General features: G+C 37.3%; 102 protein-coding genes, 1 tRNA gene and 2 pseudogenes (1 of these 105 running past the window's edge). 19 read left to right on the plus strand and 86 right to left on the minus strand.

Features of this window, described 5'->3' with window-relative positions; all coding sequences use genetic code 11:
• Nucleotides 1-2,111: pseudogene (locus G440_RS20630) on the minus strand (hypothetical protein); the annotation flags it as partial.
• 234 nt (nucleotides 2,112-2,345) lie between these two features.
• Between G440_RS20630 and G440_RS0107775 the strand changes: the two are divergent.
• The 5 genes from G440_RS0107775 to G440_RS0107795 all read left to right on the plus strand — a co-directional run bounded on the left by G440_RS0107775 (nucleotide 2,346) and on the right by G440_RS0107795 (nucleotide 7,510).
• The gene (locus tag G440_RS0107775) at nucleotides 2,346-3,266 is read left to right on the plus strand and encodes a NifU family protein (RefSeq protein ID WP_026450788.1); all 921 of its coding nucleotides are present in this window, start codon (nucleotides 2,346-2,348) and stop codon (nucleotides 3,264-3,266) included.
• Between the two features lie 241 nt (nucleotides 3,267-3,507).
• Nucleotides 3,508-3,708 carry a dodecin family protein gene (locus tag G440_RS0107780; RefSeq protein WP_026450789.1) on the plus strand — a complete coding sequence of 67 codons (201 nt, stop codon included), beginning with the start codon at nucleotides 3,508-3,510 and terminating at the stop codon, nucleotides 3,706-3,708.
• A 72-nt stretch (nucleotides 3,709-3,780) separates the two neighbouring features.
• Nucleotides 3,781-5,895, plus strand: a complete 2,115-nt coding sequence (locus G440_RS0107785; protein ID WP_051285225.1) for a thioredoxin domain-containing protein — start codon at nucleotides 3,781-3,783, stop codon at nucleotides 5,893-5,895.
• A gap of 5 nt (nucleotides 5,896-5,900) precedes the next feature.
• Nucleotides 5,901-6,746, plus strand: a complete 846-nt coding sequence (locus tag G440_RS0107790; protein ID WP_034259226.1) for a mechanosensitive ion channel family protein — start codon at nucleotides 5,901-5,903, stop codon at nucleotides 6,744-6,746.
• 62 nt (nucleotides 6,747-6,808) lie between these two features.
• Nucleotides 6,809-7,510: a hypothetical protein gene (locus G440_RS0107795; RefSeq protein ID WP_026450792.1), complete on the plus strand. Its 702-nt coding sequence runs from the start codon at nucleotides 6,809-6,811 to the stop codon at nucleotides 7,508-7,510.
• 112 nt (nucleotides 7,511-7,622) lie between these two features.
• Here G440_RS0107795 and tsaB read toward each other — a convergent pair whose 3' ends face one another.
• From tsaB to G440_RS0107945, 28 genes are all read right to left on the minus strand, one after another.
• Nucleotides 7,623-8,282, minus strand: a complete 660-nt coding sequence (gene tsaB / locus G440_RS0107800) for a tRNA (adenosine(37)-N6)-threonylcarbamoyltransferase complex dimerization subunit type 1 TsaB (RefSeq protein ID WP_026450793.1) — start codon at nucleotides 8,280-8,282, stop codon at nucleotides 7,623-7,625.
• Nucleotides 8,283-8,284: 2 nt separating this feature from the next.
• Nucleotides 8,285-9,562 (minus strand): efflux RND transporter periplasmic adaptor subunit, encoded by a 1,278-nt coding sequence (locus G440_RS0107805; RefSeq protein WP_026450794.1) that lies wholly within the window; start codon nucleotides 9,560-9,562, stop codon nucleotides 8,285-8,287.
• 2 nt (nucleotides 9,563-9,564) lie between these two features.
• Nucleotides 9,565-10,896, minus strand: coding sequence for a TolC family protein (locus G440_RS0107810; RefSeq protein ID WP_026450795.1), 1,332 nt, complete (start codon nucleotides 10,894-10,896; stop codon nucleotides 9,565-9,567).
• 111 nt (nucleotides 10,897-11,007) lie between these two features.
• Nucleotides 11,008-12,168, minus strand: a complete 1,161-nt coding sequence (locus G440_RS0107815; protein WP_026450796.1) for an efflux RND transporter periplasmic adaptor subunit — start codon at nucleotides 12,166-12,168, stop codon at nucleotides 11,008-11,010.
• Nucleotides 12,169-12,229: 61 nt separating this feature from the next.
• Complete coding sequence (locus tag G440_RS0107820; protein ID WP_026450797.1) at nucleotides 12,230-12,649, minus strand: DUF1801 domain-containing protein; 420 nt, start codon at nucleotides 12,647-12,649, stop codon at nucleotides 12,230-12,232.
• Nucleotides 12,650-12,659: 10 nt separating this feature from the next.
• Nucleotides 12,660-13,922, minus strand: a complete 1,263-nt coding sequence (locus G440_RS0107825; protein ID WP_026450798.1) for an ABC transporter permease — start codon at nucleotides 13,920-13,922, stop codon at nucleotides 12,660-12,662.
• 1 nt (nucleotide 13,923) lies between these two features.
• Complete coding sequence (locus G440_RS0107830) at nucleotides 13,924-15,168, minus strand: ABC transporter permease (RefSeq protein WP_026450799.1); 1,245 nt, start codon at nucleotides 15,166-15,168, stop codon at nucleotides 13,924-13,926.
• Nucleotides 15,161-15,868, minus strand: coding sequence for an ABC transporter ATP-binding protein (locus G440_RS0107835; protein WP_026450800.1), 708 nt, complete (start codon nucleotides 15,866-15,868; stop codon nucleotides 15,161-15,163). The genes G440_RS0107830 and G440_RS0107835 overlap by 8 nt, the downstream gene beginning before the upstream one ends.
• A 310-nt stretch (nucleotides 15,869-16,178) precedes the next feature.
• Nucleotides 16,179-16,415 carry a hypothetical protein gene (locus G440_RS0107840; protein WP_026450801.1) on the minus strand — a complete coding sequence of 79 codons (237 nt, stop codon included), beginning with the start codon at nucleotides 16,413-16,415 and terminating at the stop codon, nucleotides 16,179-16,181.
• A gap of 73 nt (nucleotides 16,416-16,488) precedes the next feature.
• Nucleotides 16,489-17,016: a DUF420 domain-containing protein gene (locus G440_RS0107845; RefSeq protein ID WP_034259228.1), complete on the minus strand. Its 528-nt coding sequence runs from the start codon at nucleotides 17,014-17,016 to the stop codon at nucleotides 16,489-16,491.
• A gap of 4 nt (nucleotides 17,017-17,020) precedes the next feature.
• Entirely contained in the window at nucleotides 17,021-17,644 is a 624-nt protein-coding gene (locus tag G440_RS0107850) for an SCO family protein (RefSeq protein ID WP_026450803.1), read from the minus strand.
• Nucleotides 17,645-17,772: 128 nt separating this feature from the next.
• A complete protein-coding gene (locus tag G440_RS0107855; protein WP_026450804.1) occupies nucleotides 17,773-18,420 on the minus strand; it encodes a hypothetical protein in 648 nt (215 codons plus the stop codon).
• A 241-nt stretch (nucleotides 18,421-18,661) separates the two neighbouring features.
• Nucleotides 18,662-19,051, minus strand: coding sequence for a cytochrome C oxidase subunit IV family protein (locus G440_RS0107860; protein WP_026450805.1), 390 nt, complete (start codon nucleotides 19,049-19,051; stop codon nucleotides 18,662-18,664).
• A gap of 18 nt (nucleotides 19,052-19,069) precedes the next feature.
• Complete coding sequence (locus G440_RS0107865; RefSeq protein ID WP_026450806.1) at nucleotides 19,070-20,053, minus strand: cytochrome c oxidase subunit 3; 984 nt, start codon at nucleotides 20,051-20,053, stop codon at nucleotides 19,070-19,072.
• Between the two features lie 46 nt (nucleotides 20,054-20,099).
• Nucleotides 20,100-20,681 carry a cytochrome c oxidase subunit 3 gene (locus tag G440_RS0107870; protein ID WP_026450807.1) on the minus strand — a complete coding sequence of 194 codons (582 nt, stop codon included), beginning with the start codon at nucleotides 20,679-20,681 and terminating at the stop codon, nucleotides 20,100-20,102.
• A gap of 89 nt (nucleotides 20,682-20,770) precedes the next feature.
• On the minus strand, nucleotides 20,771-21,664 hold the full coding sequence (gene cyoE / locus G440_RS0107875) for a heme o synthase (RefSeq protein ID WP_026450808.1): 894 nt from the start codon (nucleotides 21,662-21,664) through the stop codon (nucleotides 20,771-20,773).
• A 257-nt stretch (nucleotides 21,665-21,921) separates the two neighbouring features.
• On the minus strand, nucleotides 21,922-24,012 hold the full coding sequence (locus tag G440_RS0107880) for a hypothetical protein (RefSeq protein WP_026450809.1): 2,091 nt from the start codon (nucleotides 24,010-24,012) through the stop codon (nucleotides 21,922-21,924).
• 110 nt (nucleotides 24,013-24,122) lie between these two features.
• A complete protein-coding gene (locus G440_RS20635; RefSeq protein ID WP_051285227.1) occupies nucleotides 24,123-24,902 on the minus strand; it encodes an energy transducer TonB in 780 nt (259 codons plus the stop codon).
• 113 nt (nucleotides 24,903-25,015) lie between these two features.
• Complete coding sequence (locus G440_RS0107890) at nucleotides 25,016-25,738, minus strand: energy transducer TonB (RefSeq protein ID WP_026450810.1); 723 nt, start codon at nucleotides 25,736-25,738, stop codon at nucleotides 25,016-25,018.
• 54 nt (nucleotides 25,739-25,792) lie between these two features.
• On the minus strand, nucleotides 25,793-26,209 hold the full coding sequence (locus G440_RS0107895) for a VanZ family protein (RefSeq protein WP_084426661.1): 417 nt from the start codon (nucleotides 26,207-26,209) through the stop codon (nucleotides 25,793-25,795).
• Nucleotides 26,175-26,555, minus strand: coding sequence for a glycine cleavage system protein GcvH (gcvH, locus tag G440_RS0107900; RefSeq protein ID WP_026450812.1), 381 nt, complete (start codon nucleotides 26,553-26,555; stop codon nucleotides 26,175-26,177). The genes G440_RS0107895 and gcvH overlap by 35 nt, the downstream gene beginning before the upstream one ends.
• A 26-nt stretch (nucleotides 26,556-26,581) precedes the next feature.
• The gene (sov, locus tag G440_RS0107905) at nucleotides 26,582-33,814 is read right to left on the minus strand and encodes a T9SS outer membrane translocon Sov/SprA (RefSeq protein ID WP_026450813.1); all 7,233 of its coding nucleotides are present in this window, start codon (nucleotides 33,812-33,814) and stop codon (nucleotides 26,582-26,584) included.
• Nucleotides 33,815-33,817: 3 nt separating this feature from the next.
• Nucleotides 33,818-34,399, minus strand: coding sequence for a Holliday junction branch migration protein RuvA (gene ruvA, locus G440_RS0107910; protein ID WP_026450814.1), 582 nt, complete (start codon nucleotides 34,397-34,399; stop codon nucleotides 33,818-33,820).
• Between the two features lie 159 nt (nucleotides 34,400-34,558).
• Nucleotides 34,559-34,867 (minus strand): type II toxin-antitoxin system RelE/ParE family toxin, encoded by a 309-nt coding sequence (locus G440_RS0107915; protein WP_026450815.1) that lies wholly within the window; start codon nucleotides 34,865-34,867, stop codon nucleotides 34,559-34,561.
• Complete coding sequence (locus G440_RS0107920; RefSeq protein ID WP_026450816.1) at nucleotides 34,867-35,085, minus strand: addiction module protein; 219 nt, start codon at nucleotides 35,083-35,085, stop codon at nucleotides 34,867-34,869. The genes G440_RS0107915 and G440_RS0107920 overlap by 1 nt, the downstream gene beginning before the upstream one ends.
• Before the next feature lie 440 nt (nucleotides 35,086-35,525).
• Nucleotides 35,526-35,834, minus strand: coding sequence for a hypothetical protein (locus tag G440_RS0107930; protein WP_157417897.1), 309 nt, complete (start codon nucleotides 35,832-35,834; stop codon nucleotides 35,526-35,528).
• 468 nt (nucleotides 35,835-36,302) lie between these two features.
• A complete protein-coding gene (locus G440_RS0107940) occupies nucleotides 36,303-36,671 on the minus strand; it encodes a hypothetical protein (protein ID WP_157417899.1) in 369 nt (122 codons plus the stop codon).
• Nucleotides 36,672-36,714: 43 nt separating this feature from the next.
• A complete protein-coding gene (locus tag G440_RS0107945; protein WP_026450819.1) occupies nucleotides 36,715-38,997 on the minus strand; it encodes an NADP-dependent malic enzyme in 2,283 nt (760 codons plus the stop codon).
• A 201-nt stretch (nucleotides 38,998-39,198) separates the two neighbouring features.
• Between G440_RS0107945 and G440_RS0107955 the strand changes: the two genes are divergently transcribed.
• Nucleotides 39,199-41,073 carry a BamA/TamA family outer membrane protein gene (locus tag G440_RS0107955; RefSeq protein ID WP_245574842.1) on the plus strand — a complete coding sequence of 625 codons (1,875 nt, stop codon included), beginning with the start codon at nucleotides 39,199-39,201 and terminating at the stop codon, nucleotides 41,071-41,073.
• Nucleotides 41,074-41,113: 40 nt separating this feature from the next.
• On the opposite strand, the gene queG is transcribed toward G440_RS0107955, so the two are convergent.
• The 11 genes from queG to G440_RS0108010 form a co-directional block, all read right to left on the minus strand.
• Nucleotides 41,114-42,040 (minus strand): tRNA epoxyqueuosine(34) reductase QueG, encoded by a 927-nt coding sequence (gene queG / locus G440_RS0107960; protein WP_026450821.1) that lies wholly within the window; start codon nucleotides 42,038-42,040, stop codon nucleotides 41,114-41,116.
• Nucleotides 42,041-42,042: 2 nt separating this feature from the next.
• Nucleotides 42,043-43,374, minus strand: coding sequence for a cytochrome P450 (locus G440_RS0107965; RefSeq protein ID WP_026450822.1), 1,332 nt, complete (start codon nucleotides 43,372-43,374; stop codon nucleotides 42,043-42,045).
• Between the two features lie 62 nt (nucleotides 43,375-43,436).
• On the minus strand, nucleotides 43,437-44,459 hold the full coding sequence (gene ruvB / locus G440_RS0107970; protein WP_026450823.1) for a Holliday junction branch migration DNA helicase RuvB: 1,023 nt from the start codon (nucleotides 44,457-44,459) through the stop codon (nucleotides 43,437-43,439).
• 234 nt (nucleotides 44,460-44,693) lie between these two features.
• Nucleotides 44,694-46,520: a cytochrome c oxidase subunit I gene (locus G440_RS0107975; protein ID WP_026450824.1), complete on the minus strand. Its 1,827-nt coding sequence runs from the start codon at nucleotides 46,518-46,520 to the stop codon at nucleotides 44,694-44,696.
• Between the two features lie 22 nt (nucleotides 46,521-46,542).
• On the minus strand, nucleotides 46,543-47,610 hold the full coding sequence (locus G440_RS0107980; protein ID WP_026450825.1) for a cytochrome c oxidase subunit II: 1,068 nt from the start codon (nucleotides 47,608-47,610) through the stop codon (nucleotides 46,543-46,545).
• A gap of 27 nt (nucleotides 47,611-47,637) precedes the next feature.
• A complete protein-coding gene (locus G440_RS0107985) occupies nucleotides 47,638-48,999 on the minus strand; it encodes a hypothetical protein (RefSeq protein ID WP_026450826.1) in 1,362 nt (453 codons plus the stop codon).
• A 25-nt stretch (nucleotides 49,000-49,024) separates the two neighbouring features.
• A complete protein-coding gene (locus tag G440_RS19660) occupies nucleotides 49,025-49,645 on the minus strand; it encodes a c-type cytochrome (RefSeq protein ID WP_051285229.1) in 621 nt (206 codons plus the stop codon).
• Nucleotide 49,646: 1 nt separating this feature from the next.
• Nucleotides 49,647-50,183 (minus strand): DUF3341 domain-containing protein, encoded by a 537-nt coding sequence (locus tag G440_RS0107995; protein ID WP_026450827.1) that lies wholly within the window; start codon nucleotides 50,181-50,183, stop codon nucleotides 49,647-49,649.
• Nucleotides 50,184-50,185: 2 nt separating this feature from the next.
• Complete coding sequence (gene nrfD / locus G440_RS19665) at nucleotides 50,186-51,988, minus strand: NrfD/PsrC family molybdoenzyme membrane anchor subunit (RefSeq protein WP_084426664.1); 1,803 nt, start codon at nucleotides 51,986-51,988, stop codon at nucleotides 50,186-50,188.
• Nucleotides 51,989-52,026: 38 nt separating this feature from the next.
• The gene (locus G440_RS0108005) at nucleotides 52,027-55,092 is read right to left on the minus strand and encodes a TAT-variant-translocated molybdopterin oxidoreductase (RefSeq protein WP_026450828.1); all 3,066 of its coding nucleotides are present in this window, start codon (nucleotides 55,090-55,092) and stop codon (nucleotides 52,027-52,029) included.
• A 32-nt stretch (nucleotides 55,093-55,124) separates the two neighbouring features.
• On the minus strand, nucleotides 55,125-56,456 hold the full coding sequence (locus tag G440_RS0108010) for a c-type cytochrome (protein ID WP_026450829.1): 1,332 nt from the start codon (nucleotides 56,454-56,456) through the stop codon (nucleotides 55,125-55,127).
• A gap of 223 nt (nucleotides 56,457-56,679) precedes the next feature.
• Here G440_RS0108010 and G440_RS0108015 point away from each other — a divergent pair, with 223 nt between their 5' ends.
• Nucleotides 56,680-57,075 carry an SPOR domain-containing protein gene (locus G440_RS0108015; RefSeq protein WP_034259234.1) on the plus strand — a complete coding sequence of 132 codons (396 nt, stop codon included), beginning with the start codon at nucleotides 56,680-56,682 and terminating at the stop codon, nucleotides 57,073-57,075.
• 5 nt (nucleotides 57,076-57,080) lie between these two features.
• On the opposite strand, the gene G440_RS21590 is transcribed toward G440_RS0108015, so the two are convergent.
• From G440_RS21590 to G440_RS21600, 3 genes and pseudogenes are all read right to left on the minus strand, one after another.
• A complete protein-coding gene (locus tag G440_RS21590; protein WP_026450831.1) occupies nucleotides 57,081-57,311 on the minus strand; it encodes a DUF5916 domain-containing protein in 231 nt (76 codons plus the stop codon).
• Nucleotides 57,296-57,454 (minus strand): DUF5916 domain-containing protein, encoded by a 159-nt coding sequence (locus tag G440_RS21595; protein ID WP_281170758.1) that lies wholly within the window; start codon nucleotides 57,452-57,454, stop codon nucleotides 57,296-57,298. The genes G440_RS21590 and G440_RS21595 overlap by 16 nt, the downstream gene beginning before the upstream one ends.
• Nucleotides 57,455-57,537: 83 nt before the next feature.
• Nucleotides 57,538-57,660: pseudogene (locus G440_RS21600) on the minus strand (hypothetical protein); the annotation flags it as partial.
• Between the two features lie 386 nt (nucleotides 57,661-58,046).
• Here G440_RS21600 and G440_RS21480 point away from each other — a divergent pair.
• Nucleotides 58,047-59,072, plus strand: a complete 1,026-nt coding sequence (locus tag G440_RS21480) for a T9SS type A sorting domain-containing protein (protein WP_026450832.1) — start codon at nucleotides 58,047-58,049, stop codon at nucleotides 59,070-59,072.
• Nucleotides 59,073-59,216: 144 nt separating this feature from the next.
• Here G440_RS21480 and infB read toward each other — a convergent pair whose 3' ends face one another.
• Genes infB through rimP form a run of 3 tightly spaced genes read right to left on the minus strand, consistent with a single transcriptional unit; the run spans nucleotide 59,217 to nucleotide 63,875 of the window.
• Nucleotides 59,217-62,111, minus strand: a complete 2,895-nt coding sequence (infB, locus tag G440_RS0108040) for a translation initiation factor IF-2 (protein ID WP_026450833.1) — start codon at nucleotides 62,109-62,111, stop codon at nucleotides 59,217-59,219.
• Between the two features lie 59 nt (nucleotides 62,112-62,170).
• On the minus strand, nucleotides 62,171-63,403 hold the full coding sequence (nusA, locus tag G440_RS0108045) for a transcription termination factor NusA (RefSeq protein ID WP_026450834.1): 1,233 nt from the start codon (nucleotides 63,401-63,403) through the stop codon (nucleotides 62,171-62,173).
• 10 nt (nucleotides 63,404-63,413) lie between these two features.
• Complete coding sequence (gene rimP / locus G440_RS0108050; RefSeq protein WP_026450835.1) at nucleotides 63,414-63,875, minus strand: ribosome assembly cofactor RimP; 462 nt, start codon at nucleotides 63,873-63,875, stop codon at nucleotides 63,414-63,416.
• A gap of 160 nt (nucleotides 63,876-64,035) precedes the next feature.
• Here rimP and G440_RS0108055 point away from each other — a divergent pair, with 160 nt between their 5' ends.
• A complete protein-coding gene (locus G440_RS0108055; protein WP_026450836.1) occupies nucleotides 64,036-64,857 on the plus strand; it encodes a universal stress protein in 822 nt (273 codons plus the stop codon).
• A complete protein-coding gene (locus G440_RS0108060; protein ID WP_026450837.1) occupies nucleotides 64,858-65,439 on the plus strand; it encodes a hypothetical protein in 582 nt (193 codons plus the stop codon).
• A 51-nt stretch (nucleotides 65,440-65,490) separates the two neighbouring features.
• Here the strand turns inward: G440_RS0108060 and flxY are convergent, their stop codons facing one another.
• The 36 genes from flxY to flxA form a co-directional block, all read right to left on the minus strand.
• Complete coding sequence (gene flxY, locus G440_RS0108065) at nucleotides 65,491-66,780, minus strand: flexirubin biosynthesis putative acyl-CoA ligase FlxY (protein ID WP_026450838.1); 1,290 nt, start codon at nucleotides 66,778-66,780, stop codon at nucleotides 65,491-65,493.
• A gap of 92 nt (nucleotides 66,781-66,872) precedes the next feature.
• Entirely contained in the window at nucleotides 66,873-68,534 is a 1,662-nt protein-coding gene (locus G440_RS0108070) for an acyl-CoA--6-aminopenicillanic acid acyl-transferase (RefSeq protein ID WP_026450839.1), read from the minus strand.
• 1 nt (nucleotide 68,535) lies between these two features.
• A complete protein-coding gene (locus G440_RS0108075) occupies nucleotides 68,536-69,423 on the minus strand; it encodes a cupin-like domain-containing protein (protein WP_026450840.1) in 888 nt (295 codons plus the stop codon).
• Between the two features lie 12 nt (nucleotides 69,424-69,435).
• Nucleotides 69,436-70,974: a phytoene desaturase family protein gene (locus tag G440_RS0108080; protein ID WP_026450841.1), complete on the minus strand. Its 1,539-nt coding sequence runs from the start codon at nucleotides 70,972-70,974 to the stop codon at nucleotides 69,436-69,438.
• The gene (locus tag G440_RS0108085) at nucleotides 70,971-74,669 is read right to left on the minus strand and encodes a 1-acyl-sn-glycerol-3-phosphate acyltransferase (protein WP_026450842.1); all 3,699 of its coding nucleotides are present in this window, start codon (nucleotides 74,667-74,669) and stop codon (nucleotides 70,971-70,973) included. The genes G440_RS0108080 and G440_RS0108085 overlap by 4 nt, the downstream gene beginning before the upstream one ends.
• On the minus strand, nucleotides 74,662-75,855 hold the full coding sequence (locus tag G440_RS0108090) for a DUF2062 domain-containing protein (RefSeq protein WP_026450843.1): 1,194 nt from the start codon (nucleotides 75,853-75,855) through the stop codon (nucleotides 74,662-74,664). Before G440_RS0108090 ends, G440_RS0108085 begins: the two co-directional genes overlap by 8 nt.
• Before the next feature lie 133 nt (nucleotides 75,856-75,988).
• Nucleotides 75,989-76,486: a hypothetical protein gene (locus G440_RS0108095; protein WP_026450844.1), complete on the minus strand. Its 498-nt coding sequence runs from the start codon at nucleotides 76,484-76,486 to the stop codon at nucleotides 75,989-75,991.
• An 81-nt stretch (nucleotides 76,487-76,567) separates the two neighbouring features.
• The gene (locus G440_RS0108100; protein ID WP_026450845.1) at nucleotides 76,568-76,936 is read right to left on the minus strand and encodes an ApeI family dehydratase; all 369 of its coding nucleotides are present in this window, start codon (nucleotides 76,934-76,936) and stop codon (nucleotides 76,568-76,570) included.
• 136 nt (nucleotides 76,937-77,072) lie between these two features.
• Entirely contained in the window at nucleotides 77,073-77,699 is a 627-nt protein-coding gene (gene lolB2 / locus G440_RS0108105; protein ID WP_034259237.1) for a flexirubin biosynthesis protein LolB2, read from the minus strand.
• The gene (lolA2, locus tag G440_RS0108110; RefSeq protein WP_026450847.1) at nucleotides 77,677-78,306 is read right to left on the minus strand and encodes a flexirubin biosynthesis/transport protein LolA2; all 630 of its coding nucleotides are present in this window, start codon (nucleotides 78,304-78,306) and stop codon (nucleotides 77,677-77,679) included. The genes lolB2 and lolA2 overlap by 23 nt, the downstream gene beginning before the upstream one ends.
• Nucleotides 78,299-79,075, minus strand: coding sequence for a polysaccharide deacetylase family protein (locus G440_RS0108115; RefSeq protein WP_026450848.1), 777 nt, complete (start codon nucleotides 79,073-79,075; stop codon nucleotides 78,299-78,301). The genes lolA2 and G440_RS0108115 overlap by 8 nt, the downstream gene beginning before the upstream one ends.
• Entirely contained in the window at nucleotides 79,069-80,133 is a 1,065-nt protein-coding gene (locus G440_RS0108120; protein ID WP_026450849.1) for a beta-ketoacyl synthase N-terminal-like domain-containing protein, read from the minus strand. The genes G440_RS0108115 and G440_RS0108120 overlap by 7 nt, the downstream gene beginning before the upstream one ends.
• Nucleotides 80,134-80,250: 117 nt before the next feature.
• Nucleotides 80,251-80,511: a hypothetical protein gene (locus G440_RS19670; RefSeq protein WP_157417901.1), complete on the minus strand. Its 261-nt coding sequence runs from the start codon at nucleotides 80,509-80,511 to the stop codon at nucleotides 80,251-80,253.
• On the minus strand, nucleotides 80,492-81,073 hold the full coding sequence (locus G440_RS0108130) for an ATPase (RefSeq protein ID WP_026450850.1): 582 nt from the start codon (nucleotides 81,071-81,073) through the stop codon (nucleotides 80,492-80,494). The genes G440_RS19670 and G440_RS0108130 overlap by 20 nt, the downstream gene beginning before the upstream one ends.
• 50 nt (nucleotides 81,074-81,123) lie before the next feature.
• Nucleotides 81,124-82,326 (minus strand): beta-ketoacyl-[acyl-carrier-protein] synthase family protein, encoded by a 1,203-nt coding sequence (locus tag G440_RS0108135; RefSeq protein WP_026450851.1) that lies wholly within the window; start codon nucleotides 82,324-82,326, stop codon nucleotides 81,124-81,126.
• An 85-nt stretch (nucleotides 82,327-82,411) separates the two neighbouring features.
• Nucleotides 82,412-82,669: a phosphopantetheine-binding protein gene (locus G440_RS0108140; protein WP_026450852.1), complete on the minus strand. Its 258-nt coding sequence runs from the start codon at nucleotides 82,667-82,669 to the stop codon at nucleotides 82,412-82,414.
• Nucleotides 82,666-83,286 (minus strand): hypothetical protein, encoded by a 621-nt coding sequence (locus tag G440_RS0108145; RefSeq protein ID WP_026450853.1) that lies wholly within the window; start codon nucleotides 83,284-83,286, stop codon nucleotides 82,666-82,668. The genes G440_RS0108140 and G440_RS0108145 overlap by 4 nt, the downstream gene beginning before the upstream one ends.
• Nucleotides 83,287-83,338: 52 nt before the next feature.
• Nucleotides 83,339-84,391 (minus strand): methyltransferase, encoded by a 1,053-nt coding sequence (locus G440_RS0108150; RefSeq protein WP_245574843.1) that lies wholly within the window; start codon nucleotides 84,389-84,391, stop codon nucleotides 83,339-83,341.
• 31 nt (nucleotides 84,392-84,422) lie between these two features.
• A complete protein-coding gene (locus G440_RS0108155; RefSeq protein ID WP_026450855.1) occupies nucleotides 84,423-85,568 on the minus strand; it encodes a beta-ketoacyl-[acyl-carrier-protein] synthase family protein in 1,146 nt (381 codons plus the stop codon).
• 2 nt (nucleotides 85,569-85,570) lie between these two features.
• Nucleotides 85,571-85,999 (minus strand): acyl-CoA thioesterase, encoded by a 429-nt coding sequence (locus tag G440_RS0108160; protein WP_026450856.1) that lies wholly within the window; start codon nucleotides 85,997-85,999, stop codon nucleotides 85,571-85,573.
• Nucleotides 85,989-87,254, minus strand: a complete 1,266-nt coding sequence (locus tag G440_RS0108165; protein ID WP_026450857.1) for an ABC transporter permease — start codon at nucleotides 87,252-87,254, stop codon at nucleotides 85,989-85,991. The genes G440_RS0108160 and G440_RS0108165 overlap by 11 nt, the downstream gene beginning before the upstream one ends.
• Nucleotides 87,247-87,990: an ABC transporter ATP-binding protein gene (locus G440_RS0108170; RefSeq protein ID WP_026450858.1), complete on the minus strand. Its 744-nt coding sequence runs from the start codon at nucleotides 87,988-87,990 to the stop codon at nucleotides 87,247-87,249. Before G440_RS0108170 ends, G440_RS0108165 begins: the two co-directional genes overlap by 8 nt.
• A 61-nt stretch (nucleotides 87,991-88,051) precedes the next feature.
• Entirely contained in the window at nucleotides 88,052-89,047 is a 996-nt protein-coding gene (gene darH / locus G440_RS0108175) for a BtrH-related acyltransferase DarH (protein ID WP_026450859.1), read from the minus strand.
• The gene (gene DarG, locus G440_RS0108180; protein ID WP_026450860.1) at nucleotides 89,047-89,448 is read right to left on the minus strand and encodes a flexirubin biosynthesis protein DarG; all 402 of its coding nucleotides are present in this window, start codon (nucleotides 89,446-89,448) and stop codon (nucleotides 89,047-89,049) included. The genes darH and DarG overlap by 1 nt, the downstream gene beginning before the upstream one ends.
• Nucleotides 89,449-89,450: 2 nt before the next feature.
• Nucleotides 89,451-89,909, minus strand: a complete 459-nt coding sequence (locus G440_RS0108185; protein WP_034259241.1) for a hotdog family protein — start codon at nucleotides 89,907-89,909, stop codon at nucleotides 89,451-89,453.
• Nucleotides 89,909-90,346 (minus strand): hotdog family protein, encoded by a 438-nt coding sequence (locus G440_RS0108190; protein WP_026450862.1) that lies wholly within the window; start codon nucleotides 90,344-90,346, stop codon nucleotides 89,909-89,911. Before G440_RS0108190 ends, G440_RS0108185 begins: the two co-directional genes overlap by 1 nt.
• On the minus strand, nucleotides 90,347-91,480 hold the full coding sequence (gene darB, locus G440_RS0108195; protein WP_026450863.1) for a dialkylresorcinol biosynthesis protein DarB: 1,134 nt from the start codon (nucleotides 91,478-91,480) through the stop codon (nucleotides 90,347-90,349).
• A gap of 5 nt (nucleotides 91,481-91,485) precedes the next feature.
• A complete protein-coding gene (locus tag G440_RS0108200; protein WP_026450864.1) occupies nucleotides 91,486-92,397 on the minus strand; it encodes a hypothetical protein in 912 nt (303 codons plus the stop codon).
• Nucleotides 92,398-92,487: 90 nt separating this feature from the next.
• Nucleotides 92,488-93,369: a lysophospholipid acyltransferase family protein gene (locus tag G440_RS0108205; protein WP_026450865.1), complete on the minus strand. Its 882-nt coding sequence runs from the start codon at nucleotides 93,367-93,369 to the stop codon at nucleotides 92,488-92,490.
• An 18-nt stretch (nucleotides 93,370-93,387) separates the two neighbouring features.
• On the minus strand, nucleotides 93,388-93,630 hold the full coding sequence (locus tag G440_RS0108210) for a phosphopantetheine-binding protein (RefSeq protein WP_026450866.1): 243 nt from the start codon (nucleotides 93,628-93,630) through the stop codon (nucleotides 93,388-93,390).
• A 2-nt stretch (nucleotides 93,631-93,632) separates the two neighbouring features.
• Nucleotides 93,633-94,853 (minus strand): beta-ketoacyl-[acyl-carrier-protein] synthase family protein, encoded by a 1,221-nt coding sequence (locus G440_RS0108215; RefSeq protein ID WP_084426667.1) that lies wholly within the window; start codon nucleotides 94,851-94,853, stop codon nucleotides 93,633-93,635.
• A gap of 80 nt (nucleotides 94,854-94,933) precedes the next feature.
• Entirely contained in the window at nucleotides 94,934-95,239 is a 306-nt protein-coding gene (locus G440_RS0108220) for a type II toxin-antitoxin system RelE/ParE family toxin (RefSeq protein WP_026450868.1), read from the minus strand.
• Nucleotides 95,239-95,457 (minus strand): hypothetical protein, encoded by a 219-nt coding sequence (locus G440_RS0108225; protein WP_026450869.1) that lies wholly within the window; start codon nucleotides 95,455-95,457, stop codon nucleotides 95,239-95,241. Before G440_RS0108225 ends, G440_RS0108220 begins: the two co-directional genes overlap by 1 nt.
• 76 nt (nucleotides 95,458-95,533) lie before the next feature.
• Complete coding sequence (gene flxB, locus G440_RS0108230; RefSeq protein WP_026450870.1) at nucleotides 95,534-96,286, minus strand: flexirubin biosynthesis SDR family reductase FlxB; 753 nt, start codon at nucleotides 96,284-96,286, stop codon at nucleotides 95,534-95,536.
• A gap of 210 nt (nucleotides 96,287-96,496) precedes the next feature.
• Nucleotides 96,497-97,633, minus strand: a complete 1,137-nt coding sequence (locus G440_RS0108235) for a WG repeat-containing protein (protein ID WP_026450871.1) — start codon at nucleotides 97,631-97,633, stop codon at nucleotides 96,497-96,499.
• 61 nt (nucleotides 97,634-97,694) lie between these two features.
• A complete protein-coding gene (flxA, locus tag G440_RS0108240; RefSeq protein ID WP_026450872.1) occupies nucleotides 97,695-99,221 on the minus strand; it encodes a flexirubin biosynthesis tyrosine ammonia-lyase FlxA in 1,527 nt (508 codons plus the stop codon).
• Nucleotides 99,222-99,320: 99 nt separating this feature from the next.
• On the opposite strand from flxA, the gene G440_RS0108245 reads away from it, so the two are divergent.
• The 5 genes from G440_RS0108245 to G440_RS21335 all read left to right on the plus strand — a co-directional run bounded on the left by G440_RS0108245 (nucleotide 99,321) and on the right by G440_RS21335 (nucleotide 104,036).
• On the plus strand, nucleotides 99,321-100,601 hold the full coding sequence (locus G440_RS0108245) for an NAD(P)/FAD-dependent oxidoreductase (RefSeq protein ID WP_026450873.1): 1,281 nt from the start codon (nucleotides 99,321-99,323) through the stop codon (nucleotides 100,599-100,601).
• An 81-nt stretch (nucleotides 100,602-100,682) separates the two neighbouring features.
• Nucleotides 100,683-101,810 (plus strand): helix-turn-helix domain-containing protein, encoded by a 1,128-nt coding sequence (locus G440_RS0108250; protein ID WP_026450874.1) that lies wholly within the window; start codon nucleotides 100,683-100,685, stop codon nucleotides 101,808-101,810.
• An 89-nt stretch (nucleotides 101,811-101,899) separates the two neighbouring features.
• Nucleotides 101,900-102,871: a hypothetical protein gene (locus G440_RS0108255; protein WP_026450875.1), complete on the plus strand. Its 972-nt coding sequence runs from the start codon at nucleotides 101,900-101,902 to the stop codon at nucleotides 102,869-102,871.
• Nucleotides 102,872-102,886: 15 nt separating this feature from the next.
• Nucleotides 102,887-103,819, plus strand: coding sequence for a T9SS type A sorting domain-containing protein (locus tag G440_RS0108260; RefSeq protein WP_026450876.1), 933 nt, complete (start codon nucleotides 102,887-102,889; stop codon nucleotides 103,817-103,819).
• A 79-nt stretch (nucleotides 103,820-103,898) separates the two neighbouring features.
• On the plus strand, nucleotides 103,899-104,036 hold the full coding sequence (locus tag G440_RS21335) for a hypothetical protein (protein WP_169718951.1): 138 nt from the start codon (nucleotides 103,899-103,901) through the stop codon (nucleotides 104,034-104,036).
• Between the two features lie 45 nt (nucleotides 104,037-104,081).
• On the opposite strand, the gene G440_RS0108270 is transcribed toward G440_RS21335, so the two are convergent.
• Nucleotides 104,082-104,154: transfer RNA gene (locus G440_RS0108270), tRNA-Gln, on the minus strand.
• Nucleotides 104,155-104,429: 275 nt separating this feature from the next.
• Between G440_RS0108270 and G440_RS0108275 the strand changes: the two genes are divergently transcribed.
• Entirely contained in the window at nucleotides 104,430-107,753 is a 3,324-nt protein-coding gene (locus G440_RS0108275) for a glycosyltransferase family 117 protein (RefSeq protein ID WP_026450877.1), read from the plus strand.
• 26 nt (nucleotides 107,754-107,779) lie between these two features.
• Nucleotides 107,780-108,463: a polysaccharide deacetylase family protein gene (locus G440_RS0108280; RefSeq protein WP_034259244.1), complete on the plus strand. Its 684-nt coding sequence runs from the start codon at nucleotides 107,780-107,782 to the stop codon at nucleotides 108,461-108,463.
• Nucleotides 108,464-108,524: 61 nt separating this feature from the next.
• Here G440_RS0108280 and G440_RS0108285 read toward each other — a convergent pair whose 3' ends face one another.
• Entirely contained in the window at nucleotides 108,525-108,821 is a 297-nt protein-coding gene (locus G440_RS0108285) for a thioredoxin family protein (RefSeq protein ID WP_026450879.1), read from the minus strand.
• 148 nt (nucleotides 108,822-108,969) lie between these two features.
• Nucleotides 108,970-110,217 (minus strand): metallophosphoesterase, encoded by a 1,248-nt coding sequence (locus G440_RS0108290; protein ID WP_026450880.1) that lies wholly within the window; start codon nucleotides 110,215-110,217, stop codon nucleotides 108,970-108,972.
• Between the two features lie 194 nt (nucleotides 110,218-110,411).
• Here G440_RS0108290 and G440_RS0108295 point away from each other — a divergent pair, with 194 nt between their 5' ends.
• Entirely contained in the window at nucleotides 110,412-113,384 is a 2,973-nt protein-coding gene (locus tag G440_RS0108295; protein WP_026450881.1) for a GH92 family glycosyl hydrolase, read from the plus strand.
• Nucleotides 113,385-113,493: 109 nt separating this feature from the next.
• A complete protein-coding gene (locus G440_RS0108300) occupies nucleotides 113,494-114,270 on the plus strand; it encodes an alpha/beta hydrolase (RefSeq protein WP_026450882.1) in 777 nt (258 codons plus the stop codon).
• Between the two features lie 427 nt (nucleotides 114,271-114,697).
• Here the strand turns inward: G440_RS0108300 and thiL are convergent, their stop codons facing one another.
• Nucleotides 114,698-115,343, minus strand: the 3' portion of a protein-coding gene (gene thiL, locus G440_RS0108305) for a thiamine-phosphate kinase (RefSeq protein WP_026450883.1). Its footprint extends 410 nt past the window's final position; only the last 646 of its 1,056 coding nucleotides appear in the window; its start codon lies off the right edge, out of view — the gene reads right to left on this strand; the stop codon is at nucleotides 114,698-114,700.

Raw genomic sequence — 115,343 nt, forward strand, 5'->3', positions numbered from 1 at the left:
CGCGTGGTAAGATCAAAGGTGCTTATCTGGTCATCGACCGTACTGCCGTTCAGGGTATCGTCGCACAGGTGATAGTCCGCGGGCTCTACCACCAAGGGAATGGGGTCCACGATCAGCTCCAGCTCCACAATATCATAACAGCCCTGGGCGCCGTTGTTCGGGCTGGTGTTGGTATCGGTACCAACCCCGAGCACATAAAGGGTCTGGGTGTTCTGGACCTGGTTCTGGTAGGCCGTTATGTTCTGTATGGCACCTGAAAAATCAGGGTTCTCCAGCGCGGCATTCCCCGCATCGATGGCGTCCTGCTCCAGCCTATAATAATAAAGATCGTTCTCCAACGGATCCAGCCCGCCAAGGATCTCGTCCGCCTTGGTGGTCAGGTCAAAGATGGCAAAGCCATCGGCGTCGTCATCGCAGAGACGGTACGGCGTGGGCTCGGTAAGTACCGGGCTGTCGCGCACCTGCAGCTCCAGCACCGCGATGGCATAGCAGCCCGTGTTCGCGCTCGAAACCCTTGCGTAGACTACATCGTTATAAGGGATAATATTTTCAAAGGGCTCTGGCAGGATACCCTCGTTGGTCTGGGCATCCAGTTCCGTGTAATGATAAGTGACAGTCAACGTGGGATCGCCCATCGTGATGTCCCCATCGGCACTGTGGAGGAAAAAATCCGTGAAACCGTTGCTGTCAGAGTCGCAGGTGACCAAGGGCTCCGGGGTATCGTTGATGGTGGGGGGAGCGTCTAGAATAATCTCAAACTCGGTGGTTTCAAAGCAATCTGTATTTTGGTTATTCTCTACACGTACATAAATAATTGTAGAAGCAGCGGCAACAGTATATGGCTGTGGCAATGGACTATCTCCCGTGTTAGCGTCTCCAGGGTTGGCATGATAAGTAACCGTGTAAAATAATGGGTCTTGCCCATTAAGTATGGTGGTATCAAAAACTGCCTCTAGATTAATCGGCTCTACTCCATTGGCATCTTGATCACATATATAATAAGGTGTTGCAGGTTGGGTTGCTGTAATAGTTATAAATGAAATTTCAAAGGAATCTACAGCACTACAACTACCCGAAGGATCTTGGATTCTCACCCAAATTGTTTCCATTGTTCCAACAATTGGATATGCATCGGCAGGATCAATGGCATTTGCACCAGTTTCGGCATCCAACTGATTACGATGGTAAGAAATTGGAAAATCAGGATCTTGAGTACCTCGAACCAAATCGTCATTTTCAGTTAGGTCGAAAATTCCCGCACCAGTCCCATCATCACATTTATTCATGTCCAAAGGCGGATCGGCAATAATAGGCTGCGGAATTACAACAACTATATAATCCTTAACAATAGGCGAGCCGGGGCCAAAAGAAATGGTCACACGATAATCACCAGGATCTGTAACAGCTATGGTAGGAAAATTTCCGTCAAAAATCGTAACAAAACCGAAACCATTATCATATTCCCATAGATAATTGGTTGCTCCCACTTCAGTAGCATCTAAGATAAATTCACTTCCTTCACAGCCCGTTTGAGTTGTTAAAATACTACAATCTGTACTTCCTGAACCTGGGCCTGCATTGGTCTGTTCCAATTTTATAAAGCCTGGAGATTCGTTATAATTTGTAATTAATAGCACATATATCTCTCCAGCTTGAGCATTTGTAATTGTAAAGCTCTCTACAGGTTGCGCAGAATAACTACAGGCTATTTCATTAGGTGGCCGCAATTGTGAGAAATCACAGAGATCGTCTCCTTGCGCAAAAGGTCCCCAAGCAATAAAATCAACATCTAGGCCAATACCCGAAGGGTTCCCGTTGGCGTCAAAGGAAGTATTTTGACTAATTCGAAAATCCAATCGTCCTCCTTCATCAATCTGTAAATAAAACCATGCGGGATATGGTTGGTTATACAAACATCCATAGTCTGGACCAGGTTCTGCAGTGGCGCTACAATTAGGATCTTGATTATTACAATTGGGGAAAATCAAGGCTTGATCTCCCGCACAAAATGGCTCAATATCTGCACAAGTAGAACCTTGAGCAAAAGATAATGTTACCGTAAAAACAAGAAAAAATAAACAAAATAATTTCTGGGAATAATATTTATTCATGATTTTTAAAATATGTAGGGCGAAAATTAAGGAAATTTTATGAATACTCTTGTCCCATTTCTCTTAAAAGAATGGCTTAACCTACGAATTATAATCAAAAATGAGAAACAGATAGCTCCTTAGCCATTTCTTAAAGATCACAGAAACAACATTCTGACTTTTTGAAGATGTATTATATAACACGCAATTTCGGTGTTCCAGCACTTTCTTTTAGTATTTTTACAAAAAAATAATATGTCCAAATATCTCATAGAAATTTCCGAGACCTCCAATAAAAATATAATAAAGTTTATTGCTAATTCTTTCTTAACTGAATCAACCAGCTACGAATTTAAAAATATTGACGAAGCAAAGCCTAGCCCTTTAGCGCAACAGCTTTTTTATTTACCTTTTGTAAAGACAGTTTATATCTCCCAAAACTTTATCGCCATTGAAAAGTATGATATTGTTGCATGGGAAGATGTACAAAACGAAGTTGCCGAATCAATCCTGGAATATTTGAACGAAGGGAAATCGGTAATAATGGAAGCCAGCACTCCTAAAAAAGTTCCAATCTCCATATATGCCGAAGTAACCCCAAATCCCAATGTGATGAAATTTGTTGCGGACAAGACCCTGGCCACCAGTATTTTTGAATATAAAAACGGGGAAGAAGCTACAGATTCTCCTTTAGCCAAAGAACTATTCAATTTTCCATTTGTAGAGGAAGTCTTTATAAATTCTAATTATGTTTCCATCACTAAAATAAAATCGGTTGATTGGAGCGATATCTCTATGGAAATTCGGGAATTTATCCGAACCTTTATTTTAAATGGAAAACCTGTGATCAACGAAGGTTTAATAAATGCCACCAATGTTGGCAATAAGACTATTTCAGAAATCCATTCATTGGAACAAAATGAAGATACTCGCACAGATCTCGAAAAACAGATAATATCTATTCTAGATGAATACGTTAAACCCGCAGTTGCGCAGGACGGTGGAAATATTCTTTTTAAATCTTTTGACAACAACACCAAAACGGTAAAAGTTATTCTTCAAGGAGCCTGTAGTGGCTGCCCATCGTCAACTATGACGCTTAAGAATGGAATTGAAGCCATGCTGAAGGAAATGCTGAAAGGTCAAATAAAGTATGTGGAAGCAATTAATGGGTAAATCCCACTAGTACTAAAGTGGATACACTCGAGCCGAAAAACTGCTCGATTTCTATGCTCACTTCAAAATGTCTTGATGTTACGCAGCATACTGGTTTTTTGAGCTCGCTTTAAAGCGTATTTCTAAGTAGGCTCGGGAGTTTATTAAATTTACTTATTGCTTTTAACTTAATTTTTAAACTATTGCTTTCTAATAATTGTATATTAAGCCTAAATTAATTTACTAACAAAAAACTAAAATTATGGCAGTATTAAAAGTAATTGAAATTCTAGCAAACTCTAAAGATAGTTGGGAAGATGCAACTCGCAATGCAGTAAAGGAAGCTGGAAAAAGCGTTAAAAATATTCGTTCCGTTTATATAAACGAACAAAGCTGTATGATTGATAATGACAGTATCACTCATTTTAGAGTAAACGTAAAAATCACATTCGAAGTAAAATAGATTCTTTATTGAATTTTTAAAAATACGCTTTTTATTCCTCCGAAGCGTATTTTTGTTATTTTAAAGCAACCTATGCGGCATACAATTGTATTTCTTTTAATAATATCTATTTTCGGTTGTAATTCTTCAAAAAACGAAAACTTGAAAACACATCCTTCCACCAACGATTTAATCCACGAATCTAGTCCCTATTTACTTCAGCATGCACACAATCCAGTGGACTGGAAACCCTATGGCGCAAACGCATTGGAAAAAGCAAAAAAAGAAAGGAAACTGATGATTATAAGCATTGGGTATGCAGCTTGTCATTGGTGTCATGTTATGGAGCACGAAAGTTTTGAAGACTCCACAGTCGCTGCTGTGATGAACAAAAATTTTATTTCTGTCAAGGTGGATCGTGAGGAACGTCCAGATGTAGATCAAACCTATATTAATGCCGTACAACTTATGACGGGGAGCGCCGGTTGGCCGCTCAATGTAGTCACGCTTCCAGACGGACGCCCAGTTTGGGGCGGAACCTATTTCAGAAAAAAAGATTGGATAAATGCGCTGGAGCAGATTCAAGAAGTTTATAAAGAAGAGCCAGAAAAACTTATAGCCTACGCAAACCGACTGGAAGAAGGTATAAAGAGCATGGATTTAATAAATCTAAATACAGAGGACGTAGATTTCGCCAAGTATCCCACTTCAGAAATTATAGCCAAGCTATCAGCCAAATTTGACAACAAAAACGGAGGTTATAGGGGAGCTCCAAAGTTTATGATGCCAAACAACTATGAGTTTCTATTGCGCTATGCTGTAAAAGAAAATAAAAAAGATTTACTCAGCTTCATAACGCTCACCCTTGATAAAATGGCATACGGCGGTTTATATGATCAAGTGGGCGGTGGCTTCGCACGTTACAGTACCGATGAAAAATGGCATATTCCCCATTTCGAAAAAATGCTTTACGATAACGCTCAACTAGTTAGTCTTTACAGCCATGCTTATTCGGTTACCAAAAATCCACTGTATAAAGAAGTGGTGGAAGAAACGCTAGATTTTGTTGCACGGGAGTTAACCAATACTGAAGGTGGGTTTTATTCTTCATTAGATGCCGATAGCGAAAACGAGCATGGTAAACTGGAAGAAGGTGCTTTTTTTATTTTTACTTCGGAAGAATTGCAAAAACTATTGAAAGATGATTTTTCCATCTTTAAAGAATACTACAATATCAACAGCTACGGAAAGTGGGAAAACAATCACTATGTGCTTATCAGAAAGAAAACCGATTCAGAAATTGAAAAGGAGTTCGATATCACTTCCGAAGCATTTCAACAGAAAAAGAAAAACTGGAAAAGCATCCTATTACAATATCGCAACAAAAGACCAAAACCAAGATTGGACGACAAAACGCTCACTTCTTGGAATGCAATGATGCTAAAGGCTTATGTTGACGCATATAAAACATTTGGCAAGCAAGTATATCTTAACGCCGCTTTAAAAAGCGCCTTGTTTATTTCACAAAAACAATTACAAAAAAATGGTGCATTATTTCATAATTACAAAGAAGGAAAAAGTAATATCAACGGATTTTTAGAAGATTACGCATTTACCATTCAAGCATTTATAGATGTATACCAAGTTACCTTAGATGAAAAATGGCTTCATTTTTCCAAAGAAATGACCGAATATGCCAGGGAAAAATTCTTTGATGAAGAAAAAAACATGTTTTATTTCACTTCAAAAGAAGACCCAGCGATTGTTAGTCGAAATGTTGAATATCGGGACAATGTAATTCCCGCTTCAAATTCAGTGATGGCAAAAAATCTATTTGTGCTTTCAAAATATTTTGAGGAAAACGATTTCGAAGCCATTTCACACCAAATGCTGAAAAATGTAATTTCTGAAATAGATCAATACCCAAGCGGCTTTTCTAACTGGTTGGATTTGTTGCTAAACTTTCAGAACGATTTTTATGAAATAGTAGTGGTGGGAAATCACGCTTCAGAAAAAATAAAGGAGATAAACAAAAATTATCTTCCCAATATAATTATCGCAGGGAGCAAAGATCAAAATGAGGGCGCATTGTTTAAAAATAGATATGTGCCAGAAGAAACACTTATTTATATTTGCGTGAATAATGCCTGCCAACTACCCATTAGCGACACAAAAATTACAATTAACACTTTAAACAAAAACGAATAATATTTATGGAAAAACTTAAGGATTGGGATGTATACGTTGAAAGATATGCACAGAAATTAATCGATTTTTTACCAAGCTTAATCGGAGCAGTCTTAATGCTGGTAATAGGTATGTGGCTAATAAAACTGCTTAACAAATTAGTGCGAAGATTTTTTGACAAAAAGGAATATGACATAACCCTGGAAAACTTTATCGCGAGCCTAATAAGCTGGGGATTAAAAATTGTTCTTTTCGTTTTAGTGGTGACCCAACTCGGGGTTGAATCTGCTTCTTTGATCGCGATTATAGGTGCCGCGGGACTTGCAATTGGTTTGGCGCTACAAGGATCACTTTCGAACTTCGCAGGAGGTGTTTTAATATTATTTTTAAAACCTTTTAAAGTAGGAGATTTTATCAGCGCCCAAGGAATAGATGGAACGGTTAAAGAAATATCGATTTTCAATACACGATTGACCACTTTTGGCAATCAACTTGCCATTCTCCCAAACGGAAAATTGAGTAATGACAACATTATTAATTACTCATCTGAAGGAATAAGACGCGAAAAATTAACTTTTGGCATAGGTTATGATGATGATATAAAGAAGGCCAAGGAAGTGCTGATGGATTTAGTGATGGAGCAGGAACAAGTTATTAAAACGGAAGACAAAATGCCAATGGTTGCCGTGGCGGAACTTGCAGACAGTTCAGTGAATCTTACCCTGCGGTATTGGGCCACAAATGAAGATTTCTGGAACTTACACTGGTTGGTTATAGAAGAAGGAAAAATAAGATTGGAAGCTGCCGGAATAAGTATTCCTTATCCACAACGCGATGTACATCATTTCAATTTAGAAGCTGTGCAGAAATAGTTGTGATTTTAAAAGAAATTCGCTAATTTTAAGAACATTTAAAAACAATTAAAAAATATATAATGAAAAATATAATTCTTTTTGGACTTTTTGTATTCGTTTCATTAACAGCGATCGCCCAATCTTACAATAGTGAATTCGATGTTTATTCAAGAACTATTGATATTAACCAAAAATCTTTGGCATTTGGTTTAACGGAGGCGCAATTTGATGCTATAAAGGATGAAGCTTATGCCAATCCAGATTTCGTTAATGGTAATATATATCAAGAAGACCAATTATTGAAAAAAGAAGTGCCTATGCGCTACAATGCTTATGCAGACGAAATTGAAATCAAGAAAAATGCTTCGGACAATAATTATGGCGCCCTTACTAAGGCTCCTAACATTTTTGTGAAAATGGGCAAGGATCTTTACGTATTTGTTCCATACAATGGCAGTAATGCAAAAGGTGGGTATTTTAACGTACTTAATGATGGTAAGACGTATGACCTATATAAAAAGGTTACATCTATCTTTAATGAGCCGAAAACTGCAGAGACTTCTTACGGTAAAGACACTCCTCCAGGTTTTACAAAAAATGTAGTATATTATTTGGTTGAGGATGGAACATTCTTGGAAATGCCAAATCGAAAATCGAAAATTCTTAAAATGATGGACCAGAAAAAGTCCGAAATGAAAACATTCATTAAAGAAAACGATCTTGATCTTGATAATGAAGCTGACTTAATAAAGGCGGTAAAACATTTTGATTCCCTTCTATAAATACGTCAAAACATCACTCATCCTTTTATTATTAAAACTTAAAAAAAGCGACATCCTCCTTGTCGCTTTTTTTGTAATTTCATATAGCAGCTATCTTGAATAATGATTTTGTTTATCCTATCATAAATTCCTTTAAATAATAAGGTTCAAAGTAAGCGACATCTTCTATGTTGCTTATTTTGAATTTGGCTTCCACCAAATGCCCCATATCTGCAGAAGAGGGATTTTTTTCATGAAGAAAAATTGCATTTTTATGCTGGCATAATTTTTCGAATTTAGCTGCGCCATCTCCTAGAAAAATAGTTTTACGTGCTTCTAAACATTTCTGAAACGAATCCTCATTTAAAATTTCAGCCTTCGTTTCGCGAATTTTTTCTTTTTTCGAATTAAAAACAGCGGAATAAACCTCCATTCTTCGTGCATCCAGTAACGGGATTATATAGCCATCTTGGCATGTTGCCTGCTGCACTAAAATCGCTAAGGTGGGTAACGATATTAATGGTATATCTAATGCGAAACACAAGCCCTTTGCGGCTGAAACACCAATACGGAGTCCTGTATAAGAGCCCGGACCTTTACTTATAGCAATTGCATCTAAGGTTTTTTTATCGACTCCTGATTCCTCTAAAACTTCGGTTATAAAAACGTGCAGCTTTTCTGCGTGTGAAAACTTTTGATTATTTTCTTCACGAATTGCTGTTATGATTCCATTCACTGAAATAGCAACTGAACAATTGGTTGTAGATGTTTCGAGACAAAGAATATTGGCCATTATTAATCTTTTTTAGCCTTTTTTGATTCCGCAACCTCAACTTTATCGCCTTGTTTTAAGAGCTTGGTAACCGTATTGTAGGGTCCTGTAATTACAGTTTCACCTTCTTCCAATCCAGAAGTTATTTCAATATTTGAATCATCCTGAATTCCGGTAGTTACAACTCGCAATTTGGCCTCTTCTCCATCTTTTATATAAACTGCTTCAAACTTTTCTGCATTTGCATTGGAGATTGCTCCATTTACAGGCTTTTTTGAATCTGTGGTATCTGTTTTTACCACAATCGAACTGATGGGAACACCAATAACGTGCTTCTTAACATTAGTAACTATATCTACAGTTGCCGTCATTCCAGGACGGAATGGAGAGTAACTTTCTGGCTTGCCCTCTGTTAAATCCTTATAGGACTGCGGAAGGATGCTCACTTTAACCTTAAAGTTGGTAACTTGATCTGCAGTCAAGGCGCTTTCTGCACTGTTAGCGATTGCCGTTACCACACCTTTAAACTCACGTTTTAAATAGGCATCAACCTCAACCTTTGTTGAATCTCCCAAGGAAACCTTGACGATATCATTTTCGTTGACATCAACTTCTACTTCCATGTTTTGCAGGTTTGCCACTCGAACGATTTCGGTTCCCGCCATTTGCGCAGTTCCCACCACTCTTTCTCCCAATTCCACGGAAAGTTTTGAAATTGTTCCGCTCATAGGTGCATAAATTGTAGTTCTGGAAAGATTGTCTACAGATTGTTTTACACTCGCTGAGGCGCTTTGAACACTATAATAGGCAGCTTTTGAAGTGGCTTGCGCCATATCATAATCGGCAACAGATTGATCCCACTCAGATTTTGAGATTACTCCTTTTTCGAATAAAGATTTGTTTCGTTCGTAATTGAGTTGGGCATTTTTTTCACTGGCCTGTGCCTGCGATAATTGGGCGCGAACATTTTGAAGTCCAGCTTGTGATTGACTTACGGCCGCCTGAATTAAATCGGGGTTTATTTTCACCAAAAGATCTCCTTTTTCAACGGTTTGCCCTTCTTTAACTGGAAGCTCAATAATTTCACCAGATACTTCCGAAGAAAGTGAAACTTCTACTTCCGGTTGAATTTTTCCAGTAGCAGCAACGGTTTGGGTAATATCTATTAGTTGAATCTGGGTTATTTCTACTTCCTTATAATCGCCAGATTTTCCAAACCATCCAGCTTTTTTTCCACCGATAAGTAAAACTAGAAGCAAAACAATTCCAACAGAAACCCAGATAAGTGTTTTTTTCTTCATTATTAAAATTTTAATTCGCTCGCAGGAACGCCAAAATATAACTCTAAAACTTTAAGCTTAAAAATATATTCAAATTTACTTCTGTTCACTTCAATCTTCGAATTGTCAAAACGCAATTTGGATTGACTAAAATCGAAAGCATTTGTTAAACCTACATCATAACGATCTTTTGCATATTGATAAGCCAACTCTTGTGACTCCAATGCTACGGAAGCAGCCTCGTAAGCTTTTAAGGCGCCGTTGGCATCTACATAAGCTTGATATACATTAGACTCAAGATCAAGTTGCGCTTGCTCCAGTTGATACTGCGTGTTTTTTAAATTCACCTTACTTCGCATTACGCTACTTCGCACTGAAAAACCATTAAAGATAGGAATATTTAATTGCAGTCCATAACCAATTCCATCATTCAAATACAATTGATCTACAAATGGACGATCTAGTGGATCATTATCGGCATAACGTGTATTATAGCCAAAGAACGCTGAAATTGTAGGGTAATAATTTCCACGGGAAATTTGAACATCCTTTTGGGCAAGTTCTACATTTTTTTCTGCAATTTTCACTTCGGCACGGGTTTCCTTAGCACTTTGGATTATTTCGTACACATCTTTATCGGCAATACCACCGTCAATTATCTTGTAGTCTTCGTTTGCAATGTCAAAAGTTTTGTAGTCTTTTATCAACAGAAGCTGGGCTAAACTGATCAATGATATTTTCACCGTATTTTCCGCAACTGCAATTTTTTGTTTTTCATTGGCGTCTGTAGCCTTTATCTCCAAAAGATCACCACGGGGAAGTACACCCGCATCAACCAGATTATTAGTTCTATCCAACTGTTCTAGCGTAACAACATTTTGTGATGTTGCTACTTCCAAATTTGCCTTATTCAATAGAACCTGTAAAAATGAGTTTGCTACCGCCAAGGCAATATCGTCCTTCATTTTATCTAACCGGTATTGCGCCGCCAGTTGTGAAAGCTTGGAGCGCTGCAATTGACGTACGTTTTTAAGACCATCAAAAAGGGTGTAGCCAACATTTATCGCCCCGGATGCCGACCCGAAGGTTGTGTTCTCAAGTTGATTATTGGTTGGGTTTAGACTTAAACCAGTATTTTTTGAAGCACTTGCATTCGCATTTAGGCTCGGAAGAAAATTACCAATTGCTTCCAGTCTATCTGCGTCCGTACTCTCTAGGTCAAGTTCGCTCTGTTTTACAGAAATATTATTTTCCAAAGCGTGATTTACACATTCCTGAAGGGTCCACTCTTTATTTTGCGCGGTCAAAGAAATGCTTAGTATCAAAAAAAAGAAAGGGATTGCTATCTTCTTCATAAGTTTTTCAGTTATTGATATGTCTTTTGTATTGCAATTGCGTTACAAAAATTGTGATTATTAATTATATCTACATATTTTTTAGTCGGAAACTCTAAAAGCGAAATGGATTTAACCTTTTCCCATCGTTGGTTTTAATTGATTCCAAACTTTAATATTGTCATCTTTGGAAATACCACTTTTTACTTCTACATCAATACCGTCGCTAATCCCCAGTTCAATGTCTCTTCGCTCAAAATCTTGATCGCCAACCATAACTTCCACAAAAGGCTTTTGCGTTTTCGTATCATATTGAACCAAGGCTTCTTTTAAGGTTATTACATCATCAGCTTTGGCAAGTATAATGGAAGCATTAGCGCTTAAACCAGCACGAATAAAGGTTTTGGTAGTATCCAAATGCTTCATAGTTCCCTTTATTTCAAATTGGATAGCGCCATTTTCATCTACACCTTTTGGGGCAATATAATCTAAATCAGCATTAAAACTTTCGTCTGGAAGGGCTCCAACGGTGATTTCCAAGGGCATACCTTCCTTAATTTTTCCTACTTCACTTTCGTCCACTTTTCCCTCAAAAATCATTCTATCAACATCTGCTAAGGTAGCGATAGTAGTTCCATCATTAAAATTGTTTGCCTCAATAACCTGATTTCCTGTTTTTACGGGAACATCCAGCACCATTCCAGAGACAGTAGCGCGAATTTCAGTATTTGCTGAAGCGCCCATACCGCTAGTAGTTCCAGTTCTTACAATGTCATAATTTTGATTTGCTGCCGTTAAGCCCACTTGTTCTTGCTTTAATCTTTGTTGGGCTTGATTGTAAGAGAGTTGTGCATTGTCAAATTCGTTGGCCGAAATAACGCCTTTCTCAAACAACTCTTTCTGCCGGTTGTACATGCTTTTTTGGTTTTCAAAAGCAAGACGCGCGGTTTCCACTTGTGTTTTAACGTTATTAATATTGCTTTTTGCACTATTCAACGAGGAAACATTAGGAACCACTTTTACTTTTGCAATCAAATCTCCAGCTTTTACAGTATTACCGGCCTCAACGAAAATTTCATCTATAATTCCAGAGATGTTCGGTTTTATAAGTACTTCTTCCTTGGGAACAATACTTCCGGTTGCCACGGTTTTCTTTACAATAGAGCCCATTACTGGTTTTTCAGTTTCGTAAACAATAGGGTCTTCCATATTTTTGGAATAAAGCCAATACATAGAAGCAACAAATAATATTGCAATTGTGGCAAGGATGATTATGGTTTTAGTTTTTTTCATTTTTGTTGATTGTTGAATTTACTTCTGAATTGATGATTTCTTACTTTTTAAAATTGTGACTTTAAGCGCCTAATAATGCTAGCTGTTTTATTTTATGATACGTTAATGCCATTGCGATACATTGTTTTAGTTCAGTTTCGGGAATTTCTTCATTTAATTTGAAAAGTATCGCCCTATTTTTCTCAAAATTGAATTTATTCTTAAAAATCGTTTTAAACGTTGGCACCAATTTAGAAGTACATTTAAAATACATCGCGTATTGTTCGGGAGTTTTTTCCTTCCAATCTATACGTAGCGTACTTCCGTATTTTGTTACATAACTTGGTTCACCCCATTTTATGGTTTCTTCTAGTTTTTCAAGCCCGTCAATTTCCGATGCTGTTTTTAAAACCAATACCCTTAGATAAAGCATTTGTTGTTTCACCGCCTTGGGATAGCTTTTAAAAACTTCTTCAACTTTTGGATCGCTCGCTAATTCCATTCTCGGTTCTTTATTCAGTTCTCAATGCTTCAACCGGTTTAATCTTTATAGCATTTTGTGCAGGAATCAATCCTGCTAAAAGTCCCGAGACAATTAAAATAGTTAATGCAATAAAGACAACTCCAATATTTACGGATGGGTTTATAAACATCATTTCACTGGTATCCATGGTGCTTAACTGATAATTGACTAGCCAAAGTACTGCCGTTGCCAAGGCTATTCCTGCCATTCCTGAAACGATGGTCAAGAAAATAGACTCCAGTAAAATTTGAGCCCTGATACTCCAAGGCGTTGCTCCCAAAGCACGACGAATTCCAATTTCTTTGGTGCGTTCCTTTACTACAATCAGCATAATATTACTAATTCCAATGATACCAGAAAGTAAGACTAATATCCCGACGAAATAAGCAACAAAATTTAGTGCCGTAAACAAGCCTTGAATCTTGGTGAATTCCTGATAAAGGTCAAAATTGCCAACCGCCCTATCATCATTCGGGTTAATGGTATGTCGGGTTTTAATAACATCGAAGACCTGTGATTTAAGATTGGTTATGGAATACCCATCTGCGGCGGTAATTGCCATCCAGCCTACAACATCTCCCATATTAAAGGCTTGGGAAAATGCAGTAAAAGGAACATAAATTTCTTTCTGCATTTCTTCAGGGTCGCCGTTGTTGCCTTTCTTTTTGTACGTACCAATCACCATAAAATTGACGCCGTTTATCTTAATATAAGTACCTATTACTTCTTCATTTGGCTCATACAAGGCGCTTCGAACCCCACTGCCAATAATAGCCACTTTGCGTTTTTCCTTAATATCAGAATAATTCACAAACCTTCCCGAAGTGATATCCATGGGTTGTTGTTGAATAATTTCGGGGTAATCGCCATAAACATCAAAGGCACCTGTTTGCAATCCTCTAACCACATTATTACTTCCGCGGAAACCTCCCAATTGATTTCTTGGAGAAACAAAGCGAAGTCCTGGAACATTTTGTTTTATGGCCGTAACATCATCTGTCTTAAAATTGTATCTGCGTCCTTTCGGCAAACCTTTATAGGGTTGTGAGGCGGTTTGGGACCACATAAACATAGAGTTGGTTGCCATTCCGTTAAAGCCTTGTTTTATACCATTTTCCAAACCATTTCCGGCAGCCAGTAAAATAACGAGTATGAAGATACCCCAAAGCACTCCAAAAGCCGTCATCACGGTTCTAAACCAATTGCTGCTTAGGGCTTGAATGATTTCATCCCAACTATCTCTGCTAAATATTTTACTCATCGCGCAAAGCTTCTATTGGTTTTATATTAGCCGCTCGGTAAGCGGGGAAAAATCCAGCGACAGCTCCAGCCACCACAAGTATTATAACAGTTGTAATTGCTACTGAAAAATCTACGGTTGGGTTACTGATATAGGCTGTTTCAATATAAGGTCCAGCGATTTCCAACAAGATCATACTAAAAAGAAGTCCCAGGAAACCAGCGATCGCAGTAACAAAAATGGACTCATGAAGAATCATTCCTATAATAGACCAGGGCTCTGCGCCAATAGCTTTACGAATTCCAATTTCTTTTGTGCGTTCTTTCACAATAATGAGCATAATGTTACTTACACCCACAACTCCGGCGATAATAGTACAAATACCTACCCCCCAGAAAAACCAGCGAATCATGTTGTTTAAATCGTAAAACTTTTTTGCGTTTTCTAAAGTGTTGTTCACATTTACCGCTCTTTTATCGGTAGGCGAAATAGTATGTTTTGTTTTTAAATCTGATTCCAACTGTGCGGAAAAAGCTTCAGAAGCAGCCAAAGCGTCTTCATATTTATCGTGCTTTTCAAGGGTAAAAGCCATAGACCTCAGTTTATCGCCTGCATTATATACACGTTGTGCAGTGGTTAAGGGGATAAAAATACGGGTTTCTTCTCGCTCACCGCCTGGATCTGTATAAACACCTACAACTTTAAACTTAATTCCTTGAATATCGACGTATTCGCCAATAGCGTTTTTATCCTTAAAAAGATCTAGATATACCTGATTCCCAATAACAGCTACCTTTTCATAATTATTCAGATCGCTTTCATTTATATATCTTCCGCTCACCAAGCTTTCATTTTCTAGAAATTGATAATCGCTCCGAACTCCTTCTACTCTATAGCTTCCGTTTTCTTTTTTATAAGTTGTCAATTGTCCCCATCTACTAAAAACTCCAGATTTAAGTTCTAGTTGTTCTGCATTTTTATTGACGGCTAATTCATAATCCCTATTATCCATTTGTATTACTCTACCCGGATTCATTCCCTTAAATTCTTCCGAAGTAACGTTTGTCCACACACTAATACGGTTTGTAGCGTCATTCTCAAATTCTTTGGCAACTCCGTTAGACATACCTTGGCCCATAGCAAGAAGAATAACCAAAATAAAAATTCCAGACGCTACGGAAAGACCCGTTAGAAAGGTCCGCAATTTGTTTTTGCCAATAGCTTCAAATATTTCCTGCCAACGTTCCAGATTAAACATAAGATTCTGTTTTGGCTCGGACTTGGTTTACTGGAGAATCGTCAATAATCAACCCATCTTTCAGGTTGACGATCCGTTTAGTCATATGCGCAATATCCTCTTCGTGGGTAACGATTAAAATGGTTTTTCCTTCGTCATTGATACCTTGAATGAGCTCCATAACTTCATACGAAGTTTTGGTGTCCAAAGCCCCTGTAGGCTCATCAGCGAGTAGTACTTTTGGGTCGCTGGCAAGTGCTCGCGCAATAGCCACACGTTGTTTCTGCCCTCCTGAAAGTTCACTGGGAAGATGGCCAGCCCAATCCGCAAGACCTACTTTTTCTAAATAATGCATTGCTTTTTCGGTACGGATGTTTCGTTTCACCCCTTGATAATAAAGTGGCATAGAAACATTATCTAAAGCCGTTTTATAATTGATAAGGTTAAAGGACTGAAAAATAAATCCGAGAAATTTGTTTCGGTACCGGGCAGCAACTTTTTCGTTTAAGTTTTTAATGAGTGTTCCATCAAGCGTATAGGAGCCTTCATCAGCTTCATCCAAAATACCAAGAATGTTTAATAATGTAGATTTTCCGGAGCCCGAAGACCCCATAATTGAAACCATTTCGCCTTCTGAAACCGAAAAATTAATGCCTTTTAAAACATGAAGCGAATTTTTGCCCATGTGATATGATTTGTGAAGGTTTTTAATCTCTATCATCCTGAAATATTAATGCTGTAAAAAGAGGAAATAACCTCTAAAATGTGAAATTTTTGTTAAGACACAAGGCTTTATGATGCCCAATCTTTTCAATAAGACTTAAATAAATCTCATTTGTTACAAAATTTATTGTGAGATTTTCGATAAATGTAATCTTTGGGGAAAAAATTAATGAGAATATCGAAATTACCGATTTTTGGATCCGTATGAGCATTCGAGCTCGATTGAATCATTCTAACATAATTTAGCAGTTGAAAATTTTAAAAAACAAGATTATCTTTTGATCTAGCTAGCTGAAAATAACTGAAAATTAGTTTAAATCCTGTTCTCGCGCTTTTTTTCGACTTCGGTATATCGCGAAGCCAATACCGCCGATGAGCAAATATGGAAAAATCATAAGATAAACGATTCCATTATTTATTCCTTTGGCCGCCTGTCCACCTTCTTCGCTTTCCAATACGGCACGACACATGGCACACTGCGCTTCGGCAGGAGTTACTGCAAAGAGAAACACAAACAATATAACAAGTAGAACCTTTGTTTTCATTTTGAATTGATTATTGAAAAAACTATAAAAACCTGTTTTCACAGGCATCATTTTTCATTGCTCTTTCATCATTTTAATAATAAGGCGAAATCATCAAATATACAATCACGCCGCTTACCGCAACATATAGCCAGAGTGGATATGTAATGCGTGCAATTTTTCGGTGTTTGTAAAACTGACCAGAAATGGCGCGCACATATGTTATCAACACAAAAGGAATAACGATAACGGACAATAAAATATGTGTTAAAAGTATAAAATAATAGATATATTTCCACATTCCTTCTCCACCATATTTGGTTGAATCTGAGGTCATATGATAGGCCATATACATAATTAAAAATAATACTGAACACGCTATAGCCGTTTTCATGAGGCGTTCGTGCATTTTCCGATTACCTTTTCTAATTTGAAAAACTGCTGTAATAAGAATAACCGCTGTCAATCCATTTATTGTAGCATAAATAGGTGGCAGAAAGCCTAGCCGCTCAACTCCAGGTATCTTTACCGAAAATAATACAGCCACCACCATTGGTATGGCAATAGACAATACCCATATTAAGATGGTATGTTTTTTATTATTTGAAGAGATGGGCAGCATAGCCTTATAAGAGTTCTTTTATATCTTCCTTGAGCATTTGAATGCCTTTATCATCCAAGCCGTCATAATAAACTATAGGGTTACCATTTTCGTCTTTTCTTGAGCGAATGTTACCATCTTGGTCAATGAGTGCAAAAAAGCCAGAATGTTCAAAACCACCTTCAACATCAGCAGCATCGCCCACGTAAAGATTAAAGCCTTCGTTGGCAAGCTTAAAAATTTCTTCTTTCTCTCCAGTCAATAGATGCCATTGTGGTTTTGTAATTCCTTTTTTCTTGGCATATTCCTTTAAAACCTCTGGCGTATCGTGGGTTGGATCAATTGAAAAGGAAGCGATCGCAAGATTGGGGTTTCCTAAAAATTTGTCCTGAATCTTTTTCATGTTTTCCGTCATAATAGGGCAGATATCTGGACAGGTGGTAAAGAAAAATTCAACCACATAGACTTTTCCAGCATAATCCGTATTGCTTATTGCCTTTCCGTTTTGATCGGTAAAATTAAAATCAGGAACTTGTCCCACAGTTATAAGGTCTGGTTTTGAAAGCGTCTTAACAATTTTTGGGACCGCCCAAATTCCAAAAATCAAGATGACTAAGGAAATACCTATATATGAATAACTATTTTTCATTTTATCTAAACTCTTTATTTAATTCAACTAATAGTCCTTCGGTAGAATCAAGTTGCAAAGTCTCAAACAAGCGCCCTTACTCTTTTCTCTTTCCTCTTTATTCTTTATTCTTCACTCAATTCTAATCGCTAGATCTCTCTATCAGATTTATATTTCTTAAGCGCACGCCTATACTCTGCCAAGAGAACTTTTACATCATCACTCATTTTATTGTTAATCTCGGCTATTTTACTGGAATCAAAGCCGTAAAGTATCTCCTTTTTATCACCATCTTCTTTCCTTCCGCGCAAGTTCCGTTCTTTATCAATTATAAAAACATAGGAAGATGACATATTTGAATCTAAACTCAAATTAGATTCTAAAGATTGAAATACTCTTTGGATGTCTTTTTCAGTTCCAAAAGCAAAATACCAGGAATCCAATGGAGCTATCTGTTTTAGTTTTGTCTCAATATCTTTCGCCTGTTCTTCAGTGCCATTTGGCAAGAGAATAACAAATTGAAACTCTCTAAAGGCATAATTTTTACTGTAAATTTTTTGGGCAAGATTATAAGCGTAGGCCCTATGTGCTTCCAGATTACTTCCGAAGAAACCCAAGACTGTAATCTTATTCTCCAATTGCACAGGATTTCCTTTAAGTGTTTTAAAACCATCCAGTTCAGCAACTGAATGCGTTATAACGGGCAAAGGTTTAAAATAGCTCGTACTCATTGCAAAAAAAAGATACGCCGTGATAGGCAGTAGAAAAAGGATGCCAAGAACTAAATATTTTTTCATTTTCGCAGGTTTTTTGCCAATGCAAAAATACAGGGTAAAAGGGGGTTGGGCAATCTTTTGAATGTTAATTTTATTCTGTACTTACCTCACGCGGATTCGAAAAGATACTATTCGGGACTATTTCAGAAGAAGATGACTTAGAATTTTAACCATATTGTTCTTCCCTTCGGTTTTCCCACTTAAATATGGATACTAAAAAAGCCCTCGAAAGGAGAGCTTTTAAAATATGTTATAGTTGGTTCTAAAAGTTAAACTTTATAAATCCGTGTTTGTAAACTTCAAAGATATAATCACCTTCAATAAGTACCAACAATACCAAATAAGAAATTAGGAATACCGCTGTCCATACTGCGGCTCTACGCAAGCCTGTAGTCTCGTCGCGCATGTGCATAAAGTCCCAGGTAATATAATAGGCTTTAAAAATGGTAAGAATTATAAATATCCAGTAAAGGAGTTTAAGAGCCAAAAAATGGTGTTCTACCAAGAAGGTCGGTCGTAAAATCCCCAGTGCTACTTCAATTATAGTAACGATAGAAAGTACAACAAAAACGCCCCAGATTTTACTTACGTTCGATTTGAATTTTAGAGTTCCTCTAAAAATTGCTAATTTATGTGCTTGCTCGTGTGCCATTTTTTAAATATTGAAAATCTATACAAGATAAAAGAATGTAAATACAAATACCCATACTAAATCCACAAAGTGCCAGTATAACCCGACCTTTTCAACCATTTCGTAATGGCCGCGACGTTCGTATGTACCTATAATTACGTTAAAAAAGATAATACAGTTTAGCATAACCCCAATTGAAACGTGAAAACCGTGAAAACCTGTAATAAAGAAAAAGAAATCTGCAAATAAGGGGTGCCCGTATTCATTGTGGCGAAGATTCGCTCCTTCCACAATCATATTACCATCGCCTACTAATTTGGCAATCGATTCCTCTCTTGATAAAACAATATGATGACCATTTTCGTCTTTATTTGGAATCCGTACCAGAAGATTATCGTTAGCAAGAAAGCCAGTTTTTACCTGCTCAAAGGAAACGGATGGTTGATAATCTGCATCTCTCTCATACCAAATTCCATTCTCCTTGGTTTGTTCTACCCGCGGGCCGGCAGTGGCATCCGCAAAATCGCCAATTGCAACGCGTTCCCCATCTTTATTTAAAAATTGAAGAATTTGACCTCCGTGTGTTTCAACCGCGCCATATTCACCTTTTATAAAGGTTTTCCACTCCCAAGCCTGAGAGCTCAAGAAAATAAGTCCTCCAATAATGGTTAGAAAAAGATAGAAAATCACTTTACTCTGCTGCATTTTATGTCCTGCATCCACAGCTAAAACCATGGTAACAGATGAGAAAATAAGAATAAAGGTCATAAACGCAACATAATACATGGGCGCTTCTACTCCGTGAAGAAAAGGAAAGTGTGTAAAGACTTCATCGGCAATTGGCCAAGCGTCTATAAATTTGAAACGAGACATTCCATAAGAGGCCAAAAAGCCTGCAAATGTCAATGAATCGGAAACGATGAAGAACCACATCATCATTTTGCCATAACTGGCTTTCAACGGTGCAGATCCACCACCCCAGGTTTTTCCTTCGGTACCTGTTTTAGCAACGGTAGCTTCCATAAAAAAAATTTGGTTTTAAAATAAGGTTCAAAAATACGTTTAATTTTTATTTAACGAAATATAAAAACAAAAACAGATAAATCCATACTACGTCCACGAAATGCCAAAATGTTGCAGCTAGTTCAACACCAAGGGTTTTACCGTTTTCATATTTTAGTTTATAATGATTATAAATTACAACCAAAAGGGTAACGAGGCCCGCAAAAACGTGTGCCACGTGCAATAAAACCACCAAATAGATAAAAGAGGTGGTTACACTACTTGTTGGCCCGGTAAAATTATAGCCGCTCGCAATGATTTCAGAAAAGCCAACAAATTGAAAAATCACAAATAAAACACCTAATACAAAGGTTGTTATCAAAAGAAACATGCCAAGCGCGTTTTGTTGTCTATTTATGGTTCTAAAGGCAAAGTGCACCGTAATACTGCTTATAACAATCAATGCTAAACTAATAAAGAAGGCTTGAGGCATTTCAAAATTTGAAATCCAATCGGGTCGTTCTTTACTAACCACATAGGCACTAGTGAGTCCAGCAAAGCTCATAGTTAAACTAATGATTCCAAACCAAAGCATATTCCTCTTGGCCCTGTTTATTTTCTTCTGCTCGGTTCCTTCCGTTAAATCCATTTTTGAATATTTTTTTAAATCGTGATTTCGTAAATCCTTAATTTGATGGGTGGCATTTGGAGTCATAATCGGTACTTAGTTATAATTAATCATCTTAAAAATTTGTCTGCAACATAAATAATCTGCAAAAGGGTAATATAGCTCACACTGGCAAGCATAAGCTGTTTAGCGGCTTTTGAAGTTTTTTCCTTGTATAGCCTAACTGCGTAATATATAAGTCCGACACCTAAAACTCCAATTAAAACCCCTGAAATTGGAGTCAGGTACAGTTTTCCTGTAATTCCCAAAACAGGAACCAAGGAAGCTAGCACGGTCCAAACTGAATATAAAATAGTTTGCAACGCTGTGCCTTTATCACGCTTGCCGTTTGGAAGCATATAGAAACCACCTTTTTTATAATCGTCAAAGAGAAACCAGCCAATTGCCCAGAAATGGGGGAATTGCCAGAAAAATTGAATCATAAATAAGGTTCCCGGCTCTATACCAAACTTTCCAGTTGCAGCAACCCAACCCAACATAAAAGGAATTGCCCCAGGAAAAGCACCCACAAAAACTGAAAGCGGAGTCTTGGTCTTTAATGGTGTATAAAGACTAACATACATAAAAATTGAAACAGCCCCAAACATGGCTGTAATGGGGTTTATAGAATAAAGTACTGCAATACCAATGACCGTGAGAATACTAGCGAGGATAAAAGCAGATTGAACGCTCATAGTTCCAGCGGGAAGCGGTCTATTTTTAGTGCGATCCATAAGTGCATCAAGGTCACGCTCTATAATCTGATTGTAAACATTGGAAGCACCAACCATACAATAGCCGCCCACACAAAGCAAGAAAAGAACATAAAAGTCAATAGAATCTGCGCCGAGCAAGTAACCTGCTACAGAGGAAAACACCACACTTACCGAAAGTCTCAATTTTGTGATTTCGGTAAAATTCCTAATAAGTGAATGGGATATTGATTGTGACTGGGTAACGGACAATTTAATTTTCTTTAGGCGCCGCAAAGATACGCTTCCTGTATTTTTTCCACAATATAATATCGATAATCTTATGCTTTAATTTCAGCATTATAAGTATTGTGAACCTGTTTTCAAATATATCTTCAGTCTGAACTAGAAGTCTTTGGTTTTATTTCTAAAAAAAGAAGAAATTGGCTCATTATTAAGCTATATGCCGGAGCGTATTCCATCGCCTAACTTTTAAAGTATCGTATAAGTTTCTAATAGACCAATACTTTTTAAAAATCATTATACCAATTGAACAAGTCTGTACGGATTCCAAAGTTTAACCAAGTAGTTTGATTTTTAAATACTGTTTCGGTATCTACTTTGGGGTTAAAATCTCGATAAATAAGACTGCCGTAAATTTTTAAATTGGTGGCTGGATTTATCAAGTAACCAGCCTGCAATTCGGCGTGAAAGAAATCTGTGGTGTTTCCTTGGGCAAGCGTATTGCCTTCATCGGAGATTCTATCATCTTCGGTTCCATAAATATTTCCTCCATAAAAACTGGAATCTTCAGGAGTGTTGAATTCAAAGCCTCTTTTCGCAATAATAAATTTTGCATCGCCATATAATCTTCCTTTTTGGTAGCGAGCGATTCCAATAAATTCAGAAAAATTAGCGCCAAGCGTATGCGCTAAGGACTGATTATTATGTCCATAATTTAAAACAACCGTATTATGTGAATAGGTATAAGGCCGCACTCTATTATATTCTGCCTGCAAGTAAAGATTTTTTAAACCGAAGGCATCATAATATTTCAATCCCAATTGATAGCCGGTTTTATTTTTATAGCTCCCTTTCCCCCCAAAAACATCCCGCGAGGAAAATTCGTCAATAATAAGCTGCCCGTAGGCGTTTATGCGATCATTCACTTTATATTTTAGAGTCAGCCCGATCAATGCGTTCCCGCCGCGTGATCCTGTGGAAAACTCAATAGCTCGATAAAAAATGATTGGATTCAGATAATTCACATCAAAACCGCGGCCATTATCATTCTGCCAAATTACAGATTCAAATAGCCCAATATTCAATCGCTTCGTAATATTATAGCTCAAATAATGATTTGCCATATATTTTGTTCGGAATGATCCGCTCTCAGTTACTTCGGGACGAACGTCACGTAAAGACATCCAAGTATTGGTATATTTCAATTTCCAGAAAGTGGTGTTTATTTTAAAGAAAGGATACGAACTTGCATTATCGCTCATCAACAAAGAACGATAACCATCACCAAGAAAAGTCTTTCCATGCCCTAGCTGAACATTAAAATATTTTGAAGGTGTGTATGAAATGTGACCGGTTGCAATGGGATAATCATAAGAATCGGATTTAAAACCTTTAGCAATACCACGACCGGGAATAATCGCTGGGTTTCCACCTGCCGGACGAATCGATTCTGCATACCTGTTATAATAATCAGCAAAACGCCCTTGACTTTCATAGATTACACCAAAGAAACTCAGATTCTTACCGATACCACCTTGGGTGTAAACCAATCTAGTGTTATTGTATGTGTCTATATCCGCATCAAAATCCTTTCCCGCTTGAAGATCTACGCCAGCGTCAAGCGTGAGCCAATAACCATCTCCTTTTATGGTTATGAGATGTTCGTTCCAAAGCTTTCTGCCCCACCAAGAAGACTTACTCTTTAAAAGCTGACTATTGACGGCTTCAAAATCATAATATTTGTTTACTTCACTATAAATATAGGGTTTCTGAGCCGTATGATTGTTTAGACCAACACGATTTATTGCCTGATCAAAAAGACTGTAATTGTGATGGGAAAGCGGAATATTAATATTGCTTTTATATTCTTCGTTGCTATAAGGAAGGTTTACAATTTCATCATACTCCTCCACTAGGTCTTGACGCTCCTCCTTCTCAACAATTTCCGTTTCTTGTTTTATGCTTTCACCTGGAGTTCTCAAAGGAATTGCTATTGGTAGGGTAAACTGAACATAGGCAGGAGAACCATTATAGGTTGCAGGCTGAATTTCTGGAAGTGCTTCAAAAACGCGACGTGCCTCCATTTTTAATTCGTCATAAATGCCATCTACATACAATACTTTAAAGTCACCCTTTTTTGTTACTTCGAAAAGTACCGTTACATTTCCTTTATAGTTTTCAGAAAAGACTATTTCGGGCACTTTAAAATTTTGAAAAATGAATTGTTGCAAGGCGTTTTTAAAACAATCTTCCATTGCCTCTACATCCACATTGGCACACTCTTTAAAAACCGGATACTTCTCGTATTGAGCTGAAGGAATCTGCGCGTAGGTTATTACTGAAAATATGAATACAAAAAGTATAAGGCACTGCTTCATTAGAATATTAACTTATTTAATCCCGAAAGATACCGTTTTTTTTTAATGACAAGAATCAAAAAAAGCTTCCATTTTTATTGGAAGCTTTTTGACTTTTTGTTTATCATAACCTATTGAATTCGTAAAACTATAGGTACAGTATATAATACGTCAACATTTTTGTCGCCTTGTTTTCCTGGTTTCATTGTTGGCAATTTGCTTATAACGCGCTGAGCTTCTTTCGTTAAAGCTGCCTCATGGGAATTCGCTATCACGTTTGTAACAAAACCATTGGAATCAATTTTAAAATTGACGTAAACACGATAGGTTTGGCCTGCGTTCAAATTTTCAAGCAATTCTCTATTAAAATTTTTATTTATAAAAGCGTCGATACTTGTAGACATACATTGAACTTTTTCAGCGTTGCTGGTCAAATTTCCACAGCCCGGAAAAATGGGAACGAACTCTACATTTGAAATAGACTTAGGTAATGATGGTTTAGTATCTACAGGATTATCTACTGTTACTTTTGGTGACTTCGCTATAGGATCTTCACCGGAAGCAATGGGCGTTTCAATATCAGGAGTGGTATCTGGTTTTACGTCAAAAGTACTGCTTTTAACAACTCTTTTTCTAGGTTCCCTTTTCTGAATGATCTCCTTCTTAGGCGTTATAGGTTTTGGCCTATCTAGATCAATTACGTAGTCGATCATGGGAGGCTCCTTTATTCCCTCAGAGCTAGGCGGGGTAATTTCGGCTACTCTCTTTTCAAAATCTAACTGCATAACGAAAAAAACAGTTAGCAAGCTCAAGACAACACCGAATTGGAAAAACAATCTTGAATTCCATTTAATGTTAATCTGTTTTTTCTCATCTCTTTTGTTAGAGGCATTTTCAGTGATAATTTTCATAATTAAGGAGTTTAAAAGGTTACATCCTCATGAAATACAACTGTTATGCCCAAACGAAAAACCCTGAATTTACAGTTGTAAATTCAGGGTTTTTAAAATATATTTTAATTTATTTACTGGATATCAAATATTATAGGAAGTGAATATAGCACTCCAACTGGTTTCCCACGTTGCTTACCAGGAGTCATGTTAGGTAGTGATGACACCACATTCAATGCTTCTTTTTCAAGTCTCGGGTGAGGAGCACGTGCGCGAACATCCACAACCTTTCCATTTTTATCGATCTTAAATTGAACAGAAATACGTTGTCTTCCTTCCAAACCTAAGTCTGAAGCCAAGTTTGTATCAAACTTCTTGTTTATAAATTCACTAATCTTAGTGGACATACATTTTTTCTTGGCGTCGTTTGATTTTTCGCTTTCACACCCAGGATAAACAGGTACATTTTCAATTACAGCGAAAGGTACATCTGCAATTTCTTCCTCAACAACTTCCTCTTTAATCTCCTTAACTTCAACAATTTTCTCATCTTGTTTTGCTTCGGTAGATTCAATAATCGTTTCCTCCTCTTCATCATCATCCTCAATCACGTCAATAACTTCTGGAGCTGGTGGCGGTGGAGGCGGTGGTGGTGGTGGTGTTAACTGTTGGGTGATTGGAATTTCCTCTTCCAATTCATCTCCAACGTCGAGTTTCCCGAAGTCGTTATCAGATTTATCATAAGATTTCCATTCAATTGCCTGCCAGGCAAGAAAAAGCATTAAAACCATTCCAAGCTGAAAGAACAACATGCTCCTTTTGCTTACGTCTGCTTTTGCATTTTTTTTGGGTTCCATAATTGTGGGTTTAACTAGATGCTAAAATATAGAAATTATCAGTGAATTTAAAACTTAATTGAAATTTTTAAATTTTAAATTATTTTTTACGATTCTAAAAAACAAGATTCCGAGTGATGCACCTAAAAGGTTGGCAGCTACATCAAAAATATCTGCTCCGCGTGAATCAGTGAACTGTCCTTGTAATATCTCAACTATTATGCCAAATAGCATTAACGATAAAAACAAAGGCAACAACCATTTAGCTCTAAATTGAAAGTCATTTTTGGCATAAAAATATAGCATCCATAAATTTATAAGTATAAAATGGATTCCGAAATGCACCACTTTATCCAATCCTTCCATTTTAATATTCACTTTAGGCAAGTCCGAACTTGGCATAAAAAAAAGAAAAGATATAACTATGCTATAACTTATTGCAATAATAAATAAGGGTTTAGCCCTCAACAAGCGCTTTATATCCGGCATCATCTAATAGTTCTGCTATTTCATCAGGATTCGAAAGCTTCATTTTTATCATCCATCCATCTCCGTAGGCATCCGTATTTACCTTTTCCGGTTCAGATTCTAGGCTCTCGTTGAATTCAATAATTTCCCCTGAAAGAGGCAAAAATAGATCTGAAACTGTTTTTACGGCTTCCACCGTTCCAAAAACTTCGTCTCTATCCATCGTGTCTCCTATGGTTTCAACTTCTACATAAACAATGTCACCTAGCTCGCTCTGGGCAAAATCAGTTACTCCAATAGTTGCTATATCTCCTTCAATTTTAACCCATTCGTGGTCTTTCGTGTACTTTAAATCTGCTGGTAAATTCATAATTAAATATTGTATAAACGTTTATTTTAATTTCCAAAATTATAGCGAAGTGTCAATCCACTTCGTATGGTTGTTTGCGGGAATGCCGTTGAAATGGCATACTTTGAGAATGAATGATCATAATAAAACAAGGCCGTTAGGTTCTTGCTCAAAGCATAATCCACGGTTAACTGTGCCCCATAAATAGTTTGTCCCGCCGTAGTTTGACTATTTTCTAGATCTAAGTATCTAATAATTGTAATATTATCTCTTCTGGAAAGATCTACTTTAAAGTTTAGATCACTGGCCATTACCGATTTTTTGCCTCCAAAATTGGTCGCAATTCGTAAATCTTTAATCCTATAACCTAATCCAATAATATATTCATTCCCCTTAATCTCTGTAAGCAAATTATTTGCAAAGCTTAACGAAAGTGCGCGATCTTTACGCATTTCGGCAAGAATTTTTATTGAATTGTTCATTTCAAAATCCATTCGCAGCAAGGGTGAGAACTGTTCAGTCAAGTTCACATTTGTCAATAATGTTTTCACCTTAAAGTTCCCAGATTGATCTGGTGCTTCCGGGTTATTCGCATCATAGTCCAAATTAGACTGAAACTGGTTTACCGTATAACTTGCTCTATATCCATGAGTTAGTGAGAAACGCTTGAAGTTTGTCTTAAACCAAGGAATTTTCATTAATCCCGTATATTTAACATCCCAGTTTGGAAGCGGAATATCTCTAAATATTCCCGTTTTCTCCTTAGATGCGTTATTACCTTTATATGCAGCTAGGAAAGCTGGCAATAGCACATCTTGACTATTTTTTCCAAAACCTACTGGATAATTGTCTTCATCTCTTGGTATTGGCCCACCTTGATAATGCTCCTCGGCTAATCTATTTGCAATTTTCAAACGATTGCTTCGGAAGTCATCAAAGGTAGCAGAGTTATTTTCATCGCTACTGCTAAAGGCCGTTTTAATTAATAGGGTTGATATATTGAAGTTTCCGAAGGTGTTTGGCGTTAAAGAATTATATAATCCATCCTCAACAATAAAGTTTTCGGAATAATTTTCAGAATAGATTCTACTTCCGTTTATATCAATTGTCAAATCGTTTATAGGTTCCAAATTAGCTTGAATATCCATTTGGCGACTTTCAACTTCAGTGTACTGCTCGTTAAATTCTGGATATAGTGTTAACCAGCCTTTTCTAGCAGCGAGATCCCTAATTTCTGATTGACTTCCAAAGACGAATCCTGTAGTTGGTTTCAGTGTTCCAATAAAACCAATGGATGGTGTATATCCTGGCAAGTAAATACCATTGTTCTCCTGATAATTAAACTGAATTTTCTTAATCATGGTCGCTAAACCAATTCCAAAGTTCAGGGCTTGATCGCCTGCATTTAAGCCACCTGCACCAGTGTTATTAGCTCGAGAACTGGGCGATTCCCCGTCTCTACCAGAAAGTGCACTTTTTGCACTAGGATCCATTTTACCACCTCTTTCCTCTTTTTCCTTCTCCCCGTTTTCTCCTGCTGCATCCGTTTTTCTAGCCTTGCTCTTTTTGATTTTTTTAAGGCCAACATAACGGTAAAAACCGTTCATGTCTATACTGGAGTTAATTTGATGGGTACTCGCATTTTGGATGGAGTTACCAAGATTATACGTACCTGTAGTTCCGTCACTTAACTCAATAGGGAAATCGTTAAACTGATCACTTCCTTTTTGCCATTGGTAATCGCCGGTGTAGGAATAAGTTGCTCTAATAAATTTAAGAAATGGAAATTTGTTGAATGGCAAATCATAATTCACCTGTAAGGATTGGAAATGTTGATTTGGATCACCAACATCAAAGAAACCATCCCATACGCCAATGTCGTTATTAACAAAACCGCCATCACTTAAATAATTATTTACGATTCTATTATTGGTAGACGTAAAATTAAATCGCAATGATTTGGTCAAGTTATGATTGATGGTATATTGCCAATCAAAAAGGTAATTGCGCTGATACAGTTTTGGAAGTCCAATATTACCCTCTTGTAAGTTAAGCTCCCTAAACTTTTGTTCGTTGTATTGTCTTGTAATATTCGAACTTACAGCAATATTAGTTGGCAAATAATTTATATTCAAATCTTTCATGAATTGCCAGTATTTCCCCCTAAATATAGAGTCATTTTTCTTGAAAGGCTCATAAGGTTTTGCCGTAAAATTATAGTTATAAGTTGCTCCTGCATTAACCGTTTGCTCTAAAGCATCTTCAATCTCAAAATCGTGATGATCTGTTTGATTATAGGAGAAGGAAGCAGTAAGGTTTTCTACGTCATAAACTCTTGGTTTTGCTTCGCCTGTTCGTTCCTTACGAACCCCAATGAAGTTCACGCTCTGACGCTTTGTATAGTCGACAGATTGTTCCTTTATTTGATCTTTTGTCGCTTGGTCATCGGTGTTGTCCAATCGTGTTTGCAATTCAATATCTTGAAATTCGGGATCGTATTGCGGGGTTATAAGTTCTTCCGAACGACCGTAATTAAATGGAAGTTGAACCCCCCATTTTTTCGGCATCAATTGCCCCAAATTTAGGTTAGTAACCACATCATATTGCTGAAGGTCTTCCCTACTTCTTTGATTTGGGCCTTGTTCCAAAGCACCGAAACCTACGGTACTTCTTCTTCCTGTAGCGCTAATAGTTGCAAAATCTGCAATATTCGCATCCATACTTACAACAGCTGCCCAACCGCCTTGGTTTTTAAGTTCAGACATTCTCAGTTCGTTAAACCATACTTCACCACAAATATCATTGGAAGATGTGTTTTTCACTCCGAGCATAATATTACGAACGTCTCCAAAACTTGGATTTCCTTTTATCCCAATTTTAAGTTCATTTTCACCATTGGAAGCACTGCCATCAAGTTCAGACTGATTAAAGAAATTAACTATGGTTTGGTCAAAGTTAACATCACCAAGCACTTTTGTCTTTACTTGTTGTAATAGTTCTAAAGGCAGATTGATTCGGTTTTCGAGAGGCCAAATTTCTTCGGCAGTTGACGCTCCAAACCTGGTTGGGTTTAGTGGTATTTGAACTTCGTAATAGTTATTGGTAAGGTCATTTCCCAAACGCATAAACGCAACCAATTGACCATCGCTAAGCGCAGTTTCATTAACCAGTGATTCTGCGTGGACAAACATCTCCAGATTTTTGTACTGGCGCATATCCACATTAAAGTTTTTATAAACCGAACGACCGTCGTTAGGCTCTAGACCACAAACACGCATGGATAGTGACTGCTCGTTTTGGCGGATTATATTGTTATTATTATTTAACTCCTCGCGTTGAAGTCCTGGAGGCAGTCTATATGGAATGGGTTCACGGTTTTCATTTTCCTCGATGCTTACAGTTGCCACTTCAAAAAGTGTATTGCCAATAGTAGGATCGTTCCCACCTGGCTCCAATGCTTGTTGAAATCTTCTATAATCACCACGAATCAGGTCCATGGTTCCAAAACGCAAGACGGTATCTTCAGAAAAATCGGATAGGAACATACGCATAAAACGAATCGATCTGAAATCGGAAATTCCTCCTAAAGCTTGGTCTGGCTTACTGATCGGAATTTTAAACTGAACCCAACGCACCGGGATTACACTGTTATCCTGTGTAGTAACATCAAGCTCTTTTACATCAGAAATGTATTCATTATTCTCTCTACTCATTCCTGGAAACATGGGAACGTTGTATTCATAATAGCTATTGATCGTGTTCATGCTGTTGTCACGATTAATATCTTCTACGTCCGGCTGGGTAGTGCTTCCGCGGTTTGTGTTTGAAATTTGAACTGGAGAGTTACCTTCTGTACCGTTATATTTTAAATACCGTTCCAGTATATTTCCCTCGGCTTGAAGAAAGTACTGATAATCATCATTGGCCGGATCATTAAGTCCTGCAAAGGCTGGAAATCTGTCTGCTTCCTGAGCACTATTTAGCCCGTCCAAACCAATATCCTGATTAACGCGTTCTTGTCCGTCAGAATCAAATGTATATACCAAAGATTGATTGGTGGGTACTTTACCCCAAGCAGTACTTATGGTATTGTCATCGCTACCATCTTTAGGTAATCCGTTTTCATATTGCTTTCTTCCGTCCTTCAATATATCTTCGGAAATGCTTCCAAGGTTAAAATTAACCTTACCTCCTGGATTTCCACTATTTTCGTCATAAATGAAAGGGTCCATAACCCAAAACTCGATATACTCCACGTTAGATTTTTCAAAATCGGTAGTACTAATTGGTCGCATAATTCCACCGAAACGATCTTGTGGATTTGGCAGAGTATTAGTTCCAGCTGCCTCAGGATTATAGTTGTATTCTCCACGCGTGGAAGGGTAATATGCTAGATCTAAAGTGAATAAAGCTTGTGTTTGCCCTTGAATAACATCTTGGTTCGGAAAAATTTCATCCCTAAAAACACGACGCGTAAATGGATTTGAAAGATCTTGATCATTAATTCCATCGGGACGTTGACTGCTATAAAAAATTGGATCAATAGTGTACCATGCCAATTTTGCGCGATTAAAATTATAACCGAGATTTTCATTAGCCAATTCACCGCCAAAATTTAATGGTGTACTGGCTAAGAACCAGCTTGAAGGTGAGCTTATATCATTGCCCGTTTGTGAAGATTCAAAATCATCAACATAAACAGTTGTCTTTCCTCCAAAGTCTGAAACTTTTGGCGCTCCAGGTTTTAAATAGGCAAATTCACCACGCAATGAAATGTTGGACTCTACATCGGTATCAATATTTGGCAAATGATTTACCATTCTTGTAAGGAAAGGCACTTCAGTAGAATAATTTAGGTTTATCCCAAAAATAGAGTTGTTGATAGGCTCAGCACCGTAAGACGATTTTTGCGTTAGTGGTCGCTCGTTTAGGTTTAAATAGGTCGCACCTACTAGAAATTTATCACTGAATTTGTGCTCCACATTTAAACCAGTAAAACGCTTGCTCTGTTGCCCGAAAAGCGAATTATTTTCTGTGCTTACAGAAATTGGAACGTTGCTGTTCAACAAAGCTGGATCTAGTATTTGAACTCTTCCCAATTGATAGTTTACGGTATAATCAACACCTTCAACAAGTTTTCTCCCTCCAGCCGTAACAGTCACGGAACCTTGCGGAATGTTGAAAGCTCCAATAGGAATTCCATCGGCTCCAGTAGATTTATAAGAACCTTTTAAAAGAAATTTATTTTTTTCACTTGCCTGTTGTTGGGCTTGTGTTTTTGTAGTGGTATAAAGCGTTCTAAAAACATATTTTTCCTGATTGGCATTATATGTTTCCGGCATATTATAAACACCTGGTGGAACACCTGTTGTAGGTGTTTCGTTCAATTTTTCAAAAAGATGCTTTCCGAAAGGTTCTATGGTGGTGAAAATAATTCTACCGTTTTGGGCATCTACGGTAATACCAGGAATGAAATCAAAAAATCCATCTCCGCCTTGTACAGGGTCATTATTAAAGTTCAATCTATCTAGATTAAACACTTTTAAGAGAATTTCATCTTTCACACTTTCAGGAAGTTCCGCAAAGGGATGCCCAGGGGTTGCTTGAGCCGCTTTTATATAGTTAAGTGGTGAAGGTTCTGTGTAAAATATATTTAACTTAAAGTCTTCTTTTTCCAATTGATACGCTCCAATTGGATAAATGTTTTTCATCATTAAATCCCAGATTGGCGCATCTACGCTTGTAATACTACTTTTTAAAAGTTTTACCACAAGGTTTTGGGCTATCCCAACAGGTTCTCCACCCGGAGGATTTCCACCAGTTGATTGCCCACCCCCGTTTGCTTCAACACCATCATTGGAAAATTCACCCACTTGATACACTTTGCCATTAACCGTAAATTGGTAGGAAACCGCTAAAACTTCGTCGTTACTCAAACGTTGATTAAGTGATATATACCCAAGCTGTGAATTAAGTGAATATTCTCCTGCATCCAGTCTTCTAGCATTTTCCAAGGTAACATAATCCCTACCTTCATTAACCGTAACGCCAGTAAATCCTTGGCTTACAGTCGCAATGTCTCGAATTGACGGATTAAGTATCGATTGTGCCCCGCCATTAATACCAAAGGGATTAAAGTCGTTATTGCCGTTATTGGGATATGCCGTACTTGGTACATTAATAAAACCACCAGGAGGAACATTCAAACCAATATTTACTGGATCTGACTCACCGATGTCTTGCAAGGCCACGACGTTTCTGACATTGTCGGTTCGGCTAGTTCGGTTTGTGATCCAAACTTCCATTCGAGTAATCTGCACGTTGCTGTTAATAAACGGATATTGCTTTAAAGATCGGTCATAGTTATCCCTAAAATAATGCGCCAAGAAAAAGTGACGGTTTTCGTCATAATCTGCAGCAAGAAGTTCATAGTCCGTAACGGTTGCCCCGCCTTCAGCAGTTACCGTACGCGTTTCTGATTTTTGTTCGGAGAAAACACCTGTTATCGTTGTTTTTCCAAATTGAAGTTGTGTTTTTACACCGAATAAACTCTGAGCACCTTGAATTAAAGAACTATTAAGCGGCATACTCACGTTACCCACTTCAATTTTCTGAATAATATCGTCTTCCGTCGGGGTGTATTCCAACTTTACTTGATTCTGGAAATCGAACGTGCTTTCAGTATCATAATTTGCAGTAACCTGAAGCCTTGTACCAACTTTTGCCAAAAGACTTAAACTAATTCTTTGGTCAAAATCAAAAGAAAAATTGGTTCTGTTTCGAGGTGAATATTGTGGATTGTCTTGTTTTGTATAAAGCAGCCCAAGGTCCATTTCCACCGAACCTTGCGGAATCACTTCAATAGAATCTCCTCCAAAAATTGATTGGAAGAAACTCGAATTCACATAAAATGTTGGTAACAGGTTTTTTTGTTGTTCCTCGGACCCCGCTTTTCGTCCATCGGCAGCGTCTATTTTTTCCTTAAAATAGGCTCTCATCTGCTCCTCTTGGATGAGTTTCTGATATTCCTGAGGAGTAAGAATGATAGGGTAAGTAACGTTGAAAGAACCTAAGGTTTGGGTGTAGATGTACCTGTCAGTTATAGGATCATAAGTATATAAATCCTGAATGCTTTTCGGGTTTGGAAGATCCATCCGTCCCATTTCATTTCCTACGGCAGTTGAGTCTTGAGCCAGCGAAACATTACTGACCAAAATAAGACCTACTATTGCTAAAAGCTTGAAAAAGCCAACCTTGTAAACGTAATTTTTTGCCTTCAAATTTTACAAATTTTTTAAAGCTTGTTTAATGATCATTTCTACTGAAGCTTGTGGGTTCTCCTTCACAATTCTATCTATCACTTTTTCAGACTGTTTACGAACAAAGCCTAAAGTCTCCAAAGCTGATAACGCTTCATTTTTATTCGTATTGCTTGCTCCGGCAGAAATAGACGACAAACCATATACTTTTAAAATCTTATCTTTCAAATCCAAAACCACACGCTGAGCGGTCTTGGCCCCTATTCCCTTTACCGATTGAATGGTTGGTAAATCATTTTGCGCAATGGCATCCAACACCTGTTCTGGCGCCAAGGACGATAGCATAGATCTTGCCGTGCTTGCTCCAACTCCGGAAACGCTAATTAACAATCTAAATATCTCTCGCTCTGCAACACTGGTAAAACCGTATAGAATATGGGCATCTTCGCGAACTTGCAAATGCGTGAAAAGTTTAATGTTTTCACTGTCTGGAAGTTCGGAAAAAGTGTGCAAAGAAATATTGATGAAATACCCCACACCATTGCAATCTATCACTACATCGGTCGGAGTTTTTTCAACCAGTCTGCCCTGTATATGGGTTATCATATGTTAACAAAAACTTAAGGGCTCAAATATAGTATAATTATTTGCAACCGCCATTGGGGTTTTTTGGAAATATTGGAGGAGAACCTTCTTAAGGGATAATCTGAATTTTATTGTGATTGTGAAGAATAAAATTGAAGATAATTTTGGAGAGTTTAGTTTCTATTTTTTAAATCTCAAACGGACTATTTCCGGATTTCTACTAGTGTGAAGTACTCCAAAAACTATAACTTTTTTTCGTTCTTCTTCAATTAAATAAAAAACCGCATAAGGAAAACGTGATACTAATGATTGTCGTAACTCTTTATATTTTTGTTGGTAGTGATAAGGATATTTACCAATATAATCAACCTCTTTCTCAACTTCAGTTTTAAATTCTTCCGCAAGTAGCTCATTTTTTTCTCGATACCATTTTTTGGCTTTTCGTAAATCCAAAAGTGCTAATGGAAGTAACTTAACCTTATAAGCCATCACCACTCATTCTTAACATTTTCCCAATCGAGCACATCATGAGGATTATCTTTATAACTTTTCAATCGGACATCCAATTCCTGTTTTTGCTCTGGAGAAATTTGGTCTTCTTTCTCCTTTTCATTTTTCAATACACGTTCCAAAGCATCCAAAACACTTGTTCTTTCAATACTTATTAATTCTTGTATGAAGTTATATTTTCGAGTTTTTAAGTCCATTTTCTGGTGTTTGAAGTTAAACAAATGTACAATATTGTTCTATTTTTTAACATAGCAAAGCCCAATAAGTTGATCTGTTTCGTAAATATTTAATAATGAATACTCCACTGGTGCGCATTGCGTTCCGATTCCCAGTTCTTCTTTAGTTTCCAGTTTCAAAACTCATCCATAATAGCGAAATACCACAATATCAACCAGCAACCCCTTTTTCATCTGCATATTCCGCAGCACTGCTGTAAAAAATCAATGTATTCTCTAGAGGCTTATTACGAGTATAACTTACCCATTGCCAAATAATGACTATGCAATGCTTCCGAAGTATCTGGAACAAAAGAGTAGGGAATAATTCTATATCAAGTTAGATTATTGAAGTGTACGAGACCACGCGATGCAATCGCGCGGGAGCGGGGGTTGAAGATTATCAAATATACAATATTGTTCTATTTTTTATTATAGCAAAGCCCAGTAAGTTGATCTGCTTCGTAAATATTTAATATCGAATCCCTTTCAAAAACAAAGGCTGTTTCCTTGTATATAATACCGTCAACTTTAAAAGGTATTTTTGAATTACCAGTTATTAGATTTATTGAAAGAGAAAGATAATCTTGCTTCTTTATTTTTTCACAGTTATTAGCTTTTTCAATTTTCTCACTAACAACTTTAAAATAATTACCACCTCTTTTCAAATAAATCAAATAGAAATTTTGTGCTGAATCAATTTTTACAACGTGGTATTTATTGATATTCAATGCGTGTTCCAACGAAGACTGGATATAAAAAAGATAATTTAGAGAATCCTTATTTTCATTGAACCAATTTTTCCAGTAGTCCAGATCCTCTCCCTTGAACCCAAATGTTCCATAATAATTTTTATTTCCACCACCTTCATATCCAGAAATTTCAGTTAAAATCTGAATTGCCTGAAAGCCGGAAAAATTGTCATTTGATTCACTGTTTTTAACTATGCTATCTAATGTGGATAGCGATTTTTCGTATAATTCAGCAGCTGTTTTATCATTTTCCTTTTTTTAGTAATTGTTTTACTCTCGGTCTTTGAAACCGATTCCATGCAATTGTGAAACAATCCAAGAATCACAAGAATGAGAATAAAATTTTTCAACATCATTTTAGCTTTGGATGTTCACAAATAAAGTATTCCGACGGATTTGTAAAATACAGAAATAGTAAATTTCTGAAAAAGCTCGTTTCGCATAAATCTATCTTTGTGAAGAATAATGAATAGAATTATTAGTCGTGTCTATTGATAAATAAACTCTTATTTCTTCTGAAATATCCTCTCTATAATATATAAACCTATTCTGACCGTCTAAATTGGTAAACTCTATATTTTCAAACTTATCAATATCTATCTTTTTATAAAGTGAATCAAAATTGGTTTTATTAAACTTTAAGTCAAATGATATAATCCAATCTGCAAAATCAAATGGCGTTTCAATATTAGCAATTTCATATTCAACATTTAAATCAGTACCTAATAGAAATTCTATATCCGTAATATCTTGTTGTGAAACATCGCTACACGAACTTATTATAAACAACAATAGAAAGAATCCCAGATATTTCAAAAATCAATCACTAAGAGTTAATAACTATTTAAAGCTCCTTTTTTTACTCCTTCACCCGCTTCTCCTTCTGTTGTGCATCTACAACCGCCACGGCACTCATATTCACAATTTCATCTACGCTGGCACGCATCTGTAAAATATGGACAGGTTTACGCATTCCGAGCATTATGGGACCAATGGATTCAACGCCGTTGAGCTCTTTTAATAATTTGTAATTGCTATTGGCAGAATCTAGGTTTGGAAAAATTAGTGCATTTACTTTTTTACCCGCCAATTTGGAGAATGGAAATTTCTTTTGAAGCAATTCATGATTTAAAGCGAAATCTGTCTGTAATTCACCATCCAAGATCATATCAGGATTACTTTTATGAATTAACTCCACAGCTTCGCGCACTTTGGTAGCGCGAGGATCTTTAGAAGAACCGAAATTTGCATAAGAAATCATTGCAATAACAGGTTGCAACCCAAACATTTTCATGGTATAGTTGGTCATACGAGCAATTTGCGCAAGTTCCTTCGCGGTTGGGTCAATGTTTATGGAAGTATCTGAGATAAACAAAGGGCCGCGCTTGGTGAGCATCAAGTTGGTTGTTGCAACCTTGTTTACCCCTTCAAATTTCCCAATGGTTTCAAAAACAGGTTTTACAACCAAAGGATACGATCGGGAATACCCAGAAATCATAGCATCCACATCGCCCTCGCTAACCATCATTCCAGCGAAATAATTCCGCTCCGTCATCAATTTTTGCGCATCGTAAAGGGTAATCCCGGTACGTCTTCTTTTCTCCCAAAATTTTTGGGCATAGCTATCTAATTTTTCAGGTTTGTCATCACTTTTTGGATCTATTATTTCTAAATCTGCATCAAACTCCAGTTGTTGCATAAAATCTTTGATAACATCCTTTCTCCCCAGTAATACAGGAATTCCGATACCTTCCTCGTAAACAATCTGCGCAGCTTTCAGCACATCTAAATGGTCTGCTTCTGTGTAAACAATACGTTTTGGGAAGAGTTTTGCTCTATTGAGAAGTAGGCGAATAATTTTATTATCGCCGCCCATACGCTCGTAAAGCTCATCTTGATATTTTTCCCAATCGGTTATATCACTAGTCGCAACACCACTTTCCATAGCAGCTTTGGCCACTGCAGGAGGCACCACAGTAATAAGGCGTGGATCAAAAGGTTTTGGGATGATGTAATCTCTCCCAAAAGTTAGTTTGGTTTCCCCGTAAGCAATATTCACTTGCTCCGGCACGGCTTCTTTTGCAAGATCAGCAAGGGCTTTCACTGCAGCCATTTTCATGGCTTCGTTTATTTTTGTAGCGCGAACATCCAGGGCCCCTCGGAAAATAAATGGAAATCCAAGTACATTATTCACTTGGTTGGGATGGTCACTACGGCCCGTGGCCATAATGATATCTTTTCTGGATTTTATAGCCAGATCATATTCAATCTCGGGATCTGGATTTGCCATTGCAAAAACAATGGGGTTTTCCTTCATACTGTGCAGCATTTCAGGAGTAACAATATCTTTAACGGAAAGGCCCACAAAAACATCGGCATCTTTCATAGCTTCCTCTAAAGTATCAATTTTTCTATGGGATGCAAATTCGGCTTTTTCATCAGTAAGACTTTCGCGATCTTTTCTAATGACACCTTTACTGTCTAGCATGACAATATTTTCATCCTTTGCCCCAAAGGCTTTATAAAGTCGCGTACAAGAAACCGCCGCTGCACCAGCCCCACTAATAACAATGGAAACATCTTCAATTTTCTTTTCTGCCAGTTCCAATGCATTGAGCAAAGCCGCAGCAGAAATAATGGCAGTTCCGTGCTGGTCATCGTGCATTACGGGAATGTTCAATTCTTCCTTTAGTCTTTTTTCAATTTCAAAAGCTTCTGGCGCCTTTATATCTTCCAGGTTTATTCCTCCAAAAGTGGGTGCTATATTTTTAACCGTAGCAATAAATTCTTCAACGTTCTCGGTGCCTATTTCAATATCAAAAACATCAATATCTGCAAATATTTTAAAAAGCAATCCCTTTCCTTCCATTACGGGCTTGGAAGCTTCAGGGCCAATATTTCCCAAGCCTAAAACCGCAGTTCCATTGGAAATTACCGCAACAAGATTTCCCTTGTTTGTATATTTATAAGCGTTTTTTATATCTTTTTCAATCTCTAGACAAGGTTCTGCAACTCCTGGTGAATATGCTAAACCTAGATCACGTTGGGTGGAATAACTTTTTGTTGGAACAACTTCGATTTTTCCAGGTTTTGGTTTTGCGTGATATAAAAGTGCTTCTCTGCGTTTGCTTTGTTTGCTCATATTTTTTACTACATTAATTTAAATATATATCACTCCAATAAATTTGGTGATACTATTCCAAAGATACAGGTTTTGAAAGAATCAAGAACAGTTTATAGCCTAGGTTTTCGGCTTTGCACCTCCGTAAATATTTTAAAAATTCTTCTCCATAATAAGCCATGGTTTCAATACTTTTGATGTAAAATTGTTAGAAATAAAATATTGAAATTAAAACGAATCATATTTTTATTATTTGTGTTCTGTTCTTTTCTCGAGCTCGCTGCTCAAAAGAAGGAAACGGCAAAAGACAGCACGCAGATGTATCAGAAAATAGAAACCTACTCCAAAAAAAGTAAGTTTACAAAAATGATCCATCGATGGATTTTTAGACCTACTTCCCATAAACCTGAAAGGGAGCCAGAACACGAGGAAAAACCATCATACTCTAAGTTTGAGGGAAAAATTATCCGAAAGATCATTATTAACACTAAAGATCCTTTTGGCTATTCATTTACTGATAGTACAGAGACTGCAAACAGCTTTTTAGAAAAAACAGGGAATGCAATCCATATAAAATCTAAAGAAATGGCGATTCAAAATTTTCTGCTATTAAAAAAAAATCAACCTTTGGACACCCTTTTGATAACTGAATCTGCGCGACTTTTAAGAGCTCAAAATTATATTCGAGAGGTTCGAATTTTACCGCGCGCCATCTCTGAATCTAAAGACTCTGTAGATGTTATCGTTACTTCTTTAGACTCCTGGAGTCTAATTCCAAAAGCACAGTTTACAAGCTCACAAACTAAACTTAAGCTTAAAGAACGTAATTTTATTGGCACTGGCCATGAATTCAGAATTGGATTTTCGAAGCGAATGGATGACGGAAGTGATGCTTTCAACGGAAGCTATACCGTACCCAATTTTAAAAACACTTTCGTGAGCGCCACGGGAAGATATTCAATTGATTACGACGGATACTATGAAAAGACTATTTCACTAGACCGAATTTTCTACTCACCCTTGACGCGCTGGGCTGGTGGAATCTTTTTGCAGGAACGTTATTTGGGAAGAGAGCTGCATAACGACACCTTAGCTTATATTAATCAGGATTTCAAATTCATTACCCAAGATTATTGGGGCGGACATTCCTTTCGTATTTTCAATGGAGATTCTGAAAGGGAACGAACTACCAACCTCATTGTGAGCGCGCGTGCATTACTGGTAGATTATAAAAATATGCCTGCTATTGCATTTGACAGCATTCGGTATTTTTCTGATGAAAGGTTATATCTGGCCAGTATTGGCGTTGCTTCAAGACAATTTGTGGAGGATAGCTATATTTTTAGAGATGGAAGAACAGAAGACGTTCCCGTGGGAATTATCTATTCTATCACTGGTGGAATTCAACATAAAAATCAATTAAATAGATTCTATCTTGGCGGAAAGGCTTCTTATGGAAACTATTTTAAATGGGGATTTGTAAGTACAAACTTTGAGCTGGGAACTTTTTTTAATGGTTCAAAAACGGAACAGACAGCTTTTAGTTTTCAGGCAAGCTACTTCTCCCACCTTTTGCCTCTTGGTGATAAATGGAAAATGAGACAGTTTGTGAAACCTCAGTTTATTATCGGGATTAACCGCTTGGACTCAGAGGCTGATAGATTGACTCTAAATGAGCGTGCTGACTTTAACGGCGTATATGGTAATCTATACTCAGATTATAGAAATGGAGCGATAGATGGTTTTGATGGTGAATTATCAGGAACGCAAAAATATGTACTCGCATTACAGACACAGTTCTATTCTCCTTGGGAACTCTTCGGATTTCGTTTTAATCCGTTTTTAAATATAACAGTTGGGATGCTTGCAGAAAGCAATAGAAGCTGGAAACGAAACCCGATATATTCCTCTTTTGGCATTGGCTGTATTATTCGAAATGATTATTTGGTTTTTAATTCCTTTCAGTTTTCGTTGGCATACTATCCAAATATTCCGGGACAAGGAAATAATATAATCAAAACAAATGCTTTTGAAACGGACGATTTTGGATTTCAAGATTTCCAGATTGGAAAACCAAGAACCGTTAATTACAATTAAAATTCGCCGCAATTCCATCCAAAGGAGCTGAGCGAGAACCTTAGTCTTTTAAAAATTCGATATTTCTTTTTAACCCGGAAAACTTGGTGCGTTTTACTGCGCTATTTTTAAACATCTTTTGAAAAACCTCCTCCGTTATTTCTTCCCAATCTTTTTTAGTCATGGAAAGCATCTCTGGATGCGGGTTAAAAAGCGGTTCGTTATGCGATTTGCTAAAACGGTTCCACGGGCATACATCCTGACAAATATCGCAACCGAACATCCAATCTTTAAATTTTCCTTTTTCCGAAACTGGGATTTCATTTTTAAGCTCGATAGTGAAGTATGAAATACACTTACTGCCATCTACCACTCTATCTGCGACAATCGCGTTTGTTGGGCAGGCGTCTATGCAGGCGGTACAACTACCGCAGTGATCTGTTACTGGCGTGTCATATTCCAATTCCAAATCTAGGATCAATTCAGCCACAAAGTAAAAGGAGCCCACTTCCTTTGATAACAAAAGACTGTGTTTCCCTACCCAGCCCAGACCACTTTTGGCAGCCCAAGCTTTGTCTAAAACCGGCGCTGAATCTACAAACGCCCTTCCGTGAACTTCCCCAATTTCTTCGGAAATGAATTCCATCAATTGCTTTAGCTTGTCTTTTATAATAAAGTGATAATCTGTTCCGTACGCGTATTTCGAAATTTTATAGGTGTCTGAAGTCTGAGTTTCGGCTGGAAAATAGTTTAATAATACTGAAATGACGCTTTTTGAACCTGGAACCAAGAGTGTAGGATCCAACCGCTTGTCGAAATGGTTTTCCATATAGGCCATTTCGCCATTCATATTTCTTTTAAGATAATTTTCTAAATGTGGCGCCTCTTCTTCAAGAAACTCCGCTTTGCTAATGCCACAGGAAAGAAACCCAAGGCGTTTGGCTTCCGTTTTTATTAATTGCGAATATTTTGACGTGTTTTGAATCAAATTTATCTGAAATTGAATTCTAATATTGCGTTTTTAGGCTTTAAAGTAATCAATGGTTTTATTTCAATTGGCGTGTTCTTTTTGGAGATTTTATAAGTTTTTATAATTTCTGCAATTGCCAATATCATTTCATACATCGCAAAGTTGTTCCCAATACACATTCTTGGACCCGCGCCAAAAGGAAAATATTGTCCGGAAAAGTGACTGGTACTTACATTTGAAAAACGTTCTGGTTTAAATTCTTGTGGATTTTCCCAATACGCTGGATTGGTATGGATTTCAAGTAAGGAGAATAACAAACTAGATTCCTTTGGAAAAATCATGCCGTCAAATTCGTCTTCTTCAATATTTACTCGATCTATAAAATAAGCCGGTGGATATAGACGGAGCGATTCTTCAATCACATTTTTTGTAAAGGAACAATTCTTAATGAAATCCATTAAAGATTCAGAATTGGCTTTTGCTTCAACTATTTCAGCATAAAGTTTTTCTTGAATCTGCGGATTCCGAGCCAGTAACTCACAGGTAAAAGTGAGCGCATTTGAAGTGGTCTCGTGCCCGGCTGTAAAAAGAATTAAAATCTCATCAATCAATTGTTCATCTGCCATGGCACTTCCATCTTCATATCTTGCATCCAAGAGCATATCCAATAAATCGTCTTCACGTTTCTCCGATTGTTTGCGTTCATCCACAAGTTTTTTAAGAATATTCCGCGCCTCGTCGGCCTCCAACCTATGTTTCTTTATTTGACCGCTTAAAGTAAACCACCAACCCAAGTAAGGCTGCCGCAATTCCTTTACCAACATTTTCTGCGCTGCCTCTGTGATTTGCTGAAGTCTATTAATTTCCTTTTGATTGACAGCGCTACTAAAAAGCGATTTTACTACCGTTTGGAAAGCAAGGTTGTTGAAAACTGGAAAGATATCATTTGGCGCGCCGGTTTCAATATTGGAAAGTTCCGTTTTAATTGCATCCTGAATCGTGTCCAGCAAGTTTACCAATTGTTTTTTATGAAAAGCTGGCTGGATAAGTTTGCGCTGTTTTTGCCAGAGTTCACCTTCTGAAGTGAGCAATCCATGACCCACGTATTTTACAAGATCTCTGGTTTGGATTGGTGATTTTTTAAAATTCCGATGATTTTTCTGAAGTGCATATTGGGCAAGGCCAGCATCCCGTGAAAATATTACCGATTTACCAAGACCTAATTTCAAACGAAAAGTGTCTCCCTTGGTCTCAAAATTCTTATGGTGGAAAGGGAGTGGGTTTTTGAGGATTTGGGCAGAGTGCACCAAAAATTGAACAGCGGGAACTGATGGGATTTTATTTTTAGCCATTTTCATTGAAGTTTTAATAACAACAAGGACTTAAAGATCTCACAGAAGAAATACATCTTATTTTAGAATAGACCACCTTGTGTTGGGTCTTTTACTTTTCCGAGGTGTTTATATGCAGCTTCGGTTACTTCTCTTCCTCTGGGAGTACGCATTATAAAACCCTGTTGTATTAAAAAGGGTTCGTACACTTCTTCGATAGTCTCAGGACTTTCGGAAACTGCCGTGGCTATTGTTGAAATACCGACTGGGCCCCCTCTAAATTTCTCTATAATGGTAGAAAGGATTTTATTGTCCATTTCGTCCAAGCCGTGTGTATCTACATGTAGGGCATCCAAGCCAAATCTAGCAATTTCAATATCAATTTTACCATTGCCCTTTATTTGTGCAAAATCCCGGATTCTTCTTAAAAGTGCATTTGCAATTCTTGGCGTTCCTCTGCTTCGGCCAGCAATTTCTATAGCGGCTTCCATGGTTATTGGAACGTTCAAGATACCTGCGCTTCGTTGTAAGATGGTAGTGAGCAATTCCGTAGTGTAATATTGCAACCTTGAAGAAATACCGAAACGGGCGCGCATTGGTGCAGTCAATAAACCTGAACGCGTTGTGGCTCCAATAAGTGTAAATGGATTGAGATTAATCTGAACCGATCGGGCATTGGGGCCAGACTCAATCATAATATCAATTTTAAAATCTTCCATTGCCGAATAGAGATATTCTTCCACAATAGGGCTTAACCTATGGATTTCATCAATAAACAAAACATCTCTTTCATCAAGATTTGTCAGTAAACCTGCAAGATCCCCTGGTTTATCTAAAACCGGGCCGGATGTAACTCTAATATTTACATTGAGTTCGTTCGCGAGAATGTATGCCAAAGTAGTTTTCCCTAAGCCTGGAGGACCGTGAAATAAAGTATGGTCTAATGCTTCCTCGCGCAAGTTTGCTGCCTGTACAAAAATTTGAAGATTCTCCAGTGCTTGATCCTGGCCAGTAAAGTCATCAAAGCTAAGCGGGCGTAACTTCTTTTCAATATCCAATTCCTGGGGCGAGAGATTTTCTCCTGTAGGATCGAGGTTTTCATTCATAACACAAATATAGCAATCCTTTAGAAGCTACTTAAAAAAGAAAGCCATACTTTTCAGTATGGCTTTCCAAATAAACAGTAGATTCCTCACTTCCTACTTATTATTATTAACTCAATAAACCAAAGATAAGGGATAAATTAAGATGAATCAATAAGTAGTACTACGTAATTTATACGTATTAAAAAAGCCCTTCAAACTAAATTGAAGGGCTTTATTTAATTCTCTAGATACTTTCTAATGATCCAGTTCATCTTCATTATCCTGAAGCGGTACATATTGCGGAATAAAATCCTGACCTGGAATCACAAAATCCGTTTCATCTTTATTAAGCTTACTGTAATCATAAGGCCAACGATGTACGTGGGGTATTGGTCCGTCCCAGTTTCCATGAATATGTTTTCTTTCGGCAGTCCACTCCAGCGTATTGGCGTTCCAAGGATTTTTTGGAGCCATCTTTCCATAGAACATAGAGTGTATAAAGTTGTATAGGAATACTACTTGAACGGCAATTGTCATGATTGCGAAAATGGTCATTACTACATTAATATCGTGCAAATCATCAAAATATGGAAATGCCGTATTGGTATAGTATCTACGCGGAAGTCCTGCCAATCCAACAAAGTGCATTGGGAAGAATATTCCATAAGCACCAATAGCGGTTACCCAGAAGTGGATATAGCCTAGTTTTTTATTCATCATTCTACCTTCAAACATGATCGGGAACCAATGATAAACTCCAGCTATAAATCCGTAAGCCGCTGAAATCCCCATTACCAAGTGGAAGTGAGCTACAATGAAATAGGTATCGTGAATGTTGATATCCAAAGCACTATCCCCCATTATAATACCAGTTAATCCTCCGGTAATAAAAGTAGAAACAAACCCAATACTCCAAAGCATCGCTACGTTCATCTGTAACTTACCACGCCAAAGTGTGGTTATCCAGTTAAAGGATTTTACGGCAGAAGGAATTGCAATTAAAAGGGTTGTAAATGTAAAGACTGAACCTAAGAAAGGGTTCATTCCCGAAATAAACATATGGTGCCCCCAAACAATTGTTGACAGGAAGGCAATAGCCAAAAGAGACGCGACCATGGCACGATAACCAAAAATCGGTTTTCGGGAGTTGGTCGCCATAATTTCCGAAACAATACCCATTGCGGGTAGAATAACGATATAAACCTCAGGGTGACCAAGGAACCAGAAAAGGTGTTCAAATAATACAGGAGAACCCCCTTGATGATGCAACACTTCCCCAGCAATATAAATATCAGAAAGGAAGAATGATGTACCAAAACTTCTATCCATTATCAACATTAAAACTGCTGAAAAAAGAACCGGGAAAGATACTACTCCAATAATTGCTGTTAAAAAGAAAGACCATATAGTAAGAGGCAATCTAGTCATAGACATACCCTTGGTTCTCAAGTTTAATACGGTAACAATAAAGTTAAGGGAACCTAATAAGGAAGAGGCAATAAATATAGCCATTGCAATCAACCATAAGTTCATCCCCATTCCAGAACCTGGAATAGCTTGGGGTAAGGCGCTTAAAGGTGGGTAAATAGTCCATCCTGCCGAAGCCGGTCCAGCTTCAACAAATAAGGATGAAAGCATTATCATACTTGAAATAAAGAATAACCAATAGGAAACCATGTTCAAGAATCCAGAAGCCATATCTCGCGCTCCAATTTGAAGAGGAATAAGCAGGTTACTAAAGGTACCACTCAATCCGGCAGTCAAGACAAAAAAGACCATTATTGTTCCGTGTATGGTAACTAAGGCCAAATAAACACTTGGGTCCATAACGCCATCTTCTCCCCATTTTCCAAGGAATATTTCAAAAATTGTAAACTTGTGGTCTGGCCAAGCAAGTTGCAATCTGAAGAACAAAGACATCAATATACCGATAACACCCATGAAAATACCTGTAATCATGTATTGCTTTGAGATCATTTTATGATCCGTACTAAAAATATATTTAGTTACAAAGGTTTGTTTATGATGCCCGTGATCGTCGTGGTTATCTTCTACGGCGTGGATCTGTGCGTTTGCTGACATATCTTTCTAAACTAATGTTTTATTAATTTTCTTTGCTAAGTTGCTCTGCAAGGGTTGGCTGCTCTGCCAACCATGCTTTATAATCTTCCTCTGATTCTACAATAATCTTCATCTGCATATTGTAGTGGCTAATTCCGCAAATCTTATTACACAGAACTAAATAATCAAATTCATAAGGATCTAAGGGTTCATCTCCCATGGCCTGAAGTTCCTCACTTTTTTCTCTTCGTATTTTATTAATATTATCCACCTTGTTAATAACATGATCTGTAAGTCTCATATCCTCTGTTGTAACAGATGGAGTAAATGCAAATTGAGTTATCATTCCAGGCACACAGTTCATCTGCGCTCTAAAGTGAGGCATATAAGCAGAGTGCAATACGTCTTGTGATCGCATTTTAATCAAAACCTTTCTACCTACTGGCAAATGCAATTCGGTAACAACCTTATCGTCCTTTCCGTTTGGATCGGCTGGATCTACACCCAAGACATTAACACCTTTTATTAAACGTACGTTTGCTTCGCCTAAAGTATTATCATTTCCACCATACCTAGCTTTCCAGTTAAACTGTTGTGCATAAAGTTCAACGATTAATGGATCGTCATCTTTATCAACATTCATAATATCTGTCCAAGTAAAAAGACCATAGATAATTAATCCGGCCAATGTAATCACTGGAATTATAGTCCAGATAAACTCTAATTTATCATTATCAGCATAGAATGTCGCTCTCGCAACCTTATTCCCACGATATATAAAAGCGAAATAATGCAAAACGCCTTGTGTAATGATACCCACAAAAAATATGAGGATCATGGAGATTAGCATGAGGTTGTCTATCTCTGATCCATGTTCAGATCCGGATTCGGGTAAAAGTGTATCGTACCATAGCCAAAAGCTAACTATAGTTAGAATATAGATGAACGCAAGAAAGCCCATCATTAAATAACCTTGGCTATTGTTGTCTTTGTCCGTTGCTATGTCAGCATGGCCAACGACTTTGGTCTGTGCCAACTGAAATATTCTTTTTATTTGCCAAACAGCTATTAAAAAGAGTAGGATTACGAGTATAACTAAAAATGCGGTCATCTGTGAATATCTTCTTTAACTAGTTTATTAAAAATGGTAATTTTCGCTTTCTCTTATAAATGGATCGTTTTTCGGCCTTAAGGAAACCTTTGCAAGTCCATTTCCAACCACGAGGATAAAAAGACCTAAAAAGAACAGTATTGCCGCTATTTCAGGTATTCCAAATCCATAATGGTGGCCAACTGTTGAAGGCATAACCAATAAGTAAACATCTATATAGTGTCCTATCAAGACAACAACACCGGTTATAACAACAAACCAAGGTACTCTCTTGTAGTCACTATTCATTAAAAGTAATATAGGGAAAACAAAATTAAGTATAAGCATTCCAAAAAACAACACTTGATACTCCTGAATTCTTATAATAAAATAAGTTACCTCCTCTGGAATGTTCGCATACCAGATAAGCATAAACTGTCCAAACCATAAGTAACACCAGAAAATACTGAAAGCAAACATATATTTTGCCAAATCGTGTAGGTGCTTATCGCTAATAAATTCAACTAACCCACGGCTTCTTAGATGGATCACCACCAAAGCAATAACCGTTATGGCAGAAACGAAAAGACTAGAGAAAATATACCAAGGGAAAAGGGTACTGTACCAGTGTGGCGTCATAGACATAAACCAGTCCCAAGACATTGTAGCTTCCGTAATTAAGAAGAAAATCAAAAAGAATACCGAAGCCTTAAAGTTTTTCCTATAGGGCGCAAAATCAGTAGCATTATCTTGATCTAAAGAATTTTTTCTTGAGAAATAACGATATAAGTTCCAACCCAAAAGATAAATAACCCCTCTTATTACAAAAAATGGAAAGTTTAAATATCCTGATTTGTCTTGTAAAATTTTATCTCCGGCCACTAATTCTTCATTTTGCCAAGGGAAAAAGTGTGTTCCAGCAAAAACAACGATTAAAAATACAATGATGGAACCAGGCAGCAGATAAGCCGTTATTCCCTCCATAACTCTATAAAGCACTGGCGACCATCCTGCTTGTGAAGCATATTGAATAGCATAAAAAACAAGCACGCCCAAGGCGATCATCATAAAGAAGAAAGCAGCAACAAAAGTTGCCGACCAAGGTCTGGTTTGAAACTGGTGCAACATATGTTCCTCATGAGAAGAAGCACCTTGACCTTCAGCACTTAAATCGGTTGCATGTTCCATGGCAGCCTCTGAATAACCTTCATCCCCGCGCATGGTATCAACAAAATTAGAGGTCTCGGCATTGTGGTGACTTGTAGCTTCATGGCCTTCCTGTTGCGCCAATATTTCATTCACATCCCCTATAGTTTTTGGTGTTGTAAGGAAACCATAGGTAATCCCTGCCAAACCAAGAACGATTAGAATGATAGAAAACAGTTTTAATTTACTAGGTAGCGTGTACATATCTTTAGCTATTCTCTTTAATACTTTATTTAGGTTCAGTTTCAGAAGCTGTATTGGCTTCTGCTTTTGTAGTTTCCAATATTCCAGGCTCGCCCTTAAGGGATGCTTTTAAATCCATAACGTGCATGGCAATTTGCCAACGCTCCTTTTCATTTGTTTGTGAAGCATAAGAGCCCATAGCATTCAACCCATAAGTTTCAACGTGATAAATACCACCAAGAACTATATTACGGCCGGCATCAGCATAACTAGGGATACCCAAAAATTTCTCACGGGTAACTAAAATTCCTTTTCCGTCGCCTTTATCACCGTGGCAAACTGCACAATAAATGGTATATAGATGTGCTCCAGTAGCAAGATTCTCTTCAGTAACCTCATACGGGCTTTGAAGTTCAGCCTTTGCTAATTCCAAACCTTCCGTGCTATCATCATACTCGTAAGGCACAAAACCACGTGGTACCGTATTTTCAACTGGCATCATTGCTTCCTGTTGTCCTGGGAAAATATCATATTCTCCGTATGTTTCATAACCAACCGGTTCATACATATTAGGGAAATATTGATAATTCGGTTTTTTATCATTAAAACAAGAAACCATGCTCGCTGAGACGATAATGGCAATTCCTATGTTTATAAGTGTTTTCATATTAATGCTCTTGGTCGTTTTCAATTAAACTAATCTCTGATGCCCCAGTGTCATACAAAAACTTTGAAAGTTTTTGTATATCGTGGTTATCCGCATCAACTTCCATTAGAAAATGCGCATCCGTTGTACGAATATCTGGATTTTCGGCTTTTCTAAAAGGCCAAAGCTTACTGCGCATATAAAAAGTTATTACCATAAGGTGACCTGCGAAAAACACAGTCAACTCAAACATAATAGGAATGAAAGTTGGCATATTCTGGTAAAAGGTAAAACTCGGTTTACCTCCAATATTTTGTGGCCAATCGTCAATCATCATATAATTCATCATTAACATAGCGACTGCTAGCCCCACCAATCCATAAAGAAATGAGGTAATTGCAAGTCGAGTTGGTGCGAGCCCTAAGGCGTGATCCAATCCGTGAACAGGAAATGGAGTAAACACTTCAGAAATATGATAGTTTGCCGCACGAGTTTGAGTAACGGCCTGCATTAGCAGGTCGTCATCTGTATAAATAGCGTGTATCTTTTTAGCAGCCATAATTATTTTTTATTTTTTAATAGTAGTGCCTGTCCAGCCCAATCATCACGTTTGGCTCTTCCTGGGAATTCACTAATAATATCATCCAATAAATCGTATTCGCGATCGGTCATTCTGCTTACTTGTTCAAAAGTAAAGATTCCCAATTGGTGAAGTTTCTGTTCCATTAGTGGACCAACTCCATTAATCTTCTTAAGATTATCTTGTTTTTGAAGTGCTGGGTCAAAAGTACCAACAGTAGCGATCAATGTGTCAATTTTTTGCTGATGTTGCCCGAAATCGACATTGCTATTCTCTAAATCTTCGTCAGTTGGATTAACAAATGGAGAATCAAAATGTTTTCCTTCTACATTTGCTGCTGGCCCAGCTTCAGCCGGATATTCTTCAACGTGCTGCACGTGGCTCACATTATCACCGTGATCGGCGCGCAATTTTTTAAATCCAGCTCCAGAAGTCTTCAAAATTGTTTTTACTTCCGCTTGAGCAATTACAGGGAATGTACGTGCATAAAGGAGGAAAAGAACAAAGAAGAAACCAATAGTACCCATAAAGGTTCCTATATCAACAAAAGTAGGCTGGAACAATGTCCAAGAAGAAGTCAATCTGTCTTTACTCATGTTCACTACAATAATATCAAAACGTTCAAACCACATTCCGATGTTAATGATCAAAGCTACCAAGAATGTCCACATAATATTTCTTCGCAATTTCTTAACCCAAAGGGTTAGGGGCACAATAAAGTTACACGTTATCAATGCCCAGAATGCCCACCAGTATGGACCGGTAGCGGCACCAAAAGATAGATAGGTGTAGTTTTCATACGGCACTCCAGAATACCAACCGATAAAGTATTCGATTCCATAAGCTACAGTAACAATCCCACCAGTAAGTAAGATTACCTTGTTCATATACTCAATATGCAGTACAGTGATGTAGCTTTCCAGATGTGAAACCTTTCTCATTATGATAAGCAGGGTTTGTACCATCGCAAATCCGGAGAAGATAGCTCCCGCCACAAAGTATGGAGGATAAATAGTACTATGCCATCCAGGAACTACCGAAGTAGCAAAGTCAAAAGATACAATAGTATGCACGGAAAGTACCAATGGCGTGGCTAAACCAGCCAAAACAAGAGAAACTTCCTCAAAACGTTGCCAGTCTTTTGCGCGACCACTCCATCCAAAACTAAGGATTCCATATATTTTTTTCTGAAAAGGACTTTCGGTCTTATCACGAATCATTGCGAAATCAGGTAATAGACCTGTCCACCAAAACACTAATGAAATAGATAGGTAGGTTGAAATCGCGAAAACATCCCAAAGTAGGGGTGAGTTAAAGTTAACCCACAAAGATCCGAATTGGTTTGGAATAGGAAGAACCCAATACGCCAACCAAGGACGCCCCATGTGGATAATAGGGAATAACCCCGCTTGAACAACCGCAAAAATGGTCATTGCTTCAGCAGAACGGTTTACAGCCATTCTCCATTTTTGGCGGAAAAGTAATAATACCGCAGAAATCAGTGTTCCTGCGTGACCAATACCAACCCACCATACAAAGTTTGTAATATCCCAAGCCCATCCAATGGTCTTGTTCAATCCCCAAACTCCAATACCTGTTGAAACTGTATAGATGATACACCCTAAACCCCATAAAAATGCAATAAGGGCTATGGTAAAAACAATCCACCAAGATTTATTTGCTTTGCCTAAAACAGGAGCTGCTACATCTGCACTGATGTCAGCGTAAGACTTTTCTCCCAGAACCAGTGGTTCTCTTATAGGTGCTTCGTAGTGTGACGACATATTTAATTATTAGATAATTAGGTTCTTGATTAAAATTTTTATGCTTCCGATGTGTTTCTGACAATCATATGATAGAAAACATTCGGTTTGGTTCCAACATTCTCAAGAAGATAGTACATTCTATCATCTTCTTTCTTTTTAAGAATTTCAGATTCTTCATCATTAATATCTCCGAAAACCATTGCTCCAGTTTCACAAGCATTTACACAAGCTGTAGAAAACTCTCCGTCTTTTACAGGTCTTCCTTCACGCTTAGCATCGAGTATAGTTTTTTGAGTCATTTGAATACATAAGGAACATTTTTCCATAACCCCACGAGAACGCACAACCACATCTGGATTAAGCACCATTCTACCAAGATCATTATTCATATTGTAATCAAACTCGTCATTCTCATTATATAAGAACCAGTTAAAACGACGCACTTTATAAGGACAGTTGTTTGCGCAATAACGCGTACCTACACAACGATTATACGCCATTTGGTTTTGTCCTTGACGACCGTGTGAAGTTGCCGCAACAGGACAAACAGTTTCACAAGGGGCGTGGTTACAGTGCTGGCACATTACAGGTTGGAAAGCAACCTGTGGATTTTCGTATGCCGGAGTTTCCACCGCCTCATAGCTATCAAAAGCCGGAAGGTTCTCAGACATTTCAATTTCATCCTTAAAGGTTTCACCTGCTGAGTAATATCTATCAATACGCAACCAGTGCATATCACGGAATTTTCTCACTTCATCTTTTCCTACAACTGGAATGTTATTCTCGGCGTGGCAAGCGATAACGCAGGCTCCACAACCAGTACAAGCATTTAAGTCTATAGAAAGATTAAAGTGATGGCCAATAGAAGTATCAAACGGGCTCCATATATCGGCCTTTTTATCCCGGACTTCAACTGGTGCGTGATCATAATCAACTTCAGGAACGGCATTCCATTCCTTTATATTCTTTGTATTGAAAATCTCAAGGGTAGTGTCCTTAATAATATCATTGCTACGCCCCGCCATAGTACTCTGCAATTGAACACAGGCAAACTCGTGCATTCCACTAGCCTTCTCGATAGAAACCTTTTGAACATCAGAGAAGTTCTGGTAAAGTGGAAAAGCATTAATACCAGTTTGCATTTCTTCTTGAATAGCTGCGGTTTTACCGTAACCCAAAGCCATACCAACAGAGCCTTTTGCTTGCCCAGGTTGAATGATAACGGGTACGCTCTCAAGCACTACATCGCCCATAGTCACATTTACGTAACTACCGTTTAATGCACCGTTGGAAACATTCTCATTAACAAGACCTAATCCTTCGGCATCTACTTGCGACATAGTCAAATAGTTGTCCCAAGAAGCTCTTGTTAAGGGATCCGGAAATTCTTGTAACCAAGGGTTGTTGGCCTGTTGACCATCACCCAAACCAGTTGAAGTATATAAAGTCATCTCATAACCGCCTTCCTGGAACAGTGTAGAAAGTGCACCGTTAGACGTACTCTCTTCCATAGAAGCAGCTCCTTCAGTTGAAGGCTTCACTTCTTCCATTGTAATTTCTGCATTACTTGCAAAAACCCCGGCTTCTAAAGCCTTATTCCAAGAACCGCCCGCAAGAATCGAGTTGCTCCAACTATCTTTTATATAATCGTAATATTTTTGTGGATTACCCGTCCAACGCAACAAACAGTCTTGAAATTGACGTGTGTTGAATAGCGGACGAATAGTTGGCTGTACAAGGCTAAAAGTGCCCTTTTTAAGTTGTGCATCCCCCCAAGACTCTAGGTAGTGTGGTGTTGCGGCAACCATTTTTGCCATAGATGCAGTTGCATCTTGTTTCATTCCAAAAGCGAGGCTCATTTCAAGGTTTTGATAACCTTGAGCAAACTCTGTATTATTCGGCATCGAGTACACAGGATCTACACCTACGGTGATCAATCCTTTTACCGATCCTGAGACAACACCGTTCACAACATTCATTACTTCAGAATTACTTCCCTGTCTTGTAAGCAAGGGCTTGTTTGCGTCCATTGCTTGACTATTCGCATTAAAGTTTAATGCCATAGTTTGTGAAGCAACATCTGGCAAACTAGTTACCAACAACGCTCTTCCACCTGCTTTTTGAAGTTGTGCTTTTGCTTTGTTTACAGCATCTGCGATATTTTCAGGTAAACCTGAAGCACTACCACCAGTTAATGCTTTTAAAATTTCAAGTTGTTGTGATGGAGTTGCAAGAACACGTTTATCTGCCTTTGCTCCAGTCAAGGTTAAGTTTGCTTCAAACTGAATATGACGCGAGATTTTGCCGTTTTTCGGCATTCTTCCCTTCGCATAACCCTTACTATAACTTCCACCTTGCCAATCTCCAATGAAATCGGCTCCCACAGATACAATTACATCGGCTTTTGAAAAATCATAGTCCGGTAATGCACGGGTTCCATATTTATTCTGAAATGCATCCAAAGCTCCGGAACACGATATTGTATCATAAACAACGTGACGTACGTTCGGGTATTTGGCAGTAAATTCAGAAATTAGTTTCGAAGTTGATGGACTTGCAAATGTTTGTGTAAGAAGAACAACATCTTTTCCAGACATTTCATTCATCTTCTGCGCTACGGCAGTGTCAAACTCTGGCCAAGACACTTCAGAACCTTCAACCAATGGACCGGTTAATCTGTTTTTATCATATAATGACAACACAGAAGCTTGCACACGTGCATTTACGCTTCCGCCATTCATTGCCAAATCGTTTCTTTCAATCTTAATAGGACGGCCTTCACGGGTTTTTACCAAGATATTGGCAAAATCAAAACCATCGGTCATTGTTGAAGCGTAATAATTTGCTACACCAGGAACTATTTCATCCGGCAAAACAACATACGGGATTGACTTAACAACGGGTCCTTCACAAGCCGCCAAAGTAGCTGCAGCAGTAGTAAAGCCCACATATTTTAAGAAATCACGACGCGTGGTTGAAGAAGACTCCAAGGCTTCTTTATCGCCAAGAAATTCGTCTGTAGGGATTTCAGTTACAAACTCATTATCCTGCAGCGCCTTAACAATCGCGCTGGCTTCGTTCAGCTCCTCAACACTTTTCCAGTATTTCTTGTTTGATGACATATTGCTATCTGTAATTTTCCTTTAAAACTTAATTAATAGTGGCATTTACCACATTCTATTCCTCCTAGTTCGGCGATCGTTAATTTCTCAACACCATACTTTTTGGAAAGCTCTTCGTGAATTTTGGCGTAATATTCATTGTTCGCCAAGTTTACGTTGGTTTCCTTATGACAACTGATACACCATCCCATAGTAAGCGGAGCAAACTGCTCCATAACTTCCATTTTCTCAACTTCACCGTGACAAGTCTGGCAGGCAACACCCGCAACAGTTACGTGTTGAGAGTGGTTAAAATATGCGAAGTCAGGAAGATTATGGATACGAACCCATTTAACAGGCTCCGTTTTTCCAGTATATTCTTGGTTTTCAGCATCCCAGCCTACAGCCTTGTATAATTTTGCTATCTCACCATCGTAAAATTCTTTTGAATATTCTTCCGTAGCAGTATCTTCAGCTACTTCTGAAATATTCTTATGACAGTTCATACAAACGTTTAATGAAGGTATCCCTGAAGTTTTACTTTTTCTAGCAGAACTATGACAGAAATTACAATCAATCTGGTTGTCCCCAGCGTGTATTTTATGTGAATAGTGAATTGGCTGAACCGGAGCATACCCCTGGTCTACCCCAACCTGCATCATATAACCATAGGCAAAATAACTACCCACAAGTATCAAGACAATAGAAAAGACCATAACCAAAAATTGATTTTGAACAAAAGCTTTCCATATAGGAAGTCGCTTTTCTTTTTCTTCCTTCTCATAAACAACACCATTTGCCTCTGCTATTCGCTTTAAGGTGTTAGTCACCAAGTAAAGCATAATAACCAACAGCAAGAAGATAAGCGCTAGCGCACCTAACACAAGTCCATTTGAAACACCTCCGCCACCAGTTGACGCACCGCCCGCAGCAGCTGCATCGGCAACAGGAGCTTTTGGCTCTGCCTTGGGCTTACTTGTATAAGCTAAAATATTATCGATATCCTCATCCGAAAGTCCCGGAAAAGGAGGCATGATCATCTTATTGTTTTCCTCAAAAATCTTATTCGCCTGCGCATCGCCTGAAGCAATAAGACCCTGACTGTTTTTAATCCACTTGTGCAACCAGTCTTTGTCAAACAGATCGGCCACATTTCTCAAGGCTGGTCCAACAGCTTTCTTATCCAGCTTGTGACAAGCAGCACAGTTTGCTTTAAACAGTGACTCACCCGCAGCTACATCACCACCAGCAGCATCTGCCGGTGCTTCTTGAGATGCAGCAGCAGCTTCATCCTGAGAATATATGGTAGTTGAAAATGTTAGTAAAAACACTAACAAGAGAAGTGGCAATTTTGAGCGTAGATGTATAAAATTCACCTTTTTCATACTAATGATTAAATTATTGTCGATAGTTTGGCGCAGAATTAGTTAGCTTAAAAATATATCTAAATGCTCATCCCGCACCGCAAATAAAGGAGCAAAAATACATTATAAAGTCGATTTGGGAAATGCAAACAAAGTGTTAACTACCAATTTATACTTGTTCTAAATAATAAATTCGCCCCTCATCAAGTTATTAAGTTTTACATTTGCACAAAAGATCAAATTTATGAATTTTAAAAATGTTTCCAAGGTTATTATTGTCAGTCTATTAGTGATTTTCATTAGTGACAAAGGTTTTGCACAAAGTGCAACATTAACGGTTAACCAAGACAAAAAAGTAACACAGCTACTAACTGTAAAGAAGGCCTTGGAAAAAGACAACAAGCTTTCTGATGGATATACCATACAACTGTATTATGGCGAATTGAACCAAGCCGACGCCATTCTTAAAAAATATAGATCCTCTTTTGGAGATTGGCCCGCTTCTATTGAATATGAAACCCCTAACTACAAAGTTTGGGCAGGGAATTTTACCACGCGCATAGAAGCAGACAGAGCACTTCTAGAAATTCAGAAGAGTTTTTCTTCAGCTTTTATTCTAAAGCCGGAACGCAGAAAGTAAATTGCTTAGATCTTAAAACCAGTATTCTTTAAACATGCTGATTTTCCTGTTTTATCATCTCGCTTTTTAAACCCAGTATCTTGGACTCTCTTTTTTGGACCTAACCAGTTTTTCACGCTGTTATTATCAAGATAATAACTAATTCGCAGCGAAAGACTATTTAACTGTGGTTCATCAAACAGGTTTCTAAAGTTATTTGAAAAATGAATGCGGGAATCAATCACATAACTTTCCATAGCGTCCCATATAACAAGGTAAGTTGACTACCGGGCGCAAACCACCACGTAAAGCGAAGAACGATATTCCAACTATTGCATGTGGCATTCTCGCTTTTGTTATAAACTGAGTTCTCAGTGAGCTCTCCATCGTTCTGTAACATAAAAACCTTATGCACTCCTTTAAAATATAATAATGGCGAAACGCTAAATTGGGCGCTATCTTATTATTAAAGATGTATTGTGATTCCAATGAATTAATTACGGTAGTTCTATTACGCTTCCCAAAAATGATCGCCTCAACATCTAAATCTACAAGCCTTCTACTTTGTCTGACAGCATAACATCGGTACTTAAAAACATTTTCCAAAAAACTTTATAGCAGATAGAAGAGGAAAAACCCTTTTTTATTTTTTAAAATTTTAAGATATCTTTAAGAAATTAACTAACCATAATGGATAGAATTATGGAACACACGGTCACACGGGCACACGGATACACCAACGCCAAAATTGGTATTGGAATCTTAACAATGCTTTTATTGTTATTTGGCTCTATTTCTTAATCACAAACAGATGATTTTTGCGCAACTCCACCTAACACAACACCAGATCCTCCTGGAGCCTATATTCAATCTACGGATAGCATTTATTTCAATAGTTCTCGCAAAACAACTTTAATATCTCTTTTTGGAGAATTAACAAGAGCATTGGATTCTAAAACTCTTGCAAAACACTAACCTTAAAATTCTGGATTATGAAAAAACGATATAATATATCCGTACAAAAAGTAATATCTGTTATTTTTTTCTTTGTCTTAAGTTTAAATGCATTTAATTTTTACGCACAGATAACCAACATTCCAGACCCTATTTTTGAGCAAGCCCTTATTGATTTGGGCATTGACAGCGATGGCGTTGTTAATGGGCAAGTTTTAACAAGTGATATTGAGGCTATTATAAGTTTGGATGTTTCAGAAAGGTTTGTTCACGATCTAACTGGAATTGAGGGGTTTGCATCTTTAGAAGATCTTAATGTCTCGTATAACACAATAACCTCCTCGCATTTGATCGAAAATAATAATCTAAAAAAACTTGTGATAGACAATAGTCTTGAACTAGTAGTTATAGATGTAACGAGTAACTACCTATTGGAGTATTTATACTGCTCCCTTTCCTTGCTCAGTGATCTAGATGTATCAAACAATTTATTGCTTAAGGAATTATCGTTAGGAGCAAGCCTTCCTTCTGATACCAATATTATTGAAATTCTGGAGCTAAGCAATAACGCTGCATTAGAAAAACTACACCTTTTAAATATGGCATCGTTAACGGCTATAAATCTTCAATCTGGGAACAACCAGATACTAGTAGATGTGCTGATTCATTGTTCGTTGGATTTTGGTGAACCCTGTGAGCCAATTCCGTGTATGGAAGTAGATGATTTAGCGGCAGCGCAAACCAATCAATTGCCATACTCAGCGTGGGATGTAGTTGTCAATTATTCCGAAGATTGTCTTTTAGGCATCGCAACGCAACAAGAAAAAGTTTTTTCAATTTTTCCCAATCCAGTACAAAGTGAATTGACTATAACCTCAAAACAGGAAACGGGAAACCTAGCAATCAAAATCGTGAATTTAGAAGGAAAAGTTTTAAGCACTCCATATTTAGATTTTGGAAAAAAAGGTTTTATAAATGTTTCAAATCTTTCCAGTGGTCTTTATTTTTTAAACATTGAAACTGAAAATGGAAAAGTAGAAACCAATAAATTTATAAAGGAGTAAATCCATTTATATTATAAGAAGCAAATTATCTAAACCTACAAGGAGATTGCTTCGTACCTCGCAATGATGCCTTGCAGGAAAAGCAAAAAAAAGACCTGAAAAAATTAATTTTCAGGTCTTTTAGAAATTTATAGAATTCTTGAATTATTTCAACTTCTTCTTAACAGCAACTTCTTGGAATGCTTCAATAATATCATTCTCATGGATGTCGTTGTAGTTCTTAACTTGAATACCACAATCGTAACCCTTCGCTACTTCCCTAACATCGTCTTTAAAACGTTTTAGAGAGGAAAGCTCACCTGTGTAAATTACAACTCCTTCACGGATAAGACGGATACCAGAGTTTCTGAATATTTTCCCGGTTAATACCATACAACCTGCAATAGTACCAACTTTCGAAATTTTGAATGTTTCGCGAATTTCAGCTGTACCAGTAATTTCCTCTTTCATTACTGGGGAAAGCATTCCTTCCATCGCATCTTTCAAGTCGTTGATAGCGTCATATATAATAGAATATGTACGGATATCAATTTCTTCCTTGTCAGCAATTTGACGGGCGTTACCCATTGGACGAACGTTGAAACCAATAATAATGGCATCAGAAGCAGAAGCTAACAAGACATCACTTTCGGTGATAGGCCCTACCGCTTTGTGAATAATATTCACCTGAATCTCTTCAGTAGAAAGTTTCTGGAAAGAATCTGTCAATGCTTCTACCGAACCATCCACATCTCCTTTAAGGATAATGTTCAATTCCTTGAAATCTCCAAGAGCAATACGTCTTCCAATTTCATCAAGTGTAATATGACGTTGTGTTCTAACAGATTGTTCTCTTTGTAGTTGAGTACGTTTAGTAGCAATAGTTTTTGCTTCGCGTTCGTCATCAAATACATTAAATTTATCTCCAGCCTGCGGCGCACCATCCAAACCAAGTACTGAAACAGGGGTTGATGGACCAGCTGTTTTTACTGTATTACCACGTTCATCCTGCATCGCTTTAACCTTTCCGCTGTGCTGTCCTGCAAGAACATAATCACCCACTTTAAGGGTTCCGCCTTGCACCAGTACAGTGGAAACATAACCACGACCTTTATCTAAGAATGCCTCTACCACAGTACCGTTTGCACGACGATCTGGATTTGCAGTAAGTTCTAGTAACTCGGCTTCTAATAATACCTTCTCTAGCAACTCTTTTATCCCTTCTCCAGTTTTCGCAGAAATATCCTGCGATTGGATTTTACCACCCCAATCCTCTACCAAAAGATTCATTTGGGCTAAGCCTTCTTTAATCTTTTCTGCATTTGCCGTTGGTTTATCTATTTTATTGATCGCAAAAACAATAGGCACACCAGCAGCTTGTGCATGGCTAATAGCCTCTTTTGTTTGCGGCATTATGGCGTCATCTGCAGCTACTACAATAATTGCAAGGTCAGTAACCTGGGCTCCACGAGCACGCATCGCGGTAAACGCTTCGTGTCCTGGAGTATCAAGGAAGGCCATTTTTTGACCGCCTTCAAGTTCTACACCGTATGCACCAATATGTTGTGTGATTCCACCAGATTCCCCAGCGATCACATTTTCTTTTCTAATATAATCCAAAAGTGACGTTTTACCGTGGTCAACGTGACCCATTACAGTAACAATTGGTGCTCTATGGATAAGATCTTCAGGCGCATCAACTTCGTGATCAATGGACTCTTCAATATCTGCGGTTACAAATTCTACTTCATAACCAAATTCATCTGCAACAATACTTAAGGTTTCGGCATCTAGTCGCTGGTTCATCGTTACCATCATTCCCAGTGACATACACGCAGAAATAATTTTGGTGACAGGAACGTCCATCATAGTTGCCATTTCACTTGCAGTAACAAACTCAGTAACCTTTATCAGTTTACTATCAGCTTCTTGTTGCGCTAGTTCAACCTCCGTTTTTTGACGGTGCGTATCTCGTTTATCACGTCTATATTTTGCACCTTTTCCTTTAGAAGATTTCCCTTGAAGTTTTTCTAAGGTTTCACGTACTTGTTTTTGTACTTCTTCCTCGCTAGGCTCCTCTTTTGGTGTATTGCTTCGCGATTTTCTGCCTGGTCCACTACGATTGTCTCTAGTATTATTAGAACCAGCAGCTTTTGGAGTTTCCTTACTAATGCGGCGTCTCTTTCCTTTTTTATCTTTTTTGTCGGCAGCCTTAGGATCTTTTTTCTTTTCTGGTTTTTTAAACTGAGTAAGATCAATTTTTTGACCCGTAAAGTTAGGACCATCAAGTTTGCGGTATTGTGTTGTTACCGTATCCGAATCTTTGGAAATTCCGTTCTTCGATTCTTCTTTAGGTTCTTCTTTTGAATCTTCCTTTACTTCTTTTTTAGGATCTTCCTTCACCTCTTCTTTAGGTTCTTTAGAAGATTCTTTTGCAACAGGAGCTTCTTTAGGTTTCTCAGAAGGCTTTACGTCCTCCTCCGCTTTCTTCTCTTCAACCTTTTCTTTCTCCTCCTTCTTCTCCGCTTCTTTGGCAGGAGCCTCTGGCTTGGCTTCGGTCTTCTCCTTTTCTACCTCTTTAGGTTGTTCAGCTACAACCTCAGGTTCTTTAGTCTCTTCCTTTTTAGGTTCTTCGGCTTCAACCGGTTTTTCTTCTGGCTTAGCTTTTTCTTCCCCCTCTGCCGGACGGGTAGGTTTGGCCTTTCCAGAATCTAGGTCAATCTTGCCCACTTGCTTTGGTCCGTCCAATTTTACGCCGGCTCTAACAACCCGCGAAGCTTCCTCCTTTTTCTGTCTTTCTTCCAGCTCGCGCTCACGCTCCAAACGAAGTTCTTCTTTCTCCTTACGTTTTTCCTCCCCTACTTCTTTGGAAGCATCTTTCTTACTCTTATCGGTTTCAAACTCTTCAAAAAGGACTTGGTATTCATCACCCGATATTTTGGTATTGGGACTAGCGACCACCTCGAACCCTTTGGAACCTAAAAATTCCACGGCACGATCCAACGAGATATTGAATTCTCGTAATACCTGACTTAGCCTTTTCTTTTTTACTTCAGCCATAAATGCTTCTCCTGTTTTGTCTTTTGAAAAAATTTGTATAAAAGTAATTAAAGTTTCAACTACTCTTCAAATTCTTCTTTTAATATATTAATTACATCACGTATAGTCTCTTCTTCAAGATCTGTACGCTTAACCAAATCGTTGATATCGTGCTCCAAGATGCTTTTAGCGGTATCCAATCCAATTTTTTTGAATTCTTGAATAATCCAGCCTTCAATTTCATCTGAAAACTCACTTAATTCCACATCTTCTTCAGCACCCTCACGAATTACATCTATTTCGTAACCCGTTAATTGCCCGGCCAAACGAATGTTGTGACCACCACGGCCTATCGCTTTACTCACTTCCTCTGGACGAAGAATAACCTCAGCGCGTTTTTTCTCTTCATCAATTTTGATTGAAGTTACTTTCGCAGGGCTCAAAGCTCGTGTAATATATAGGTTGAGGTTGCTTGTATAATTGATAACATCAATATTCTCATTACCCAATTCGCGAACAATTCCGTGAATTCTGGATCCTTTCATTCCCACACAGGCTCCAACTGGATCAATACGGTCATCGTAAGAATCAACGGCTACTTTCGCTTTCTCACCAGGAATACGAACTACTTTTTTAACGGTAATCAATCCATCAAAAACTTCTGGAATCTCCTGTTCAAACAATTTTTCAAGAAAAATTGGATTTGCACGAGACATGATTATTGTTGGCTTATTCCCTTTTAGGTCAACACTTTCAATAATTCCACGAACGTTATCTCCTTTTCTAAAGAAATCTGAAGGGATTTGCTTTTCCTTTGGAAGAATTAACTCATTTCCTTCATCATCTAATAAAATAACAGCACGGTGACGTATGTGATGTACCTCAGCAGTATAAATTTCTCCTTCAAGGTCTTTAAACTGCTTATATATAATAGTATTGTCGTGTTCGTGTATTTTTGAAATAAGATTTTGGCGTAGTGCTAAAATAGCGCGACGGCCAAGGTCTATTAATTTCACTTCTTCTGAAACATCTTCACCTATTTCGAAATCAGGTTCGATTTTTTGAGCAGCTGACAACGAAATCTCTTCATTTGGATCTTCTACTTCACCATCTGCAACCACAATTCGGTTTCTCCATATTTCAAGATCGCCCTTATCTGGGTTTACAATTATATCAAAGTTATCGTCACTTCCGTACTTCTTTTTAAGTGCGCTTCTGAAAACTTCTTCAAGTATCGCCATAAGCGTTACTCTATCTATTTGTTTATCGTCTTTAAATTCCGAAAAAGAATCGATTAGTGCTAAGTTCTCCATATCAATTCAATTAAAATGTTATCATAACTTTTGCTTCCATAATATCTTTGTAAGGCAATACAGCCTCTTTTTGAACGGTTACTTTCCCCTTACCTACAGGCTTGGGCTCACGCGCAGACCATGTTAAAGTACAACTTTCATCGTTAGCAGCAATAAGCTCCCCTTCAATTTTTTCTTCTTTTGTGGTTTTCACTTTAAGTGTTCTTCCAATATTTTTTTTGTACTGTCTCGGTAAAGTTAAAGGCTCCGAAACGCCCGAAGACATAACTTCTAAAGAAAAATCATATTCTTCCCTATCTAAATTATGTTCAATTTCCCGGCTAACAGCCATGCAATCCTCGACTGTAACGCCTTTGTCGCCGTCCAGAATGACCCTTATTTGGTTATCTTCAGAAATAGTAAGGTCGATTAAAAACAGTGACTTGTTTTTGTCAAGCGCATTTTTGAGCAGTTGTGCTACTTTTTCACGCATTAGTTTAAGCTATAAAAAGAGGGGACTTTAGTCCCCTCAGATATTTTAGTATCAAATTCGGTGCAAATATACTATAAATTTTAATATTATAAAAACCAACGCCAAACGATTTATTTTTGTAATTTGATACGACCTAAAAAAATTTAAACAACCAACATTTATGAAACGAATTCTAGTACCCACAGATTTCTCGGAACAAGCAGAAAACGCCCTGAAAGTAGCGCTAAAAATCGCAAAGGAACACGACAGTGAGATCTTTGTTATCCACTCTATGGAAATGCCACTGAATCTTTCAACAAAGTCCAATACCGGAAGCCTTCCTGAGTCTTTATTCTTTATCAAACTCGCTCAAAAACGCTTTGGGGAACTTCGTGAAAAACCTTATTTACAAGACATTTCTTTTAACGAAGCAATAGGCCATAACGAGATCTATGAAGATATTGAAGAAGCGTGTAAAAAAAACAACATCGATCTTATTGTGATGGGCTCCAATGGCGCTAGTGGCTTTAAGGAAATGTTTGTAGGAAGCAATACTGAAAAAGTGGTGCGAACCTCCGAAACTCCCGTACTGGTAATAAAAAACAATCACCCAGATTTTAATATAAATGATTTCGTGTTTGCCACTGACTTTTCAGAAGAAGGCCGCAGCGCTTTAGACAAAGCACAAAAATTTGCAAAAAAAGTAGGAGCTAAAATGCATTTGCTTTTCGTGAACACCCCAGCAGGTTTTAAAACTTCTGTGCAAGCTCAGGAAATTATGGAGAATTTTGTTAGAGGAATGGGCGTTGAAAATTACTCCCTTAATATTTACAACGACACTTCAGTTGAAAAAGGAATCCTCAATTTCACACAATTTATCAATGCTCAATTAATTGGGATGGGAACCCACGGCCGTAAAGGAATCTCCCACTTCTTTAATGGAAGCATCAGTGAAGATATGGTAAACCACGCAAATATGCCAGTGATAACTTTTAAGATTTAAATGAAGTATTTGACCTTGGTATTAGTGTTTCTGTTGTTTAGCTGTAACGAGTTTAAAAATGGGAACAATTCAGAAATGGATGTAATAACTTCGGAAACCCCAATTAATTCAAAAACAAAAACTGGTATTCCTGAAGGTGCTTTAAGAGCAGACTTTATTGGAAATCGAGACTCTGTATATGCCTTCATAAAAGAAATTGATACTTCAACAAAAACAACGCTTATTAGTTTCGAAAAAGATAAATTGCCTGAAATTAGCATTCCAGAAAGCCTAGGAGCGCATTTAAAGATATTAAAACTTAAGAATTTTGACCAAGATAATTTATTGGTGAACGCAATTTCTTTAGATACTAATTTTAATGAATATCATTTATTTGTTTGGAAGGACTCTATGTGGAACCAGCCCGTAAACCGTTTTTATATTCACAAAAGCAATATGAGCGATACCTTGATACCTATAAAAGACAATCCTAAGGACAGTATGCAAGTGATTCGTTATTATTCCGTTTTTGAAATGGACCAAACTTCTGAAAAAAAATATAGTTGGAGACTGGAGCAGGAAAGCGTTTTAATTGAAGAGTAAAATTATCTTCATCCGATATTTGAACCAAAGCTATCGTTTCCAAAGAAAATTTTACACTCTTTTATCTATCAAATCTACAGGTTTTCTGCTTAAAGGAGGAAAACGAAGTTCCTTTATTTCTTCTGCGGAAGCAAATTCTATGGTAGGTGCTACCCGCAGTTTTGCCCGAAAGTGGTCTTTGATCTGAAGTAATAATTCTTCCGAAATAGCTGAAGTAGCAACTTTTATTAGTATTTCATCCGTTCCTAACTCATTGTGGAAAATCTCAATAACATAACTATCAATCTCTGGAAAATTATTGAGGATATTATACATTGCCGGCGGATAAAGCGTGGTTCCCTTATATTTTATCATCTGCTTTTTACGGCCAACTACAGGGCCCAATCGCATGGTATTCCTGCCGCAATCACATGGTTGATAATGTGCTTGAACAAGATCCCCTGTTTTAAATCGCAATAACGGCATCGCCTCAACCCCCAGTGTAGTAATAGTTAACTCGCCTACCTCGCCTTCAACAACAGGCAGATTGTTATCATCAAGAATTTCAGCAATTAGTAGTTCTGGGTGATGATGTCCTCCCTGGTGCGTTTCACATTCGTTGAAGGCCGTACTCATTTCTGTGGAAGCATAGGTAGAAAAAAGTTCGATGTCCCAATCCATTTTTATCTTTTTAGCCAAAACGTTTAATGAAAAATCTTGTTCGCGGATTGGCTCCCCAATGCAAATAGCAGCCTTAACTCCCGTATTTTTTAAATCTATCTTATGCTGTTGCGCATATTCAATCAACTTTAAAAGAAAAGAAGGAACGGTTATTAAATAAGTGGGTTTAAACTTTAAAATGGAATCCCATTGTAGTTCAGGAATTCCAGAACCCACGCGTATTATACCCGAGCCCAGTTTCCGAGCCCCGAGAAAATAAGCCAAGCCCGCCATAAACCGACGATCCATGGTGGTCATTAATTGCAATGTATCTTCTTTCCCAACCCCGCAACAAGCGAAAGAGATGGCTTCATTATAAGCCAAGCGGTCCAAATCTTTATCAGTTAAGGCAAATGTCACTGGATCGCCCAAAGTGCCGGAAGTGGTTACGTAATCAATGATTTCAGATTTAGGAACACAAATAAAGTCATCATTAAATTGTTGCAGATAGTCTTTTGTAGTCACAGGAATATTCTGAAGATCTTCCAAACTTCTTATAGCTGAAACTTGAATACCATTCTCTTTAAAGAAACGCTTGTAATAAGGCGATTTTTCATTTAAATAGTGAATAGTCTCTTTCAGTTTTTCTTCCTGAAGGATTTTTATTTCCGCTGATGTTGCTTTTTCTATATCTGGGATCATTTCGAGCTTTTCTTTGTGCTCTCTGTGTGTTTGTGGTGAAAAATTAACCACAGAGGCACGGAGAGCACAGACCTACCAACCGGCAGGCAGGGTTATTCTTTTAGTTTTTGAAGATATTTTTCAATCCGCTCCTTATCGGGAACTGTTGTTATCTCTTTAGTTAAGGCCATTTCAAACGCATTTCTTGCTGCGGCCCTATATTTTTTTCCAAAGTAATACTTTCCCGTTAAATAATACGCCTTCCAATACTCAGGATTTTTTTGTTGTAATGCCGAAAGTGTCTCGGGTGATATATTTTCTTCTTTTGAAATTGCCGCTTCCACTTCCCGCTCCAAAATCCGATAAGCTTCATAATCTTTATATTCCTTTGAATGAACAAACGGATCCTCGGGAACATTTTCTTTTGGACTTGAAAGCGTAGTCATTGAAGGATTGCCTTCTCTATTACTGAAGACTTCGTCTAAATCATATTCTACAAATTCACCTAATTGATACGGATTTGAAGAAACCCAAACTTTGCCGCTTTCAGGTTTAAAAACAATTCCATGATGCGCCAATAATTGATTTAAGGCCTTTTCATTTCCAAAACCTATTTCTTTATTATCCAAGCCCTTTTTATTGCGAAGAATTGCCACGGCATCTGGCACATTCAATTTATTTTGCTCAGAAATTAATTCTTCCATCCGGTCAAATCGGTACTTGGAATGACTTTCAGCAATCCATTTTAAATTCCGTTCATCATTTTTATAAGCTTCACTTTGAAAATGATTGGAACAGATTAATTCATCGGTGTTTTCAACATCATATACGCCGAAGTTATCCGGCGCTACTTCAATGATCGCGGCTTTTTTATCTTTCGCACTTCCAATAAAGATCGCTTCGGAAACAAACACTTCTCGTTTCTTTGCGATTTCAACTGCTTCTTCAATAGTTGACGCGTATTGTAAAATCTCGCGCGTAACTATGGAAATCGGGGTTTTTGCAACCAATGGAACCTCAGATTTTCCTGCGTTTATAGTGACCGTCAAACCTTGATCGTTCATTCCAGATACCACACCCATCATCCCGCCCCAAGTAACGGACATAAAATTATGGCCTTCTGTAGGATTTACGAAAGCAATAATTTTTTCTTTAGCGAAATCATCGCCAACATAAAAATCGAAATTTCTTCCAATCAACAATTCCCCATCTATGGTTTTATCGCCCCAAACGGCAAAAGAAGAACAGCCAACTAACATTAAATCCTGTAGGGCGTGACCAATGTCGTGAGCGGCATGCAAATAGAGCAACCGTAGATATGGTTCGCCAATCTCACTAAAATTTGAAGATGAATATTCTGACATTCCATAGATTTCAGCCTTATACTCTTCTGGGATATGCAAGTACATCTTTCTGGCGTACCAGGCCAAAAATTTTCGCAAAAAATACTGTTGAAATTTTGAAGGCACAAATTCTTCCACCTTATTAAAAAATATAGCTTCTTGCTTTTGCATCAACTCTTGGGTAAGACTTCCCGTTATTTTTCCAATTTGCAATGGATTTCCCTCCACATAAAGTTCCCATTGCGCCTGCTCGTTTTTCAATAGAAAATTGTTGCCTGCTATAAATGTGGAGTCGTTAATTTTTACTCTTTTAGGAATTGTCGCGTCATAAGCACTATGATCTGGCCTATTGTGAAGAGATTTAGAAACGCCACAGGAACTCAGAAAAAATAATAGAATCGCAAACGCGAATATTTTTTCCAAATATTTCATCTTAAAGAGATTGTTTTTTCAGCTTTGCTGCGCGTTGATTGGTTTTCGATAAACTGCGTTTCTCCTTGTGGTCAATCCACTTCTGCCCAAAAGATTTACGCATCACATTTTCAAAATGACGCATAAAGAAGACATTATACAGCATATTTCCAAGACGCCCCACATGACGTGGAAAAGCACGAAGTGTCATTGAAAAACCACCATCCAAATACTTAATATAGTGCCAATAACCGCTGGGCATATACAGTGCATCACCGTGTTTCATAGTAGCTTGCAAGCCTTCTAAATATTGAAGTGCAGGATATTTATGAAAATCAGGATTATCTAGATCAATGGTTTCCAAGTTGTGTACGGCAAAAGGAATTTTATACATGTACTTGGTCTGTTCTGGTGAAAACAACATCACATCTTTAGTGCCTTGAAAATGAAAATGCACCAAATCTGCCAAATCCATATCGTAATGCGGCAGAACCTTAGAACCTTCACCCCCAAAAAATAGCACGGGCAGTCTTTTAAAAAATTTGAGTCCAATATCTGGATATTCAAAATCATTTAAGAGTTCGGGTAGTTTCACTTTAAGATCATAAAAGAAAATACGCAGATCTGTTGGTTTGTTTTTTATCAACTCAATATAATCAGCCATTTTCATTTCGGTCGCCGGTTCAGCAGAATTCTGCTTTCCTTTGGTAGGTTCATTGTTATACAATGGAACCGTTTGATCGCCTGCGTGTTGTTGAATATAATCGAGATTCCATTTCTGGAAAGCTTTCCAGTTTTTGGTCAAACCTTCAATTAAAACAGGTTTTTGAGGTTTGTAATAGTTTTTAATAAAGTCAGCTTTAGATATATTCTGGACTCTTGGTATTGGTGTTGTTTTTATTTGTCCCATATCTTAATATGATTAATTAATTTCCTCTTTTTTGGTTGCGTCCAAGATTTTGTTCAATAAATATTCACCTCCTAATATTTCAGAACATGTAACGACACCACTAATGGTAACCCCTAAAATTCCGTGCATATTTAAGCTTTGTCCTGTAAAATAGAGGTTTTTAATTTTTGTGCGTGGTGATACAAATGACTTTAATGGATTGTCGGCATCCTTTACATAGCCGTACATGGAGCCTCTATTACAGCCTATGTAATCCCTATAAGACAAAGGTGTGGAAGCATATACCGATTTTATACAATCACGAAGGTTAGGAAATTTCTTCTCCAATTCCTTAATAATTACTTCAGATTTCTGAGCTTTAAACTCTTCATAAGTCTGACCGCGTTCGTTTTTATCTGCTGCAGTATTAAAAGTATCTATCCATGGTTTCATTTCATCAAAACGCATATACGTCATTACTGCAATATTATCTCCAAATTCCTCATTGTGTTTTTTTACCCCCATAGACATCATGTATGCTTCTGGCCACGATTCCTGCGTATAATTATGCGCATCCCAAATGTTGCGATAATCTTTAAAATGATAATAGTTATGGTTTAAATATTTAAAACAATTGGGCTTTAAGACCAAGTAAAGACTGAAAGCGGCAATAGTGCTTTCAATATTTTCAATACGGCTGGTATATGATTTCCTAAAATAATCCTGTCCTATTAAATCCAAGGTCATTTTAGGATCTACATTCGAAATAAATATATCGCCTTTTATTGTTTTTCCGTTTGCAGTTTGAACGGCGGTCACCAAACCATTCTCTGTTTCAAATTTAGTGACTTCGTGACGTTTAAATGCTTTTCCACCGTTTTCGCGAAACCGAGCAAGTAGCGCTTTCGTTATTTGACTTCCACCATTTACGCAGCGATACGAGCTTTCAATATATGAATTTACCGAAAGTGCGTGCATATAAAAAGGTGTGCGCTTGCCTTCACCTGCATACAACAAATTGCTCCCGCCCATTACCGCCCGGAGCTTTTCATTTTCTGTTATAGCGTTTATAAATTCCTTTGCTTTCACCTCAAATAAAGAAGTGTTTTCATAATATGGCTTTCCGAGCTTTAAGCCGTAAAGTGGAAAGAAACTACATGTTTCCTTCATTTTATCGCAATACGCATGGATGGCCTCCTCTTCTTCCGGAAAATCCTCCAATAATGTTTTTATAAAATTTTCGTAACCTTGGGCATGGCGGTATTCCTTTGGATCATTATCAAAAGTGATTCTGTCAAAACCATCTTCATCCATTTTTTTCAGCGTGATATCATCCAAAATATCAAGATACTTAAAATAACTATGAAGATTCTGACCTTCTGAAAGTCCGCCAATATAGTGCACTCCAGTATCAAATATCGTTTTATCACGTACAAAGGTTTGAAGGTTGCCACCATATTGTTGGTTTTTCTCCAAGACACAAACGCTATAGCCCTCTTTTGCCAGAATAATGGCCGAAACCAAACCTCCTAAACCACTACCTATGATTACTACATCATATTTCTCACTCATATCGCTGTGTTTGCTATTGCCTTAAATATACTAATATTAGTATCCCGATGCACGTTTTGATAACCCAAAACATTTAGATTTTCTTCGTTATCGATTGTTGCACAGTTTAAGAATACGATAGTTTTTATAGACGAATCGGTGAATTGCGTCATTACTTCTGGCATCATTTTCTCTGAACTTATAATCAAAGTATCAATAGTTGTTTCACTAATTTCCTCAAGAGAAGCAGTAAAATGAAGTCTTCCGTATTTCTGGGTAATGTAGCTATTTTGAAGTATTTCCCTTATTTCTGAATCTTCAATTAAACTGAAAATTTTTCTGTCTGGCCCATCCAGCGCCATTAGGAAATCCAATGTTCCAAAAGCTTCTGAAATATGCGCTACATTTCCCTTCTTATCAATCTTATTGATTATTTCAAAATAGGTTTCCGCATTCTCTTTTAAATCGCGTTTTGCTTTGCGGTACAATCGATCGCCTTTATAACGATATTCCTCCAAAATAATTTTATGGAAATACTTAGGACTTTCTATCTGCTGTCTCAATTTTAAAAGCTCATCATTAAAATAAGCTCTTATTTTCTTCGCTTGCTGCGTGTGATTTTCACCATAGGAAATATCTTCAGCCTTTATTCTCGGAAGTATTTTAACAGTAATACTTCCATCTTTTATTATAAAACTACCTTTCGGATTCACCTCGCTATTTCCGTGAATCAAAACAGGTAGAATATCTAAATTAAATTGATTTGCCAAATAGAAGGCGCCCTTATGAAATCTTCTAACTTTATTGCTTTGACTCCGCGTTCCTTCCGGAAAAACCATGAGCGAATAGCCTTCGTTTATTTTATTCTGAAGTAATTCCAAACTGTTTTCAATTCCGCTGGAAACCGGATAGAAATCTGCTTTCTGCACTGCTTTTCCAAAGACGGGTGAATTATAAACCCAATCGTTCACTAAAAAACAAATTTTAGGATACAACATTCCAACCGCTAAAATATCCAGAAATGAAGTGTGGTTTGCAATAATGACGGCAGGTTTCGAAAAACCTTCTCCTGTTTCATTTAAAATTTTTTTCTTCACAAATGGATTTGTGTACAACACCGATTTCATAAATTTTGAAATCACTTTATGAAACCCATTCATTTTTTTCATTTTAGAAAAAGGCAAAATTGGCATTAAAGTAACGCTGAAGAGGGATAGACAAATTCCACCAAAGCCAAAATAGCCAAATGATACTACGGAATGAACAAACATTCTAGGGCTTATTGGACGTTTTGTTGCGCTGCCGATAAAAAGTTTAAACAGCAACGGCTGCACCGTAAACGCCGTAATCATTGCTGAAAAGATCCCGATAATTGAAACAATGGAAATAGAATATAATGCTGGATGTTTTGCAAAAATCAGTACACCAACCCCCAAAATCGTGGTCAATACGGAAAGCATAATGGAGGTTTTATGCGTTACCATAACTTTTTCGCCAGTCTGGAGTTCCTTCAAGAGACCTTTGGTCATAAAAATGCTGTAATCGATTCCCAATCCAAAAATGAAGGTGGAAATTATTATATTAAAGATGTTAAATTGAATATGAAAAAGCCCCATTATTCCCAAGGTCAAAAACCAAGTGAGGAAAATAGGCGTGATGGTAACCAATGTGAGTGAAAAGCTTCGGAAGAATAAAAACAGGATTAACAAAACGGCCAATAAACAATAACCTATTAACCTGTTGAAGTCGCTTTTAAGATTGCCCAAAAATGTCTCATTCATTTCCTGCCTATCGATCACAATGGTATTTGGAATTCCCTTGAAAACCTCTTTTATTTCAGAAGCATTGTCGTCACCAAGCTTTATCAAGGTGGTTATCGTGGTGAAATCTGCCTTGGTACTGATATAATCCTCTAAAAGAAAGGAAGGGATGTCTTGATAATCCTCCGGTTTTAGAGTTGCGAAATCTTTATTTAGAAGCGTATAGAATTTCTGGAAGGTTTCAGGCTTAAATCCTGTTTCAGCGCCTATTTCAACTAAATTATCTTCGGTGCTTTCTATACGAGATTTATCCCAGAATTTTTTCCACATCGCTATGTTTTCCCGTTGATCCCGCTGCGAATGCACCAACGCACCAATAGAACTAAAATTAGTGATTTTGCCAGCTTTCTTTAACGATTCCAAAGTATTATGGATGGAATCATTGAGTTGTAAAGTTCCTTCCACCGATTTCCCATAAGTAGCCAAATAAACGGATTTTGATGAAATATCCGTCAATTTATCCAAATGCTGCATGGCGGCTTTTATTTCCGCGGGTTCATAGTTGAGTTTTGAAATATCTTTATTGAATTCAACGCGATTAAATGTAAAAGCACTTATTATAAGAGCCACACTCAAGCCAATCAACAACCACTTATTTTTATGGAATGGATAATCCGCAACTTTGTCTAAGATATTGACTTGTTGTTTTTGGGACAGTGGATTCCTATAAAACAATGGAATAAATAAAAGCGCAAAAACCGAAGCTCCTAAAACACTTATGGCTGCGAAAACCCCTAAATCCTGCAAAGCCTGTGAATCTAAAAAGAGAAGACACAAAAACGCCAAAGATGTGGTTAGACTGCTCATTAAAATGGGTTCAGTCACATCTTTATAGAGACTTTCCAAGGTTTCGTTATTCCGAATGTGAGTTAAAATATGCAACGAATAATCCAGCGTCACCCCTAATAAAACAGAACCAATCCCCAGGGAAATAGCAGAAATCTGTTCCCGAATTAAATACAATATCGCCACAGCCAACAAGCCGCCAAAGAGCGTTGGGATAAACAAAATAATAGGAACGTAAAGCCTTCTATAAAAGAAGATAAAAACCAAAATAAGCAATGTAAAAGCAACGCCAACCGTAAACTGGATGTCTTTCTTTATTTGTTGCGCATTCGCTACTGCAATGAGTACGGCTCCAAAGTATTCACTGCTTACTTTTTTTGAATATTTTTCGTTGAGCGTATCTTGAAGTGCGTAGAGTTGTTCAGCAAACTTTCCGTTTTCAGCAGTCTCACTACTGGAAAACTTTGGCGTTATAAAAAGTAGGATGTTCTTTTCGTCCTTGCTTATTAAAAAACCATCCTTTAATACAAAGTCATCGTTAACGCCGAGCTGTCTTAATTTCTTTAGGGCGATAAACGAAAGGCCAAGCGGGTCTCTTAAAATAATATCTTTGGAAACAATTCCCGAAGGTGATATCAAGGTTTTGTAGTTCGCTTCTGTAATAGCCGAAATACTGTCTTTTTGAAGTTTATTGGCAATGGTTTTGTAATCTTCCTTATCCAAAAACAGTGGTAGGTTTTCATAAACAAAACTCATCGTTCGCAGCAAATCATCGTCGTTTACTTTCCCGCGGATACTTTTAATATACTGAGAAGAATTATTTTGAAGACTATCAACAAATTCTGTGGCATATTCGGTAAGAGCATCAATATCTGTAGCATCATCTCGACGGATTGTCACGATGATTTTATCTGTAAAATTGACGGTTTGCAAGACTTTTTGGATGTCTTTTGCGTCACTATTTATAGGAATCAATTTTGATATATCCTCTTCAAAGCGAATTTTGGAAACCAGAAAAACAAGTAAAGAAAGCAACAATAGAAACAGCGCCGCACTTCCCAGTTTATTTTTAAGGAAAAACTTATATACTTTAAAAAACCATTTACCCATTGTCGAAAATCTTTTTCCGTTCAAACAACGTCAAGAATACATAGCCTACGAGCCCACAAATAATTGCACCAGCGACCGAAAGCGCCAAACTGCCAACAATATAGGATTTTAAATATTTCATCAACTCTAAACGGGGATCAATTTCATTCATTGATAGTACAAAATTTTCTCCCAAGAGCCAACTTCCAAGTTTTATACTAAAATAAAGAATGAAGGGAATAAACGGTGGAAGGCTTACGTTTGAGAACGCAAAGGCAATCACCTTGTTCAATTTTAAAAGTATTGCAAGAAAAATAACGGACACGGTGTGGAAACCCCAAATTGGTGAGAACCCAATAAAAACGCCAAGTGCAATGGAAAATGCCTTTTTTTCAGCAGAATCCTCACTCCCCAAAAGGTCTTCCATTAAAAAACGTTTAAGACCTTTTTTTTTTAGTTTTCTGAAGAGATCTCGAGGTTTTATATATAGAAATGCAACAATAACAAACCAAGTATTTAAAATGCTAATGCGTGTAAAATCCTTGAAAGGCCTAAAATGTGAAACTCTATTTTCCAGTTCATAATGAACTTGGATTGGAATGTTTTTTACATCAATACCTTGCCAGGCAGCTTTTACGATTGCTTCAATTTCAAATTCAAACTTATTTGTGTAGAGTTTTAAATCCCTCATCGCAAAAAGCGGGTATAATCTAAAGCCAGATTGTGTATCCTGTAATCGAGCTCCCGTTTCCACCCAAAACCAAAAGTTGGAGAATTTATTTCCAAAGCTGCTCTTTTTTGGTACTCCTAGCTGAGTCATATTTCGTGCGCCAATGAGCAAAATTTCTTTATTTACATCATTTTCCAATGCTTCGATAAATGCAGGAATATCTTCAGGAAAATGTTGTCCATCGCTATCAATACTAATGGCATAATGATACCCTAAACTCTCGGCATGTTTAAAACCTTGGCGGAGTGCGTTGCCCTTTCCCTTATTTTTTGAAAGTTGTATTTGCTGTATTTGCGGAAACTGAACCAGTATTTCTGAAGTGGAATCTGTAGAACCGTCGTTCACCACAATCACAGCTTCGGTATAAACCAAAACACCTTCAATGACCTGTCGCAAAGTTTTGTAATTATTGTAAGTAGGAATAATTACGCAACATTTCAGGTTTTGGAAGTTTTCTGAAAGTAGTTTTTGGTTCATTTGGGAAATTTATTCTCCGCGAACTCTGCGTCTTTGCGGTTAATTGTGCATTGCAGAGACGCAGAGGGCACGGAGCAAATATAGGTTTTAAGAATCGATTTAGAATTGAAGACTAAGCTTTGTTTAATCAAGATCAATTCAGTTTTGCTCTTTCAGATTCATTAAAATTTTCAGAATTTAAAGCAAACCCCTTAATAACATTCTTCAAATCCTTAGAATTTACAGCTGCATAATTCATCAAAATAAATTCCTTGTCTTCCTCAATATCCTCATGATATCCTAGAAATTTTGGAGAATTTTCCTGTACCGACAATCGTAAATAACGGATTTCAATATTAGTATCATCAGCTTTTACTGCAGCTTCAATTAACGAAACACCTTCTTTAAAAAATTCTTTTTTGTGTTTTATGCCTTTGGAAAATTTTGCTGTAAGCGTTAAAATCGCGCCTTTATAAGCTACTAAAACAGGATTATCTGTGGCATTAACATTTGCGAGATCTACATCAAGTTTTGTAGTAATTTCGGAACTCTCAACCGCCTGTGGGTATTCCGCTCGGATCTCATTTAAATCTTGGGCATTGGCAAGCGTAGAAACAAAAAGTATACTGAAAATTAAAAATGAATTTTTCATAAATTACGTTTATAACACAAACTTAACGGGTCTTCCTTCGCCATTCGTAGCTTCCTGTAAAGAATGGCAGACCTGCTAGGTTTAATCAACAATTTTAAATGTAGCATTCAGCTTCAACGCCACTATTTCTTCAAAAGAAGTAACATTCTTTACTTTCACTTCTCCGCTTTCTTCAGTAATATCAATAACCAATTTCAAATCTGGATTTACTTCAGGATTGATAATCGCCATAAATTTTATATTGGAAGAAACGGATAAAAATAAATTTTTTGCAGTTGCTTCTTCGGTCAATTCTTTTATAATTTGAATCATACAAACCCCAGGCATAACAGGGTTTCCAGGGAAATGTCCTTTAAAAATTGAGTGGTATTTGTTTAAGTGAACTTGTGCCGAAATACCGGTTTCAGTGTTTTCGGTGGTAGTAACTTTATATAATCCTTCTATTAGCATAATCGCTTAATTTAGTTTGGGAACCCGAAGGGTTCGAATGTTTATAGAAAATCGTATGTCCCTATGAGTTCGACCCCCTTCGGGGTCGTATTTAAAGATGTTTTGATTTTTCTATAAATATACAATCCCTATGGGATTAGTCGTTTTTAAATTTTTCCAAATCAATCGTAAGCTTGATATTATTGTGTTTTATTACGATTGTATCTGCAATTTCCGCTATGGAAGATGTGAATGCAATTTCCACTTTCTCCTTTGTTTTCGACGTGTTTATTATTTTCACAAGCTTTTCCGAAGTGTCATCCACAAAATAGAAATTGTATCTATTGCCTGATTGCGTCTTATATATTCGTTGATTTTTGTTTTGATAAGCCGTTAAAACCTTTGCGCTTTCATTTACTAATAATTTAAAATCGTCTCTCAAAATATTGATAATAAATTTCTTATCTAAATCTTCAACAACGAAATTCTTTGTAAAAACATCGCCATCAAATTGAAAATCGAATAGTTTACTGCCAAATTCAGTTGTAAAAACGATGCGATGACTTTCGGGTCCTATCTTTTTTATAATTAAAATTCCACCTAAATTCCTTTTGTAAACTTCAATCTTCGCTTTATAAACATAATCAATTTCAGCATTGGAAAAATACGAGTTTTCAACTAGGGTTTTATTGAAATGCACTTCTCGCAAACCTTCTGTAGTTTTTAAGGAACAGGAAGTCAAGACGAAAATGGAAAGGAAACTAATTAGTAAAAATCGAATCATGTATCGCGCCGTTTAAAATTCGATTGTTAAAGACAATTCGTGTAAAATCTTGGGAAGGCTCTACCATTTTCACTTCATGAACCTGAGCATCATCTTTATTAAAAAGCAATTCAAACGATGCGATATAACCCGCTATTTTTTTATCCTTTGGAATAAAAACCGCTTTGTTATATTTTGACGATTTGTAGAAAGAAACAGTAAAATCGGCATCGTTAAACATATTACCCTTTACGCTGTTCACTATCAATTCATTTAATTTTTTAAAGAGCTTGCTATTGCCAATATCCACTTTACTTTTGGCGCCGCCATCGTTAATAAGCAGTTGGTCTTCCTTAAAAATAACGCTGTATTGGTAGGGACTTGTATATTCCCACTTCACCAGATTCGGTGCTTTAAAAACCATTTTTCCAGAAGTCTTAACATCGTTTGCTAAAAAATCGAGGTGTTTATATTGCACAAAATCGGTTTTTATCGTGTTCGTAGTTTTTGCAGAAGCGATAACCTTATCCTTAAACGAATCAATTTCAGAAGAAGACATCGCACTTTCCTGCGCCCGAATCGAGCTACCAATAATAATAAAGATTACTAATAAACAAAAACTACGCATAAGCTTCAATTTCTAACAGCTGATCTACGGGAACCGACTGCAATTCGTGCGATTGCAAAAATAGCAATAACTGTTCCAATACAGCAAGCGTTTTTGCGCTACTGTCATGAAGAAGGATGACATCACCCTTTTTTAAATTGGTTGTAATTCTTTTAAAAATTTTTTCTTCGGAAAGATTGGTCGTGTCTAAGCTACGCTTGCTCCAACCAATAGATTTATGCCCAGTTTTTCGTAAGGCTTTTTTGATATTTGGATTAGTAACTCCAAAAGGTGGGCGAAATAATTTCAATTCTTTTCCAGTTATTTCTTTTAAAAGTGCATTTGCATGATTTAAATCTGCAACCACCTTTTTTGAGGAGAAAAACCCGAAATTTTTAGCGTGTGAAAACGAATGATTTCCAATGCTGTGACCTTCATTTATTATTTGCTGAACTAATTCAGAATACATGTCAGCATTTTTTCCTATTAAGAAGAAAGTAGCTTTTGCTCCGTGTTTCTTCAGAAGTGCTAAAACTTTAGGCGTATAATCTGGGTTCGGGCCGTCGTCAAAAGTGATTGAAACATAATTTTTTGAAACCTTATAGTTATGATTTAAAGATTGTAAATGATAATTCCACCTAATTTGAAATGAGCCGATGGCAGTAATTACAATCCAAATCAACACAAATAAAACGTAAAGCCACACCGGAACATCCCCAAAAAACCCACCGAGCAGTAATCCGAAAAAGATCACCAAAGCAAGCGCGTTTATAGTATAAAATCTCAACATTTTTTTAATAAAACAAGACTATGATTTTGACCGCGATATTGATTATAACACAAGATTGTTTTAACCTCAGCGTTTTCAACTTTATTAATCCGTACAACTTCAGGAATTCTTTGCGTTTTTAAAATTTTTGAAGCCAACCAAACTCCAAAAGCAGACACAGTATTGTTTTCACCCACCAAATGCTTGTAAAAAACCTGCTGGGTTTTGCTGAAAATACCTTCGCGAAGCTGGTTATAATAAACATCGAAATCTACGTCGCCATTATTGCCTAAAACTACTACATCAACATCGGTACTTGTCAAATTGTTCTCTTTCAAAAAACGCTGAATAGTTTTAGAAACCTTTTCTTTTTCAAGCGTATTAAAAGTATCGACTGCCACCAATTCCGCATAACAACTTTCCTTTTTTTCGTTGGAAACCACAAAGAAATTTGCGCCTTCACTAAAAACCGCTCCTTCAGTTTTAGAATTTAAGGCTTCAGAAATTGTAGTAGGCTCGGGTTTAATATGATTAATAACGCGATGCACTTTTGTGGTATGTGCTCCCAATTCCTCTACGCCACCAACTAAAATATCATCTGCTTCAATATTTTCAAGTTGCATTTTTGCATCTAGTAAGGCAGATTCAAATGAAATCGCGGAATGGACATAGGTGAAATTATAGGCTTTACATTCCATTCCTAAGGCAATTTGCCCAGCAACGGTGTTGTGTGTACTTTGAATGAATGATGTAGGGGTTAAATATTGTTCGTTATTATCAATAATGGCACTAACAAATTTTTCAGAATCAATCATACATCCCATTCCGGTGCCGGTGATGATTGCATCCACAGTTTCAATTCCAGCTTCTGCCATCGCAATTTTTGAAGCCACCACGCCCATTTTTATTCCTTTTGCCATTCGGCGAGATGCGGCCGGCGCAATATATTGCTTGTAATCGGGATCTTGAGCGAAAATTACGGTGTCGTTATAATTTGTTATTTCATCTAAAAACATACTGTTATCATACGTTTTTTGAGGTGAAATAGAGGCTATACTGTTTATATATACTTTTTCCATTTGAGGAATTGCTGGTTATGGATTGGGTTCCATTTAAAATTTAGGAGATTTGCAGATTGACATAGGACGATAGGACGTAGACAAAGCCCAAAAGTAGTTAATGAAAAATCATTAAACCTATCCTTTCGGCGATGCTTTTTTGGAAGGTTCATTTACAAGATGGACTTCATTTTCTTTTTTATAGGACTTCGTTTTCTTTGATTCGTTCATTTCGCTTTCCACCTCTTCTGCAGACATTTCCACGATATTGCCATTCCGTTCAAAAACGAAAGGTGTGTTTTTGTATTTTTTGAATGCGATTAGCTTATCAAAAGAAATTTCCAAACCTCGTTCAATTTTAACACACAATTCGGTCAATTCATCTTTCTCCTTCATCATAGTTTTGTTTTAAAAAATTCCATAGTTCCAACTTCAAGATTTGATATTCGGTTTTATCTCCTTTTGCTATCATATCGGGAAGTCTTTCAGAATTATCTATAAATATCCATTTATCCACAATTGGTTTAAAGATACTGAAAAAGTTATTTAAACCGTTTTCATAACGTCTTATAATTATATTTTGAGGGATATTATGCCCGCCTTCCTCAACTCTAATTTTAACTCTATTGATAGCGAGTTCTGAAGATTTCAAGAAGAAAAAGAGCAAGGTTACTTCATAACCTTTTTTTTGAGCCTGAACAACATAATTCTTATAGCTTTTGGTTGCCAATGTAGTTTCAAAAGCAAAATCATCTCCAAAATTCATCAATTCATTTATTCGTTTTAGCATCAATCTGCCAGCTTGGAAGGAACTTTTATCAGGATTGAATGGGGAAAGTCCTCTTGCTATTTCATCTGCATTTACAAACTCGCTACATTTCAAAATATCAGGCAAAATGGTATAGGAAGCCGTTGTCTTTCCGGCACCGTTACAACCTGCAATGATAAAAAGCCTTTTCATTGTGAATGCTTAAAAAGCAAAGATAACCTATTGTGAAATTATAATCGAAATTAAGCCTCTTTTGAAAATATTAAGGTAGAACAATTCCCCCCGAAACCAAGCGAATTTGAAAGAACCGTATTCAACTCTTTCTCCTTCAATTCCGTTTGTGGAAGCAATGAAAACTCTTTCATTGGAGTTTTAAAATTCAAATTTGGAAAAATAACATTATGCTGCAAAGCTAAAACGGAATAAACCGCTTCAATTGCTCCAGCAGCAGCCAAGGTGTGGCCTGTATAAGCTTTTGTAGAACTGAATTCAGGCATTTCATCCCCAAATATTCGAAGTATTGCTCGTCCTTCTGAAAGGTCGTTATTTCCAGTAGCCGTTCCGTGGGCATTGATATAATCTATTTCCGAAGCTTTTAATCCAGCAACTTTCAGGGCTTTCTCCATCGCTAAAGTGGCGCCATCACCATTTTCTGAAGAGGCTGTTTGGTGAAATGCATCGTTCGCATTGCCATAGCCTTTTACATACCCAAGTACTTTTTTATTTTCGGATTTTACTACTTTATCGCTTTCCAAAACCAGAAATGCTGCAGCTTCCCCGAGATTTAAACCTTTTCGATTTTCATCAAAAGGGGTGCTATACGTATCGCTCAAAATCATCAAGGTTTTAAAACCGTTGATGGTGAATTTTGAAAGACAATCCGCGCCACCAACCAAAACCCGATCTAGTTTCCCAGATTTAATCAAACGTGCGCCTAACATGATTGCATTGGCGGCTGAAGAACAGGCTGTACTAATGGTTGTGACCAAACTTTCCTCAATCCCCAATTGCTCGGCGATTTTTTGAGTGGAATCGCCAGCGTGGTGGCTTTCAATGTATTTTTGGGGTTCTTTTTCGGTTAGGTATTCGTAATAATATCTTTCGGTCATATCCATTCCGCCAACACTTGTCCCGGCAACGATACCCGTTTTATATTTTGTGATATCGGTGATTCCAGAATCTGAAATTGCCTCCTTTGCAGCGATAGCACCAAGCATGGCAGTTCGGGAATAGTTATTTGAAGCTGGAAGGTTTAGTTGGGCGATTAATTCAACATTAGAAAATTTAATTTCTCCAACCATAATCTCATCTCGCTGAACCGTTTCAATATGATCAACTCTGGTAATACCTTTTCGTCCCGTTATAAGGGAATCAAAGTTTTCTGCTACATTGTTTCCAATGGCAGAAATTATACCCATTCCAGTTATGGCTACGCCTTTGTTCATTTATGTTATTTCTGATTAAAAGGTCTCGTCTGCACTCGACCGGAAAATGTCTCTTCGAACAGAGTCGAGAGGTTTTGGATAGAAATTACTTTGTGCGGTGTTTTTCAATATAATCTGCCATTACTTGTACAGATTCAAAAATCTTTTTTCCTTCCTTCGGATCGCTTAAACGGATACCGTAATCTTTATCCAACATCACGATAAGTTCCAAAGCGTCAATAGAATCTAAACCAAGTCCGTCGCCAAAAAGCGCGTCGTCATCAGCAATGTCTGTTACTGAAACATCCTCCAGGTTCAACTGCTCGATTATTTTCGTCTTTAATTCTTCTTTTAATTCGCTCATAATGTATTATATAATCTGTTTATTTCTTCCGTGTTATGTTCAATTTCGCCTTCATTCTCAACCAAATACAAAAAAGCTTCGTAGCTATTTTCATCAAAATCTATCCAGCCACAAAGTACTTTTTCAGCTTTCTCGTTTCGCAATAAACTATTGGCATACAGTTGCAAATGTTCGGCATTGAAGCGGTCAAAGATAAAAAAACTATTCTCAGAATAAAGCTTGTGTTTAATACTTATCTCGCCCAAGCAAATATTAGGGAGTGTATAGACAAAAACTGCAGGACTGGGAAAGTATTCGTCAGTGTTTTCAATTGATGCTTGGTGTTTTCTGTCTGTATCTAAACTGGACGCTCTGTTTGAAAAAATCAGTGCTATATTATTTTCAAATTCATCTAAATTTTCATTTTTCAGCAAAACATCCGCCGCCAAAAATGCCAACTTGCTAAGATTATCCATTTTAAAAAACTTGGAATAATCCGTATTTAGAAACTTATAGGTGTTTTTTATAAAGACTGGGAATTCTTCAGCTTGATCCATAAAAAGTATTTCTCCATTTACGGAAAGGCTTTGGTTTTTTATATGGCAATAACTTTTTATGTGAAATTCCTTCTGCAACATTTAACGCTAAAATTCAATTTTTAAAAATCCCGATTACGGAGCGGAGCCTTATTTATGAAGCTTTCTTTTTACAAACGAGCATCGTGTGATAATCGCCCAAAGCAATATCTTCCTGCAATTGCAGACCTGCTTTATCAAGCAACCTCAAAAATACGCTGGCTGGATACATTTTGCTATTTCCGTTTGCGAGCACAGTAAAATATAGAGAAGTAGCTTCTAGAATAAATTGGGAAGCACGAAATTCCTGCCTATCTGTAAAGGTTTCTACGATGACAAGTTCAGCCTCAGATTCCATTGACTCGGCGCAAGTACTTAAAACCTTTACAATTTCATCTTCAGAAAAACAATCTAAAAACTGGCACATCCATATAAGGTCTGCTCCAGTTGGAATTTGAGGATTTTGGGAAAGCCAATCGATTGCGTGGCCTTTTATTCTATCTTCAAAACCATTGTCTTTTGCATTGGCCAAAGCCATCTTCAACTGTCCTGGTAAATCGACAATTGTCACTTTCACATCTGTATCAAAATCACAGCATCTAATGGAAAATTTACCTGTATTCCCTCCAATGTCAAATAGTTTTTTGGGTTTTCTTTCAAAAATTTTTTGAAGTGCCTCAGCAAAAATATCATCAGAATAGTGATGATCAAAGTCAAACCAAGCTTTTTGTTCATCGGGTTTCATTTGCGATAGACCTTCATAAATGGTTGGCCATTGGCCGAGTTCTTTAAGACCTTCGGGTTTTCCGGTCTTTATAGATTCATTTAAGTGAAACAGGCCTTTGTAACATACATCGTGCGTAAAATTGAGGTTTACACTGGCAGTTTCATTATAATTTAGAAAATAGCCCACTTTGGTAAGTTCATAATTATCAGTTTCATTTTTACTGACAATATTAGAAGTTAAAGCAATTTCTAAAAGCACACCAACCCCATACGGACTCAAGGAAAGGGTTTCAGAAATTTCTTCGGCGGTAGGCCCGCCTTTTTTTCTCTGATCAAAAATGTAATTTAGAATACCGAGTTTCCGAAGTGAAACTGAGGCCTGAAAAACAAAAGGTGCAAATGCAATCTTATGCGCTTCCTCCAAAGCTTCCAGTGCGTTCATTTTTTTTATAGACTTTGACATTTATGGTTGGTTAGTTGTAACTTTTCAAGATCACCGCAGTGTTGCAACCTCCAAAGCCAGATGCGGTTTTTAAGAAGGTATTCAAGGTTTTTGGCGTATTAGTTTTAATGACGTTTATTTTTTTTGAAACCCCAAGTTCGGAAAATCCTTTGGAAGAAAAAAGAATATTTTGTCTTAAAGACTTCATTCCCACGATGGTTTCCAGTAATCCCGAAGCTCCAAGCGTATGTCCAAAATAACCCTTTAAGCTATTTAGTGGTGTATTTTCCAGTCCAATTCTATTAAATGCAATGGCCTCCATTTCGTCATTGAAGGATGTTGCAGTACCGTGTGCAGAAATATAATCTATTTCTGAAACACTGATGTTTGCTTCTTTTAGGGCAGCTCTTACACTTCGGAAAAGCCCTTCTCCGGTTCGCGACGGCCCAGAAATATGATTAGCATCGTTGCAAGTGACATCACCCAAAATTTCAACGGCATCATCCGAAAGGTTTTTAACGTTGGAAGTTACCAAAATACTGGCTGCCACTTCGCCAAGATTAATTCCAATTCTATTTTTATCATAAGGCTTACAGGGTTCTGCTGATAAAGCTTGAAAGGAATTAAATCCTGAAAGAATAAACTTCGTAAGTAAATCACCGCTTGTTATAAAAATATGATCGTATTTCTTTTCGGAAATAAATCGTTTCGCCGCTGAAATAGCTAAAACGCCGGAAACACAAGCATTTGAAAGAACTATTGCTTCGTTTTGAAAGCCGAAAAAATCTTGAATTGTTTTTCCCAATTCACTTAAATAGGCACGACTTTCGGGGAAATTACTATCTTTTTCAAGTACATCAATATTTCCCTTTGTGGTTGAAATTATAAGTCCTACTCTTTCATCTAAAGCAATTTCTGAAGTATCAATCACTTTTTTCAATGAAAGAATCATCATTTGTTCAAGTTTTGTAAACTTTGGGGCGTCTCCAATTTTCTTGAATTCCGTATTTATTATTTCCGAAGAAATCATGGAAGCACAAAAAGGTAATGGTAAAAGTGAAGTGTCTTCAAACAATTGAAGCCCCGAAACTCCATTAGAGATATTTTCAACAACCGTCTGGCTATCAAAACCTAAACTGCAAAAAATATTATTATGTGAAAGATAGGTTTTAATCATTTTTAAAGCTCCATTTTTTCCAACCAATTTGCGAAAAAATCGGGTTTCGTTAAAACCAGTTCACCTTTTTCATTTAAAAAAACCTGTATAGTTTCGCCCAAACAAACCAATCGACCTTTTGGATCAAAAATTCGATATTTAAAAATCATTTTTGCGGCTCGCGAAGGAATATAAGTTGTTTTTATGGTTGCCACATCTCCATAACGAAGTGGTAGTTTATGTTCGCAACAAGACGAAACAATCGGGGAAGTGTAACCGTTTGCTTTTTGTTCTAAATAGGAGATGCCGTGCTCACGCCCAAAAGCCTCCCGACCATCCTCAAAATATTGAATGTAATTGCCGTGCCAAACGATTCCCAACGGATCGGTTTCTGTGAAACGTACGCGAATTTCAGAAGTGAAACTTATTTCGTTTATATTTTCAGACGGCATTTTTTCTTTGATTATAAATTATAGCAATTATCGTTGTTGTAAGGAAGAATAACAATAGTAACAAAATTCGAGGAAGTATTTCAGCAAATTGCATGTTTCTTAAAAAAACATCGTAAAAAGCCTCTAACCCCCAGTTCATTGGCGAAATTTTTGAAATCAATTGCATAAATTTCGGCATTACAAAAACGGGAACCCAAACACCCCCGAGAGCCGCCAGGATAACTACCAAAGTTGATCCAAAAGGAGCCGCCTGCTCTTGTGTTTCTGCGATGGTTCCTAAAAGCAACCCTAATCCAATTGCCGCCAAACCTGAAAAAAGTGCAACCAAGTATAACATGGCTAACTTGCCCGAAACATCAAGTCCTGGAAGGCCAATAGCTGGAAAAAGATAAATTCCTACAAGCAACATCAATGTAAATTGAATTAAACAAACCACTAGATAAACGAGCGTTTTCCCTCCTAAAACTGTGGCGTAATTTACGGGTGTAGTTCGCAAACGAACGAAAGTGCCTTGATTTTTTTCCTTCACTAAATTGATAGAAAGCGGAACGATTATAAAGAAAATAGCAAACAGCGTCCAAGCAGGAATGTTATGTTGGGCCGAGTTGGGAATTATTTCCTTATTCCCCTTTGTGGGACGTATTTCTTTAAAGGCTATAAAATTCTCCGTATCGAAAATTGGTTCCGTTTCTTCACCTAGTTCAGTTTGAAAAGTTTTATAAATGCTTTGTGTTTCAATTTTTGAAATCATTTTATCGATTCCGTTTTTCACTGAAGATTTAAAACTCACTTGAGTTGCAGGGTCAAAATAGAGTCGGACTTCCTTTTGCGGAATGGTCTCTTTCGGAGTTATTAAACTATCTTCTTCCAACCCGAATTTCGCTAAAATACCTCCCACATTTTGATTTACTTTCTTTTGAAGAGAGGTAGAAAGATTTTCTGGAATTACGATTGCCAATTGATATTTTCCAGCAAAAACAGCATCTTTCGCCTCTTCCTCAGTATTTTTCAGAAGTATTTCGAAGGAATTAGATTCAGCAAGATTTTCAATTATGTTTTTTGAAACTTCACCTTGGTCGTTATCCACCAGAAGAACGGGAATTCTTACATCACTAATTGTTTTAAAAGTGCTGTCTTGAACCAGCGTTATCACAATCAATAGCAATAAAGGCATGATAAATAGAATGGCAATTCCGCCTAAATCGCGGGTCAGCAAAATCATTTCCTTATATGTGGAGGCCCAGAGTTTATGCATAATCACGAAGCCCTTTCCCGGTTTGTACCAAAAATACATCTTCCAGGTTATTGGCGCCAGTTTGATTTTTTATCAATTCGGAAGGAATTCCTTTTATAATGATTTCGCCATTGTCAATAATAGCAACGTGGGTACAAAAAACTTCTGCTTCATTTAAATGATGCGAAGTGTAAATAATAGTGGCTCCTTGTTTATTCAGCAATTTTAAATGATCGATAATCACGTTTTTGGATTGTACATCTACCCCAACTGTAGGCTCATCAAGAAACAACACTTTGGGTTGGTGAAGAATTCCAGCAATCAAATTTACTCTGCGTTTCATTCCTCCAGAAAAAGTGGCGGTTTTTTTATCGGAGAATTTTGAAAGTCCCATAATCTCTAGATGCTCGCAAATGGATTTTTTTAGGGTTTCCCCTTTAATTCCGTACATACTCCCAAAATATTGCAAGTTTTCAAAAGCGGTAAGTGTTGGATAAAGTGCGTACTCTTGTGGCACGATTCCAATAAGTTGTTTTAATTGGTTTTTATTATCCTTAAAATTCAATCCGTTGATTGTAAATGAACCTGAGGTAGGTTTTAATAGGGAAGTTAACATGGAAATAAGCGTCGTTTTTCCTGCGCCGTTTGGCCCGAGCAAACCATAGATTTCACCGGGTTCAACTTTCAAACTAAGGTCTTTCACCGAAAAGAATTCGGCGCCTTTGTATTTTTTTGAAAGTTGGTTTATTTGTATCATTTTTCCCCTAAATCCCCAAAGGGGACTTTTATACCATTATAAGTCATTAAATCATAACTTTTTAAATGGCTTTTTTCAGCTTCATAAAAAACACTTTTTCCAAGTTGGCAATATGGTCTAATTGATCGGCAACTTTATTATAGCTATCTGTCTGTGCACTACGATTTTTATAAATTCTTGAAGCTTCAACAGCGAAATCTCGCCATAGATCACCTATTTCGGTCATTTCTTTTGAAAGTTCAATTAACTTTTCATTTTTCAACATTTTGCCAGATTCCTGTAAAAATGCGGCATAAATATAGCGAAAGCCACCGCCCCCAGTACCTATTTCTTCTTGCATTCGCACCACCTGACCTAAATAATGGTTTGCAGTTTTAACTCCTTTTTTCTTGGGCCATTTGCGGATCAGTTTTGCGATGGTATGAATACCCTTCACTCCAACATAGGGGACTGGTGCCAACATCGCCTTACAAGTATCTTTAATGCCCTTTACAATAGCAGTTTCAAGATCTAGTTTTTCAGGAAAAGAAATTGGGTAATACATATGTCCCTTGGGAGCAAAAGCACCTTTTGCAAAACGCACTTTTTCCAATTCCTTTTCAGAGAGTGTTGTTACCACTTCCATTACTGGATCGCTAATTAAATAACGATCGTCTTTCTTTCCATAAACCACCATATTGTGGGCGTTGAAATGAAAACGATATTCATCTGGAAAATAGAGAAGATTATAAACTCCAACCTGTAAGCCTACAGGATTGTTTTGTTCAAGATTTTCATCCAAACGCGCTTTAGCTTCTTTCGGATTACTAAATTTCTCGCGTTTCATTTTAATACCCGTACGTTTGGCAAACTTTTTAAAAATATGCCCAGGTAATGCGCGATACGTAATCACTGGGGCATGATTCACTTTTAAAAAAGGTATATAACAATAAAGCAGACCACTACCAATACCAAAAACCATTGGTTCGCTAACACTGAAGCCATTGTGTTTCATCAGGTTCGATATCACGCCATTTTCGCAATGGGCGGATTGATGATGAGTGAAATCTATTTCCATTATTTTGAAATGTTCTGAAGTTCATCTACCGAAATCTCAAAAACGGCAGCATATTTATTTAAGGTTTTAGCGCTTAACCCCTTAAAAACGGATGGTTTAAAATGTCGTTTTACTTTCCATTGCCAAAAGCCAACGTAACTCGCCAATATACTAACGTCCATTTTATGAAGTTCCATATAATATTCAATGGGACTGGTTTTACCGTCAATTACACGGTTTTTAGCATCTTCAATACGCTCGTTTATTTCTTCAATTGCATTGTTTAAGGCGACTGTTTTTGGTTCCCAACCGCTACTGTTTTCAGTGGTATATTCGCCATTTTCATCAACGGCATAACAGAGTTCACGGAAATTTGCCGACTCCAAATTGCTTTTGTCTTGTGGCACTTCTTTCTTCTTCATAATCAGACTTCATGGATTAAAAAATTCATGGTAGAAGATACAATTAATTTTTCACCGAGAAAGGTTTCCGCTTCAAAGCTGCACATAGTCATTTCGCCTGTATCCAACCTAGAAAGTAATTTTGCTTTGGTAACAATAGTTTCGCCCAGACCTGGAAGTTCAAAGATTTCAATTCTTTTGATTGCACTTATATAACCAACAAGTTTATTACCTGTTCCTTCGAGATCGTCTTTGTCAAAAAAAGTTTGTCCCACCACGCCAGAAGCAGCTTGGGCAGCATTTTCAATTAGTCCGGTTTCCGATAATTTTCCGTTTCTCAAGAAAACGCAATCTTCTAAAATATGAAATTGTGTTGCTACAGAATTGTCATCTATTTCCAAAACAGAGCTTACCATAAGCATCGGTTTGCGATGTGGTAGAAAGTTTGAAATATCAAGATTTGAAATGTCTGTTATTTTCATCAGTTAGCCAATACAGTTTTCATTTCACTAGAAGCAATCATTTTTCCATCGCATTTGGTCTCTGCAGAAACCAAGGTAACACCCATAATATCGTGAAGGATAACTATGGTTGTAACTAGCTCTTTTCCGATGGAAGGAAGCTGAAAAATCTCAGCTTTTTTGATGGCGCCAATATAACCGGTGGGGGCATCTTCCTTTTTTAGAAAAAATCGATAACCAGTATAAAGGGCAACGGATTGCGCCATATGCTCAATCAAGCCGGGAGCGGTAAATTTATTGTTTTGCACGAAAATATTTTCTTCGGAAATAGTCAATCCAGCGACCACCTTTTTATCTTCAAAATGAAGTAATTTATCAACCATTACAAACGGTGCTTTCTGCGGAATTAGTTTTCCGATGAAATCTTTATCCGTTATCTTTTTGGTGAAGACATCCATTTACACAAGCGTTAAATAGGCGTAGGAATAAGCAAACCGGGCACTTTCTGGTACTTGCAGAAATATTTTGTCACCTTTTTTTAGTTTTCCGGAATGTACCAACTCTTCTAACATAAGGTAGACAGAACCAGCACCAACATTTCCAACTTTTTCTAGGTTTATAAACCATTTATCCCAAGGCAAATGGAGCTCTTGGCGTTCAATTTCGTTGTAAAGATTTTCTTTAAAATAATATGAGGAAATATGAGGTAGGTAATAATCTATATCATCTTCTGTGATATTGTGCTTTGCCATAGCATCTTTCATGCTTTCAACGCCTTTTTGAAGAATGTTTTCAGCTAACAATTTCACATCCTGTTTCATTGCGAAAAGTGACATTTTACCCCAAACATCTGCCGGATATTCACTCCAAGGTTTCAAGCTTCCGTCTTCTAATTTATCGCCACCAGCATACATACAAGTGTCAAGTTCGAAGGCATAGCTGTAACCTTCCATCCATTCTATTTTAAGTGGTGTTTCACCATTTGGTTCACTCTCTAAAAGAACTGCCCCAGCGCCGTCAGAAAGCATCCATCGTAAAAATTCTTTATTGAAAGCGAGGATTGGATTTTCTTCTATTTCTTTTAAGTGTGCAACTTCGTCTTCAAAAATATCAGATCTCATCCAAGAGGAAGTTCTTTCGGAACCTGTACAGACCGCATTTTTTACTTGATCAGATTTTATAGCCATAAAACCGTATTTCAAAGCGTTCATTCCACTACAGCAAGCGCCAGAAGGGGAATTTACTTCAAGGTTTCCATTCTTTAAGAATCCATGGACCATGGCTGCATGGCTAGGTAAAATCTGGTCTGGACTTGACGTACCGCAAGACAGCAATTCTATATCGTTTTTACTAAAGGAATCGTCGCACAAAGCTTCAACGGCTTCCGCCGTAAGTTGCGCGTTATTATGTGTTACATTTCCGTTTGCATCTATTGCGTAATACCGGGTTTTTATTTTATTATTTCGAAGGATTAAACGGCGCGCTTTGGATGTTTTTCCATTAATAACTCCTAGCTTCTCCTCCATGGAATCGTTGTCTACGGGGTCATTGGGCAAGAACTTTGCAATCCTTGTTATGTATACGTTCTTCATTAATCTTACTTTAATTCAACTGATGAATAATAGGCTTTATCTCTTTGAATTTTACGATACATTGGGAGATAAGTGAGCAAAAATACAATAAATACAATTGGAGCTATAAGCCATATTGCAAATAACAAATAATATTTAAAATAAACGAGCCATTTCCCTCTTTCTTCGCCCTCCTTTTTGATTAATAGATCCGCCCATTTTGTAAAGACTATATTTCCGCGAATATCTGTAGCGATTAAAGAAGAATCTACTTTTACAGCACCAACTTCCAAAAGATTATCTTGTAGTTTTGAATATTCATTTTGAAGTAAAGCCGCTTTAATGGGGTTTCCAAAACGAGATGCGGCATCAATATCCTTATCCGAAACTCCTGGTTTTGGGAAAATTCCCAACATTTTCGTTTTCTTTCCACCCATCAGCCAATGCACGATTGTGATTACACTAATGTGATTGAGGTTTCGATCCACCAAGGCAATATTTCCAACCAATTTGGCACTATTGGCTATCAAAAGTTTTTTCATTTTCTCCTGCGCCATAATCCACATATTTCTACTGGCAGACACGGTGACAACTGGGGTATTTGCCAACAAGGCTTTGGCTTCAGCAGATTTTAAGAATGAATTAATGGGAATGGAAGGCGTTAAATACCAAGTAGTATAGCCTAAAATCACCAAATCGTATTTTTTCCCAAGTATTTCAGATGGCACACTTTCCAATGGAGTGGGAATTTGAAGAAATGTTTCAGGAAAAGCACCGTAGAATTCCTCTTGCTCCCAAGGAAAAGGAAATTTTTTCTTAGGAACAATTTCGTAATAAGATATGTTTACTTTTTCATCAGAAATAGTTGAAGCGATATTCTTTAAAATATCCGTTAACTGCCCAGATTGGGAATAATATATTATTAATACTTCTTTCATAATTTAGTTATATACCTACAAGGGGTCTTCCTCCTCCGTCGGACAAGTGGAGACCTTGCAGGAAGTCTTGAAGGTCTTCCCAGAAACTCCTTAATCGTCCGTTTCCCAAAAATCAAAATAGTTAAACCACTGTAATGGATATTTCTTCAACATCCACGCTACACTTTCGGTGTATTTTTTTAGGAGTCCTTGTGCGTCTCGGTTTTTAACATCGGCCCGTCGTGCATACAAATGATAATGTTTGTTGGTCTCCTTCATGACATAAACAAACAATACTGGAACATTTAATCTGCTGGCCAATAAAAATGGGCCGGCTGGAAAGTTTGCTTCTTTTCCCAGAAGTGATTCGGTCAAAACCTTTTGGCCTTTCATATATCTATCTCCCGTAAAGCAGACCAATTCACCATTGTTTAGTGCATTATTAATCTCAAAAATATGGGACATATCATCTTTTACCAAAATAAATTTTATCTTGGACCGAACGGTGACTTTCTCCATATATTCCTTGATATTTTGGTGTTCGGTATCAGTGGTAACAAGACTTATCTGTGATCTAGTGTCAATTTCCTCAAAAAAAAATTCGGCTATTTCAAAATTACCTACGTGGGCGCTGATCATAATCCCGCCCTGTTTTTTATCGAGAAGATTTGTAATATTTTCCACGCCATCACATTCTTGAGTGAAGCGATTTTTTAAGCCTGAAGAAATTGCGGCTTTGTCAATAATGGTTTTTCCGAAGACGTAATAACTCTTATAAATACCAATAATACTCTTAGTTACAGAATATTTCAGCCGTTTACGAAAATAATGGTAGATGGAACGGGTGCTTTTCCCCGCAAAGAAAACGTAATATAACGCAACAAAATAAAGTAATCCATAAGCTGCGCGAACCCCTAATTTCCTAATAAAAAATATAAAGATTTTATATCCAAAAACGGTGCCTTTGCTCTTGCCTTCCCATTCACCAGCCATAAAAAGTTATTCCAGATTTCAGCTGATTTTTGTTTCAATCAGATCGTAAAAGTCTTGAAGTGTAATCACATTAAGGAAATCCTCACCAGTCAATTTCACACCAAAGTTAGCCTCAATGGCAACTACCAGATCCACGAAGTCTAAGCTATCCAATTCCAAAGTTTCCTTTAGGTTAGCTATTGGCGCTATGTCTTCAGTATCTACCTCAAACTCATCTACCAAAAAGTAGTTTATCTTTTCAACTATAACTTCTTTATTCATTTCTAATGTGTACATTTTTTAATTATCAGTGCGGAATTGGTTCCCCCAAACCCGAATGAATTCGACAAAAATACATCAATTTTTTTGTTTAACGTTTTGTTAACAAGGTTTAATTTTGAAGCGGCCTCATCTGGGTTTTCAAGGTTGATGTTTGGCGCAATAAAGGAGTTTTCCATCATTAACATGGAATATATTACTTCGCTTGCCCCAGCCATCCAACATTCGTGACCGGTCATAGATTTTGTAGAGCTTACGCAGGGTCCATTTTCACCAAAAACTTCTGTGATTGCAAGCGCTTCATTTGCATCGCCAACCGGGGTTGATGTTGCGTGCGCATTGACGTAATCAATTTCTGAAGCTTTTATATTTGCCTGATCTAAGGCCATTTTCATAGCACGAGCAGGACCATCAACATTTGGAGTTGAAATATGTTCTCCGTTGGAAGAAAAACCATAGCCAATAATTTCTCCTAAAATTGGAGCACCGCGTTTAATAGCACTTTCGTAGCTTTCAATTACTAGCGTTGCCGCTCCGCCACTTGGCACCAAACCATCACGTGCTTTATCAAATGGACGGCTGGCTTTTGTTGGGTCTAATTGGGTTGAAAAAACCCCAAGACCATCAAAACTACCCATTGCCAATTCATTAATTTCCTGTGCTCCACCAGAAATTATACAGTCTTGAAGTCCGTTTTTAATGAGGAAGTATGCCATCCCAATGGAATGAGAACCACTTGCACAAGCGGCACTGATGGTAAAGTTAATCCCTCTCAACTTAAAAATAGTTGAAAGGTTCATTGTTACTGAAGAGTTCATCGCTTTAAAAATCGCACCCGAACCCACGAGCGTGGTATCCTTTTTCTCACGAATTTTATCAACCGAATCTATAACCGATTTTGCAGTACTGTCGTTACCGTATAGGATTCCTACTTCGTTCTCTTCAAAGAATTGTTCGTCGATTTTAGCATTTTTTAAAGCTTCAAAGGTGGCTGCATACGCGTAGGCACCTTCTTCACCTAAACTAATTCGTTCTCGGCGCGACAGCTGTTCCTTTAAATTAGGCTCTTCTACCCATCCTGTTAAGCAAGAGCGATAACCAAAATCCTTGCGTTTTCCATCGCAAATAATACCAGACTTCCCATTATATAAAGACTCCTTTACTTCCTGCAGATTTTTACCTATGCAGGAATATATACCCATTCCGGTTATCACTACTCTTCTCAATTATTTTCAGTCTTAATTAATAAATACTTTTATTCTAGAAACAGCTTTGGTTATTTCTCAACTTATTGCAAGCTACATACTTAATCCAATTGTTTTTTCAATTCATCTGGATCTTGCCTTGTGTCAAACAAGGTAATTATTTCTATTTCTTTCTTTGCGAAATTTACCCGATAGAAAAACGTTGTTTGCCTTGTGACCACGCATTTATATATTCCTCCGAATACTATTGATTTTGGACAGCTTTCTGGATACTCTGAAATCTGTTTTATTTTTTCATTCAATTTGATTAAAAAGTTTTTCTTGACCTTATATCCCCATTCTTCCAATAAACACTCAGTAAGTTTTTTTAATTTGTATTCGGCAATGTCTGAAACAAAAATTTCCATTAAGAAATTCTATTCAAAACGTCTTTATGTAAAGAGCGATTACCTTTATCTAACTGCTCAATACCCTTTTTAATTTCTGCTTGTTCTACGGCACTCATCTCATTCCAAAAATCCGCATTTTCATTGTTTATGAAATCAGTTACTTTTTTTATAAAAACCTCGTTGTCAATATTCAATATTAACTTTACAAGCTCTATTTTTTTTGTTTCAATTTTCATCCTTATTCGTCTTTCTCAAATTTACTAAATAACCTCTTTTGTAAGTCGTTATTCTATTTGAACAATTTTTTTTGTTTTAAGAATAAATCCCCCCATTTATATTAATGACTTCACCTGTAATATAAGAAGATTTTCTTGAGGCTAAAAAGCTCACCACGTGCGCTACTTCTTCTGCTTCACCAAAACGATTGGCGGGAATCATTTTTTTAAGTTCTTTTTCATCGAGTTCTGCAGTCATATCGCTTTTTATAAACCCTGGTGCTACTGCATTAACCGTGATGTTTCGTTTTGCAACTTCCTGTGCCAAAGCTTTTGTCGCACCAATTACAGCTGCTTTCGCCGCAGAATAATTTACTTGCCCCGAAGTGCCCTTTAATCCCGAAACGGAAACCATATTAATAATTCGCCCGTATTTATTGACCAATAATTTCTGAATTAAAGTGTTGGTAACATTATAAAACCCGGTTAAACTAGTGTTGACAACCTTATGCCAATCTTCGGGTTTCATCCACATAAACAAACCATCTCTAGTAATGCCCGCGTTGTTAACAATCACTTCAATAATTGCATCTTTGTTTTTATCATGCCATTTATCAAATGCATTTGTTACGGATTCAATATCAGATACGTCAAACTGGATAATTTCACCTTTACCACCAAGCGCTTCAATTTCGCTGAGCGTTTGCAGGGCAGCGTCTTTGTTACTACTGTAATTTATAAGAAGGCTATAATCCAAATCTTTCGTCAATTGAATACAAACCGCACGACCAATCCCTCTTGAGCCTCCTGTTACTAATGCGTATTTCTGTTTCGTTTTTTTCTCTTCCATATAAAAATCTCTTGCAAAGGTACACCTCCGCCTTCGGCAACTCCCCAAGAAAAAAGGGAAGGAACCATATAATTAATTTAATTCTTAAACTTAAATTCGTGTTTTTTATAAACCTAAAAGGAGCCCGTCTAAAAGATCGGAACACAATTTGGCAAGCTCAGTGCACCGCTTTGCAAGAATTCCCTGCTCACTGAACACTGAATACTTTTTTTACTTCGAAGTATCTACAAAATTCTCCGCATTTTGGTGCCATTTGCCAACCACTTGGCCGCTTTCATTTATAAAACCCCATTCCTTCTTTTTCTTTACGCGAGCAAGTCCGTTTTGAAATCCTTTTTCAGCACCTTTTTGTAAGAAGCCGAACATGCCTCCAGTAGAAATATCGTATTCCATCGGAATAACTAGGTTTCCTGTTTTATCAATAAACCCCCAAAGTTTTTTTTCTTTTACCGGAGCGAATCCGTTATCTGAAAAAATTTCGGCATCCCTATATTTAAAATCAATTACTTTTTCTCCTTTTTCGTTGATGTAACCCCAGTTTTTGTCTTTATATACTGGTGCAAGACCCGCGTTAAATGCACGCGCTTTATCATAAGCTGGCTCAATTATCCATTCACCAATCCCATTGATAAAACCCATCATTTCGGCACTTCGCGCATAGGTTAAAGGAGAGTCATTGGTGAAATCCCAAATTTTATCTATTCCTGCAATAGAAGTGAAAATTCCATCATTCAATATTCCGAAACTATCCCCTTTCCGGGCCCAAAGTCCGTTTTTGCTGAAATCGCCAATTTCATCGTATTCGGCAGGTACAAAAACATCGCCTTTATTGTTAAGGAGACCCCATTTCTCACCGTCTTTAAATTTTGCATATCCGTTAATAAAACCTTTAATCTCGCTATACTTTGGCTCTAAAATTGTTTTTCCGTTGGTGTCTATCAAACCAACATTATCACCGCTTCGGATTATTGCAACCCCATTGTCAAAATCATAATACTTATCTGTGGTTGGAGTAGTAAGCGTTTCGTTTTTCGAATTGATATATTTCCAGTCCTTGTCTTCTAAAACCAAGGCATATCCAGAATTAAAGGCTTTTACGCGATCATATTGTGGTTGTATTACCCACTCCCCAGAAGCATTGATAAAACCCCACTTCTTGTCTTTCATTGCCGCCGCGTATTTGCCAGAAAAACTATCCGCTTTGTCAAATTGTGGTTGAATGGCGAACTCGCCTGTTTTGTTGATGTAGCCAAAACTACCATCGTCGCGAACCAATGCTAGTTCCTGTGCGGAAGTAGCTATTATTCCAATGAAAAGAATACATACGAAAGTTAAAATCGATCTCATAATATTATATTTTTTAGTTAGTTAAAGTTAAAATAAACATTTTTGATGAGAAAATACAAACTTATTTTGACGAATCCATTAAAAATTCTTTCACCTTGTTAACGTAGGGATACATAACGATATCTTCCTTAAAGATTGGAACAATAGCCCGAATTTCGTCGTACATCTTTTTTGTTTTAGAAGAAACCTGATCTTGTACTTTTAGATATTCGATTGCCTGAATGATGGTTATTAATTCAATTGCAACTACCTCAAAAGCATTTTCAATTACTTTTTTAGCGATAAGAGCCGCATTTGTGCCCATACTTACAATATCTTGATTATCGTTATTGTTTGGGATGCTGTGCACATACATTGGGTTGCTGAGCATTTGACTTTCTGCTGTGGTTGAAGTAGCCGTAAATTGCACGCCCTGCATTCCAAAGTTTAACCCCAGTTTTCCTAAATTCACAAATGGTGGAAGTATGTCGTTTAGTTTTGAATTAAGTAAGTAGTTTAATTGACGCTCAGAAAGCATGGTCATTTTAGCAACAACTATTTTGAGTTTGTCCATTTCCAACGAAACATAATCACCGTGGAAGTTTCCGCCGTGATAAACATTTTGATTTTCAACATCAACAATTGGATTGTCGTTTGCCGAATTTACTTCTTCAATCAATATATTTTCTACCGAATTAATTGTGTCCAATACCGGTCCCAAAATTTGTGGCACACAGCGCAGGGAATAGTATTCTTGTACTTTTTCCTCAAAAACCTCAACATCTTTTGAACCATTATACAAATGATGTTCGCGCTTTCGCGTCAATTTACTGTCGTCTAAATGGGTGCGCATCATTTTGGCTACTTCGCGCTGGCCGTGATGTCTTTTGGTCTGGTTAAGTTGAAACGAAAGATGGTCATCATACGCCATTACAATTTCATTGATGGCAGAAGAAGCCTTAATCATCCACTGCAAAATATTTTTGGAATAAAGAACATTTATAACGCCAATACCCGTCATTACTGAAGTACCGTTCATTAAAGCCAGTCCTTCTCGAAGTTCCACTTTTATGGGCTCTAGATTTTCAAGTTCGAAAACTTCTTTGGTATTTTTACGTTCGCCTTTATAAAAAACTTCCCCTTCGCCAATCAACACCAAAGCCAAATGGGCAAGCTGCACTAAATCGCCACTCGCACCTACGCCTCCGTGTTCATAAATAAGTGGAATAATATTCTTGTTAAGTAGCTGAGTCATCAAATTTATAACTGAAGGATGCACCCCGCTATTACCGAGACTTAAGGTATTTAAACGTGCCAGCATGGCTGCGCGAACGTATTGTGGCGCAATTATATTTCCAGTACCAGAAGCGTGACTTCTAATAAGATTGTATTGCAATTGAATGCGTTCATTATCTTTTATTTTATACTGCGCCATCGGACCAAAACCAGTGTTTACGCCGTAAATAGTTTTGTTTTCGGAGAAATCCTTTAGAAAATCAAAACTGTTTTGAACTCTTTCTATTATATCTTTGTGCAGTTGGACAGTTTCATTTTTGAAAATTGTTTTCTCAAAATCGGCAATTTCCAGTTTTCCTTTTAATGTTGGCATTTATTGTAGAATCAATGGGTTGATTAAATGTGAATTGCAAAAATAATTCATTACTTTAGACTGCAAATTTAGAATTTTTTAACTTTTATATCTTATTATATGAATGATATTAATGTTGATGTGTTAATTATTGGCGCCGGACCTTCGGGATGCGTTGCTGCGTCATACTTAAAAAACAATGGAATAAACTGTAAAGTAGTTGAAAAAAACACATTTCCACGCTTTGTGATAGGCGAAAGTCTCCTGCCACGCTGTATGGACCATTTTGAGGAAACGGGACTTTTGGATTGCTTAATGGAACAAGGTTTCGAAATAAAATCTGGTGCACGCTTTTTGAAAAATGACGTTGTTTGCAATTTCGATTTCGGTGAAAAACATACCCCAGGCTGGGATTATACGTGGCAAGTTCCAAGGGCCCATTTTGACCATACCCTTGCTAAAGAAATAGTAAAAAAAGGAGTGGATCTTTCTTTCGGTCATGAAGTGATTGATGTACAATTTGATCCATCGGCTCCACCTGGAGACCCTCTTTCGACTCTTGGAGGTATTGGAAATTCAGTTACAACCGTAAAGGATGAAAATGGAAACGAATATAAAATAAATGCGAAATTTATAATTGATAGCAGCGGTTATGGAAGGGTTTTGCCGCGTTTGTTGGATTTGGATATGCCATCTTCGCTTGATGCAAATTCCGCCATATTTACCCACGTGAAAGAACCTAACCGTCCTGAAGGCGTTGAAGGAACCATTATCACTTTTGATGTTGTAAAAGACGATGTTTGGCTTTGGGTAATTCCTTTTTCAAACGGAAATACCAGTATTGGTTTTGTAGGTCCCACGGAATTTATTGAATCATTTGAAGGAACCAATGCCGAAAAAATGAAGGAAATGCTAAAAACTTCAGACTATTATTATGACCGACTGAAGGATTTGGAATTTCTTTTTGAGCCTTATGTTATTAAAAATTATTCAAAAGCAGTAAAACAACTTTACGGGAATGGTTATGCCCTTACGGGGAATAGTGCCGAATTTTTAGATCCGGTATTTTCATCTGGCGTTACTTTCGCCACCGAATCTGGATTAAAAGCCGCAAAATTAATAACCAAAGAGCTGCAAGGCGAAAACGTGGATTGGGAAGAAGATTACACCGAATATATCATGAAAGGGGTAGCTGTTTTTAGAACCTACGTAAAAGAATGGTACACGGGGAATCTCCAAAAAATATTCTTTCACCGTCCGGAAAACCCAGTAATCAAAGAACAAATTTGCGCGGTTCTTGCTGGCTATGTTTGGGATGAAACCAATCCTTTTGTAAAAAACCACAACCGCCTTGTAAAGACGGTTGCGAAGGTTATTGATATGGAAAATGAGCGGGTATAATAAAAATATTTGATTTTTGGAATTTTAAAGCGAAAGGTAAAAAAAAATATTCCCTATCTTTAAATCCAACTAATCAAGCAATTGGAATTAAATTTTTATAGCAGTCTGGTTATTGCGGGAATAATTCAGGGGGTTTTCTTAACCGTCTATATCTTATTGCTCGCAAAATATAGAACGCGTGCTTCCATTTATCTTGGTTTATTGATTCTTTTTATTACCCTCTCCATACTTCAGGAATTATTATGGGAAACAGGCGCTGTAACGAGTCTTGAATATTACCATCTTTTTTTACCTTATTCTTTTGCACAAGCGGCTTTGTTCTATTTTTTTGTGATGATCTTTTTATATCCAGACCGAAAAAACATACGACTAGAAAAGTTATTCTATCTGCCTTTCTTAGTAATACTCTTTGCTAGTTTAATTTTTAAATTAGTGTATTTGGTCTTAGACATTTCCCATCCTTTTTTTATAAGCATGTATGCAGTTATGGAATTTATTGATACCTATGGTGATTTTCTTAGTATTCTAATGGTTAGTCTAGTGCTATTGATTCTTTGGAAGCAAATCGAAATTTATCATAAAAAGCCTGTGAAATATTATTCTGAAATAGTAAAATCAAAACTTACGTGGCTAAAGATATTATTCATTTTGCTGTTTCTTTTCAATATTTTTTGGATGTATGCAACCATTGTTGGAGCTCTTATAAATGAAAATGAATACCCGGCATATCTTCTTCTAATTGGCATTTCAATTATAATATACACTTTAGGATATATAGGAACCCGAAAAATTGGAGTGCAAGAAGAACGAAGAAAAATAAGAAAGTCTTTTTATGGAAAACAGGATTACTCTATTTCTGAAGAAACTAAAGGTAAACATATTTTGTTATTCGAAAAAAGGCTTATCGAGGAAAAGAAGTTTTTGGACTCTTCAATAACTTTAGACTCTATGGCCGACGATCTTCAAATTAGCAGCAGCCATTTATCGCGAATGATAAATGCTGAATTAAAAACTACTTTTTCAAATTATATAAACCTTCTTCGGGTAAAAGAGGCTAAAATATACTTATTACAACCCGAATTTTCAGAGTACACTTTACTCGCTATTGGCCTGGAAGCAGGTTTTAATTCTAAGACTACTTTCAACACAACCTTCAAAAAAATAACGGGGCAAACTCCTTCTCAGTTTAAAAAAACAGCATCAAATTAGTTCCAATTTTTGCTATTTGCAGTAATCCGAACGCCTAAAGTGCTAGAGCTCTGCACTTTCGATTCATAATAATTCTAAAACCAAATATTATGAAATCGTTCAAAACAATTTTTTCGGCATTTATTTTATGTTCAATCTTTCAATTTTCGGCGAATGCCCAATTAAAAACTTTTACCAACAGTACAGGAAACAATCTTTGGCAAGATGCAGCCAACTGGTCACCCGGTGGAGTGCCACAAAATTCAAATAACGTATTGATTCCATCTGGTTTTGAGGTTAACGTAGCTGTTGGAACAGGAGCGAATGCGCTCACCTTAGAGGCCAATGCAGTGCTTAATATAATGACCGGTTCAAATTTTAGAACTTTTGGTGGAGCAACGTACGCAGCAGGCTCTATTATTAATTTGGAGGGAGGCATTTTTAATAGTTCTTCTTTTTCTGCAACTATTGATGGTCAACTAAATATTTTTGGTGGAGAATTTAAAGCTATAAGCGGCAACATTATAATAAACGGTGAAATGAATATTGCATCTGGAGTGCTAGACTTAGGATATAGTGGTAGCGCCATCCAATTTTTAACAATTGCACCAAGCGGAGTAATGACCGTGGGTGATGCCAGTATTGAAGGTTATTTTTTTGGAGGGACATTTGTAAATGAGGGATTGATACAAAAGACATCAGGCGCTGGAACATTTACAATTAGTAGTACGTTTGAAAATAATGACGGCACTATAAATATAGATAGTGGTTCTATGATTTTATCTTACAGTGGAACTTTAACAGATGGCATATACAATGTAAATTCAAATGGATTTTTAGAATTAAATGGCTTAAATGGATATTTTATAATCGGAACCCTTACAGGACAATTAGATGGTTCGTTTATAGTTGATGGTGCTGGTTTGAGAGTCTTTAACAATGGCGTAAATTTTCTTGATTTTTCTGGTTCTGCAGGAGTAGTATGGCGTGGAGGTACTCTTTCTGCACAAGCAGCAGCAGGAACCGTTTTAGTGAATAGAGGTTTACTAAATTACACTGGCACAGGTAGCCAACAATTATAGCTTTCTGGTGGTGTAGTGTTTAGGAATGAAGGTGATATTTCCTTTGATGCAACTGTCAACAATTTTTCCATCGGACAAGGTTCAATATTCGAAAATCGTGAACTTGGTGTTATTACTGTTGTAGATGGCGCTAGTATAACTGGCGGACCCTTTATAAACACAGGTCTTATCCGAAAAACAACTGGAACAGGCACTGCAACCATAAGGACGTTAACTAATAACAGTCCGGGAATTTTGAGTATTGAAACAGGAAATATGGATTTTAATGACAACTTTGAAGGCGACGGTATTATTACAGGAGCAGGATCTATAGGCACAAATTATAACACAGAAATTGGCCAGACTATAGCACCGGGAAATAATGGCGTGGGAACACTTACTTATAACAATACATTAGATTTTGAAGCCACCCCAGATTGTATTTATCAGTTAGAAATTAATGGTACCGCGGCAGGAACGGAGCACGATGTATTTGCTATAACCAATAAAGCGAGGTTATTTGGAACACTGGATATTATTCTAGGTTATAATGCACAGTTAAATGATGAATTTGTGATTATAACTTTTCCTAATAGAAATGAATGTGAACTCCCTGCGCAAGTTACAGCAACCTTTGGAAATGGCACGTATACCTATGATGTTGTTTGCAACTCAGATAACGTTACTTTAAAAGTAATCGATATAGTTTTGGGCGTAGAGGATAATCAACTTTCAAATGCCGTATTATATCCCAATCCAACTTCAGGAAATTTCAACATTGATTTAGGTAAAAGCTATTCAGAAACAAATACAACCATCACAAACATCCTCGGGCAAGTAGTTGCTTTTGAACGATTTGCAAATACCAATACTTTAGAAATCAACCTTCAAGGTAGCCCGGGGATTTATTTTGTGAATTTAAAAACTGCTGAAGGTGTTTCAGAAACTTTGAAAATTATTAAGAACTAACTTAGATTGTAAGATTTGGCCTTTATCCTAAACATTTCGTAATAATTTTTAGAAATAAAATAATTCAAATTTCAATAGTTTGAGATTAAAATTATTTGAAACAACTGGGATTAGAAATGGGAACGGCAAAGCCAAAAAAGCTTTCAGCTTTCCTAGCTTTGCCACCCACGGTCACGTGGACCAACAAATTATTGAAGAGTTAGAAAAAATGTTATAAAAATGAAAAATCCCGACCTTTTTAAAGATCGGGATTTTATTTTTGTTGGCCCACTAGGGCTCGAACCTAGACTCTTCTGTACCAAAAACAGACGTGTTGCCAGTTACACCATGGGCCAATTCCAAAATAATTAGGTTTCTACACTTCGAAGCTATTTTTAGCGTAGTAGTGCTTTCGCCCTTTCAACACCAAAAATCATTTTAGCATTAGAAAGTGCAAATTTAATATAAACTTTGGCTTATGCAAATATTTTATCGCAAAAAAACCACGATTATTTTTCCGAAAAGTGGTAATTCATAAAAAATATTACTTCATATTACACGTTAGGCCATTTACATACTTGGGGCTATGTATATTATTAGTAAATTCGTGCCTTAAAAATTTCATACAAATATGGGTTCTTTTAACTTTTCAAAATGGAACAATATTACTGGCTGGGTCGTTTTTGCGATTGCCCTTACAACTTATTGGCTCACGGTAGAACCTACCGCTAGTTTTTGGGATGCTGGTGAATATATAACTACTTCAAGTAATCTAGAAGTAGGGCACCCCCCCGGAGCTCCATTATATCAATTACTCGGTGCTTTTTTCTCTATTTTTGCACCTGACGCTTCCTACATCGCCTTGACAATCAATTTAATGTCGGTTTTTGCCAGTGCTTTTACGATCCTTTTTATGTTTTGGTCGCTGAGTATTTTGCTCACCAATTTGATTTCAAAACATCACGAAATTCAAAAAACAAATGCCATTGCAATTCTTGGAAGTTCTGCCATTGGCGCTTTGGCTTTTTCATTCACCGATAGTTTTTGGTTTAATGCCGTAGAAGCGGAAGTATATGCTATGGCAGCTTGCCTCATGGCTATCCTATTTTATACTGCTTTACGTTGGGAACGCGATATGCTAAAACCACGTGGCAACAGATGGATCATTCTTATCGCCTTTATTATTGGTCTTTCTTTTGGGGTTCACTTTATGGCCTTATTGACAATTCCAGCTATCGGATTTCTATATTTCTTTAAACACTATAAAACGGTAACCGTAAAAAACTTCATCGTCGCAAACGTTGTGAGTGTGGCGATTCTATTATTTATCTTCATCTTTCTGTTGCCAATGACGTTGAAGTTCTTTAGTGCTGCAGAAGTGTTTTTCGTCAATACCGTTGGAATGCCTTTTAACAGCGGAACCGTTATTGCCGGGCTTATTTTTATCGGCTTGTTCTATTATTTGATCCGTTATACTCGATCCAAAGGTTTTGTGTACCTAAATACTTTAGTTCTGTGCATACTTTTCATATTTATGGGGTTTTCAAGTTGGTTGATGCTTCCAATCCGCGCAAACGCCGGAACGGTTATTAACGAAAATAATCCAAACAACGCACGGGAGCTTTTAGCCTATTACAACCGAGAGCAATATCCAGCAACACATTTGTTTTATGGTCCAAATTTTACAGAATCTTACGTAGGTCTCGATGCGGATAATCCTTACACAGACGATAAGCCGAACTACGAAAAAGACACAGCGAGCGGCAAATATATAATCGTAAACAACTATAAAAACGCAAGCCAAAATACAGAGGATTCACAAAAAGGTTTTCTGCCTCGAATGTGGAGCACGGAACACAATGCTAACTATATGGAATTCACCGGAGGTCTCGATTTTTCGGTTAAAAGTGAATATCTAAACGAACCTAGGTTGGTAGATGAAGTCAATAAATTTAAACAAGCATATAACCAAGGCCTGGTTGACACCAAGGATTATGACAAGTTTTTAAAGAATTTTGGACAATATCTGGACATTAAAAAGCCATCCTTTATTCAGAACATGAAATTTATGTTTGAATTCCAATTCGGGTATATGTATTGGCGCTATTTTATGTGGAATTTTACGGGAAGACAGGACGATGTACAAGGACAATACACAGATCTCCACGGGAATTGGCTTAGTGGTGTCAAGTTTATCGACGAGCTTCGATTGGGGAGTCAAGATAACCTGCCCAGTGATGTAAAAGATAACAAAGCCAGGAATACTTACTTTTTTCTTCCGCTTATTTTAGGAATTATAGGTTTGGTATTTCACTTTAAGAACGACCAAAAAAGCTTTTGGGTTTTGCTTGTTTTCTACCTGTTCACGGGGCTTGCTCTAAAGATCTACCTCAACGAAAGACCGTTTGAACCGCGGGAACGGGATTATGCTTTGGTTGGAAGTTTCTATGTTTTTGCACTATGGATTGGATATGGAGTCTATGCACTTTTCGATCTGGCAAAGAATTACGTAAAACCAAAAGTCGCATTACCCATCGTTTTGACAGTATGTGTTCTGGCGGGACCTATTTTGATGGCTTCCCAAAACTGGGACGATCACGACCGCAGTGGTCGCTATACCGCACAATCTATGGGAAAAATGTATCTAGATTCCTGTGACGAAAATGCAATTCTCTTCACTATTGGCGATAATGATACTTTTGCACTTTGGTATGCTCAAAATGTGGAAGGCTATCGTCAGGATGTTAGAATTGTCAATACGAGTCTTTTCCAAACCGATTGGTATATTGACGATATGAAGAAGAAAGCCTTTACCAGCGATCCAATTCCTTCGCAATTAACCCACGAAAAATATCGCGGCGGAACACGTGATTTCCTAATTTATCAGAAAACCAACAAGGATACGATTGATATCAAAACTTGGATGAATTTTGTGGCCAATGACAGTCCGGCAACCCAAATGGAGCTCCAAAGTGGACAAGTGGTGAATACATTCCCTTCAAAAGTAATCCGTATTCCGGTTGATAAAGAAGCGGTGCTTCGCAATGGCATTGTGGATCAAAAAGATGCCGATAAAATTGTTCCATATATAGATATTACGCTGAAAGGCGACGTTATTTATAAGAACAGAATGATGATGCTGGACATAATTGCGAACAACAATTGGGAACGCCCTATCTATTTTAGCGGTGGAAGTTTTGGCGACGATGATTATCTATGGATGAAAGATTATCTTCAATTGGATGGTGTAGTTTATAAACTGGTTCCAATAAAAACTGCAATCAACAAAAGAAGTCCTTTTGATATGGGCAGAATTGATGCCAATAAAATGTATGATATTGTTATGTCATGGGATTGGGGTAATAGCGGCAGTCCAGACATCTATCACGATACCGAAACTCGTCGCAACGGAATAACCTACCGAAGCAATTTGGCCCGTCTTGCCGAAGCCTTAATTAATAAAGGTGAAAATGATAAGGCCGAAAACATATTGGATCTGGCAATGGAAAAAATGCCAATAGATTATTTTGAATATTATTCTCTTCTAGAGCCATTTGTAATTGGTTATTACGAATTGGACAAACCTGAAAAAGCACGAAAGGTTTACCAAGATGTAGCTAAAAAATATCAAGAGAAATTAAAATATTACAACGGATTTAAATTTAACAAACAGCGTCTTATTGCCGATGAGATTATAACAAATATGGAGCGCTACCGCAGCTTAGTGCAGACTGTGGTGGTCTATGACGATGAGCAATATGGACGTGAAGAAGCTAAGAAATTCAATGATTATTTGAAGTTGTTCCGCCATTTCTACTCACCAGATGAAGCGATGGATTTAGACAAAGAGCTTCAAAAGGATTCGACAGTGCAAATACCGTTAGATTCAAATCTTTTAAAGCAAATGGAACGAAATCCAACCAAAGAAACGGAGATGGAAGTTCCCTTAAACTAAAACAATTGAAGTTCAATTTAGTAAAAATGCCCAGATTTATTCAGCGGTTATACCCTGAACGAATTTGGGCTTTTTCGCGAAAGAAAAAATCGATATATCTCACTTTTGACGATGGCCCCATTCCCGTAGTTACGCCTTGGGTTTTGGAAGAACTGAAAAAACACAACGCCAAAGCAACGTTTTTCTGCATCGGTAACAATATCCTAAAGCATCCGGATGTTTTTCAACAAATCTTGTCTGAAGGGCATTCCGTAGGCAATCACACTTTTAACCATTTAAATGGATGGAAGACTGAAACTTCAGTCTATGTAGAGAATGCGGAAAAGGCTGCGAGACAAATGATGGATGCTGGATATAGGGTGACGGATGCCGGAAGACGGGTGACCGAAGATTATTTCCAAAAGAAAAAGGAATCTGAAATTGGGACTCAGCAATCGCTTTTCCGTCCTCCTTACGGCAGAATATCTTCAAAGCAAGCAAAGTTACTTCAGAAGAAAGGCTTTAAAATTGTGATGTGGGATATAGTGAGCTATGATTACGATACAAGAGTTTCCAAAGAAGAATGTCTTCAAAATGTTATGAAAAATATTAAACCTGGAAGTGTTATCGTTTTTCACGACAGCCTTAGGGCCGAAAAAAACCTACGCTATGTTTTGCCGAAGGTTTTGAAATTTATTTCAGAAAAAGAATGGAAATATTTATGCATATAAAAATTGTAAACTTCAAGTTCCCCCCTTGGGCTTGCCTGCCGGAGGTAGGGGTTAGGGGGCTTTAAACATATTCCTTAACCAAGCCAACAAGTGTATCGGCATCTTGCTCGCCACTTTGGCGCCATTTCATTTCGCCATCCTTATAAATCATCAATGTGGGCAAATCTTTAACGCGCAGGGCCTCTGCAAGTTCTTTATTCTTGTCCACATCTATTTTTATAACTCGTGCCTCATCGCCAAGAGAAGCGGCTACTTCGCGAAGTACCAGATGCATTCCTTTGCAGGCTTCGTCCCATTCAGCATAAAAATCTAATAGGACCGGAGTACGGGTTTCAATTAATTCTCCAAATTTTGACATACGTCTTTTGTTTGTTAGTTGAACAATTGTATCTACAAATATAATAAAATAAGTGCCTTATGTTATCAAAGTGCTTAAAGTGCCCAAAGTTTTTATTAAATAGAATCAGAACTTAAAAAGGATAAGAACCAAGACAGAACAGAATAAACTAGACTTCCCTTCCCTTTTTAGATTTTAGAGGACTTTTCTTTTTAAGTTGGATAACAGTAATCTCAGGCCAGATTCCAACTCTTCCGGGATAACCTAAATATCCAAATCCGCGATTCACGTTTATATATCTTCCGAATTCCTCATAAATCCCTGCCCAATTTTTATATCTATATTGAATTGGACTCCATTTGAAGATCCCTGGAATTTCAACACCAAATTGCATTCCGTGGGTATGGCCACTAAGTGTTAAATGAAAATGGCGCGGATCTTCTTTCACTTCTGCTTGCCAATGCGAAGGATCGTGGCTCATCAATATTTTAAAATCACTATCAGTAATTCCAACAGTTGCTTTATCTAAATCTCCCGCTTTTTTAAATCCGTTTTCACCCCAGTTCTCTACTCCAACCAGAGCTATTTTCTGTTCCTTTCTATATAAATATCGATTTTCGTTCAAAAGAAGATTCCATCCCATCTCGTTTTGGATGTCTTTTAGTTTTTGAAGATTTTTGGCCTGATCTTCTTTAGTATCCCAGTTGACATAGTCACCATAGTCGTGATTTCCTAAAACTGAAAACACACCATCTTTCGCTTTCAAGGTAGAAAAAAGCTGTTTCCAATCATCCAATTCATCAGCCACATTGTTCACCAAATCGCCAGTAAAAAGAATTACATCACTCTTTTGCTCATTTGCAAGATTTATAGCATACTCCACTTTACGATGATTATCAAAACTACCACAATGTATATCGCTTAATTGAGTAATAGTGTATCCATCAAAGACATCAGGCAGATTGTCAAATTCCAATGAATATTTTAAAACCCTATAATTGTATTTTCCTTGAACCATTCCATAAATCAAGGATGCAAAAGGGATGGCTGCAATTCCCAAGGCAATGGTGCTTACAAACTTTCTACGAGAGACCATAAATGGAGTTTCACTACTACCGGCAACCTTCATAAAAATTCCCACGAAGAACCTACCAATATCTTCGGCAAACATAAAAATGATAATCAATAGCTTCGGAACAAAAAGCACGAGGAAAGCTCCAAAGACATACATGGTATTGATGCCAATTACCTTGCCTGCTCCCATCGTTGAAAACTGATATAATAAAGCACCCAAAACTACTATCGACAAAAAGACGTAAACCCCATAAATCCATGGATTTTTGGTGAGGGTTCTTACAGCCTGAAAGGCATAGATGTCAACAAGAATGTAAACTGTAATAAAAAGAAACCAACGCATAGGGTAGAAAGAATTTTTTAAAGATACCACGTTTCAAAAAATTGAAATCGTACTTCACTTTATTTTAACGGTTTTAGTAAAAGAAGAACCTTTTCATCCTTTAGGGTCGGGAAAAAAAATTTCGATTCAAAAATATATAGGTTCGTTCACTTTATTTTAAGGGTTTTAGTATCTTTTCCGATTAATTTATAGAAATGTACAAATACCTATCCCCACTACTTTTTTTACTGCCAATATTCTGTTTTTCGCAGGTAAATTCCCAACCTGAAACCCTGACTTCTTTCGTAAATCCATTTATCGGAACGGGCGGTCATGGCCACACTTATCCAGGAGCGACCATGCCCTTTGGAATGATGCAACTAAGTCCCGATACCCGCTTGGATGGCTGGGACGGCTGCAGCGGTTATCATTATAGTGATGAATACATTTATGGTTTTTCGCACACCCATCTTAGCGGAACGGGCGTGAGCGATTATGCTGATATTCTTTTAATGCCCACAAACAAAGTGAATTTTAACAATGGCGCCGATACTTCGACAGGCTCAGCAGATCTTCAAAGCGGATATCGAGCACATTTTTCACACGAAAATGAATTTGCATCTCCTGGATATTACAAAGTTCATCTGGATGAAACTAATATTGAAGTAGAGCTTACAGTTTCAGAACGAAGTGGAATCCATCATTACACTTTTCCGAAAAATTCCAAACAAATTGTAATTCTCGATTTGGAACACCGTGATAAAGTTTTGAGTTCTGAAATAAAAACGATTTCAAAAACCGAAATTTCCGGACATCGTCATTCTGAGGCTTGGGCGCTGGATCAAAAATTGTTTTATAATATTCAATTTTCGCGACCTTATAAAAACGTAACGTATTTAAACGATAAAACCGACGGCGAAAAAGTGATAGCCGCTTTTGAATTTGATGCTTCCGAAAGTGACGAACTCGATATAAAAATAGCAATTTCCGCCGTAGATGATGCTGGAGCAAAGAAAAACCTAAAAGCTGAAATTGGCGACAAGTCTTTTCAGCAGATAAAAAAAGAAGCTGAAACCGCTTGGGAAAAACAACTCGAAAAAATCGATGTTTCGGCTCCGCTCAACAACCGAGAAAATAGAGATCGAAAAACAATTTTTTATACTGCGCTTTATCACACGATGATTGCTCCTAACCTTTACCAAGATGTGGATGGGCGTTATCGCGGGATGGATCTTAAAATTCACCAAACATCAGATTTTAAAAATTATACCGTGTTTTCTCTTTGGGATACCTACCGAGCGGCACACCCACTTTATACAATTATTGAAAAAGAACGCACCAACGATTTTATAAATTCACTTTTGGCAAAACAAGACGAAGGTGGAATTCTTCCTATTTGGCCATTGGCAGGAAACTATACCGGTTGTATGATTGGGTATCACGCAGTTCCCGTAATTGCCGACGCGTATTTAAAAGGAATCCGTGGATATGACACCGAAAAAGCTTTTGAAGCAATGAAACACAGTGCGGTCCAGGATAAATTAGGACTAGAAAGCTATAAAGAATTTGGCTTTATTCCTGTGGAAGAAGAAAGTGAGTCGGTTTCAAAAACTTTGGAATACGCTTATGACGACTGGACGATAGCCGAAATGGCGAAAGCGATGGGGAAAACAGAAGATCATAAAACCTACACTGAAAGAGCCCAATACTATAAAAACGTTTACGATCCAGAGACCAAGTTTATGCGTGGTAGATTTAGAAATACTTGGTTTGCACCTTTTGATCCGTATGAAGTGAATTTTAACTACACCGAGGCAAATTCTTGGCAATACAGTTTTTACGCGCCTCAAGATATTTCTGGATTGATAAATCTGATGGGGGGGAAAAGTGCATTTGAAACCCAACTCGACAAACTTTTTACTGCGGAAGTTGAAACTTCTGGTCGCCAACAAGTTGATATTACTGGTTTGATTGGCCAATACGCCCACGGAAATGAACCGAGCCATCATATGGCTTATCTGTATAATTTCGTCAACCAGCCCGCCAAAACGCAAGAGCGCATTCACGAGATTTTAACCGGACAATACCAAAACGCTCCAGATGGGATTTCTGGAAACGAAGACTGCGGGCAGATGAGTGCTTGGTATATTTTTAGCGCACTCGGTTTTTATCCGGTAACTCCTGCCAGCAATGAATATATAATTGGAACTCCTTTATTTGAAAGTGCTATAATTAATTTAGACGAAGGAAAAACCTTTGAGATTTCCGCGGAAAATATTTCAGATAAAAACAAGTACATCGCTTCAGCCAGCTTAAACGGCAACCCATTAAAAAGAAGTTTTATCAATCATTCTGAAGTTATGGACGGCGGGAAATTAGTTTTTAAAATGACTGATAAACCTTCAACTTGGGCCACAAAAGACGACGAAATCCCAAAAACGGACATAATAGATAATTTGATTGTTCCAGCACCTTTTATTGCGAAAGGAGAAGTTGCTTTCAAAAATGAAACCGAAATTACGTTAGGAGTATCTTCACCTAACTCCGAAATTTTTTACAGTCTAAATGACAATGATTTTAAAAGGTATTCTAAACCATTTACTATTTCGGAAGAATCGATATTAAAAACTTATGCTTCGACTCCGCTCAGCAACCGTACTTCGGCGAATTCAGAAGGGCCAAAAAGTAGTGTGCTTAAAACCCATTTCTATAAGATTGACCCCAACCTCAGCATAAAACTGGAAACCGAATATGCCAATCAATACAACGGCGGCGGTAAAAATGCTTTAATTGACGGTATTCACGGCGCCAATGATTTTAGAACTGGAACTTGGCAAGGCTATCACGCTGTAGATTTAAATGCGACGGTGGATCTTGGTTCAAATAAAGAAGTAAAAACAGTTTCAGTAGGTTTTCTACAAGATCAACGCAGTTGGATTTTTTACCCTACGGAAGTTTCCTGTTCAGTTTCAGAAAATGGAACCGATTTTACAGAATTGCCAATGCAAAAAATAGAGACTGAAAAACCTTCAGAAGATGTGACAACTAAAAAAATCGAATTCCAAATTGTTAAGAAAATTCAATATATAAAAATCAGCGCAAAAAATCTTGGCGATTTACCAAAAGGACACCTAGGTTATGGAGGAAAGGCTTGGATTTTTGTAGACGAGATAACAATTGAAAACTGAAACAAGACCTAATACTAAGAACGAATCATATCAAATACCTAACAGGTTTTCTTTATCATTCATAGCGTTATGCGAAGGATGAAAAACCAACTAGGACTTACGAACCACTATGAATTTCAACTACAACACCAATCAAATCTATTATGAAACTTATGGAAAAGGACCAGCACTTGTGCTTTTACATGGCTTTTTAGAAAGTTCCGCTATGTGGGAAAAGTTGATTTCGCAGTTGGAAAAGAATAATTTTGTAATTACACTCGATTTCCCAGGACACGGAAAAAGTGATGTTATCTCTGAAATTCATTCCATGGAATTAATGGCAGGAGTAGTTGAACAATTATTAGAACATCTTCAAATTGATTCGACCACATTTGTTGGTCATTCTATGGGTGGATATGTGACTATGGCGTACGCCGAGCTATTTCCAGAAAAGATGGAAAGATTAATTCTTCTAAATTCTACTCCAGCAGCCGATACCGAAGAAAAGAAAGAAATTCGAAATCGCTCGTTAAAAGTTTTTGAAAAAAATCCAAGTGCCTTTATAAGTATGGCAATTAGCAATCTATTTGCCGAAACCTCACGCCAAAAGTTTTCAAAAGAAATTGAATCCTTAAAAGAGGAAGCTAACTCCTTCCCTTTAAATGGTATAAAAGCCGCACTAAAAGGAATGCGCGATCGAAAAGACCGAACAAAAGTGCTAAAAAACTTCAACAAAGAAAAATATTCAATTTTGTCAGAAAGCGATCCGCTCTTAGAACTTGAAGAAACTAAAAAATTGGCCGAAAGTTGCAACTCCAAAGTAATAACAATTGATGGAGGGCATCACAGCACCTATGAAAACTTAAATGGAGTTTTAAAAAATCTAACGCATATTTTAGAGACCTAACTGAAGAGAACTCAATTCTTTCTATTATAGAAGAATCCAGGGCAGAAAAGTCAATACTTCATTTAAAGTAGTTTTATGGAAATTCATAATTTGTAAAACCTAGCTCATTGAACATAATTTTGTATTTTAACGGATAAAAGTTGTATTTCGTCGAAAAAAAAATTAATATTGAGTATTCAAATTTAAATAAATTAACATAGATGGATAATGTAGCTCCCCCAAATCACTCTCCAATCTTAAGCCTAATTTGCACTGCATTCGGTCACGATTATGATGTAACACAAAAAAGTATCAACCAATATCAATGTTCCTGCTGTGGCAAACAAGCGGCAAGTATAGAACAGTTATTTGAGAATACTTAAAAGTCTTAGTGTAGAGCAGAGAGTCGAAAAATATTTCGATTCTTTGCTCTACATTTTTGAAAAACCTATTCCTCATTTTCTAGGGCATTCCAGCCCCTAGCTATCAAAGGTATTTTTGTTCCGGCGCGGCTTATCAAATGCGTTCCTTCGTTTTGGTTTGTCATATGTCCAATCACAGTAAGATGTGGATTGCCCTTTAACTTGGGATAATCTTCTGTTTTTATGGTAAAAAGCAGTTCGTAATCTTCCCCGCCGCTTAGGGCTATAGTAGTACTATCAAGGTTAAATTCTTCACAAACGGAGATAACCTGAGGATCCAATGGAATTTTATCTTCAAATAGGTTGCAACCTACCTTCGAACTTTTACATATATGAATAATTTCTGAAGACAGACCATCGCTGATATCAATCATAGCGGTTGGCTTCACATCCAATTCTACTAACAATTTCGAAATATTCTTTCTTGCTTCGGGTTTTAATTGTCGCTCTACCAAATAGGAATAAGGTTCCAAATCGGGTTGCGAATTCGGATTCACCTTAAAAACCTCCTTTTCGCGTTCCAAAACCTGAAGACCCATATAGGATGCACCCAAATCTCCAGTAACTACTAACAAATCATTTTCCTTGGCGCCACTTCTATAAATAGCATCGCCTTTATTCACCATACCTATTGCAGTAATGCTTATCATTAAACCTGTTGTAGAAGAAGTA

The sequence above is a fragment of the Aequorivita capsosiphonis DSM 23843 genome, assembly GCF_000429125.1.
In the GTDB taxonomy this organism is placed as follows: domain Bacteria; phylum Bacteroidota; class Bacteroidia; order Flavobacteriales; family Flavobacteriaceae; genus Aequorivita; species Aequorivita capsosiphonis.

What these genes read in the sequence shown, in the direction of transcription:
- G440_RS0107775 (WP_026450788.1), top strand. Translation starts at nt 2,346, where the DNA reads ATGTCCAAATATCTCATAGAAATTTCCGAGACCTCCAATAAAAATATA.
- G440_RS0107780 (WP_026450789.1), top strand. Translation starts at nt 3,508, where the DNA reads ATGGCAGTATTAAAAGTAATTGAAATTCTAGCAAACTCTAAAGATAGT.
- G440_RS0107785 (WP_051285225.1), top strand. Translation starts at nt 3,781, where the DNA reads ATGCGGCATACAATTGTATTTCTTTTAATAATATCTATTTTCGGTTGT.
- G440_RS0107790 (WP_034259226.1), top strand. Translation starts at nt 5,901, where the DNA reads ATGGAAAAACTTAAGGATTGGGATGTATACGTTGAAAGATATGCACAG.
- G440_RS0107795 (WP_026450792.1), top strand. Translation starts at nt 6,809, where the DNA reads ATGAAAAATATAATTCTTTTTGGACTTTTTGTATTCGTTTCATTAACA.
- tsaB (WP_026450793.1), bottom strand. Translation starts at nt 8,282, where the DNA reads ATGGCCAATATTCTTTGTCTCGAAACATCTACAACCAATTGTTCAGTT.
- G440_RS0107805 (WP_026450794.1), bottom strand. Translation starts at nt 9,562, where the DNA reads ATGAAGAAAAAAACACTTATCTGGGTTTCTGTTGGAATTGTTTTGCTT.
- G440_RS0107810 (WP_026450795.1), bottom strand. Translation starts at nt 10,896, where the DNA reads ATGAAGAAGATAGCAATCCCTTTCTTTTTTTTGATACTAAGCATTTCT.
- G440_RS0107815 (WP_026450796.1), bottom strand. Translation starts at nt 12,168, where the DNA reads ATGAAAAAAACTAAAACCATAATCATCCTTGCCACAATTGCAATATTA.
- G440_RS0107820 (WP_026450797.1), bottom strand. Translation starts at nt 12,649, where the DNA reads ATGGAATTAGCGAGCGATCCAAAAGTTGAAGAAGTTTTTAAAAGCTAT.
- G440_RS0107830 (WP_026450799.1), bottom strand. Translation starts at nt 15,168, where the DNA reads ATGTTTAATCTGGAACGTTGGCAGGAAATATTTGAAGCTATTGGCAAA.
- G440_RS0107835 (WP_026450800.1), bottom strand. Translation starts at nt 15,868, where the DNA reads ATGATAGAGATTAAAAACCTTCACAAATCATATCACATGGGCAAAAAT.
- G440_RS0107840 (WP_026450801.1), bottom strand. Translation starts at nt 16,415, where the DNA reads ATGAAAACAAAGGTTCTACTTGTTATATTGTTTGTGTTTCTCTTTGCA.
- G440_RS0107845 (WP_034259228.1), bottom strand. Translation starts at nt 17,016, where the DNA reads ATGCTGCCCATCTCTTCAAATAATAAAAAACATACCATCTTAATATGG.
- G440_RS0107850 (WP_026450803.1), bottom strand. Translation starts at nt 17,644, where the DNA reads ATGAAAAATAGTTATTCATATATAGGTATTTCCTTAGTCATCTTGATT.
- G440_RS0107855 (WP_026450804.1), bottom strand. Translation starts at nt 18,420, where the DNA reads ATGAAAAAATATTTAGTTCTTGGCATCCTTTTTCTACTGCCTATCACG.
- G440_RS0107860 (WP_026450805.1), bottom strand. Translation starts at nt 19,051, where the DNA reads ATGGCACACGAGCAAGCACATAAATTAGCAATTTTTAGAGGAACTCTA.
- G440_RS0107865 (WP_026450806.1), bottom strand. Translation starts at nt 20,053, where the DNA reads ATGGAAGCTACCGTTGCTAAAACAGGTACCGAAGGAAAAACCTGGGGT.
- G440_RS0107870 (WP_026450807.1), bottom strand. Translation starts at nt 20,681, where the DNA reads ATGGATTTAACGGAAGGAACCGAGCAGAAGAAAATAAACAGGGCCAAG.
- G440_RS0107880 (WP_026450809.1), bottom strand. Translation starts at nt 24,012, where the DNA reads ATGAAGCAGTGCCTTATACTTTTTGTATTCATATTTTCAGTAATAACC.
- G440_RS20635 (WP_051285227.1), bottom strand. Translation starts at nt 24,902, where the DNA reads ATGAAAATTATCACTGAAAATGCCTCTAACAAAAGAGATGAGAAAAAA.
- G440_RS0107890 (WP_026450810.1), bottom strand. Translation starts at nt 25,738, where the DNA reads ATGGAACCCAAAAAAAATGCAAAAGCAGACGTAAGCAAAAGGAGCATG.
- G440_RS0107895 (WP_084426661.1), bottom strand. Translation starts at nt 26,209, where the DNA reads ATGATGCCGGATATAAAGCGCTTGTTGAGGGCTAAACCCTTATTTATT.
- gcvH (WP_026450812.1), bottom strand. Translation starts at nt 26,555, where the DNA reads ATGAATTTACCAGCAGATTTAAAGTACACGAAAGACCACGAATGGGTT.
- ruvA (WP_026450814.1), bottom strand. Translation starts at nt 34,399, where the DNA reads ATGATAACCCATATACAGGGCAGACTGGTTGAAAAAACTCCGACCGAT.
- G440_RS0107915 (WP_026450815.1), bottom strand. Translation starts at nt 34,867, where the DNA reads ATGGCTTATAAGGTTAAGTTACTTCCATTAGCACTTTTGGATTTACGA.
- G440_RS0107920 (WP_026450816.1), bottom strand. Translation starts at nt 35,085, where the DNA reads ATGGACTTAAAAACTCGAAAATATAACTTCATACAAGAATTAATAAGT.
- G440_RS0107945 (WP_026450819.1), bottom strand. Translation starts at nt 38,997, where the DNA reads ATGAGCAAACAAAGCAAACGCAGAGAAGCACTTTTATATCACGCAAAA.
- G440_RS0107965 (WP_026450822.1), bottom strand. Translation starts at nt 43,374, where the DNA reads ATGGCTAAAAATAAAATCCCATCAGTTCCCGCTGTTCAATTTTTGGTG.
- ruvB (WP_026450823.1), bottom strand. Translation starts at nt 44,459, where the DNA reads ATGAATGAAAACCTCGATCCTACAGGAGAAAATCTCTCGCCCCAGGAA.
- G440_RS0107975 (WP_026450824.1), bottom strand. Translation starts at nt 46,520, where the DNA reads ATGTCAGCAAACGCACAGATCCACGCCGTAGAAGATAACCACGACGAT.
- G440_RS0107980 (WP_026450825.1), bottom strand. Translation starts at nt 47,610, where the DNA reads ATGACCGCATTTTTAGTTATACTCGTAATCCTACTCTTTTTAATAGCT.
- G440_RS0107985 (WP_026450826.1), bottom strand. Translation starts at nt 48,999, where the DNA reads ATGTACACGCTACCTAGTAAATTAAAACTGTTTTCTATCATTCTAATC.
- G440_RS19660 (WP_051285229.1), bottom strand. Translation starts at nt 49,645, where the DNA reads ATGAAAACACTTATAAACATAGGAATTGCCATTATCGTCTCAGCGAGC.
- G440_RS0107995 (WP_026450827.1), bottom strand. Translation starts at nt 50,183, where the DNA reads ATGGCTGCTAAAAAGATACACGCTATTTATACAGATGACGACCTGCTA.
- nrfD (WP_084426664.1), bottom strand. Translation starts at nt 51,988, where the DNA reads ATGTCGTCACACTACGAAGCACCTATAAGAGAACCACTGGTTCTGGGA.
- G440_RS0108005 (WP_026450828.1), bottom strand. Translation starts at nt 55,092, where the DNA reads ATGTCATCAAACAAGAAATACTGGAAAAGTGTTGAGGAGCTGAACGAA.
- G440_RS0108010 (WP_026450829.1), bottom strand. Translation starts at nt 56,456, where the DNA reads ATGAAAAAGGTGAATTTTATACATCTACGCTCAAAATTGCCACTTCTC.
- G440_RS0108015 (WP_034259234.1), top strand. Translation starts at nt 56,680, where the DNA reads ATGAATTTTAAAAATGTTTCCAAGGTTATTATTGTCAGTCTATTAGTG.
- G440_RS21590 (WP_026450831.1), bottom strand. Translation starts at nt 57,311, where the DNA reads ATGGAAAGTTATGTGATTGATTCCCGCATTCATTTTTCAAATAACTTT.
- G440_RS21595 (WP_281170758.1), bottom strand. Translation starts at nt 57,454, where the DNA reads ATGTTACAGAACGATGGAGAGCTCACTGAGAACTCAGTTTATAACAAA.
- G440_RS21480 (WP_026450832.1), top strand. Translation starts at nt 58,047, where the DNA reads ATGAAAAAACGATATAATATATCCGTACAAAAAGTAATATCTGTTATT.
- infB (WP_026450833.1), bottom strand. Translation starts at nt 62,111, where the DNA reads ATGGCTGAAGTAAAAAAGAAAAGGCTAAGTCAGGTATTACGAGAATTC.
- nusA (WP_026450834.1), bottom strand. Translation starts at nt 63,403, where the DNA reads ATGGAGAACTTAGCACTAATCGATTCTTTTTCGGAATTTAAAGACGAT.
- rimP (WP_026450835.1), bottom strand. Translation starts at nt 63,875, where the DNA reads ATGCGTGAAAAAGTAGCACAACTGCTCAAAAATGCGCTTGACAAAAAC.
- G440_RS0108055 (WP_026450836.1), top strand. Translation starts at nt 64,036, where the DNA reads ATGAAACGAATTCTAGTACCCACAGATTTCTCGGAACAAGCAGAAAAC.
- G440_RS0108060 (WP_026450837.1), top strand. Translation starts at nt 64,858, where the DNA reads ATGAAGTATTTGACCTTGGTATTAGTGTTTCTGTTGTTTAGCTGTAAC.
- flxY (WP_026450838.1), bottom strand. Translation starts at nt 66,780, where the DNA reads ATGATCCCAGATATAGAAAAAGCAACATCAGCGGAAATAAAAATCCTT.
- G440_RS0108070 (WP_026450839.1), bottom strand. Translation starts at nt 68,534, where the DNA reads ATGAAATATTTGGAAAAAATATTCGCGTTTGCGATTCTATTATTTTTT.
- G440_RS0108075 (WP_026450840.1), bottom strand. Translation starts at nt 69,423, where the DNA reads ATGGGACAAATAAAAACAACACCAATACCAAGAGTCCAGAATATATCT.
- G440_RS0108080 (WP_026450841.1), bottom strand. Translation starts at nt 70,974, where the DNA reads ATGAGTGAGAAATATGATGTAGTAATCATAGGTAGTGGTTTAGGAGGT.
- G440_RS0108085 (WP_026450842.1), bottom strand. Translation starts at nt 74,669, where the DNA reads ATGGGTAAATGGTTTTTTAAAGTATATAAGTTTTTCCTTAAAAATAAA.
- G440_RS0108090 (WP_026450843.1), bottom strand. Translation starts at nt 75,855, where the DNA reads ATGAACCAAAAACTACTTTCAGAAAACTTCCAAAACCTGAAATGTTGC.
- G440_RS0108095 (WP_026450844.1), bottom strand. Translation starts at nt 76,486, where the DNA reads ATGAAAAATTCATTTTTAATTTTCAGTATACTTTTTGTTTCTACGCTT.
- G440_RS0108100 (WP_026450845.1), bottom strand. Translation starts at nt 76,936, where the DNA reads ATGCTAATAGAAGGATTATATAAAGTTACTACCACCGAAAACACTGAA.
- lolB2 (WP_034259237.1), bottom strand. Translation starts at nt 77,699, where the DNA reads ATGATTCGATTTTTACTAATTAGTTTCCTTTCCATTTTCGTCTTGACT.
- lolA2 (WP_026450847.1), bottom strand. Translation starts at nt 78,306, where the DNA reads ATGCGTAGTTTTTGTTTATTAGTAATCTTTATTATTATTGGTAGCTCG.
- G440_RS0108115 (WP_026450848.1), bottom strand. Translation starts at nt 79,075, where the DNA reads ATGTTGAGATTTTATACTATAAACGCGCTTGCTTTGGTGATCTTTTTC.
- G440_RS0108120 (WP_026450849.1), bottom strand. Translation starts at nt 80,133, where the DNA reads ATGGAAAAAGTATATATAAACAGTATAGCCTCTATTTCACCTCAAAAA.
- G440_RS19670 (WP_157417901.1), bottom strand. Translation starts at nt 80,511, where the DNA reads ATGATGAAGGAGAAAGATGAATTGACCGAATTGTGTGTTAAAATTGAA.
- G440_RS0108130 (WP_026450850.1), bottom strand. Translation starts at nt 81,073, where the DNA reads ATGAAAAGGCTTTTTATCATTGCAGGTTGTAACGGTGCCGGAAAGACA.
- G440_RS0108135 (WP_026450851.1), bottom strand. Translation starts at nt 82,326, where the DNA reads ATGAACAAAGGCGTAGCCATAACTGGAATGGGTATAATTTCTGCCATT.
- G440_RS0108140 (WP_026450852.1), bottom strand. Translation starts at nt 82,669, where the DNA reads ATGAGCGAATTAAAAGAAGAATTAAAGACGAAAATAATCGAGCAGTTG.
- G440_RS0108145 (WP_026450853.1), bottom strand. Translation starts at nt 83,286, where the DNA reads ATGTTGCAGAAGGAATTTCACATAAAAAGTTATTGCCATATAAAAAAC.
- G440_RS0108150 (WP_245574843.1), bottom strand. Translation starts at nt 84,391, where the DNA reads ATGAACGCACTGGAAGCTTTGGAGGAAGCGCATAAGATTGCATTTGCA.
- G440_RS0108155 (WP_026450855.1), bottom strand. Translation starts at nt 85,568, where the DNA reads ATGATTAAAACCTATCTTTCACATAATAATATTTTTTGCAGTTTAGGT.
- G440_RS0108160 (WP_026450856.1), bottom strand. Translation starts at nt 85,999, where the DNA reads ATGCCGTCTGAAAATATAAACGAAATAAGTTTCACTTCTGAAATTCGC.
- G440_RS0108165 (WP_026450857.1), bottom strand. Translation starts at nt 87,254, where the DNA reads ATGCATAAACTCTGGGCCTCCACATATAAGGAAATGATTTTGCTGACC.
- G440_RS0108170 (WP_026450858.1), bottom strand. Translation starts at nt 87,990, where the DNA reads ATGATACAAATAAACCAACTTTCAAAAAAATACAAAGGCGCCGAATTC.
- darH (WP_026450859.1), bottom strand. Translation starts at nt 89,047, where the DNA reads ATGGAAATAGATTTCACTCATCATCAATCCGCCCATTGCGAAAATGGC.
- DarG (WP_026450860.1), bottom strand. Translation starts at nt 89,448, where the DNA reads ATGAAGAAGAAAGAAGTGCCACAAGACAAAAGCAATTTGGAGTCGGCA.
- G440_RS0108185 (WP_034259241.1), bottom strand. Translation starts at nt 89,909, where the DNA reads ATGAAAATAACAGACATTTCAAATCTTGATATTTCAAACTTTCTACCA.
- G440_RS0108190 (WP_026450862.1), bottom strand. Translation starts at nt 90,346, where the DNA reads ATGGATGTCTTCACCAAAAAGATAACGGATAAAGATTTCATCGGAAAA.
- darB (WP_026450863.1), bottom strand. Translation starts at nt 91,480, where the DNA reads ATGAAGAACGTATACATAACAAGGATTGCAAAGTTCTTGCCCAATGAC.
- G440_RS0108200 (WP_026450864.1), bottom strand. Translation starts at nt 92,397, where the DNA reads ATGAAAGAAGTATTAATAATATATTATTCCCAATCTGGGCAGTTAACG.
- G440_RS0108205 (WP_026450865.1), bottom strand. Translation starts at nt 93,369, where the DNA reads ATGGCTGGTGAATGGGAAGGCAAGAGCAAAGGCACCGTTTTTGGATAT.
- G440_RS0108210 (WP_026450866.1), bottom strand. Translation starts at nt 93,630, where the DNA reads ATGAATAAAGAAGTTATAGTTGAAAAGATAAACTACTTTTTGGTAGAT.
- G440_RS0108220 (WP_026450868.1), bottom strand. Translation starts at nt 95,239, where the DNA reads ATGGAAATTTTTGTTTCAGACATTGCCGAATACAAATTAAAAAAACTT.
- G440_RS0108225 (WP_026450869.1), bottom strand. Translation starts at nt 95,457, where the DNA reads ATGAAAATTGAAACAAAAAAAATAGAGCTTGTAAAGTTAATATTGAAT.
- flxB (WP_026450870.1), bottom strand. Translation starts at nt 96,286, where the DNA reads ATGGAAGAGAAAAAAACGAAACAGAAATACGCATTAGTAACAGGAGGC.
- G440_RS0108235 (WP_026450871.1), bottom strand. Translation starts at nt 97,633, where the DNA reads ATGAGATCGATTTTAACTTTCGTATGTATTCTTTTCATTGGAATAATA.
- flxA (WP_026450872.1), bottom strand. Translation starts at nt 99,221, where the DNA reads ATGCCAACATTAAAAGGAAAACTGGAAATTGCCGATTTTGAGAAAACA.
- G440_RS0108245 (WP_026450873.1), top strand. Translation starts at nt 99,321, where the DNA reads ATGAATGATATTAATGTTGATGTGTTAATTATTGGCGCCGGACCTTCG.
- G440_RS0108255 (WP_026450875.1), top strand. Translation starts at nt 101,900, where the DNA reads ATGAAATCGTTCAAAACAATTTTTTCGGCATTTATTTTATGTTCAATC.
- G440_RS0108275 (WP_026450877.1), top strand. Translation starts at nt 104,430, where the DNA reads ATGGGTTCTTTTAACTTTTCAAAATGGAACAATATTACTGGCTGGGTC.
- G440_RS0108280 (WP_034259244.1), top strand. Translation starts at nt 107,780, where the DNA reads ATGCCCAGATTTATTCAGCGGTTATACCCTGAACGAATTTGGGCTTTT.
- G440_RS0108285 (WP_026450879.1), bottom strand. Translation starts at nt 108,821, where the DNA reads ATGTCAAAATTTGGAGAATTAATTGAAACCCGTACTCCGGTCCTATTA.
- G440_RS0108290 (WP_026450880.1), bottom strand. Translation starts at nt 110,217, where the DNA reads ATGCGTTGGTTTCTTTTTATTACAGTTTACATTCTTGTTGACATCTAT.
- G440_RS0108295 (WP_026450881.1), top strand. Translation starts at nt 110,412, where the DNA reads ATGTACAAATACCTATCCCCACTACTTTTTTTACTGCCAATATTCTGT.
- G440_RS0108300 (WP_026450882.1), top strand. Translation starts at nt 113,494, where the DNA reads ATGAATTTCAACTACAACACCAATCAAATCTATTATGAAACTTATGGA.